Here is a 115,343-nt window from a genome sequence, read left to right on the forward strand (position 1 = left end):
GATGCTGATGCGGATGCGGATGCTGATGCTGATGCTGATGCTGATGCGGATGCCGATGCCGATGCCGATGCTGATGCTGATGCTGATGCTGATGCTGACTTGATTGATGAACTTACTATTGTGGCGGATGCCAATGTTGACGGTATTATTAATGCGTCTGAACTTGGTGCTGACCGTACAGTGGCAGTGCAGGTTGGGTTAGGTGCAGATGCTCAGGTAGGAAATATAATCACCGTTAATGGTGCTTATTACACTGTGAATGCAGATGATCTGGTCAATGGATTTATTACTGCTGAACTAACAGCGCCTACCGATGGTGAGCTGGAAATTAATGTAACTGCCTCTAATGGCAATGGCGCAACAGACAGCCTAACTGGTTCAGTGACTGTAGATACAGTGGCAAATGTTGTTGGTGCCATCACAGTCCTGGCCGATGACAACGCCGATGGAATCCTCAACGCTGCTGAAATTGGCCTGGATGGACTGGCTGAAGTACAAGTAGCGCTAGGTGCAGATGCGGAGGCGGGTGGCGTCATTACGGTGAATGGACAGGATTACACCATTAGTGCAGATGATATGACCAATGGTTTTATCAATGTAGAAGTGGCTGCTGCTACCGATGGCGATTTGGCTATTAACGTCAGTGCAACTGATGCAGACGGTAATACTAATACCGCGGATACCACAGTGACCGTAGACACTACACCAAGCGACATTATTGGTAATATCAGTATTACAGGTGATATAGATGACAATAATGTGATTAGTGCCAATGAAATTGATGCACAAGGCAATATCGAAGTAGAGATTGGCTTGGGTGCTGAAACTGAAGCGGGTGACATCATTAATGTGAATGGCACTGATTATGTGGTTGATGCTGATGATCTGACAGCAGGCAGTATTACTGCCGATGTCGCTGTTGATGCAGATGGCACGCTGGCCATTGATGTGACAGCCACAGATGGTGAAGGTAATACCAGCACTTCCACCAGCAGTATTGTTGTGGATACCACGCCACGTGACCTGTTGAATGGTATAAGTGTAGTGGCTGACATCAATACGGATGCCCTGTTAAATGCCACTGAAATTGGTGATGATGGCTTGATTGATGTTCAGGTTGGACTGGGCACAGAAGCAGCAAAAGGTACTGTGATTACTGTCAATGGTACTGATTATAACGTTGATGCCGATGACCTAACCAACGGCTATATTGTTGCTAGCGTTGATGCCGGTACGCAGGGTGACCTGACGATTGATGTTAGCGCAATTGATACGGAAGGCAATACCGCAATTGATACTGTTACCCTTACCGTGGATACCACACCCCGAAACATTGTAGGTGAGCTTAGCGTTATAGCGGATATCAATGCCGATAATCTGCTGAATGCCGGTGAAATTGGTGATGACGGTCTGGTGAATGTACGCGTTAACCTTGGGCCGGACGCTGCCATTGGTAATACCATTACGGTTAATGGTATCGATTACACGATTGATGCCGATGATCTGGATAATGGTTTCATTACTGCTGCAGTGGATGCAACCACTGAAGGTGATCTTGAAATTACTGCCAGTATTACTGATGCTGAAGGCAACATTGATACAGGCAGTACCACAGTGACAGTAGACACTGTGGTCGATGACCTGTTGGGCGATGTCAGTATCATCGCTGATATAAATGGTGATGGTGTCATTAATGCTGATGAAGCGGGCAGCGGTTCAATTGCCGTACAGGTTGGCCTAGGGGAGGATGCGATTGCTGGTACAGTCGTGAGCGTTAATGGCACAGACTACACCGTCAATGCAACTGACCTGACCAACGGTTATATTGTTGCCGAGGTTGATGCCAGCGAACAAGGTCCACTGGATATCAATATTGCAGCAACTGATACCGATGGCAATGTAGCCACTGATGCCACTGCCGTGGTTGTGGACACTGTCTTGCCACAAGTCCCTGCATTAACACTTGCAGGCCTGATCGACAGTGGAATCTTGGGTGATAATATCACCAATGATAATACATTTACGCTGGCACTCAGTGCTGACCCTGAAGATGGGGCAACCGTTACCTATCAAGTTTCAACTGATGGAGGAGTTAGCTGGACAGATACCGATACAGCACAAACTGGATTGGTGGATGGTAATTACCAGTTCCGTGCAGTGGTTACTGATGAAGCTGGTAATGTGGCCACCGGTGCAGCAGTAAGTGTTGGTATTGATACCATATTACCGGAAATTCCAGGCGCACTGGCCTTTAGCGCGGATAACAGTGTACTGCTGGGTGAAGGCGAAGCAGGAACAACGCTACAGGTTCGGGATGCCGATACCAACGAACTGATGGCAACCACTACAGTGAATGAAAATGGCCAGTATGCCGCAGTTTATACTGCCGGGTTTGCAGGGCGTAGCCTGAGACTGGTTGCTATTGATGCAGCAGGTAATAGTTCAGATACCGGAAATACCGATCCGGTTGAAGGCACTAATGGACTGGTGACTGTGGTGCAAAATGCAGTGGCTAACCTGAGTGATGATTCTGGTATTGTACCAACCTCAACACTGGTCAACAATCTGGCAGATCCAAGCACTGGCACATTAAGTGGCCTGACCGGCATTGTGGAGCAGCTCACTGACACAGACCAGCCAGTACTGGGTTCCATTACCGAGCTGGTAGATACGCTAACCGCAGCCAACACCGGTGGTGATGAAAATCTGGGTGCGCTGATTAACACCCTGAATGCCGTGGCTGGCTTCCTGGGAAGCAGTGATCCTGATGCGATTGCAGCCGCTACAGAAAACCTTGACATCCTGCTGGGTGCAGGCGATGGCACCACGGTGATATCAGATGTCCTTAATGATACAGTGGCTGGTGGTAACCAGATTGTCTCTGACTTGCTGGGTGGTTCCATTGGCATCAATATTGATGCAGGTGGTCTGGATGAACTGGTCAATACAGCGGGGCTAGGCGATGTGGTGAATGGCCTTACAGGCGTACTAAACCCGATATTAACTGGTTTGAGCATTCCACTACAGCTACTGGGCATTAACCTGAATCTGGCCGATATTACCAATGGTCTGGTGACTGCAGTAGACAACCTGCTTTCTGGTGAAGAGGTGATTCAAAACGGAGTGGCTCAGGCAACAGGCGTGCTGGATGACGTTGCTGCGGGCTTGCTGAGTGATGGTGCCCTGCTGGATGAGCTAATCGATGTACTGGGCCTTGATGGCCTGGGTGGTGTGGTCAATACGCTCGTTGGCAGTGTACTCAGCCCAATTGTTAATAGCGTGGTTGATCTGGCCAATGGTGATGGTATCCTGTTGCCACCAAACCCCGGTCCTGGCAATTCGACTACCTTGCTGGATGAGTTGTCCACCATTGTGAATGACCTGACTGGCGGTGATGACACCAATCTGATTCCTGTGAGCAATCTGCTGGATAATGTCATTCGCAATGATGATTTTGTGATTGGCGATATTGTCAACTCACTTAACGACCTGACCAATACTGATGATGGTGCGCTGGGTGTGCTGACCCAGCTAATTCAAGACCTGTATAACAGTGATGTTACAGGACTTGAAGACCTGACACAGGGTCTGGGCGGCCTGCTGAATGGCTTACTGGATCAGACTGTAGAGCCACTAATTGATGGTGTCTTTGGCAGCATGCAGCCGCTACCTGATACGGCTGGTGATGACATTCTGGTGAGTGGTTTAACCAACGAAACCTTTGTGGGTGGCGATGGTTCGGATAGCCTCATCTATATGCTACTGAGTGACAGCGATAATGCAGGTGGCAATGGTAGCGATACCTGGCGCGATTTCCATGTCGGAAATACGGCCACTGACAGTCAGGCAGACCAGATTGATATTGGCGAGCTATTGGTGGATTACAATGGTGATGGCTCGGCAGCTTCGCTGGATGCCTATATCACTGTGACACAAAATGGTGCCAATACCGTACTGAGCATTGATCGCGATGGTGATGGCGGTGTGCATGCCAGTACAGATTTGCTCACCTTAACCAATGTGAATGTTGATCTGGATACGCTGCTGGCCAACCAGCAAATTTTAATCTAGCACTGGCCTGGTAAAAGCCAATAAAAAAGAGGACTGTCATAGTCCTCTTTTTTGATTTATTTTTTAAAATAAAAGCATCTAAATAAAAGAAATTAAGCTAAAAAAGTCTTAGCCAGTAGGGAGCGCTAGGCTGGATTTCACCATGTCGCCCAAACCTTGTTTAATCAGGTAATGCTCCAGCCAGCTTTTAATCACTGGCGCGCTGTCCATCTTAAGCACTTCGTGCAATAAACTCTTGGCATCGGCGAGCGGCACATGGCTTAAGGTCTTGCGAATGCGCAAAATATTGCTTGAGCTCATCGATAGCACATTAAAGCCCATGGCCATCATCAAAATGGCTGTGGTGGGTTCACCGGCCATTTCACCACAAATACTAATTGGCTTGTTTAAGTGATGCGCCTCACGCACCAGAAAATTCAGTGCCCGCAGCACGGCTGGATGATAGCTGGAGTACAGCCCGGCCACGCGTGGATTATTGCGGTCAACGGCCAGTAAATACTGGGTAAGGTCGTTGGAACCCACTGAGAAAAAGTCGACCAGTTCTGCCAGATCACGCATTTGCAGCAGAATACTGGGCACTTCAATCATCACGCCCACCTTGGGCACGGCGATTTTAACCTGTTCTTCTTCCTGTACCTCAGCCAGCGAGCGATACAGCAGATACAGTGCTTCTTCAACTTCAGTGACGCTGGTCACCATGGGCAGCAAAATATGCAGATTATTCAGACCTATACTGGCTTTTAGCATCGCCCGAATCTGTGAAGAAAAAATCTCTGGATGATCCAGGGTAAAGCGAATGCCACGCCAGCCCAGCGCCGAGTTTTCTTCCTTAATACTAAAATAGGGAAGGTCTTTGTCAGCACCAATATCCAGCGTGCGCATCACCACCGGTTTATTGGCAAAATGGCTCAGTTGCTGACGATAAATAATGCGCTGTTCTTCTTCACCGGGAAAACGCTCACGCAGCATAAACGGAATTTCACTGCGGTACAGGCCAACGCCCTGCGCCCCACGTTGCACACCGCGCACCACATCAATCATCAGGCCGGTATTGACATACAGGGTTACCGGATGGCCATCGGGTGTAATGGTTTCGCGGTTTTCATAACTTTTTAAATCTTTGGCGGCCTGTTGTTCTTCTTTTTGAATTTCCTTGTAACGCTGGCGCAGGCGACGAATCGGATGCACAAAAATGCGGCCCTGATGCGCATCGACAATCATTTCAGCATCATCCAGCGCGGTGACCGGCAGTTCAGTCACGCCCACCACCGTCGGAATCCCCAGCGCACGGGCTACAATCACCATGTGCGAGTTGGCAGCGCCTTCGGTGGTCACAATAGCAGCAATATGATTCAGTGGCATTTCTACCAGCGCTGCCGTTGTAATTTCCTCGCCAATTAAAATGCTGTCTTCATTAAATTCGCGGTGCTGGTCATCGGCAGTTTGCAGGCGTGCCAGAATGCGGCGGCCCAGATCGCGAATGTCAGACACCCGTTCGCGCAGGTATTCATCTTCCATCTGGGCAAAGTGAGCAGTATGGCTTTCAATCACCTTGCGCACTGCACCCTGCGCCCAGTTACCGCCACGAATCAAGGCATTGATTTCTGCGGGCAGGGCATTGTCATCCAGCATGCGCAAATACACGCTAAACAAGGCCCGCTCTTCTGCCATCAGCGATTCCTGCATCTTGGCATCCAGCTCGCGGATATCCTGCCGTACAGCAATAATCGCCTGCTTAACCAGTTCGAGCTCTTCGGTAATGTCGTCAGCCTGACGATCCGGCACGGCATCAAGATCAGCCGGTGGATAAAATACCACGGCACGGCCAATGGCAACGCCGCCCGCACCGGGCACGCCCTGAAACGTTTTTGAGGACTTGGCCAAACTGGGCTTACGGAATACATCAACCTGACCCACTGCATGCGCATGCGCAATGGCACCGGACAACTGTGCGCACAGCGTGACCAGAAAGGATTCAGCCGCTTCGGTATAAGCACGGCGTTCACGGTTTTGCACCACCATCACACCCATCACCTTGCGGCGGTACATGATGGGCACGCCCAGAAACGACTTATAGAGTTCTTCACCGGTTTCGGGCAGGTAGCGAAAGCGCGGATGGCTGGCCGCATCCTCAAGGTTGACGATTTCCTCACGCTGGCCGACCAGACCCACTAGGCCTTCACCGGTTGCCAGTGACACCACGCCTACCGATTCAATATTCAGGCCCTTGGACGCCATCAGCACGTAACGCTGATTGCGCTCATCCAGCAGGTACACCGAGCAGACTTCCGAACCCATGGCCTCGGCCACCTGTTCCACCATTACTTCCAGTGCTTCATGCAGGCTGGCAGCCGCATCGACCTCCTGGACGATACGCCTTAATGTTTCCAGCTGCATTGCCGACATGCTTATTCTCCGTATTTGCGCACTGGCTTGTTAGTACTATATCTTAATGATAAACAATTTGAATGATTAAACAGATTTAAAGGTTACCTGTTTTAAAAAGCAGGAGCTATTTTAAAGCTCCTTGCTTCTCAATGGATTAAGGGCTTTTCCCGGCAGGCGACGGCACAGTTCAATCATGGCCTTGCGATACACATCACGCTTAAAGGCAACCACCTGCGTGAGCGGATACCAGTAACTCACCCACGTCCACTGGTCAAACTCTGCCGGGGCACAGGCATCCAGCCGGATCAGTTGCTGCGAGGCCTTAAGCTGCAACAAAAACCACTTTTGTTTTTGGCCAATACAGACAGGATTGCTGTCCTGCCGGACATAGCGATGTGGCAAACGATAGCGCAACCAACCCCGGGTTTGCGCCAGTATTTGGACATGATCGGGAAGTAGTCCGACTTCTTCCCAAAGCTCACGATAAACGGCCTGTTCGGGTGTTTCACCGAACTGAATGCCACCCTGAGGGAACTGCCATGCATTGTGGCCAATTCGCTTGGCCCACAACACCTGTCCATCTTCGTTTGCCAATATGATCCCGACATTGGGCCGGAAACCTTCGGAGTCGATCATTTGGCGTACCTTAATTTTGTTAAATGCATTTCCTTGATTTTTGGGATTTGGCCTTCACACAAATCATCACATGAGAAATCAAAGAATAAGCAATGAAATTTGCTATGATCTTACCGAATTTCTGGCCTATAGCGGTGAGAGATTTACATTTTTTTGTGAGCAAATTATCAAAAGTAGGGGTTGGGGGATGAAGCTGGCGTTATTTGATCTGGATCATACATTGCTGAACATTGATTCGGATCATGCATGGGGCGAATTTCTGATTCATAAGCAACTGGTGGATGAAGCCCGGCACCGTGCCCGTAATGATCAGTTTTATCAGGATTATCAGGCTGGTACGCTGGATGCGGTGGCCTACAATGAGTTTGTATTTGAATTTTTAAGCCGCCATGACATGGATTATTTAAAAACCATTCATGCTGAATTTATGCAGCAGGTTATTTTGCCAGCCATGCGACCCAAGGGAATGGCTGCCATTTTGCAGCATCAGCAGGCGGGACATCAGATTGTGATTATTACGGCCACCAATAGCTTTGTGACACGCCCGATTGCTGATGCGTTTGGCGTGGCTGATCTAATTGCCAGCCAGCCCGAAATTTGTGATGAGCGCTATACCGGACGCTTGCAGGGCGAACCCTGTTTTCAAGCCGGCAAGCTGCATCACTTGAAGCAGTGGCTGGCAGAACGTGGTGCAGAAATTGAAGAAAGCTGGGGCTATTCTGATTCGTTTAACGATCGCTTCCTGCTGGAATTTGTGGATCATCCCGTGGCGGTAAATCCCGATACCCGCTTGCATGCCCATGCCTTGGCGCATGTCTGGCCAGTGGAAGACTGGTCAATTTAGGGTGTGGCCTGACACAGCGTAATCAATGCCATGGCTGCCCGTGATTGCGTACGTGCCGGATGACTTACCATGCCCAGCTCACGGCTTAAGGCCAGCGGTAAATCCAGCGCCACCAGCTCGTGATTAATCAGGGTACTGGGCAATACCGACCAGCCGAGGCCAATTGACACCAGCATCCGAATAGACTCCAGCGGATTGGTGCTCATGTTGGCCTGTGGTTTTAGCCCCAATTGTTCGAACGCCTGCAAGGTAATCTGGCTGGTATAGGTGTGCGCTGCGGGCAGCAGGCAGGGATAATTTACCAAATCTTCCAGCGTCAGGTTTTGCTGCTGCGCCAAGCCGTGAAATGGGGCTACCACAAATTGCAGCGCATCCTGCCATAGCGGCTGGTAATTTAGCCGTGCATCAAACTGCGGTGGCAGGGTTAAAAACGCCAGCTCCAGTTCGCCACTGAGTACCGCCTGATGTGCCTGTTCGGAATCCACAAAATGCACATCCAGTTGCACTTCCGGATATTGCTGCACATATTGCTTTAAAATGGATGGCAAGTGATGCAGGCCAATATGGTGGCTGGTGCCAATACGCAAAATACCGCCAATCCGGTTTTGTGCATGGCTTAAGGCGTGTTTGATGTCTTCATATTCCAACAGCCAGTGCTTCACGCGTGGTAACAGCTCATACGCGGCCTGTGTCGGCTGGATACCGCGTCCAGCTGGCTCAAACAGGCGTACGCCCAGTTCTTCTTCCAGACTTTTCAAGCGCTTGGTAATGGCAGGTTGGGTGAGAAACAGCTTTTCGGCAGCTAAGGATACCGAGCCAGTTTGCATCACCGCCAGAAAAGCATCAAAGTTGGACAGGTTCATGTCGGTGATTTCCGGTATTCTTTAGTCAAAAAAGCATAAGTTATTTTTGGATAATCTCAAAATAGGGCAAATAACAGGAAAAGAGGCTATAGATGAGCTTGAGCAAGTAAAAAATACCTATCAATGTATTGCTGAGTGGCTTGAAATACCCATAGTGCAGGAAAATAAAAAGATGTTTATTGAAGATAGTGAAAAAACAGAGCTATGGTATATGTAGATGAGTTAAATTTTTATACGAGAATTATAGGATTAAACTACAAGCATTCGGAAAAATACCAAATTAGAGATTGAAAGTATTTCTAACCTTTTAACACGAATTTTTAAACACATTCCAAAAAGTTTTTTAAATCATAAAAATGATAAATTAGTTTTATTTAAAAATTTCCCTATAATAAGCTTATAGCAAATTCTTACCCAGCATTGGCGAGGCAAATAACATGGCCGGTAAAACACTTTACGACAAATTATGGGATGACCATTTGGTCAAGCAGCGCGACGATGGTTCGTGTCTGATTTATATTGATCGACAGTTACTGCATGAAGTAACCAGTCCACAGGCATTTGAAGGCCTGCAACTGGCTGGCCGCAAGCCATGGCGTCTGGATGCCAACATTGCCACGCCGGATCATAACGTGCCGACTGACAAGGCCGAACGTGCTGAAGGCATTAGCGGTATTAAGGACGATACCTCGCGTATTCAGGTCAAAACCTTGGATGAAAACTGTAAGGCGTTTGATATTGTTGAGTTTGATATCAATGACGTGCGTCAGGGCATTGTGCATGTGGTTGGCCCGGAGCAGGGTTTAACCTTACCTGGTATGACCGTGGTGTGTGGTGATTCGCATACGGCTACACACGGTGCCTTTGGTTGTCTGGCACATGGTATTGGCACATCCGAAGTGGAACATGTGTTGGCGACCCAGTGTTTGATTCAAAAGAAATCCAAAAACATGCTGATTCGTGTGGATGGCGTGCTGGGTGATGGGGTTACGCCAAAAGACGTGGTGCTGGCCATTATTGCCAAGATTGGTACAGCGGGCGGCACAGGCTATGCGATTGAGTTTGGTGGTCAGGTGTTCCGTGACATGTCGATGGAAGGCCGCATGACGGTATGCAATATGGCCATTGAAGCTGGCGCGCGCGTGGGCATGGTGGCAGTAGATGATAAAACCATTGCCTATGTCAAAGACAAGCCGCATGCCCCCAAAGCCGAGCAGTGGGATCAGGCCGTTGCCTACTGGAACACCCTGCATTCGGATGATTACGCGCTGTTTGATGCCGTGGTTGAGATTGATGGTGCCAGCATTGAGCCACAAGTATCGTGGGGCACTTCGCCTGAAATGGTGATTCCAGTCACACAGTCCGTGCCAACCCTTGCGCAAGCCAAGGATGAGGTACAACGCAACGACTGGACGCGGGCTTACCAATATATGGGTTTAAGCGCAGGTCAAGCGTTAAGTGATATTCCACTGGATCGGGTGTTTATTGGTTCATGCACTAATTCACGCATTGAGGATTTACGTGCGGCGGCTGAGGTGATTAAAGGTCGCAAGGTTGCTGCAAGTATTAAGCAGGCCATGGTGGTGCCGGGTTCTGGTTTGGTGAAACAACAAGCTGAAGCAGAAGGGCTGGACAAGGTATTTTTGGCTGCTGGTTTTCAGTGGCGCGAACCGGGTTGCTCGATGTGCTTGGCCATGAACGCCGACAAGCTGCAACCGGGTGAACATTGTGCCTCTACCTCAAATCGCAACTTTGAGGGTCGTCAGGGTAATGGCGGGCGCACCCATCTGGTCAGTCCAGCGATGGCGGCGGCGGCGGCACTGGCCGGTCATTTTGTTGACGTGCGTCATTTTTGAGATCGCTTTATTTCTAAAAACCCTAAATCCCCTGATAAAGGGGACTTAAAATTCTTGTGATTTTTTAGGAAAAAAACATGAAACCTTATACCGTTGAACAAGGTTTGGCAGCGCCATTGGATCGTGCCAATGTCGATACCGACCTGATTATCCCCAAGCAGTTTTTAAAGTCCATCAAACGTACTGGCTTTGGTGCCAACTTGTTTGATGAGTTGCGTTATCTAGATGAAGGTTATCTGGGGCTGGACAATGACAAACGCCCCAAAAATCCTGATTTTGTGCTGAATCAACCGCGTTATCAAGGGGCAACTGTATTGTTGGCGCGTACCAATTTTGGCTGTGGTTCCAGCCGTGAACATGCACCATGGGCACTGGAAGAATATGGTTTTAGAACCGTAATTGCGCCCAGTTTTGCCGACATTTTCTTTAATAACTGCTTTAAAAATGGCATGTTACCGGTAATTTTACCGGAAGAAACGGTTGACCAGCTATTTAATGAATGTCAGGCGCAAGACGGCTATCAGCTCACGGTAGACCTGCCTGCTCAGGTAGTCCGCACATCTAATGGCCAGGAGTTTGCCTTTAGCATCGATGAATTCCGCAAGCATTGCCTGATTAATGGTCTGGATGACATTGGTTTAACCTTGCAGGATAGTGCGGTGATTTCCGAGTTTGAGAGCAGGGCACAGCAATCGCGTCCCTGGGTTTTTAATAGCCTGCGACCTTAAGACCCGTAGATTGGAAGTGCGCAATAAGGCAATCTAAGGTATAGTTGATCGGTTTATACTTTCATTTTTAAGTATTCACCAGACACTATTTTGGTTCGGGTACATTGGGTTACACCCATTGATGGAGCACTTGGTTGCCATGTACAAAGCGGGTTTAACAGGTTTTGCAGTAGGGCTGTTGTGCGCAAGTCTGGTGGGATGCCAGCTGGCGCCAAAATCAACAAAAACATCAGGTATGTCTCCACCACCGCGCCTTTCTGCGGCCAAGGTTGAGGTGCTGGAAAGCCCGCCACCCAAAGGGTTAGTGGGCTTGCACTGTTCTGGTGGGGTTGGTTGTGAATTTGCCCAGCTCAACAATATTGTGGTGATCAATGAAGCCACCCGGCAGCCAACTGATGCGGCAATTCATGCCTCGATTGTGCGGTTTGAAGACAACAGCCTGACTACTGGACAGGCTAACCGCTATTTTATTGCCATGCGTCCGGGCCGTAATGAAATCAAGGTGCGTTTTTATCCGGTCACACCCGACCGTGCTGAAAACTTTGCCCTGATTCATGATTTTCGTGCAGACCGCAATTATCGCCTGAATATGTTCCGGCAGCGTAGTGCAGACGCCGCTTCCAGCTTGCTGAATGCCGCAACGCCAGATCCGCTATGCGTTGACTTACTGGAAAATGACAAGGTACTGCGCCGCTTTTGTCGTCCGTTTGATCCGACAACTGGAATGGGTGAATTTCTGGAGCAGCGGGTAGGCAATTAAGGACAGTTATGTGCGCGCACGGCTAAACCTGAAACTCTAAAAGGAATGCGGCAAAGGCTAGATTCCTGATTTTTACATAGGTTTTTATACAGGCGTTTTATATCAAGCCGTAGTCTTGATGCGTTCGTAGGCGGCTGGATATATCGCTAATAAATTGATGAGTGGAATAAGACAATGTCAAAGCAGATTTTAATTTTGGCGGGTGATGGAATTGGCCCGGAAATCATGTCAGCAGCGGAGCATGTGCTCGGTGTGGTGAATGAGAAATTCAGTCTGGGGTTAAGCTGGGAGCATGGCCTGCTGGGTGGTTGTGCCATTGATGCGCATGGCGTACCGCTACCCGATGTCACGCTGGAAGCGGCTAAAAAAGCTGATGCGGTACTATTGGGCGCAGTGGGCGGGCCAAAGTGGGACACCATTGAGCGCTCCATCCGTCCAGAGCGTGGCTTGCTCAAAATCCGTAGCGAACTGAACCTGTTTGCCAATTTGCGTCCAGCCATTTTGTATCCGCAACTGGCCGATGCCTCAAGCCTAAAACCTGAAATTGTGGCAGGTCTGGATATCCTGATTGTCCGTGAACTGACTGGCGGTATTTACTTTGGCCAGCCGCGTGGCATTCGCACACTGGAAAACGGTGAAAAGCAGGGCTACAACACCGATGTGTATAGTGAGTCTGAAATCAAGCGCATTGCCAAAGTTGCTTTTGACATGGCTGGCCTGCGTGGTGGCAAGGTCTGTTCGGTAGACAAAGCCAATGTGCTGGAAGTCACTGAGTTGTGGAAGCAAACCGTGACTGAACTAGCGGCCAGCGAGTATCCCAATATCCAGTTGTCACACATGTATGTGGATAACGCAGCCATGCAACTGGTGCGTGCACCCAAGCAGTTTGATGTCATTGTGACTGGCAACCTGTTTGGCGATATCCTATCAGATGAAGCCGCCATGCTCACTGGTTCAATTGGTATGCTGCCGTCTGCTTCACTGGATGAAAATGGCAAGGGCATGTATGAGCCATGTCATGGTTCAGCGCCAGATATTGCAGGCAAGAATATTGCCAATCCACTGGCCACCATTTTGTCTGTGGCCATGATGCTGCGCTATACCTTCCGTGAGGAAACCGCAGCCAAAGCCATTGAAGATGCAGTGGGCAAGGTGCTGGATCAGGGGCTGCGTACCGGTGACATCATGAGTGATGGCATGACACAGGTGGGTACACAAGCCATGGGTGAGGCCGTGGTAAACGCACTGGCCTAATCTTATTTGGTATATGAAAAAGCTGATAGAAATATCAGCTTTTTTTATGCCTGCGTTTTGGCAGGAGTTTTTGAATATAATGTGAAAGCTTTAAAGGAATTTGCTTTACCTAAAAATACATTTTAAAAATAAAGCCTCATGTCATTTTTTATACAGGCTTGCTAGGGTAATAACAAATTTAAAAACAGCAAACCTCACAACGGAGAACATCATGGCAAAAATTGCATTTCTGGTGCATAACTATTTTGAACAGGTTGAGCTGACTGGCCCGCGTGAAATTCTGGAGGATCACGGCCATAGCACAGTGCTGATTGCTGCGGAAGACCAGACCGTGCAGGGCATGGAAAGTGACGTGAATAAGAAGGATGAGTTTCAGGCCGATTTGTTGCTCAAAGATGCCAACTATAAGGATTATGATGCGCTGGTACTGCCAGGCGGCACAGTCAATGCAGACAAGCTGCGGGTAAATCCAATGGCACAAAAAATGGTCAAGGATTTTTTAAATGCAGACCGTCTGGTTGCAGCGATTTGTCATGCGCCGTGGTTACTGGTTTCCAGTGGCGTGGTGGCAGGCAAGGATATTACCGCTTATGAGTCGCTTAAAGACGACCTGACCAATGCAGGAGCCAACTATCAGGATGAGCCCGTGGTGCGTGATGGCGACATTATTACCAGCCGCAAGCCGGATGACATTCCTGCGTTTGCACAGGCCATTGATGAGTTTTTTATCAAGCATGACTCCAAGTAGCCAAAGCAGCTAAAATCTTCTAAGACCACCTGAAGTATTGCTAGTGATTTAAAACGGCTGAATTAAGCAACTGAATTTATTGCTTAAACCTGATCAGTTTCGCTACTGTCGCTGCCAAATAGCGAGCGGCGCTGTTCACGCGGAATAGCAGGGCACTGGCTGGAAATCTGGTAAAGCACGTTGCCAAGGCTGGGCAGGTGCGTACCTACCACCGATTTACCTGAAGTCAGCAGTGACACACTAATGTCACGCGCCGGATCAGCCCAGCAGAAAATATTGGAAAAACCAATATGGCCAAAAGCCTGTCCGGTCATGGGGCCAAAGAGGCCAACCGGATTACTGCCCAGCATCGGACCCAGCGCATAACGCATTGGTGCCAGCAACGTACGATCCAGACTGGTGCCGGAAGTGGGCAGGGTTGCCCGGAATACGGTGCGCGGCGATAAAATCTGCTTGCCATTATAGCTGCCGCCACTCAGCAGCATTTCAAAGAAGCGGCCTGCCTGTTCAGCGCTGGTGTAAATATTGCCAGCCGGACAAATGGTTTCCATAAAGCGCGGGTCATTGGTCACATCAACGGCCAGTTGCAGGCCACCACCCAGCACGTGATTCAGGTATTTATCGGTGCCAAGGCCCGGATGCAGGCCAGTGGCGTAGTTCATGGCCACCTGATCGCGCATTTCCGGTTTTAAGCCGTAGTTAAAATAATCCATGCCCATGGGTTGTTCAATTTGCTTATGCAGGAAAGTGCGTAAGTCCTGTCCAGTCACCCGTTCAATAATTTCGCCCAGAATATAGCCCGCGGTAACCGCATGATAGGCCAGCCGGGAACCCGCAGCCGATACGGGCGCCGCCTTGTACAGCCGCTGCATGATTTCATCATGGTTAAACAACAGCTCTGGGGTAACATCGCCTTCAATCTTGGGAATGCCACCACGGTGTGCCAGCAAATGAAAAATTGTGGCACGGCGTTTGCCATTCACGCCGTATTCGGGAATGTAATAACTGACCGGGTCAAGCAGGTTAATGGCACCTTGTTCATCCAGCAAATGAATCAGCATGGCCGTGACAATCTTGGAAGCCGAAAATAGGCAGACAGGCGTGCCCGGATTGGCAACTTTTGCATCTACGGCCAGTCCTTCGGCAGAGTTGCCGTGCACATGACCCAGTGAGCGGTTCAGGATGATTTGCCCCTGCCGGCGCAGGCAAAATGTCACCAGCGGATAGTTGCCGGTTTTATACAGTGACTCAATACTGCGCCAGATTTTATTGACCTGTTTTGTGGTCATGCCACCTGCTTCAGCGGGTTGTTCATCCTGCTGGCGGATAATAGCCGATAGATTTTTGGGAACATGGCAGGTATTGGTAGACAGTAGTTTCACGTTCAACTCATCGCGTGCTGGCAATATTGGCGTTGAGTGTGCCAATGACAGGGCAAAAAGTCAGTGTCCAAAATGACAGGGTTTTGAAAACAATTTTGCAATCATGCAGCATTTACTTTAAAATATGCGACTGCTGTAGTGATGCACGGCATTCATTAAAGGTGATTGCGCAAGTAAGGCGCCTTTTGTGAAATTTTCGCATCTTTTATTGAAGCATCTCGGAGAGTTCTCATGGCTTTAAACAACGCAGACCGCGCTGATATCATCGCAAAATTTGCCCGCGCAGAAAATGACACAGGTTCACCAGAAGTTCAGGTTGCCCTGCTGACTGCACAAATCAATGACCTGCAAGGTCACTTTAAAGCGCACAAGCATGACCATCACAGCCGTCGTGGTCTGATCCGCAAAGTAAACCAGCGCCGTAAACTGCTGGACTACTTAAAAGGCAAAGACAGCGACCGTTATCAATCGCTGATTGGTGCACTGGGTCTACGTCGTTAAGACGAGCCAGATGATCAACTGTTCAAACCGCTATTCTTTAATGGTTATGGGCAACTGGTCGCAACTAATGAATAGACTTCATTAGAATTGGGGAAGGGGCGATTATTCGCTCCTTCTTTGTATGTTCACTGTATGGCGTAAAGCGGCTTCTAACGCCTGTTATTCAAACGATAAATAAAAAATCATTATAGATAACAGTCGTTAGGGGCCTTGCGCCACCAAAAATGTATTAAGGAAAAATTATAGATGTCCATGTTTAATATTGTTCGTAAAGAATTTCAATATGGCCAGCATACCGTGGTGCTGGAAACCGGCCGCATTGCGCGTCAGGCCAACACTGTATTCGTGACTATGGGTGGTGTGAGTGTGCTGGTTGCCGTAGTTGCACAGCCAACTGCCAAAGCCGGTCAGGATTTCTTCCCGCTGACTGTTAACTATCAGGAAAAACAATATGCAGCTGGCCGCATTCCGGGTGGTTATGGCAAGCGTGAAGGCCGCGCCAGTGAAGCTGAAACCCTGATTTCCCGTCTGATTGACCGTCCGATTCGCCCACTATTCCCGGAAGGCTACTACAATGAAATTCAGGTAACTGCATCGGTAGTCTCTTCTGACAAAACCATGCATGCTGATATTGCTGCCATGCTGGGAACTTCTGCGGCACTGGCAATTGCCGGTACACCGTTTAAAGGCCCGATTGGTGCAGCCCGTGTTGGTTTTATCAATGGTGAATACATCCTGAACCCATCCATTGCGCAACTTGATGCCAGTGAACTGGATCTGGTGGTTGCCGGTACTGACAAGGCTGTACTAATGGTGGAATCAGAAGCCAAAGAGCTGTCTGAAGACCAGATGCTGGGCGCGGTGCTGTTTGGCCATGATGAAATGCAGGTTGCAGTAGCAGCTATTAACGATTTTGCAGCGCAAGTGGGTGCTCAGCCAAGTAACTGGACTGCGCCAGCGGTTAATACTGAACTCAAAGACCAGTTAAAAGCCCGTTTTGAAGCGCAGGTTTCTGAAGCTTATACCTTAACGGTAAAGCAGGAACGCTATGCTGCACTGGATGCCATTAAGGAAGCCGCACTGGCTGAGTTTGCACCAGAAGGTTCTGATGCTGGTTTAAGCGATGAAGTCGCCAACCTGTTTGAAGACCTAAAATACCGTACCGTGCGTGACAATATCCTGTCTGGCAAGCCACGTATTGATGGCCGTGATACCAAAACTGTTCGCGCACTGGATGTACAGGTTGGTGTGCTGCCGCGTACCCATGGTTCTGCGTTGTTTACCCGTGGTGAAACTCAGGCACTGGTGACTGCAACGCTGGGTAACACCCGTGATGCCCTGATGGTTGATACCCTGGCAGGTACTAAAACCGACAACTTCATGCTGCATTACAACTTCCCGGCGTATTCCGTGGGTGAAACTGGCCGTGAGTCTGGTCCGAAACGCCGCGAAATTGGCCATGGTCGTCTGGCGCGTCGTGGTGTGCAGGCCGTGTTGCCAGCGCCTGACCGTTTCCCGTATGTATTGCGTATTGTGTCTGACATTACCGAATCCAATGGTTCATCTTCCATGGCTTCTGTATGTGGTGCCAGCCTTGCGTTAATGGATGCCGGTGTACCTTTAAAAGCCCCGGTTGCTGGTATTGCCATGGGTCTGGTTAAGGAAGGCGAACGCTTTGCTGTATTGTCCGATATTCTGGGTGATGAAGATCACTTGGGCGATATGGACTTTAAAGTGGCCGGTTCTGCCAATGGCATTACCGCGCTGCAAATGGACATCAAGATTGAAGGCATCACTGAAGAAATCATGGAAGTGGCACTGAATCAGGCCTATTCCGGACGTATTCATATCCTGAATGCCATGAATCAGGTACTGAACCGTGCCCGTCCAGAAATCAACATGCATGCACCAACCTATGCAGTCATCCAGATTAATCCGGACAAGATTCGTGACGTGATTGGTAAAGGTGGTGCGACCATTCGTGCCCTGACCGAAGAAACCGGTGCTTCTGTTGATATCGAAGACAATGGCACCGTGCGTGTGTTTGGTGAAAGCAAAGCAGCCACTGCCGCTGCAATTGCCAAGATTCAGGCACTGACTGCTGAAGTGGAGCCGGGCACCATTTATACTGGTACTGTGGTACGCATTGTTGAATTTGGTGCATTTGTGAATATTCTGCCGGGCACTGATGGCCTGCTGCATATTTCACAAATTTCCAATGAACGTATTGCCAATGTGGCTGATGTACTGACCGAAGGCCAGAAAGTTCAGGTTCAGGTTCAGGACGTTGACCAGCGTGGCCGCATCAAGCTGTCCATGAAAGACATTCCACAGGCATAACAACAGGTCGTCTGATCTGTCATTGCTGGAATTGCTTTAAAAAGTCCGCTTCGGCGGGCTTTTTTATTGGTCGGTCACTCAACAATATAATTGTACCTTGATTAATCTTCGTGCTATCTTTTGCAGGTTATTAGGACAAAAACAAGATTGAGGACCGCATAAATGTCTACTGCCCGTAGAATTCGCCAAGGCATGGTGACAGCTGCAACCGCTGCTTTTTTACTTTCAGGTTGCTCTCAGATCATCAAAGGCGGGGCCAATATTGCCCTTGGCTTTGCCGAAAGACATATTGTTCCACCGATTATTGCCATGGATGACGCCGATATGGCCTGCGCCAGCGGCAATGCCACCACACCGCTGATCATGTCAACCAAGGCCATGGGTGCTGATCCTGCCAAGATTGGGGTTTTACTCTATACTTCAGCCGGGGTATGTGCCGAAAACAATGCACTGAATGCTGAACTGCGCTACATGCGTGCTGCCAAGGCCAACCAGATTGAAGAAGCCAAGGATGCACGGATTGAACAGAAGCGTTGGGCTGAAACCGCAGCGCGTCGTCAATATGCCTCTTACTTGTTATTTGCCGAACACTACGAAGCCAAATATAAAATCAAGCTGGGCGATCAATGCCCCAGCATGAAAACCGATCTGGACAAAACCGTCTATCTGATGGGCATGGTCAGTGGCCTGCAGGCAGTGACCAATGACATCAATGCTGGTGGTGCGGTTAACGTACCCAAAGATATTGCCGCCATTGTTGAGCGTGGCATGAGCTGCATTAACAATGAACAGTTCTGGGGCGCCCCCAATGCCATCCGTGCAGCCATCTGGACCCTGTTACCGGGTGCTGGCGATGGCAAGCCTGATCCATGGCAAGTGATGAAAGAATCGTCTGCCATTGGTGAGCGTGGTGGCGTTCGCCTGCCACATGCCCTGTATGTCATTGCAGCACAGGCAACCGGTGACAAGGACAAAATCCGTGACGCCCTGCGCACCTATGGTCGTTCTATTGAGGAAGGCAAACCCGTTAATGAAAACTATCGTCTGGTTGATGCGATTGCCCGTCAGATGATCCAGAATGCCTCTGACCGTTACTGGACTGAAAATACCGGCATGCGTACACCGGAAGATGGCTATAACCATTTCTGGGATGAAAGTGCAGCCGATGATTCTGGTCTGTCACTGGATAACCTGCTGGATGATTCCGCAGATACCAGCAGCGCACCGGCTACTGATGGCGGTAGTACAGCCCCTGAAGCAAAACCTGCTGTAGAGGCAACACCTGCCAGTGATGATGCGCCAGTGGATACGGCACCTGCCGATACAACAGCGCCATCAGCCGATACCTCATCAACTGGCAGCACGACAGAAAGTACTGTGCCAGCTACTGATGACGGCATGCCAGCCAGTGATACAGTGCCTGACACCAGTAATAATGCTGACCTGGCGCCCGATGCTACTCAAGCACCAGCCAATTAAAATGCGATAATAAAAACCGCCCGAGTTCAATCCGGGCGGTTTTTTTATGCCAGGAGCACTGATCTATATGTGGCCCAAACAAACGCTTTCGCTATTATCCATCATCTTGGGCGTTGGCTTGGCCTGTGGCTTGCTGCAACTGGACATGAACACGTTTATTTATCAGCGTGACTTGATGACGAGTGAACCGTGGCGCTGGTGGACTGCGCACTGGGTGCATGTGGGCTGGCGACACTATGCACTGAACATGCTGGCATTTTTAAGCCTGCCGTTTATCTTTCCCCAGCTTCAGCGCCAGACATTGTTACTTGGCCTTCTGGTATTGCCGCCTCTTCTGAGTGCCGGGCTATATGGACTGCTACCAGCAGTACAAGCTTATGCCGGTTTGTCTGGCATTTTGCATGGCATCTTTGTGGTGGCTGCAATTGAAAGCCTGTTCATACAGCGCGAACGCAAGTTTGCCATACTGGTATTGGTCTGCATTGCCTTGAAGATTAGTTTTGAAAAATGGATGGGCTATAGCGAAACTGCCCAGTTAATTCAGGCACCTGTGCTGATTGAGTCGCACCAGATTGGGGTATTAACAGGCATTATTTTTATTTTGCTTAAAACAGTGATTTGTTATTTAAAACATAAAAAGAGTTTAACCAAACTGTAGATGGGCTTAATTTTCTGGCAAAAAAAGTGATGAATTTGGCTTTTTGTATCGAATTCCGATCAAATTGATCAAATTTAATTAAAAAAATGTTCGTAATGTCATAGTCGAGTGCGAGTTAAATGGTGCATGATACTGACAAAATGCGTTTCAGAACGATTTTCTGTCATACAAAACGACAAAAAATGTATCGTGATTTCGCCGTGAGGGTGAGAGGACTAACTCTCGTAAGATTTATCGTACAATAAGGGCAGAATGCCTATGCAATCCAATCCTACGCCAGGAGCCAAATCTGGCTTTTTAAACCGTACATGGTCGGAATGGTTTTCAACCCTTCCGATTTTTCTCATATTGGTATTAACACTCATTATTGGCACTGGCGAGATGATTCATGGCCAGCTCCTGCGTGTGGGTGAGCATTTATATGGGGATCCTGCCACTGGAGTTCAGTACTCATTCTTACGTGCAGATCCTGTAGCACCAAAATGTGAACGTCATCCTGACATTGAAGCACAGGTTCAACAGCAGATGGCTGGTGGCGGTGCGGCCAGTGATGATGAGTTTGCCGACCTGTTTGGGCCACAAGACCCAGCGCAGGTACGCCAGTCATTACTGGCAGCGCAACAGGTCTGTGAAGAAAAATATCAGTTTTATGAAAATACCCAGAAGTACATTGATGCCCATCCTGGCGTAAAAGTATTCCGTGCCATTGAAACCGGTTTTTTTGCCATTTTCCATTTTGGTACTGAAAACCGCAATTTGTTCCTGGTCATTATGGTGGTGATTGCAGCGCTTACTGCGACCCTGAACAAGCATCATATTGGTTTGCGTCCTGCCGTAACCCGGATGGACTATCTGGTGCATGATGCAGCAATGCTGTTGGCCAACGGTTTTCTGTCATATTCTGTGATTAGCTACATCAAGTCTCTGGCTAATTCCGGGGTTGCGGTTGATCCCAATGCACTAATCATTAATTACCTGTGGGCCACATTATTTGTTGCAACCACCTTGATCAGTCTGTTCCGCCTGATTAAGCCACAAGTACCCAAGCAGGAAGGTGGCAGTTTTGGTCTGGCCCTGATGGCTGTACCGTTATATGCCTGGATGGCAATCATTACTGGCATTGCCTTTATTTTCTTTATGGATTATTCGGTTGGGCAGGCCATTTACTTAGGCTTCTTAACCGATTACGTGGCAATTTTCCTGGCACTGGGTTTATTCATCTGGGTGGGTATGCTGTTAACCCAGACCCGGGTAATGGACCTGTTCCTGAATATTTTACGTCCATGGAATTTCTCACCTGAAACCTTAACCTGGCTTATCCTGATTGGGGCTTCTATCCCTACCGCTTATACCGGTGCATCAGGTATTTTCGTGGTGGCGGCCGGTGCGCTGATCTATAAGGAAGTCTGGAACTCGGGCGCGCGTCGCCAGTATGCGCTGGCCGTTTCTGCCATGTCCGGTACGCTGGGTATGGTGATCCGTCCGTGTTTGCTGGTGGTATTAATTGCCATGCTGGACAGTAAGCATGTGACGTCGGATGAACTGTTTGATCATGGCATTTACGTGTTCTGGTTTATTTCACTGTTCTTCCTGACTGTTTCACTGTTTTTTGCCGAGTCAAAATTCCGCATCAATTCCCCAACAGTTGCGATTCCAGGCATGGTTCGCGCGCTTGGTCCTGTAATTCCTTATGTCATCATTACTGCGGCTGTGGTGCTGTTCTATCGGTATGTACTCAATACTGAGATGAATGAATTTACCGCGCCAATGATTCTGCCGCTGATTTTGCTGGCCATCGTTCTGTTTGATAAAATTCGCCGTGAGCCAAGCTCGGCTGCCATGGCTTATGGTCAAACCGCTGATGACCATGAAAAAATGGTACAGGAACATGCTGCAAGCTCACCTTATTTACGTACGCATGATGCTCATGGTAAGGAACGCCGTACTGGTTTTGAAGCTGCCATTCGTTTTGCAACTTCAGAAACGGTAGGTCATATTGGCGCCTTGATTATTCTGATGGCGCTGTCTGCCAGTGTGGGTGGTCTGGTTGAAAAAACCGAAATTGTTCATCTGCTGCCAACTCATCTGAATAACGTTTACATCTCCTTGCTGTTTATTGCTCTGTTGCTGGCGGGTATTGGTATGACGACCGATCCGTTTGGTGCAGTTATTCTGGTGGCAGCGTCCATTGCACCAGTGGCATATGCTAATGGTATTAACCCAATTCACTTCTGGATGATCTGTCTGGTGGCGTTTGAGCTGGGTTATGTCACACCACCCGTGGCGCTTAACCACTTGCTTACGCGGCTCTCGGTGGGGGATGAGGAGGTCATGGCGGCTGATGCAGAAGCCAAGGCCAAGTACACGAAGTTCTACTATCGTTATGAACGCTGGCTGCTGCCGATTATGGTGCTGTTCCCAGCCCTGATGGTCGTGACCTTCGCGCCTTATATCTTCAAGATGTTTGGCTGGTATTAATCCATCATCTGTGTGATCAGCTAAAAAAACGGCATCTTAAAGATGCCGTTTTTTATGGCCTGATTTTATAGTATGGTTTTATGGTGTAGCTTTGATGCCAGGACAGGTTAGCGGTCAAGTTTTTAGACTTAACATTTTTAGCTTTAGGGCAAGCGAATCAACCGGGAAAAACGTGGCATACATAAAATCAGCGCCAGTAAAATAATGCTCATGCCAATAATACTTAAGGAATCCGGGTATTCCTGCCATAACACAGCAGCCCAAATGCCTGCAAAAATAATCGCAAGATAATTGGCTGGTCCAATTTGGCCGGCAGGTGCACAACTGTAGGCTTTGGACAGGCAAATCTGGCTAAGCGTGGCTAGTACACCAGCGCCACATAGCAACAGCATTTCATGCACGCTATACGTGCGCCATAGCCAGAACATTGGAATCGCAGACAGCAGCGTCCCAAACAGGCAGAAATAAAACACAATCCGGGTGGCAGGTTCAGTGTCAGTCAGCGCGCGTACTGTCACAAAGGCCATGGCAGCCAGAAAACTGGACACCAGTCCAATGCCAGATAAGACATTAAACATGCCAGTATCAGGTTTGGCCACCAGCACAACGCCCACTAATCCCAAACTGGCTGCTATGGCCATCATGGTTGTAATTTTTTCCTTTAAGAACAACCAGGCTACCAGTGGAATAAACACAGGGGATGAATAAGTAAATACCATGGCATTACTCAGCTTTAAATGAGCAATGGCATAGAAAAAGCCATACATGGCAATTAAGCCAACAACGGCACGCCAGGCATGCATCCACAAGCGCTCTGTTTTTAAGGAGTATTGACTGCGGGTTAACAGGAAGGGCGTAAGAACTAAAAGCCCGGTTGCATTGCGAAAAAACACAATGGTTGGGTTGTCAACAGTGTGCGAGGCGAGACGAATGAGTACACCCATGCTGGCAAACAAAAAGGCAGAGACTGATAGCAGTAACAAGCCTGTCATCACTGAACGTGACAAGGCGGGAGAAATAGAAACGGGAGAGGAAGTCAAAACCAATGCCTGTAGCCTGTATGCGCAGCAGTATAAGAGCAAAGCATCTGTGGTTTAAGACTACAAGGCTATTAAAACAGAAAATCGGCAAAATAAAAATCCTGCCTGATATCAAGCCTTGGAATGCAAGGCTTGGTCAGGCAGGAATCAGAAATGCGTTAAAGGAAAATCATAAAACACGCAATTAAGCGTTGGATTTATCCAGTTGAGCCTGTAGGTCAGCCAGATATTTCTCTTTTAGTTCAACCAGCTTGTCAGAATCTTTAAGCTGTTGTTCCTGTAACGCCTTACGCTCAGTTAACTGGGCTTGCTGATCCTGTAAACGGCTAATTTCTTCACGTGCTACAGTAGCATCCTGTGGTACAGGCGCAGTTAGCAGATTGGTGTCAATGATAGAGTTGCCAGCAGGTTGCTGATTCTGGCTGGTTTCATTAGTAGAGGGCGCCAGCGGTGCTTCATTATTACGGTCAATATCAGTCGTACTTTTTTGGGTATCCTGATTAATGGAAGAACCAGGCTGTGGGTCTTTCTGGTCTCTGTCCAGACTTTTACCATTAATCGCGTAAGAGGCAATGTAATACAAAATAAACAGTAAAATGACAACGCCCAGCATAATCATCCAACGCTTACTTTTTGGTGTTTGTTCTGGATCTTGCATGTGTGTTCTCCAATGTTCTGTTCTCTAATCACTTGAATCTTTAATGATTTGAGTCTAGCGAAGCGGTTTGAACTGCACTACACCCACTTCATCAGCTTTTGATGGTGAATTTGTAACTGTGTTTTCCAGTTGGTCAATACTGGTGGGACGACGCTCGCTGGCACCACATTCTACACATTCAATCCATTCATCATCAGGCGTGGTCATCAGCACCACACGATCCAGAGCATTGCATTTTGTACATTTTGCACCAGCGATAAAACGTTTTTTGGGTGTCATGCAGGTTCTCAATAAAAAAAGCTTATCCAGCGGTAGAAACAGAATCGGATGCAGGGCTACCATCAGACCCATTGCTCCAGCCATTATGCCGCAATAAGGCATCCAGTTGGGGTTCACGGCCACGAAAGTTTTTAAACGCCGTCAGTGCATCCACGCTGCCTCCCACTGCCAGGATAGCATTACGGAAGGCTTTGCCTGTTTCCGCATTAAACAGTCCTTCCTTTTCAAAGCGGTCAAAGGCATCACTGGCCAGCACTTCAGCCCATTTATAAGAGTAATAGCCTGCGGCATAGCCACCTGCAAAAATATGGCTAAAGCTGTGCTGGAAGCGGTTATAAGGTACAGTTGGCAAAACGGCCACCTGCTGGCGCACTTCATCCAGAATATGCTGAATCTGCACGGTATCCGGTGCAGGCACTGTGCTGTGAATGTTCAAATCAAACAGGGCAAATTCCACTTGCCGCAAGGTTTGCATACCAGTTTGGAAATAGCGTGCAGCCAGCAAGGCATTCAGTAGCTCGCTGGGCAGGGTTTCATCACGTTCAAAATGACGGCTAATCAGGCTTAAGGCTTCTTCATCCCATGTCCAGAATTCCATAAACTGGCTGGGCAGCTCTACTGCATCCCATGCCACCCCATGCGTACCTGCCACATGAATCACATCAGCCTCAGTCAGCAAGTGGTGCATGCCATGACCAAACTCATGAAACAGGGTGACCAGTTCATCGTGGGTAAGCAGGGCAGGTTTGTTGCCCACTGGCGGGGTAAAATTTCCCACCATAAAGGCAATGGGAAGCTGAATGGCATTACGGATCTTCATGCGTGAACGGAAACCACTCATCCAGGCACCGCCGCGTTTGCCACTGCGAGCAAACAGGTCAAAGTAAAACCCGGCAATTACTTGACCATGTTCACTCACTTCATAGTAATGCACATTGGAGTGCCATACAGGCGCCCGCTTTTCCTCAATCTGAATACCGTACAGGCGCTCAACAATTTTAAACAGCCCGGCAATGACCACAGGTGCGGGAAAGTAAGGCTTAAGTTCTTCCTGTGACAGCTTATATTCACGCAGCTTGATTTTTTCAGCCAGATACGCCGTATCCCACGGTGCAACCTGATCAATACCATGTGCACTGGCTTCCTGCTGAAGTTGCGCAAGCTCGGTTTGTGCGGGTACACGGGCTTTATCAGCCAGATCCAGCAAGAACTGTTTCACTTCATCCACGGATGGTGCCATTTTGCTGGCCAGTGAATATTCAGCATAGTCCTTAAAACCCAGTAGTGCTGCCATTTCCTGCCGCAATTGCAAGATTTCCTGCATCAGTTCGCTATTATCAAACTGGGAATCACCCAGCTCTGAAGCACGGGTTACATAGGCGCGATAAACGGTTTCACGCAGATCGCGGTCTTCGGCGTAGGTCATAATGGCGAGATATACTGGAAAATCCAGCGTGGCCAGCGCGCCGGTTTGTTCACGCTGTTCTGCCAGTTGTTTGAGTAAACCAATGCTGCTTTCGGGCAGGCCTTGTAATTGTGCATCACTAAGCGGCATGCTCCAGGCCTGCGTGGCATCCAGCACATGATTGGAAAAGGTAGAAGACAGGTCAGACAACCGCGCTGAAATTTTGCCATAACGGGCTTTGGCTTCGCCTTCCAGTGCAACACCAGTGAGCTTGAAATCACGGAGGGCCAGGTTAATGGCGGATTGCTGTGCTGGATTTAAACTAGAAAAAGCAGGCGAGGCCTGTACCATTTGATAGGCCTGATATAAGCCCTGATGCTGGCCAAGCTGAGTGTAATAGTCACTGAGGACAGGCAAAATATCCTGATAAACCTGCCGAATCTCAGCATTATTTTTAACTGCATTTAAATGCGACAACACGCCCCAATGCTGCTGAAGCGCATTCTCAGCATGATCCAGCTCAAAAATCAGTTCAAGCGCGTATTGGGCGTCTTGGAGCTGTTCCGGAAATTGCTCAATTTGTTGTTGCGCTTGTTGTAGCGCACTTTCAACATTTTGTTTTAGTTCATCCACTCCGAGCTGGCTAAAGTCCGGTAAGTCAATGCTGGCCAAAGGCAGGCTGGAAACGGCAGTATTCATCATCAATCATCTTGTTATCCAAAAACATAGACTAGATGTAAGGGCAATTCCTGATTTATGCAAGCCACAATTGTTAATACCTGATTTTTGACGCTAGTTATTACAACTCGGGATTTGGCGTCAGCAGTGCTTTAATCAGTTTTTGGTGGCGTTTGGACTGCTGGCTAATGGTCAGGCGGCAGGAATGAATAATGCTTTCAATATCATGGAGCGCACGATCAAACACATCATTAATGACCAGATAATCAAAATTAATATATTGCTGCATATCGGTAATCGCACCGGCCAGACGTTGCTCAATCACCTCGAGGCTATCCTGCGCGCGGGCAGACAGGCGCTCACGCAAATCATACTGTGAGGGCGGCATAATAAAAATCTGCTTGCTGTCCGGAAACAGGCGGCGCACCTGTTCAGCCCCTTGCCAGTCAATTTCAAGCAGCACATCATGACCAGCTTCCAGTTGTTTTTTCACCTCGGCCTGACTAGTGCCATAGTAGTTGCCGAACACCTCGGCATACTCAATAAAACCACCTTCATTCACCAGCTCTAAAAAGCTGTCTACCGTGGTAAAATGGTAATGAATTCCGTTTAGCTCACCGGGACGCTGCTGGCGAGTGGTGTGTGACACCGACACATGAATATCACTCACCCGGTCCAGCAGCGCCTTAACCAGAGACGTTTTGCCTGTGCCGGATGCCGCAGCAACCACAAACAATAAACCAGACATAAGCGCTTTCCTGTATGATGAGCAATATGGGCTAGTTTAGCGAAAATCTGGCGGCCAATATAGTATGGCAACCCGTATGACGCTGGAAACCAGTGCAATCCAATATTTTTGGATAAAAACAGTCAGTCACCCATAATCTGGCTTAAACTTGTAGTCTGGCCAATCCGCCTTATCTAGAACCGGTATAGTGCATCAGTAAAGGTATAACATGGACATTTTATTAGCCAATCCCCGTGGTTTTTGCGCTGGCGTTGATCGTGCCATTGCCATTGTTAACCGTGCACTGGAACTGTTCGAGCCACCCATTTATGTACGCCATGAAGTCGTGCATAACAAGTTTGTGGTCGATGATCTGCGCAACCGAGGTGCAGTTTTTGTTGAGGAGCTGGATCAGGTACCGGATGATGCCATTGTAATTTTTAGTGCGCATGGCGTGTCCAAGGCAGTCCAGGCAGAAGCCAGCCGCCGTGGCCTGAAAGTGTTTGATGCGACCTGTCCGCTGGTAACCAAAGTGCATATTGAAGTCACCCGCTATGCCCGGGACGGTATCGACGCCATTTTGATTGGACATCAGGGCCACCCTGAAGTGGAAGGCACCATGGGGCAATATGATAAAAGTGCTGGTGGCACTATTTATCTGGTTGAAGATGAACAGGATGTTGCCCGCCTTGAAGTCCGTGATCCTGAGCGCATTGCTTTTGTGACCCAGACCACATTGTCGCTGGATGACACCGCGCGTGTAATTGATGCCTTGCGTACCCGCTTTCCTAATATTCAGGGGCCGCGCAAAGACGATATTTGCTATGCCACCCAGAACCGACAGGATGCAGTCCGTGATCTTGCCAGCCGTTGCGATGTCGTGCTGGTGGTAGGTTCTCCCAACTCATCAAATTCCAATCGCCTGCGTGAACTGGCAGAACGCATGGGCAAGAAGGCTTACCTGATTGATAATGCAGACCAGTTAAATCCAGAGTGGTTTTTCAATGACTGCAAAATTGGCGTTACAGCCGGCGCATCGGCACCTGAAGTACTGATTGGCCAAGTGATCCAGCGTTTGCAATCCTGGGGTGCTACCTTGCCACAGGAGCTGGCAGGCCGTGAGGAAAACATTATATTTACCTTACCTCGTGAATTAAGAATAACCACCCATCAAGTTGACTGAGTTCACATTTTTAGAAATATAAAAGCTAATAAATAGCTATAAATTGTAACTCATCATGCTTTTGTAGGCGTCAGTCGCCTACTGCTTGCTTTGCAGATATAGACTATTTAGTCTAGGCATTAGAGAAGTGTTCAGGATGAACCTGTGCAAGTTAGGGTGATGGGTATGCAAAGTAGTCGGGGCTTTACGCTGGTTGAGTTAATGGTCACGATTGCTGTTATTGCTATCTTGGCAATGATTGCTGCCCCATCGATGAGCAATTTAGTGGCAAAGCAAAGGTTAAATACTACTGCACAGGATTTGGCTTATATTTTTGGTCAGGCACGAAGTCAGTCTGCAGTTTTGCGTAAAGATGTTACTGTAAAATTTGAAAACAGCCCAAACACAATGACTAATTTCTATTGGATATCTAAATACGAAGATATTGAATTATCAAGTGATGCCAAAGAGGTAATTTTTAGTCCAATTGGTATCGGTTCTAGTCGGATTAATAATCCTAATTATAACAAAGCCAAAGAGGATGCTATTGGTAATCCTCTCGATCCTAACTATGATGCAAATTATGTTACACAGCCAGAAACTATTGTTGTCCCTCAACTTCAAACCTTCACGTTGTGTAGCACCAAATTAGAAGAATCTAGAGTGATTACAATTTCAAGAATTGGGGTTATAGAAAAAATTCATAATGAAACAGGGGCATGCACATGATGAGTATTAGTTATCAACGTGGTGTAGGCATGATTGAGGTATTAGTTGCCTTAGTTATTTTGGCCATTGGGGTATTGGGTTTTTCTGCATTGCAATTACGGGCTATGGAAGCGACTGCCGAAGCAACTGACCGGACAATGGCAATGAATCTGGCAAGAGATTTGGCTGAAAGAATTCGGATTAATCGTTTAGGGTTAAATAGTTATATTACTGCGATTAATGATAAAAAAACTGAAACAGGTTGTCTGGGTTCGACTGCTATTTATGAGCCTGATTGTGATAGGACCAAGATGGCAGACTATGATGCTAATGAAATAATTACTAAAGCAAATGAAAAAGGCCAAACAATTATTATGCATCCCTGTGATGGTAGTAATCGTAGCTGTATTTATGTAGCGTGGGGTAAAACAACCATTGCTAGTGATGACGTCTCCAGTTGTATGAGTTCAGGGACTTATGTACCTGATGCCCAATGTATTGTTATGGAGGCATTTTAAAATGAAACTGCCTTTACAGCATGGTTTTACATTAGTTGAACTAATGATTTCTATTGTTCTGGGACTGATGGTGACCGCAGCAGCAACTCAGTTATTTATTACAGGACAACGTAGTATGGCTTTACAGCAGGGTGCTGCCAGTTTGCAAAACAGTGGTAGTTTTGGTCTGGAATACATTTTAAGAGATGTACGGCTAGCAAATCTAGGCGCGGCTACACCAGTTATTGACCCTGCAGTGCTTCATGGCGGATTGGTTTTAAGTCATTCAAATTTAAGCAGTGTGCCAGTAGCAGATTTTACAATTAATGGATCAGAAAGTACTAATTCACTCATGACAGTAGGGGAAGTAGGTCTATCTAACTTAAAAGATCAAAAAAGTGATCAATTAGTAATTCAATATAAAAACACAGTAGGTAATCAGTATGATTGTGAAGGACACACTATTGCAGCGAATGCTTATGTAGTTCAGCGCTATTTTATAAGAAAAGATAGTAATACTAATAATGATCCTAATGAACCCTTAGCATTGGCTTGTAAAGCCACTTCTTATACAGGTGATGCTAATACAGCTTTAACTGATTTAGGTGGAAATGGGGAAATTATTATTCCGCGTGTTGACCATATGCATATTTTACTAGGTGTGGCACAAGATACATTAGATGAAAGTGTATTACCAAGTAAAGCCGGACAAGATGGTGTGTTGGATCGTTTTGGCTATATCAACATTAATGATTATCTTGATCTTGCTAGTAAGCCACAAATCGTTTCCATTAAGCTTGGTTTATTGGTGCGTTCATCTGATACAGTAGGTAACCATGGTTTAACCAAAGCGGATAAACAATATAAGATTTATGATATTGATCAGCCGCTAATAGACGATGCAAAAAATAATTTATATGTTAGAGAAGTGGTAACTCAAACAATTGCTTTGCGTAATGGATTTGGACTGAAGGAGGAAGGAAAATGAATCAATCTATTCCTTCCAATGCCCAAAAAGGTGCAACTCTCATTGTAGTACTTGTTCTTTTGGTGGTTATTACTATTGTAGGAACATGGGCTATACGTGGCAGTATGACATCATTAAATATTGCCACTAATGCCCAAGCACAAGCTTTATTACAGCAGGCTTCTGACGCGGTATTTTTTAGCCTTGAAAATCAAACATCCAACGATTTGACCTTAACCCAGATGCAAATTGGTGATGGTATGCTGGCTTATGTTTTGCGTCCGGAAAATAAAGGCAAAGAGCTGGTGTTTTGTATTCGCGGTAATGAAGCAAATAGTTTAGAAGGTAGTCGTAACGCCAGTGTAGTGTATTGGGATGGCACAGCAATTAAAAACACTGAGCAGGGCACCACTGGGTTTTGTAAATTAAGTCGCACAGCAGATTTTATTAGTAAACGTGCAGCAGTAGTGACTCGCGTGGCGATACGTCCTGCAAATGCAGGGAAAGATTGGGAGCATATGCTTGAGGGCGATGATCCATTAATGTCAAAAACAAATCAGATTCAAAAGGTAATTGTAAGCGTTACTTCACTGATACCCAATTTAAGCAGTTCATCAACTGCAGATATTAATACATGTCTGACGAATTACACTAGTTTTGTTGATCCTGTTGCAGGCAATAAAACAGTAACAGACTGTTTGGCAGAAGAGAATGTGCCATATAGTTCTCAGGAAATGGAATATACCTTGAAACCTGTAAGTGCATCATAAAGGAGAGTCAATGATGAAAAAATTAAGACTGAATTTTAAAGATGCACTGGATTATAAGGAGCACATGATGCGTGCCAAGCAAAAATTTAAAGCAGCGAGTATTGGTTTTGCTGTAACAGCTATAATTTGCGCAGGTATACCAACAACTTATGCCAGCGATATTGAAATTTATAAAGTACCCGAGGATGCTGTTGGCAATACGACGTTAATGATGATGCTAGACTTGTCAGGAAGTATGGGCTGGGGAGAGGGCTATACAATATGGAATAATAATCAAAATAAGTATGTGCCATATACTTCTATGAGTGTTCAAGAGGATTATGGTGTTTGTTCAGGAACAAATACAGGAATACTACCAGATACCGCGACTACAAGTTATTACACACGATATTATTGTCCTGTAACAGCAGTGGTAGCAGCAAGCAATTCAAAAGTTACAGATACTAAAACTGGTTGTGAGAAGCAAACTGACAATTCTTATCGTTGTTATGATCGTTTAACTCGCTTAAAGGACGGTTTACGACAGACATTATTAGGAACACAAACTGTCCCTAAAATTGATGATAAAATTATTGTAGGACTATCCACTTTTGCAGGAAATAATGGTTATGTTCGAGTGCCAGCCAGAGCCTTAGGTACAGTTTTAAACTCAACCACAATTCAAGAACCCTATACAGAAACTGAAACATATACAGAGCAAGAGCCCTACACAGAAACTGAAACATATACAGAGCAAGAACCATATGTAGTTCAAGAAGCATGTGTTGTAAATCAAGAGCAGACCTTTAATAAACCCCGTTGGAGAATGATACAAACAAGGAGTTTTTTTAGTTCATCTACAAAATATCAAACGTGTAATGGCGGATGGACTGCTGATTATGTATGTAAAGGATGGAGTGGCGAATCAACTTCTAAACCTACAGGTTTTCCTGGAACAACTCTCAGTAATGAATATGAGGGATGTGGATTCTTGTGGTCAACTTGTAAAACAGAATATTATGAAGTTATAAAAGAACCAAGACCTGTTAATACAACGTGTCCTGTTACAAAATATCGTGACGTAACGAGAACTCGGCAAGTAACCAAATATAGAGAGGTTACAAAAACTCGAATAGTAACAAAATATCGGGATAAAGTTATTAATACGACTCAAAGAGATTTATTATTAACCACTTTAAAAGACCTCAATGCAAATGGGGGTACACCAACACCTTATGCTTATGCAGAAGCAGCAGCATATTTAATGGGAACGAATACTAATGTTAGTGATTATAATATTAGGTATTATCAAAGTTTAGGAAATAGACAGACGAATGGAACAAGCAATTATCCTTGCAAGTCTCCCTTAAACCCAACTAATAGCTATAGAACATATAAAAAACCGGATGGTTCGCCAATAATAATACGCTGGTGTGAAGACAGCAATAAAAGTTGGACACCACCAGCGGGCTCTACAAGCTTGGTTTATGATTTTACAAATAATGCCAATAGAGAACTATTTTATGCTGCTAATGATCCTAGATCGTCTACAGCATCAGATGGCGCTACTTATTCAGGCTGGACAAGTTCACAACAAATTGATAATGGCACAAACTCAATTACTGGCTCAACAAATTATGTTGCACCAACTTCTATTGCTGGTCAAAAGGATAATGCTGCACAACGTGAGTGTAGTGGACAGGGCATTTATTTCTTAACAGATGGTCAACCTGAGCCTAATGGCTGGGCTGTAGGTGATGATGGTACGAGTGGAACAGCTTATGCTCTTATGAGACAATCATTAGGAGACAAGAGTAGTCTATTTACTTGTAATAGTAGCCCCTTAGGTAGCCGTACAGGATATTCAAATCTGAATAATAGCTGGGCATGTATTGGGAAGTATGCGCAGGCATTACTTGCTCCAGCTAAAAATCCAGCAGGTGTAAAAGTTAAGACAGCCGTTGTGGGGTTTGGTAGTAGTTTTGGTGGAGGAACTACAGCCAGTGATGACGTAGAAGATGCAAAAACATGGGGTACAATTGGAGAAGGAGGGTGGATTGCTGGCTCAAAACCCGAAGATGTATCAAATAGCATTAATAAATTTGTTGGTGATCTAATTAAAGATATACCTAGTATGAGTACTGGTTCATCAACCATTCCTGTAGATGCCTTAAATCCTGCAGCAGTACAGCCGTATTCTTATTTTCCACAGTTTGAACCAAAAGTTAATCCTGCAGATAAACAGCAAATCTGGTTTGGTAACTTGAAAAAATACTATGTTCTAAATAGCAGTGTTTATGCAGGTGAAACAGCTAGTGACAACAATCTTGTCGTTAAAAAAAGTAAATTGCAGGATCTGGCAGATATCTGGGCGAAAGGAGGCATTGATTATCCAGCAAGTACGCCTATTTTTAAGAAAGGCGGTGCATTAAGTCGGTTACCATTAGGCACAGGAACAAATGCAGAAGGCCAAACTACCACTGCTAGAAACCTGCTTACTGATTATAGTTATGACGGTACAAAGGCTGAAAGCGAGCGAGTAACTCGTGATTTTGATTTGGTAAAAATAAATTATACCTATACTTCAAATGATAAGACCAAAACAGATACCACCTATGCCAGCGCATTAATGAGCTTGCTGGGTTACAATATTTCCAGTGATACCAATACTAATGGTTTGGATTTAAGCACGCAAACTGCAGAAGTGCGGCAAATGGGCAGTATCATGCACTCTAATCCTGTGCTACTAACGCAGGAAGGTAAGGCAACTGCAACAAAAGATAGCACGACAGGTAAGATCAGTGTAGGTAGTACAGGTCGTGAAGATTATGTGCTGTTTGGAACAACCCAAGGTTTAGTACAAGTAGTTGATGCCACTACAGGGGTAGAGAAATTTGCCTTTGTGCCTAAAGAAATTATTGAGCGTCAATCAGAAACTTTTAAAAACGGTGGTGGTAACCTCGCTGGTGGTAAAGAAGCACTTTATTACGGCATTGATGGTGAATGGACTGCACATACTGTTTATGTGACCAAAGCTAATGGTACATTAACAGTTAAAGGTACTGCTAGGGATGCTGATAGCGAAGAAAAGGAAAACCTAAGTGGTAAACAATGGGTTTATGGAGGCATGCGCATGGGTGGACGTAGTTATTATGCGCTTGACCTAACCGATATTAATAACCCTAAAATCAAATTTCATATTGATCCTTCAACCAGTAAGGTTTACAACAAGGATAATCCTTCAGGAACTACCTTTACTGCACTTGCTAAAATGGGTCAAAGCTGGTCTAAACCTACTCTGGGGTATGTCAACTGGAAAGGTAAGCGTAAACTAGTGATGTTTGTTGGTGGTGGTTATGATGCTGGTGGAGTTCATGGTGATGGGCTTTATGCTGAGGGCATTCGCACTGGTTACGCTGGTTATGAAACCTATAATTATAATCAAGATAATAAAATTGGCGCTGGCGTATACATGTTTGATGCTGATAGCGGAGACTTACTCTGGAATGCCGACTCAGATAGCAATAGCGAGTTAAAATATAGTGTAGCCAGTCAAATTCGGGCTATAGACCGAAATAATGATGGTATGATTGATCATGTGTATTTTGGTGATCTTGCTGGACAGGCGTTTCGTGTTGATTTTAAAAATGATGGAAGCAAAACGGCCTTTACAACACAGACTACTAGAATTTTAAACTTACATCAAACAGATGGTACCAGTCCACGTTTTTATACTTTACCTGTGTTTACAGCACATTATAGCGCTGGTAGTGAAAAAATTTATGGCGGAAATATTGTCTTGGTAACATTTGTTTCTGGTAACAAAAGCTCACCTTTACTAGCAACTAGCGATTCACCTCAAAAGAAAGATCCAAGTGGCCTACAGTATGATGGAGCTTATGCGATATATGATTATGATGTATATCCAAGCACCAGTGAAGGACGTTATCCAAGTAGTAATATGGCAGCCAGAACACTAGCTGCAACAACTGCTACTGATCCTTCAGCAACTCAATTGAGATATATTAATGATGCAACGACAACCACTACTATTGATAAAACTAGTGGTTGGGGAGGTTGGTATTATCTCTTTAATAAAAAATTCGATGATAGTAATGGAAGCGCAAGTATTATTAAGGCGTTAACCAATCCTATTGCATTAGAAGGCAGTTTGTATGTTACTCAGTTTGATGCTTCAAACAATGGTACTACTTCGAGCTGCGGTGCTGGCGTAAAAGGACATAGCTTTGCCCAACGCTTATGTTTGCCAACAGGTGTTTGTAAAGAAGATGCCAACTATAGATATAATTTAGGTTCTGGCATTGTGACCCTTAATGTAGGGGGCGGTACAGACAACGATGTTTATAAGCGAAGTTTAGTGGTTCCAGATCCTAATGATATTTGTACAGGGCCAAATTGTAAGCCTTGTAAGGGTAATGATTGTGTTACTGGTAAAAACTTTCTGAATACGGGTGGTGCATTGAAGCTTATTCCTAATCGATGGTACGAAAAATATGCAAGACAGGAGCCTAGCTCATGAATCGAATGAATAAAGGTTTTACGCTCATTGAGTTAATGATAGTTGTGATGATTGTTGCCATTTTGGCAGCAATCGCCATACCAACCTATGCAGAATATGGAAGAAGAGCCGCCAAGTCAGCTGCTCAACAAGAAATGCTTAAACTGGCTGAACAGCTGGAAAGACATAAAGGAAAAAATTTTAGCTATAAAGGTTTTGATCCATCATATTTATACTCTTATATAGATGATAATGGCAGCCCGGCAAACTATTATGATGAATCCCATGGCACTTTAGAATTGCCGTTAGGGAGTACTACCAATAAGAAATACACCCTGACTTTAGTGGATTTGTTTAAAAAAAAGCCATTATCTTCATCAACTGACAATATTTTAGGGCAAAGCTGGGCAATTAAAGCTATACCTGAAGATTTAAAAAATGATGCCATGCTATTAACAAGCACCGGCATTAATTGTGAAATTAAAGCAACAGAGTCGTTAACCAAATTAAATGACTATGAAAGTTGCAAGGATGATAGTGATGATGAATAGCCAGAGTGAACGAGGCTTTACGCTTATAGAGCTTATGATTGTGGTTGCGATTATTGGTATTCTGGCTGCTATTGCTTACCCATCTTATACCCAATATAAAATAAGAACTCAACGGACTGATGCGCAAAGCGAAATGCTTTATATTGCTCAGCGTATGCAAAGTTATCGTGCTGCAAACGGTAACTTTGCAGGTGCAACTGTATCTACAGTATATGGTGGTGGAGATACCACCCCTAAACAAGGGACAGCGTTATATAATTTGGCGTTTAGTCCATCCCCAGCCACCGCCAATAGTTGGACATTGATTGCGACGCCTATAACAGGAACCCAGCAAGCAGGTGATGGAGTCATTTGTCTTAATAATCAGGGTCAAAAATTTTGGACTACAGCCGCCACAGCTTGTAGTTTATCTGCCACTTCAGACTGGTCAGGTCGCTAAATATTTTTCTCCCTTGATTAAAATTCTTTTAATTTGAAAATAGATCAAGTAAAATACCGCCCTCTTGAAAGGGGTCTAAAGCGTATCCGGTGGTCGGGTGCAGAGCAGATCCGTAAGAATCATAAAGGTGTATCATGGTTGTAATTCGTTTAGCCCGTGGCGGTGCAAAAAAGCGTCCATTCTATCAAATCGTTGTAACTGATAGCCGCAATGCCCGTGATGGTCGTTTCATTGAGCGTATTGGTTTTTATAACCCGACTGCTCAAGGTAATGCTGAAAAAATTCGTTTGAATACTGAGCGTTATAATCACTGGGTTGGTACTGGTGCACAACCTTCTGACCGCGTTGCTGCAATTGCTGCTCAAAGCGCTAAAGCACAGCCTGCTGTTTAATTTTTAATAGACTTTTAAGCCATGAATACTACCTTGCAGCCGCCTGCTGACCGCATTCAAATTGGTCAGTTGCGTGCCGCTTATGGTATTCAGGGCTGGCTATGGGTGTATTCTCATACGGATCCCATGGCCAATCTGTTTAATTACCTGCCGTGGTGGATTGAAACCTCCACTGGCTGGAAAACGTTAGATGTCAAGCGCTGGCGTACTCAGGGTAAGGGACTGGTTGTTTCATTAAAGGATGTTTCAGACCGCAATGCTGCTGAGCAGTTATCGGGTGTTAACATTTGGATATCCAAATCCCAACTACCCAAACCTGGCCTGGATGAGTTCTACTGGGCTGATCTGGTAGGCCTGACTGTACTAGGTACTGATGACGCCGGTGAACCCGTGAATCTGGGCCAAATTGCCGAGCTGTTTGAAACCGGTGCCAATGATGTAATGGTGGTACGCGCTACAGCTGAGAGTATTGATGGCGAAGAACGCATGATTCCGTGGCACGCAGATGTAGTGCAGAATGTGGATCTGGAAGCACGGCAGATGCGGGTAAACTGGGGCGCCGATTACTAACTCTCAGGCACGCACTGTTAATTCAATAGTGTTAAGCGAGATTCAGTTTAATCAGTAAGGGGTAATGTTGCGATGTGGCTTGCAGTCATTACTTTATTTCCTGATATGTTTCATGCCATTACTGAATCTGGTATTACCGGGCGTGCCATTAAGCGAAATCAGGTTGAGTTTCGTTGTATCAATCCCCGGGATTTTACGACAGACAATTATCACCGGGTGGATGATCGTCCATTTGGTGGTGGGCCGGGCATGGTGATGCTGGCTGAGCCTTTGGAAAAAGCCATATTGCATGCCAAAGCATTGGCTTTAAGCGCAGGTTATTCTAGAGTTCCCGTGGTGTATATGTCGCCACAGGGCACCACGCTGAATGAAGCAGGGGTTAAGCAGCTAGTTGAACATGATGGCCTGATTGTATTGTGCGGCCGTTATGAAGGCATTGATGAGCGCATTATTGAGCAGTATGTTGATCAGGAATGGTCAATTGGCGATTATGTACTCACTGGTGGCGAGCTGCCTGCCATGGTGATGCTGGATAGTATGATTCGCCGCTTGCCTGATGTGATGTCGGATAATCAGTCGGCAGAGCAGGATTCGTTTGTGGATGGCTTGCTGGATTGTCCGCATTATACCAAGCCTGATATATTTAATGGTGTTGCTGTTCCGGCAGTGTTAAAAACTGGCCATCATTTAAATATTGAAAAATGGCGTTTTTTGCAGCGCTACCAGCGTACCAAAACACGTCGACCTGAATTGCTTGCCAGTGTTCAACTCACACGGCAGCAGAAGAAATGGCTCAAAGATGATGTGGACACTGCTTTATCTGATAGTGTTAAAAAGTCGTAGATTTTGTTCTTGTAACGAGATGAAGTCCTTGCGCAGCAATACTGCTCATACTTTATCGCTTTAGAAAAACCTGGTTTTTCTCTTGTGGCGCGGCATCGATTATTAATCGCTGCTGATCGCGCCTCATCCCCAGCCGAGGATTAATCGGTTATTTGTAAAGCGCCTTTGATCCATAGTGATATGGTTTAAAGGTAAACCATAACGGGAGATATGCGCTTTAGCCTCTGTCCCCAGTGCGTCAGACCTGCTTTTTTAATTCAGGTTGACCACATTGTTAGGAGTATCCACCATGAGTGGCAAGCATCCTTTAGTTCAAGCTGTTGAAAATGCTCAGTTGAAACCCGATATCCCTGCTTTTGCGCCCGGCGACACTGTTGTTGTTCAGGTTAAGGTAAAAGAAGGTGACCGTGAGCGTTTACAGGCATTTGAAGGCGTAGTTATTGCGATTAAAAACCGCGGTTTAAACTCTGCATTCACTGTGCGTAAAATTTCTAGCGGTGTTGGTGTTGAGCGTGTGTTCCAGACTCACTCTCCGATTGTTGCCAACATTGAAGTGAAACGTCGTGGTGATGTACGCCGTGCCAAGCTGTACTACCTGCGTGACCGTTCAGGTAAATCTGCACGTATCCGTGAGAAGTTACCAGCGCGCAAAGCAACTGCTTAATCCGCATTTGTTTCGCATAAAAAACGCACCCATCTATTTGGTGCGTTTTTTTATGCCTTAAAAACTTTATTTATGGGTTTAACCCGTCTGCTGTTAATGGTTTGGTTTATTGCAATAGCTCGTTAATATTGGTGCCTTGATCCCTAAAATGCTCATAGGTCACGGCGCGCTGGCGCTCGGCGTCATCACTGAACTGGCGTTCACGCAGGGCAGTAATGGCTCGCTGTTTGTCTTCTGGGGCCTGGTTGCTGGCTAAAATAGTCTGGCGCTGATTTAAATAATCCTGTACCCGGCTTTGCCAGTTGGCACGTGATTGATCAAGCTGTTCCAGCCGTTCTGCTGCTTCATGCCCAACGAGTTGTTCACGCATTTGCTGCAATTCAGCCTTGCTGCCATTTTTTTGCCTGATTTGCTGGGTTAATGCCCGTAAGTCTTGCAGCTTGCTCATGTCTTCCAGATTCTTTTGCAGCGTTGGTGGCAATTGTGCAAAACGCTGTTTGAGCTGCTGGGCTTTTTGTGCTGCGTTCAGTGATTTATTATCCAGAATGCTTAGACGGTCAATAGTGTACTGGTTGTAAGTCATCTCATCGCCAAACAGGGCATTGAGTTCTGCTGGATTAAAATATTTTTGACGCAGTTGAGTGAGTTGATCCAGTACCCGCTGTAAATGATCAGGGTCTGTATTGGCACCGCTGTTTTGCAGTTTACCTTCGGCCTCACGGTATTTAAGGTAGCGCTGCCACAGGTCAGTGGCTTGTGCTGCGGCGTTGGTCGGCAGATTGTGCTGAATGTACTGTTTGACCTGCTGATCAATGCTGCCAAGCGATTTTTCACCAATCTGGGTGAGGAAATATTCAAAGCAGCGGCGAATTTTGACATTCAGTACCAACTGGCCTGCCGGGGTTGCTTCTAGCGCACAGTCAATTTCCGTATCCTGTAATGAAGCAGATAAGCCTTCTGCGGGTTCAGTCGGATTACTGCTGGTATCATTCGCTGTCGGATCAGACACGGTTTTGTCCTCAAGCATGCTATTGGACAAATTTGTGGCAGAGTTAGCTGAAGTCACAGTGGATGAATTGTCCGGTTTTAGCCACAGGATCAGGCAGATAACCGCAATTGCCAGCACAACCACCAGCAAAGAAGCAAGAAAGTATTTTTTTTTCATTTGCAGATTTTAATAAACAGGAAATTTAATCAGTAAACCTGATGCAGGTTTGCAAATCCAGTAAGGCCAGACGAACAGACCATGAGCCAACCGGATAGGTAATAAATGAAACACGCCATGACATGCTGAAACAACAAAATGAAAGCATGTCATGGGTGGAGGGCAGGTTATAGGCCTGCCAGTTTTAGACGGTTGGCGTGCTGGCGATACAGTTCAACCGGATCAGGACTGAACAGGCCACGTAAACCGAGAATCTGGTTTACTTCATCCAGATGATTGTGTGCATAGTCATCACGGATGACCTTGCCAAAGTGCGCACTACAGGTGCCAACCAGGCCATCGTTATCCGTAAAGCCAAAAGCCAGTCCTGCAAGGCCAACCACGATGGTATCCGGGTCCAGCACATTGGTCACGGTCTTGTTACCTGTCCACGAATAGTTATAAATGCCATTGGTGACTGCTGTGCCCTGACCACATTCGGTGGTGGGAATGCCATTTGGGAAGCGCTTGTTAAAGGCCAGTGAACCTTCAGTGCTCAGGCTTTTTAGGGACGCATTCATGTTGCTGGGCAGGTTTGGCTTTCCTTGTGCCCAGTTCATGACTGGCACCAGTGTGGCTTCAACAAAGGCCGAAACCACTTGTGCGCCAACGCCTGTTGATAGCAGTAAATCAGCAACCTTGGAGCCTTTATTCACCCCGGCAACGGTGGTCACTGAAGCAATCTTGGACGGCATAACCCCTGCTGCATAACGGGTGGTTGGGCCGCCGTGACTATGGCCAATCAGGTTGACTTTTTTGGCACCGGTAATCGCCAGTACTTCTTCAACCTGCTTGACCAGTTGTTCGCCACGGACTTCAGTGCTGTTGAGGGGAGAAACCTGCGTGGCATAGACTGTCGCACCGTTACTGGCCAGATCAGGCAGTACCTGATAAAAATAATCCAGTCCAAACTCAGGCACGCCCAGACGGGTAAAGCCAAACATACCGTGGTTAAATACAATGGGATATTTGGTTTTGGCGTAGGTGGCCTTGGAGTTGGTAGGCGTGGTCTGTAAGGCGGCAAAGGCAGAGCTGCTACCCAGCAGTGTTAGGCCGACCAGACCGGTGATTAGTTTACTTTTCAGCATCATTGCCGTTCCTCATTATTAAAATTGTCCTGAGAACCTTATTAGTTTTACTTAAGGTCGGTTAAATAATATGCTTTTTAAAAAAGAGGACGAACTGTGGAGGATGACTGGCACGACATAATGGGAACGTTGTCGCATTTTTAATCTATTTGTTTAATTATTGGGCAGTATAAAATTTAATCTTCTGTTTCACGCGGACGTTGCCATGGGAGCGGGCGATCAATGGCTTCGGGCACATCACCACTTTGCGAGCGTAAATTCAGGTGAATGGCTGCCTGTGCCATCAGGTTGGCAGAAACTGGTGCTGTCATAAAAGCCAACAGGCTAATGAGAATTTCAGCCATACCAAAACGGCCAAAGCTGATGGACAGCAGGATGGAAGCAACGAGTACACCACCCAGTCCCAATGTAGAGGATTTGGTCGGTGCATGCAGGCGCATAAACAGGTCGGGCAGGCGAAACAGGCCAATAGCACCAATCACCAGAAATAGTGAGGCGGTCAATACACAAATAATGGCAAGAATTTCCAGTAGGCTATTCATGTATCACTCCTGATCAGTGCAGTTTTAATCAATGGCAGGCTACGCACTAAAAAGCCAGGCCTTAAAAAGCTAATCAATAATATGGCCAGTGGTAAAATAACGCGCCAGTGCCGCAGTGGAAACAAAGCCCAGCATGGCGACCAGCAGGGCTGCCTCAAAATAAATAAAGCTGTGCCAGTACATGCCCAGAATCACAATCAGTGCCGTGGCATTTAAAAACAGGGTATCCAGTGCCAGCAGGCGATCTATCACCGAAGGACCAACCAGCAGGCGCCAGGTACACAGGGCAATGGCAAAGCTCACTGCACCAATACTGATTTGCAGGGCAAGATTGAGCCAGTCAATCATCATGCGCGGTGTCCTTGCTTTGGAGTTGATTGGGTTGTGGTCTTGGCTCACTGTTGAAAGGATCAGGCCATTCACTGGGCTGGGCATAAAACAGCTTGATCAGGGGCTGCTCGTAACGCTGCTTGATTTCTTCAATGACTGCATTGGGGTCATCGGTGCTCAAAGCATGCACCAGAATGTTATTTTCCCCGTCTTCCAGTCCCGCTGATACAGTTCCCGGCGTGGTGGTAATAATGAGTGCCAATAAGGTGTTGACCTTGGGGTGAGTGGTATCAAGCGGCACCCGAATCCATTTGGGGTGCAGCTTGTGCAAAGGCCCTAGCACCTGTCTGGCCACCCGGATATTGGCCACCAGAATATCCCACAGCACCACAAAAAATAGCCGGATAGCGGTAGGCCAGTGTACGGGCTGCGCGGGCTGGATAAAGTACTGGCTAAGCTTGGGGAAAATGATAGCCACCAGCACAGCCAGCAACACATGCGCTGCTTCCACACTATGCATGAGCATTAGCCAGCTTGCGCCCAGAATCAAGGATAAAAACGGATGCGGAAACAGGCGCTGGAAGCGGTCAATCCAGATGGACTTAGGGCGCATTTGAAGACCTCGCTGGTTTGAGTTCAGCGCTAACCTGCTTGGGAAGTTCAGGTACGGTAGACGGCGTTGCTGGCTCAGCCCCGGCAGTTGGTACAGCAGGCAATGGCGCAGCCGGATTGTCCGCAATAGTACGAGGCGGATTTTCAATCACTTTAGCCTGATCCACAAGCGCCGGGTCTTCAATGACGTCTTCCTGTTCCAGATTATCAGTCACTGCCGTGGACTGGGTATTTTTAATATAGGGCAGGTAGGATGAATCAAAGGGACGGCGGCTAATGGGCTGGTTACTGGCATCATATTGCAGCACTGCCTTTTGGTAGGCAGGCGCATTCTGGAGCTGTGCGGCGGTGGCGCTGGTGTACTGGCGCACAGGTGAAGCAAACACCATTAGCAATAACAACAGGGCCAGCAGGCTAAAAAAAGCCAGTGGCAGGCGATGCGGTATCACCCGTTCGGGTTGCAGGTATTGTGACTGGATCAGTTCATTGGGGGGTTCAACCCGCCAGAAAACAGTAATGCCCATGCGAACCAGCGTTATCAAACTGATAAAACTGACCAGCAGTACTGTTAAAAATATCCAGAACGTGCCGGGTAACTCGGTTGCACTGCGCAGTAGCATGACCTTGCCCAAAAAACCGCTAAAAGGCGGCAGGCCGGCAATCATCATCATGATCACCATGCTGGAAATGCCCAGCAAGACCGGTTGCTGTATGGCAATGGCCGGATGCAGGGTATCTTCTACCGCACTGCGCTGGTAGCTGATCCATTCCACCAATAGATAAAAAGCAGCTACCACCAGCGTGCTGTGAATTAAATAAAACAGGGCGGCTGACCATGCGGCAATACTGGGCAGGGCAATGCCAATCAGGATGGTGCCTACCGAGGATAGCAGCATATAGCTCACCAGCCGGCGCATGCTATGGGCAGCCAGTGCACCAATGATACCAATCAGGCTGGACAGCAGGGCAATCGGCAAAAGCCAGCTCATGAATTGCTGATTGGCATTGACTGTAGCTGCCGCAAAGATGGTGCCATTGACGCGCAGGATGCTATACACCCCAACCTTGGTCATAATGGCAAACAGTGCCATAACCGGTGGCGAAGCAGCGGCATAAGTATTAGGTAACCAGAATGATAGCGGCACAATGGCGGCCTTGATGGCAAACACCACCAGTAAAATCATGCCAGCAGCTTGCGCCATGGCAAACTGGTCACTTTCCAGTGTGGGAAGCAAACGTGCCACATCGGCCATGTTCAGGCTACCCACATTGCCATACACCATGGCAAGGCCAATCAGGAAAATGGCAGAAGCAGTCAGGTTAAGCACCACATAATGCACGCCCATGCGAAAACGGATGCGGCCCTGTCCATGCAGCAGCAACACATAGGATGCCAACAGCAGAATTTCAAAAAATACAAACAGGTTGAACAGATCACCCGTTAAAAAGGCACCACACAGACCCATGAGCTGAAACTGGAACATGGCATGAAAGTAGCGGCCTTTCTGATCCCAGCCTCCAGTGGCATACCACAACACTGGCAAGGCCAGGGCATAGGTCAGCATAATCATCAGGGCAGACAGGCGATCCAGCACCAGTGCAATGCCAAAAGGGGCAGCCCATTCGCCCAGATAATAGCTTCTAATGACACCCTGATCGGCCTGCACCAGCAGGTTAATAGCCAGTATAAAACCCAGCAGGGTTGCCGCTAGACCAATAATGCGGCTGGTGCGCAGGCGATGTTTGTGCTTGTTGGAATCAAGGCTGGGATAGCCCACCAGAATCAGGCTAAATGCTGCAAATGCCGGCAGTAAAATGGAAAAAATCGGCGTATGCAACTGCCAGAAATCCAGTAGGGCCGCAAACATCAGGACGCATCCTTCACTTGGCGTTGAATGGTATGCGGTGCCTGTTCCGGAATGGCAGCATCTACATGGTCACTGCCACTTTCATGGCGACTGCGCAAGGCCAGTTGCACCACAAAGGCGGTGGTGGCAAACCCAATCACAATGGCTGTGAGCACCAGTGCCTGAGGCAATGGATCGGTACTTTGCGTGGTATTCACCAGAATAGGTGCGGCGTTGGTCTTAAGGCGGCCCATGCTAAAAATAAACACGTTTACCGCATAGCCCAGCAGCGACAGGCCCAGAATCACTGGAAAAGTGCGGCCACGCAATAACAGGTAAATGCCTGAGGCAGTAACCACCCCAATGCCGGTTGCCAGCAGGAATTCCAGACTAATCATGATGGTTTTTCCTCTGCCATAAGCTTTGCAGAATTGTTTTTTTTCAGACGTATTTTTCCAGGCGGATTTTCTAGTGGCGGATTTCTCATGGCTGCTCCTTATCGCTGTTTTTCGGGTAAAACAGGCCCTGACATGCTGGAGTGACGTGAATCACCCAGCACCGAAATCAGCAGCAGGGTTGCACCAACCACGGTAAAAAATACGCCGATATCAAACAACATGGCCGAGGCTATCGGCAATTTGCCCAGAATGGGAACATCCATATAAAAATAGGCACTGGTTAAAAATGGTTTATTCCAAAACAAGGCACCCACACCGGTCAGGCCAGCCAGCGTCAGGCCGCCACCAATCCAGCATTCATACAAACGGCCATCGCGCGCATGAATCAGTTTTTCGGCTTGTTCCTGCCCAATGGCAATGTACTGGATCACCAGTGCAATGGCAGTAATCAGGCCAGCAATAAAGCCACCACCCGGCAGGTTATGGCCACGCAGTAAAATATACAGACTGTAGACCAGTGCAATTGGCAGCACCCATGAAGCCGTCATACGCAGCATCAGTGGCGAGGGATTAAAACGCAAGGTTAAGCCGGGAGTGGCAATCGCACCATGCGCGCGCATGCCATCCATCATGACTAGCGCACCGATTGCAGCAATGGCCAGTACACAAATTTCACCAAAGGTATCAAAGCCGCGAAAATCCACCAGAATCACATTCACCACATTGCTGCCGCCCCCTTTGGGCAAGGCTTCCTGCATAAAAAACCAGGAAATGGACTGATGATCACGGGTCATGATCAGCCACGCCAGCCATGCAATTCCAGCGCCACCCAGCAGGGATATCACCACATCACGCCAGTGCCGGGTACGGCTCGATTCATACGGCGAGAGCTGTGGCAGCAGGGATAGCCCCATCAGTAGCAGCACAGTTGTGACCACATCCACTGACAGCTGGGTGAGCGCCAGATCAGGTGCTGATAAGACAATAAAGCAAACACTCACTACCAAGCCAACTGCGCCCACCAGCAGCACGGCCTTGATGCGTTCATGATGAAAATACAGCAGCATCAGGCAGGCAATAATTAGCAACACCCACAGGATAATGGCAGGCCATGAGGCATGATTCAGCAGGCGGCCACCCGTAGCCAGGTTCTGGCCCCATAAGGGCACCAGTGCCATTGCCATTGTTGCAATAATGACCAGCATCAGGTAACGCTGCAACGAGCCATTTTCCAGATAACTGGTAAAGCGGCGCGCCATCAGCACACTATTTTCCAGCAATTGATCCAGCAGGTTTTCTCCGGTAAAACGGCCAAACCACTGATCGGTGCTGATTTTCAGAATTTGCTGTTTTCGTGCCAGCAGCAAATACAGCCCAGTACCCCCAATCAGGGCAATCAGGCTCATAATCAGCGGCAAATTAACACCATGCCATAATTTCAGATGTACGGTCTGGCTGGGCACATAACCCAGTATGGCATTGCTGCCCAGTTGCACAATATTTTGCACCAGCAGGGCCGGCAAAATCCCGACCAGCACGCAAATACAGCACAAGAGGATGATCGGCGCACGCATACCCAGCGGCGGTTCATGCGCCTGCTGGTTGGCAATTTTCTGGTTTAAGGCACCACCAAAAAAAGTATTGTGTACAAAGCGCACTGAATAGGCCACAGCAAACAGGCTGGCCAATGTTGCCAGCATGGGCACCAGTAACAGCCAGGTACTGCCAGTTAGAGCCACGGTTTCGGTCAGGAACATTTCCTTGGACAAAAAGCCATTGGTGAGTGGCACACCGGCCATCGCTGCCGCCGCAATCATTGACAAGGTGGCGGTAAAGGGCATCAAGGCCCACAGCCCGCCCAGCTTGCGCAAGTTGCGGGTGCCTGCTTCATGGTCAATCACCCCGGCAATCATAAACAGCGCCGCTTTAAACGAGGCATGATTGAGCACATGAAAAATAGCCGCCGCAATGGCCAGTGGTGAACCCAGACCCAGCAGGCAAATGATCAAACCCAAATGACTAATGGTGGAATAGGCCAGCAAGCCTTTTAAGTCATGCTGGAAAATAGCCAGAAATGCAGCAAAGCAAAATGTGACTAAGCCAACCGTGGTGACAATCCCGTGAAACCACAGCGATCCGGCAAAAATGGGAAACAGCCGCATGAGCAGGAAAATACCCGCCTTGACCATGGTGGCAGAATGCAAATAACCCGACACGGGCGTTGGTGCAGCCATGGCATTGGGGAGCCAGCTATGAAAGGGAAACTGCGCACTTTTGGTAAAGGCACCCAGTAAAATCAGCAGCAAAGCAGGCATAAAATAGGGACTGGTCTGCAATTGCTGGCGCATGCCAAGCAGCGCATCCAGCTCATACGTGCCGCCAATATAACCCAGCAGCATAAACCCACCCAGAATGGCTAATCCGCCAAGTCCGGTAATGGTCAGCGCCATTTGTGCGCCTTTTTGTGCCACTTCATAGTTTTGCCAGTAACCCACCAGCAGAAACGATGAAATACTGGTAAGTTCCCAGAAAATTAGCAAAATCAGCAAATTATTGGATAGCACAATGCCCAGCATGGCAGCCATAAACAGCATGAGCAGGCTATATAGCTTGCCTAAAGAGTTTTTACGGTTGAGGTAATACCAGGCATAAATAAAAATCAGTGTACCAATACCGGAAATCAGCAGGCCAAAAATTAGCGCCAGCCCATCCAGCCGAAAGCTCAGGTTCAGCCCAATTTCCGGTAGCCATTGCCAGCGCTGCAATAGCGGTTGTTGTACTCCATGTGTCAAGGCAGTTGTGAGCAGGCTGATAAAACACAGCAAACTTATGCCACATGCGGCAATGCAGCTATACAGTCTGTCAATGCGTGCCAGCCACCAGGTCAATGGGGTGCCCAAAACCAGTGGCAGCAGGACAATCAGTAGCAACACATCAAATTTCCATTTTTAGCAAAAGTGAATATTCCTTAACAATACGGGTCAAGCAATGTCATCAACAAGGTCATCAAAACCGTAGCTTGCTGTATAAACCCATCTATAATCCGCGCGGATAGCAGGATTTTTAAATAAAGCTTTTATAATAAAAAGCTATCACTGCCGCTAATACAGATATAAGCAAGCCTGCTGATTGATAATTAAACAAATTTAAAGATCAGTGATGAGACTGAACAATTTAAAGTATACGAAATAAAAGTTAATTCACACTTAAGCGTTACAGAGGCAGGACAAAAATAGTGAAAATTGCATTATTTTTCTGTGAGTTGTTGCTCAAGTGCAGCACGCAGACCATTCAGTTCCCTGATCTTTTTAATGTCATTCCATAACAGCGCAGCTTCAGCATAGCCTTGGGTCAGCATGCCCAGCCATTGTTTATAGCGTCCCACCAGTCCCTGTTCGGTTTTGCTGGCAGCATCCAGAAAATCCAGTTGTAACTGTACCAGTTGAGGCCAGCTAAGTTGTCGGCTGTCGTCCCTATGGCGCACGCGGTTGACCAGATCTGGCCGGGTTACAGCACCGCGCCCCAGCATTAAATCCGCACAACCGGAAATCTCCAGACAGCGCTCGGCATGTTCCAGCGTCCAGATTTCACCATTGGCAATAACGGGTATTTTAATGGCCTGTTGAATGTCAGGTAATTTTTCCCAATAAGCAGGTGGCTTGTAGCCATCGGACTTGGTGCGGGCATGCACGGTCAGCCAGCTTGCCCCAGCACTTTCAATCGCCAGCGCATTGTCTAGCGTGTGGTTTTCATCCAGATAACCCAGCCGCATTTTGGCCGACACTGGAATATGGGCAGGTACGGCATCGCGCACGGCTTTCACCAGTGAATGAATGACCTCTGGCTCATCCAGCAGCACGGCACCACCGCGATGACGATTGACGGTTTTGGCGGGGCAACCAAAATTCAGGTCAATGGCAGGCGCACCGAGTTCAGCCACCCGCGCGGCATTTTGCGCCAGACGGTTGGCATCATTGCCCAGAAACTGCACATGCACCGGCGTGCCACTTTTGGTTTTGCCGCCGTTTTGTAGCTCTGGGCAAAAGTTATAAAACACATGCTCGGGCAACAGGCTGTCGGTGACGCGGATAAATTCGGTCACGCACCAGTCGTAATGACCCACCGAGGTGAGTAAGTCCCGCATCAACGGATCAGTTAAGCCTTCCATTGGCGCCAGAACCAGTTTCATAAATATGCTCGGATTTAGAGAAGGGAATAGGATAAAAGTCAGGCGCTTTATAGCGGATTTTTGGGGTGTTGGCGAGGAAAATAGGTTTGGCGAATGTTAAAACACATCCGATATGAAATTAAATTTAATGTCTGGTTTACACATGAATATTCAGTTTTTCGGCCACATTAAATAAACGTTTATCACGTGTCCATAATTTTGTGTGCGCTGACAACAAAGTACTGGCTAGGAGATGAGCATCAATATAACCAATACCTAAGCCAAATAAATTATGTTGTTCAACCAATTGGGTTACTTCGCTGTTATGCGCAATGATGGCTTGGGGTAGCTGCTTTAATGCGGTTAGCACTTGAGTTCGCTGTTTAAGATTTCCAAGCGAAATTTCACCAATAACAAAAGGATGAGCTAGAACCTGTCCCCTTTGTAGCAGTTGAACCAGTGTGTTATCAGAAGCCCGTAAATGGTCAATCCAGACTGAAGTATCAACTAGAATCATAGAATTCTTAATACTTAACTGGATTGACGGCGTGGTATGACCATTAACTGCGGCTCAGTACCGCCTAGGCTGGCCAGTCGCTTTGCACTTTCACGCTCAATTAATGCTTTTAGGGCTTCCCTAATCAGGGCAGACTTTTCTTGCAAACCGGTGTAAGACTGAGCTTGCATTAATAGGTCATCGTCAAGCGCCAATGTGGTACGCATGATTATTACTCATCATATAAAGGAATGAGGCACACATTTTAACATTAAATGATGCTGATTTAAAAGCCAGTCAAAAAGCCACAATCTTCTGATCACTCGGTTTATTTTTATCTTCTCTAAGTTGTTCCTTACGTAGCGCATTTAGCAGCGGCATTAAATAATGCACATTCAACCCTTTTTGCGCGCGGGTACAGGCCACATACAGCAAGCGTAACTCTTCCACACTCACTTGCGGCTCATCCTTGTGAATTTTAAAATTATAGTCATCTTCAATTTGCACATGATGCCATTCCAGCCCCTTGGCCTTGTGCGCTGTAGAAATCACATAATCCGCTTCGTTAATCGGACTAATCTTGGCCAGCGCGCGCTTTAACGGTTCGGTGCCATGTTCATCCACCAGCCGTACCAGCGGCTTGATATCGCTGCCATCATTGGTTTCGCAGTATTCATGCACTTCATGCCACGAGCTAAACCATGACAGTTCCGGCACATCAAACACCTTACGGCCCTGCTTGAGTGCGCTGGCGGCATCAACAAAACGGGCAATGCGGTCATGGTCAGCCTGTAACGCCACCTTATTACCTTGTACCAGTCCCGACAATAATAATTCCATAGCACGGGCATTGGTACGGCATAAAATGGCATCCCGCTTTTTGGGAAATGGCTGTGTGTCTACCACAGATTTCAAATCATCACGGCCATGCAGCGGCACGTCTTCGCCCAGTTTGCGCAAAAATACATTCGCCACTTCGGCAATCGATTCACCAAAACGAAAGGATTGCGTCAGGCGGGAAGACGGCAGCGGCAATTGCTGCATGGCATTCACCGCACCACGCCACGCATAAATCTGCTGGTGCGCATCGCCCACATAAATCACCTGTGCGTTTTGCTTGAGCAAAATACCCAGCATCAGCGGGTCGGCATCCTGTGCTTCATCAAACAAAATATAATCGCTATGAATCACCGGGCTGGATAGTGCCCAGCGTTTTAAATAAATATCGTGGCCAATCCCGGCATTGTGACGCGGATCAATCGACTCCAGCCAGCGCCGTTCCACAAACGGATATAGATGCTGTTGCAGGGCAGTGGCATCGTCCTCATGCATCCATTCCGGCATCATCACATGACGCGGTGCCGGATACTGGGCATTGGTGGAGCAAAACTGGCTAACGGCATTACTAATCAGGTTGGCTTGCCGACTGGCCGTTAAGGTAAAGTTTTCATAGCTGCCACTCAGCAGGCGGCGAATAGTGACAGGTTCAAGCTGGTATTCACGCGCCAGAATGCTGGGGCTTAAACGTGGTAAGCGCAGTTTGTCGGTAATGCCACGATCCACATGGCGAAAGGCCAGCGAGTGAAAGGTACGACAATCCACACCGCGATGAAATTTTTGCCGCGCCTGATCGGCAATTCCTTTATTAAAGGCCAGATAAAGCCCGCGACGCTGCGGCATGGCATCGCTAATTAGTTTTAAAGTGGTGGTTTTACCTGTACCGGCATAGGCCATAATCTTGAAGGATTCCCCCAGACGGGCATGGTCAATAGCCGTACTTTGTTCACGCGTGGCAAGCACTTCCTGACCGGTGGGGTGTTGTGATTGGGTCACAGGATTCCTTAATTTAACAAGATTCAACAGCGAGACAGAAACATACTGACAGGTGAGGCAATAGCACACATATACCAGCGTAATATAACGCCAGATGCCTGTCCTAAAGAAAAATGAATGATCCTTATGCTACCTGAAAATAGCTGTCATGGCAAAAAAGTAGCCGTTCTGGCTTATGGGAAAAATACCTAAGGTGAGCGCATTGGCCGGGCTTTTCTTGACTTTCTCAATCAGGATTGTTTTACTTTTCTGGAGGTTGCATTGAGCAAACTGATTTAAGCATTTCAGATATTTGCACTAACTATTTTTTTATATTGTCTGGTGGTGCATTGCCTATGTTGTGCACCTCATTTTAATATGGCCGAAGTATCCTGTTAACATGATTGTAATGTTTGATAGCAGGCATTAAAGCAACCCTTAATGACGTATTACTAAAGTCAAATCCACCGAATAACAACATGAACTTGTCGAGAGATAGCTATGGAAAATTTTGCCCAAACGCCACAGCTTAATATGCTGGAGCTGGATGCCAAAGCCCGTTACAGATATTTTATCCAGAAAATTATTGCCAAGCGTGAGGTATGGGGGCTGTATCACGATGGATGGGCCATGTCGGGTACTGTGGGCGGTAAAATGGCCTTGCCCCTGTGGCCGGACGCCAAATATGCACGTCTATGCAATACCCGTAACTGGGCCAAGCACAAGGTACAGGCCATGAGCCTGAAAACCTTTGTAGAAGAATTAATTCCCTTGCTTATTGAAAAACAGTGTATGGCTTCGGTGTTTTTAACCCCGGACTGGAACAGTGTACTGGTAGAACCTGAGCGTTTGCTGGCAGATATTAAAAGTTATGTATATGCCTGCTTTCAGGAAGAAAAAAATCATTTGCCTGCGCCAGTTGGCGCAAGTCAGGCTAAACAGGATTTGCCTGCGATGGCCAGTACGTCCATTCAGTAATTGTTAATGTAAAACCCTGTAAAAAATAAAACCCTCCGCTTTGGGAGGGTTTTACCTAATCTTATGCTTGGTTCAGCATCTTAACCCACAATTACCCCACCATCCTTACGGGTAACCACTACAGTAGCAGAGCGTGGGCGGCTGGTAGTATTGGCTGCATTGGTTTGTGTGGCTGGCCAGTGGCTGCCAAAGCTGGCCGGGTTACTATAATCCGGTTTGCTTTCCTCACCCGGATGCTGCACGTTCAGGAAAATGGCCTTGCAGTCCGGGGTCATGACAATCCCGGTAATTTCACATTCCTTGGGGCCAACCAGAAAACGCTTTAAGCTGTTTTCACTGGCATTTTTGCCTTTAATGGTGGTTTGCTCGCCAGATGCATTGCTCAGGGCTTGCGCCGTGGCGACGCCACCATCGCCCACCTGACCCGGCAATGCAGCCAGCATCATGCAGTTGGTCACATCGGTATACTGGCCATCATCGGTTTGAATCCACAACACGCCACGGTTATCAAACCACATGCCATCAGGACTCGAGAAGTCATTGGCATCAGTCAGGCCAGACAGGTTAACGTTGCTGGCTGCATCCGCCTGCGCGCCAAACAGGTAAATATCCCAGCTAAAGGTAGTTCCATCATGGCGATTGTTGGCTTCTTTAAAGCGGATAATATGACCGTTATTGTTGCCAGTTGAAGTTTTACCATCTTTTGTATCGTTATACTGACGCGGGTTCATGGCATCAACTGGATACTTGCTACCACGGTCACTGTTATTGGTCAGCGTGACATACACTTCGCCATTTTTCGGGTTCACGGCACACCATTCCGGGCGATCCATTTTGGTAGCCCCTAGCACATCGCCGGCTAAACGGGCATGCGTTAGTACATCTGCCTGACTGGCAAATGCATATACTGTATTACTGCTGGTCAGGCCATTTTTGCCATAACTTAGCTCAATCCATTGACCTTTACCATCGTCGCTAAACTTGGCAACATACAGCGTGCCTTCGTTCAGGTATTTGTCACCAGCGCTATAGCCGGCATTAATATCTACATTGCTCCACACGGCTTTGGATACAAACTTGTAAATGTATTCGCCGCGTGAGTCATCACCCATATAAAAGGTTAAGGGCTGGCCTTCAATGGCCGGGCCAACCTGACAGTCTTCATGGGCAAAACGACCCAGTGCGGTACGTTTGCGCGGTGCAGCGGTAGAAAACGGATCAATTTCCACAATCCAGCCAAACGTATTTGGGCCATTGCGGTAATCCTGCTCAGCACTGTCAGCCGTTACAGACGCATTCCAGCGGTCAAATAAATCCTGCTGGCTGCTGCCAGTGACCGTTTCCCACTGATACCGTGAACCGGAACCTTGTTTTAAGCCGTAGCGATTGAGTGCCACAATTTCTTTAGCCGTGCGCTTGAGATCATCTGCTGCATTACGGGCAAAATAGCCAATGTAATTTTCTTCACAGGTTAAATAAGTGCCCCAAGGGGTATAACCATTACCACAGTTGTTATGGGTGCCGCGGGTTTTGCTGCCATTGCTGGAAAACCGGGTTTTAACCAGATCTGTGCCTTTTACCGGGCCGCCAAATTCCATTTCAGTGGTGGCAGTAATACGGCGGTTAAATACCGAATCCTTAACAATACTCACCTGGCTGGTTTTTTCGTCTTTCTTGACTTCAACCACAGACACACCATGCGCGTTGAATTCCTTGATGACTTCATCTTCAACCGTGCGTTTGCCGGCAACCACAGTAGCACCCGTGGCATGCAGATAGTTTGGGTTGATGTATTCATGGTTAAGCACCAGCAGGCCGCGTGCAGACTGGTCGGCTTGCCATTTGTTATTGCTGCCAACGCCAAAGAAATGCATGCCATCATGGCAGTCACCGGAGCGCATGGTGTAAGACGCGCCACTTTCGCGGCTGCTGTCCTGCCAGGCGGCAATGCTGGAATGTAACGGATCACCCAGTGCATACAAAACGGTGGCTTCATAGCCTTCTGGCACGGTAATCAGGTCATTCTTGTTTTTATCAACTGCTTTAAAGCTTAATGTTTCCGGGCGTTGTGGTGTTTCTGGTTTCGGCGTCGTGCTTGGTGGCGTCGTAGCGCTATTATTATCGTTGTCATCGCTGCCACAGCCCACCAGTGAAGCCGCCATAAACACCGCAGCAGCGCCACTGGTAGTTTTTAAAACCTGACGGCGGCTCAGCTGATTATTCATTAAACGGCTGTTTAAAATACTTTCAAAATGAGGATTGTCCGATGTATTGCAATCAATTTCGCGTTCTTCGGTATAGGGGCTTAGCTGAGTCATTGTCAGTCCTGGCAAATCACAAGTCAAAAAAAAGGAACGCCTGCATATTGCAGGCTGTTGATGACAGAAACTTGACAGGCAGTTGACCAGTTGATGACAGTTTAACTAAGTACCGCGAATGTCTAAAAACAATCACTTAAGCAAGGTTCATAAAGCACAAGGCCTGAACTGGCAAACTCTAGACAGGAGTGCGCTGCTTTTCCAGAAAACGGCCAAAGAACAGACCAGTTTCAAACAAAATCCACATGGGAATTGCCAGCATTGCCATACTTAAGGCATCGGGCGGTGTAATAAACATCGACACAAAAAAACAGCCCACAATAATATAGCGGCGCTTGGCCACCAGGGTTTCTACCGACACAATTCCCGCCAGAATCAACAGCAATGTGGCTACCGGCACTTCAAAGGTGAGGCCAAATACCAAAAACAGCTTGAGGCAAAAGCCTAGATAACTATTGATGTCAGTCATGGGTGCTACGGTTTCAGGTGCCGCATGAATAAAAAAGGTCAGCACCGCAGGCAGGGTAATAAAGTACGCAAAAGCAATTCCTACATAAAACAGCACAATACTGGACAATAGCAGCGGAATGGCAATGCGTTTTTCCCGGCTATATAGCCCCGGTGCCACAAATTGCCAGATTTGGTGCAGGATATACGGCATGGCAATCATGAGCGCAATAAAGAAATTCAGCTTGAATGGCGCCATGAAAGTTGCCGTCACATCGGTGGCGATCATGGTGGCATTGGCAGGAAGCTGGGCACGCAAAGGCCGCGACAGGCCTTCATACAACTGATTGGCAAACGGCAGCATGACAAAAAATAGTACCAGAACAATACCCAGAATTCGCATGAGCCGGGTACGCAGTTCCATTAAATGCGAGGTTAATGGCATTTGCGCCAACTGTTCCTGTTCGGCTTGTTGTGATCCCACTGGCTCTGGGGGCGTGCTGAGTAAATTCATAAGGCCGCCTCGGTATTATTTAATGCAGAACTGGGTAAATGATGAGACTCAGGCGCACCCGACTGGGTGTCAGCATGTTGAGGCACTTCTTGTGAATGAGTATTGGATTGGGAGTTGGCCGATAACTGATGCAGTTGCAGCAAAGTCAGCCTGAGTAAATGCCCAGTGGTATAAGGCACGCCCATTACTGTGGTGAGGGACAGCGTAATGGGCAAATAAACACTGGCTACTGCTGGCACAGAAGACGAGTGAGAAGTCTGGTTAAGCTCAGCCAGTTCATCTGACATCTGATCAAGCTGGGCCTGCATTTGTGCTTCAATACTTTTAATGCGGGCCAGTTCCTGCTGCATGTGTTCACGCAGCTCTGCCAGTTGCAGCTCTTTTTCAATATCCTGTTGCAGGTTGCTCACCAGATGGCGCAAGCGCGCATACCAGCGGCCGGCAGTACGTACAGCTGTGGGCAGTTTTTCCGGCCCTAAAATAACCAGCGCAATAATGCCAAACAGCAATAATTCGCTAAAACCAATATTTAGCATACATTAGATTCAGTATAAGTCAGGTTGGTTGTATCCCGAGCATAAATGGCAGGGACTAAACTAGCTTTTGTCCTGGGAAACAACGTGCTCAGAAGCTTTGCCATTTACAACGCGTTCATCATGTAGGCGGGCCGCTTCTGCTTTTCTGGCATCTTCATCCTTCACAGAATCCTTAAAGTCTTTTACTGCACCGCCTAAATCCTTACCCAGATTTTTAAGTTTGGACGTGCCAAACAGCAAAATTACGACGATGGCAAACAGCACAATATGCCAGATTGATAAACCAGCCATGGCCAGCTCCTTGATATGTTATCGTTCATTGACTTATGACAAAATTAGCACGATTTAATGACAAGAATGTGAATATTTATTAAGGATACACCCGCTTAAAACGCCCCTGTAGCGTTCTTTTATCTAAATTTTTCTGAGTGATCCATGTTACAGGGATAATGCATGTTTATAATCAATAGTCAGAAAATACGGCTAAAAAAGTAAGGCTAAAACAGGGTAAATTGAGTAGCCCTACAGTCTGCTAGAACAGCACTGCTTTAAAAAACAGGTCATGGCATATATTGACTACGAAGAACTACGCGCTGCTTTTTCATCAAGGCCAGACAGTCCCATACGACGTGCCAGCTCATCCAGAACACGTTTTGGTGCCAGATCAAAATAGCCCAGCATCACAATGCTGTGAAACCACAAGTCAGCGGTTTCATAAATCAGCTCATCCTGATATTCCTGTGCATTCAGGTGAATGGCACAGTCCTTGGCGGCCAGAATGGTTTCTATACTTTCTTCGCCGACTTTTTCCAGAATCTTGTTTAACCCTTTCCCATACAGGCTTGCCACATACGATTTATCCTCGCTAGCTTGCTTGCGTTGCTGCATCACCCCTGCCAGATGCGCCAGCACATCCACACTTTCGCGCTGGATAAGTTGCTGTTCGGTGGCCATAGCATGGCTGTGTGATGAATCATGCTGCGATTTACTGCCACCATAAATGGCTTGTGGGTCTTTTTGCACGGCATCCACCACCTGCCAGCCTTGCGGGGTGAGTACCCGGTAAAAACAGGATTCACGGCCGGTATGGCAGGCAATGCCACCATGCTGGGTGATCTGCAATATGATCACATCGCCATCACAATCCAGACGGATCTCATGCACTTCCTGATAATGTCCGGATTCTTCGCCCTTATGCCACAGCTTGTTGCGCGAACGGGAAAAATAAACACCACGATTGGTATCATGGGTGAGTTGTAGTGCTTTCCGGTTCATCCAGGCGACCATGAGAACACGACCCGTCTGATGGTCTTGAGCAATTGCCGGAATTAAACCGTTTTGGTCAAATTTTACATCATCTAGCCAGTTATTCATGGAACACTCTTTATAAAATCAAACAGGTGGAGTAAGGATTATAGTGGAAATTGCACCGCTTGTACCTGCCCATGCAATAGGTTCTAAGCACACGTAAAATCGGTATAATTTATTCTAATGAATATACGAAAATATTATCCTAAAACGAAAAAACTGGCTGCTGAAAACAAATTCAGCAGCCAGCCTTAATATCAAATTATTGCAATAGTAAGCAATTAAAAATTGGCAAAACGTACCCCAAAAGAAGCATAGCCATATTTACGGTCTAAGCGTGATGCAGTGACTGAGTTATACAGGAAGGGAATAGTGCCAACAAAGTTATTTTTAAATAGCTGACTGGCCACAAACAGACTGGTGTAATTGTTGAGCTTATAGGACAAGTCCAGCCCTAGTGTATGGTTGCTCTTAATGGCCGAATTACCATAAGTGCTTACCCGGTCATCAATATCCTGGCGCATCAGGTACTGAAACTGATAGCCCAGCAAGCTATTGAACTTTTTATAGCTCCAGTTCCATGAGCCACCGATACTGAAAAAACCAGCGTCGTAGCTGAGGTCTTTGTCCATATCCAGCCCATAGTTGGAAGCTTGATCGGTAAAGCTGGCTTCTTCAAGGGTTGTACCATTATTGGTACAAGGTGCTATTAGTTGGCCATTGAGCTGGTTATTTGAGTTCACCTGAATATTAAAATTGCAGTTACCGCCAATATTAAGATTAGCATTCAAGCTATCAACGTCAACTTTGCTGTACCCAAGGCTGACAAACCCATTGAGCTTATTCTGGCGATCCAGACGACGGGCAAACAGTAAATCCACTTGTGCCTGAATGTCATTTAGGTCATTGACTTTAAGTTTACTAAAACGCTGGTTATTAACAATTGTAGTAGATGTCTTGCTGAGTTCATCAGCTTGGTTGCCCCATAAAGCCAAACGAATGGCAACTTCATCACCAGGTTTAAGTGTGAGTAAAGGCGTATATTGAACTGCAGCCAGCCAGCTATCAATCTCATTACTGTCCTGCCCATACTCAATATTACGGTTCCAGTAAGCCACTTCTCCCACCCACTGTGGATTAAAGGCGTAGCTCAGCATGAGATGACCGCCATCATAATCACCTGCATTATCACCCACAGCGCCTTCACTTTCCCGGATATTAAAAATATCCACGGTGTCGTTTACAATATCAAAACTGGCTTCTACAGTTAGTGGCGATGCGACATTGGCAGGTAAGGGTTGTAAAAACACATCATTGGGCGCTGCATAGCTAAACCCTGAAATGCTGTAAGCGCAGCCTAACGCTAAACTGGATAAGTAATGACGTTTGAGAAACATAAAAAATCCTTCATCAGTAAGAAGGTAAAGACAAAATTTTTGAGAAAATATGAACCCGTAAACCAATAGAGTTACCCGAAGGTAACTCTATAAGTTGTTAATACAAAGGAATTACCCTTAAGTATTACTGCTGGATTTTCAGTACTGCACTAACGCCCTGACCTGCCAGTGTGTTGCTGGTGCTGGTGTTAATACCAATGCTGGTAGCGGCTTTGGCTGCATCACCAGTACCAGTACCTACGCGAACAGTAGTGCTGCTGGTTGCACCCAGAGCTACCTTGATGCTGACATTATTACCCGCTTTTGGACGGTAGCTTTCAACCTGACTGGTTGGAATGCCACTTGTACCTGCCAGTTTATTCAAGAAGGTATCAATTGGTAGAGTAACTGCACCATTGGTTACAGTCAGGTTATCGGCCTGCAGATTATTTTTAGAATTACCGACCAGCGCTGGCGAACCAGTACCACGGAACGCATAAGTGGCACCTACAGGAACAGACGCAGCAGTCAGCGTACCATTACTGTCAAAGCTCATGTTTACGCGATCAATGATCAGGTCAAGTGTATTGCCACCGCTAATCGCATAGCTTAAGCCAACGCGAGCTTCTGAGAAGTTACCTTCAAATGGTGAGCCTACTTTGTTGAGTTTAACCTGTACGCTGTCCAATGGACCAGTAGTACTAAGTTCATTTCCTGATACTACAGAACCTTCAATGGCAGCAATATTGTACGGTGTACCACCATTTAGGCCCAGACTAACTAGTTGCAGATAGTTCTTGTACAGGTCAACCTGCTGTAGGTCATCAGCAATACTGTCAGGAATTTTGCTACCTGCTGGCAGTGATTCATTAACATCAGCTAAAGCATCTTTAATCTGGTTCAGATTACCAGCCGCAACAGCTGCGCCCAAAGCCTGCAGGTCAGCAGCACTTACAGTAGTGGACATAAGTGCAGCAGATAAAGCATTAATCAGATTGGCAGTAGCAGGAGATGTAGCGGTGGCTTTTACAGTTTCCAGCTTTTCACCCAGCGCATTTAAGGTCGCTTGAGGATTTGCACCAATCGTAATGTTGCTTAATGCAGTATTAACAGCAGCTACTTTTTCCTGAATTACGGCAGCGGTAAGCGCGGCGGTATTGGCAGCAATTTTCTCAATATTTGCCTGCATGCTTGCTGGTAAATCATTTTTAGCTTCTAGTACAGCACCTTGAACTGCAGCCTGAATGAAATCAATATTGGTCAGGTCCACTGTACCAGTTTGTGCTTCAAGACGGGCAGCCAGCGCAGCAGAAGCTGCACGTGCTGCTTGCTCTGGGGTTAGGCTACCACCACCGCTAGTACTGAGCTGGATTAGGGCTTTTTGAATCTGATCAACAAACTGTTGTACCACAACTGTTTGTTTTAATGCAGCAGCATCAGTCATTGGATCAAGTGTTAACAGGTTTTTCCCACTTAGGCCTAGTTTGGCTGCAACCGCTGCACTATCACCTGCACCACCAGCATAGGTGATTAAAGTTGTGAGAGGAGAAGCAATATTCAAATTGCCTGCGGTTGTTTTTGGCGCTTTTAGCGTACCGGAAAATGGCAAATCAGTACCAATATCTATACCACCAGTAACCGTCAGGGCTGTATCGCGGCAGTCATTTGGATAGTTAAAGCCACCGGTAGCATCAGTAGTAGTGGTTTGATCATTACAATCTTCAAAAGTAACTGTAGCGCCAGCCAGATAAAAGTCAATGGCTTTACCTTTGGCTTGAGCTGCGGGAGGATTAGGATTTGATGGCGGTAAATCATCATGGTCACTACCACAGCCAGCAACGAGTGAAGCGGCAATTGCGATAGTTAATGAGGTAAAGGTAGTCTTGAGCTTCATATTCATTGGTACTTCTTCCCTTGGCTGGATAAATGTCTGGTCAATAGTAGTGCTTAATATGTTATTGAAACCTAAATGGTAAGCACCTGTTCTTGTCAGAATAAATGTTTTTCTTATATCAAAAAACAGCTACACGGGCAATGAAAAAAGGATAGACCTCCTTTATTGGTTCAATATTTCTTGTAAATATTATTAAATAAACTTAAAACTGCTTCACATTAGTTGATCAAAATACAACCATTTTCTCGCTAATGTTGCCTTTTTGAATTAATTCCAGAAATTCATCTCCCAAGCGTTGGCTTTCTGCTACAGCCTGCTGCCAGTATTTCTTACGTTCGCTATCGTTACTGGCAAAACGGGCAAAATCACTACGGTCCGGTAGCCGGCCCAGCGGCAAGGAAGCAAGATATTCAGGAGATGGAGAAATCAGCACAGTACGCTGATGATTCTGGGCGTTGGCTTTACGCCAGCTTAAACTTTTATCAAACCAGCCGGGAATAATCCGGTCAGTGAAGTGGGGATATAACACCAGGCCTTTGGGTTTATAAGGTAAATCCAGATGATAGTCCAGCAAGCCGCCATCTCGGTAACTGCCTTTGGGCGCCAGCGGTATATCTCTTACAGCGCTCATCACGGCAGGAATGGCTGCAGAAGCCATCAGCAAATGCATGGCATTATCTGCATTAAGGGGCAGGTGATGGGTAAAAAATTCCTGATTGTCATTGATCGGCAGCGGATTATGCTGTGGATGGGCATACGCAAAGCCGCGCTGCATGAACAAACGGTTAGCACGTCTGGACAGCATGTTGCCGCCAAACACTCCAGCTAATGCAAGTCCAAGTGGAATAACATGGTCACTGGCAAAAATATGCCGGCTTTTAACCACCACAATGACCAGTTGCATCCACGGATGATTGATCAGGCTTTCCATGTTGCCATCAATCAGTTGTTGCAACATCTCGTGGCAGCGCTGAGTTACCTCTGGGACTTTATCTTTCTTGGAAAACTGCATGTTGGTGTACAGCTCGGCCAACCGTTTTGGCCCTTCCTGGCCACCGTGTGCAGCAATGGCAGCAAAGCGCCAACTGCCAATCGACGCGCCAAAGCAAGTGCGCTTGCTATTCCCATGAACTGGTGCACGCAGCAGGAAATCTCCAAAAATGGCTTGATCCAGTCCACATAGCCCAATACCTTTAGGGCCACCTGCAGCACCTGGAATAATGTCAATATCCTGGGGCTGTATGCCATTCTGGCGAATATGCGTTAGGGCTTCCTGCCCGGCACGGATGGTGAGTGCAGACATTTTATGATGGATATACGCCAAAACAGCCTCGGCTAGCAGATGAGCGAGCGGATATTGTGCAAAAAGCATTGATTAGGCACAACCCTAATATAAGAATGGTCAGTTTATAAAATCTTGAGCCGGCTATATTGGGTTAACTGGTCAGGCATCAAATTTAATTAGCTGATAAATAATAGCTTTATGAGATAAATAATTAGCAGATGTACTGGATAAAACCAGTAGCCCCAGGCAGTTACCGGGAAAACAGAAAAACTGATTTTTTGCTGCAATACTATGATCCCAAGGAGAGGCGCTAACGCTGCACTCATAAGGAGCAGGCCATCCTGCGGATTAAAATGCGAGGCCGATAACCTAAGCAGCATATTCAGTGTGGGCAGGGACATATTGCATAGCGCACTAAGCAGCATGGCCAATAGCACAAAACTCCGACCATATATCAAACCTGCCAAACATACAGCAGGCAACAAGGCCCCCAAGGCGCCATACATGAGCCACGGGTTAAGCAGGATTGCTATACAGGAGAAGCTGATTGCTGATAACAGGCCAGCCCTAGACGGATACTGTAGGCTTAAGCAAATCAGTAAGCCCAGTAGCAGGGTGGGCAATATATTGAGTGTGTCCGCCTCAGGCCGCAGCAACCGATAGGGCAGTTCCGAGATAACCGCAAAAACGCTGAGACGTACCAGATAGGGAAAATGGTAGATGACAGGTGTGCTGACAGGCAGACGCTGTACATTGGCAGCCATTGCCAGACAAAATAATGGAAAAGCAAACCGGCCAATAATGATCAAGGCGTCCATGCTGGGAAAAATAAAGCGCAAATGATCAATCACCATGCTGAGCATGGCAATCCATTTCAACAAATCCTGAGCTTTAGCGCGTTGTTGCATGGAATTCAATAAAAGGCCTATTGGAAATTTTAAGGCTTTCATACCAAAAAGCATGACCATTAAAATACTAACCGTAATCCCGTTTATCAAAACTGATTGGCAACTCATCAATGAGCAGCTTATTTTAAAATAGGATAAATGCTGGCAACCAGTAAAATCCCCATGCTGATATTAAACCATTTTAAATAGGCTGGCTGGTTCAGGACTTGCTTTAGTAGTACCCCAAACAAAGCCCAGCAGGCAATGCAAGGCAGGTTAATGATGGCAAACACAATGGAAATCCACCACATGCTGGCAACTGGATGCAGTGTACTGCTATAGATAATCATGGCTGATAGCGCCATCATCCAGGCTTTGGGGTTAACCCACTGAAACAGGGCAGCTTGCAAAAATGTCAGGGGATGGCTGGTTGCCACTTCGTGACTATTTATAGGACGGCTACGGGCAATTTGAATGGCTAGATACACCAGATACAGTGCAGAAATGATTTTAAGCACAATATGCAATGTTGGGTACTGTTGTAAAACGGCAGCAATGCCAAGTCCAGTGGCCAGGCACAGGACAAAAAAACCGGCACAAATGCCCAGCATATGGGGAATCGTTCGCTTAAAACCAAAATTAACGCCGGAACTTAGCAGCATAATATTATTCGGGCCGGGAGTAATAGAACTAACCAATGCAAATAAGACTAGGCCAGTTAAGGTTTCAAGCGTAAATAGGCTCAACATGATCCTCAATCAATAGTGGTAAAAATGAGCCTGTTGAGATTCAGCGAAAAATAGAAATGCTATCAATCAGGCAATTAAACGCCATAGCACCACAATGCCTGCCAGAATCAGGAATATCACGGCCACTGGCCAGGGTAATTGGGTAGCCGTTATCAGCAGGGTTAAAAAGCCACTGGCGGCAATCCAGTCACGGCGGCGGGTTTGCTGGATGTCCAGACGCATTTGCTGTAACTCACGCCATTGGCGATCCTGCCATGCCCCTTGCTGGCGCAGGTTATGCAGACTATCAATCAGCAAGGCGGGCAAATCGGTTGCGCCCATCAGCATGTCAGGAATTTGCTGGCCCAGTTCCTTAAGGCTGTTCATGGGGTTAACATTTTGCTTGACCCACTCGGTTAAAATCGGTTTGGCCAGTTTCCAGATATCCAGTTGTGGATACAGGTCGCGTCCCAGCCCTTCCACATGCACCAACGTCTTGAGCAGTAACATGAGCTGGGGCGGAATTTCCAGATGATGGCGACGGGCAATATCCATCACCTGCACCAGAATACCAGCAAAATCCAGTTGATCCATGGGCTTGGAGATCATGGGACCGACAGTGCGGCGCATTTCACGTGCCAGGGTATTTTGATCCGTACCTGCCGGAATCCAGCCTGCCTGATGCACAATTTGAATAAGTTGCTCAAAGTTATTATTCATTACTGCTAGTAGCAGGCGAGCCACCGTCATCTGGTCACTTTTGGATAACTCGCCCACAATGGCGCAGTCGAGGGCAATAAAGCGTGGATTTTGCGGGTTGAGGGTTTCAACAAACACATTGCCCGGATGCATGTCGGCATGGAAAAAATTGTCGCGAAACACCTGGGTAAAAAAGATGGTCAAGCCCTTTTCGCCCAGCATGGCACGATCCATGCCCAACCGCTCAAAGGTTTCAATATCGGATACCGGCACACCACTAATGCGCTCAGCCACCATCACATCCTTGGTGGCCGTATAGACTTCCGGTACATACATCATGCTGGACCCCATAAAATTATGGCGCATCTGCATGGTGTTGGCTGCTTCCAGACTTAAATCCAGCTCGTTTAAAATCACCTGTCGATAGTCACTAATGACTTGAACCAGATGCAGGGCACGTGCAGCTTCAAGGCGTGCTTCCAGCCAGTGACCCAGCCAATTGAGGATTTCAAAATCCTTGATGATTTGCGGACGAATTGCCGGGCGGACAATTTTAACAATCACTTCACGGCCATCATGCAAGGCTGCTGTATGCACTTGTGCAATTGAGGCAGCAGCCAGCGGCGCATCATCAAAGCGGGCAAACAGGGTTTCAATCTTAGCATTGAGCGATGTTTCGACCTGTTGCCGGGCAATATCGGTGGCAAATGGTGTAACCCGATCCTGAAGCTGTACCAGTTGCACCAACAGCTCAGGTGGAATTAAGTCGCGGCGGGTAGACAACAGTTGCCCAAGCTTAACAAACAACGGCCCCATTTCTTCCAGTGCATGCTTGAGACGCAACGGGTCCTTGCTGGCCCGGCTGGTCCATGCCGCTGGATGCAACTTGATGAGCTGAACAAGCGGACGTGCCTTGGCCGGAAGTTCTTCCTCCGGGATCAGGGTATCCAGCCGATGATGTGCGGCCAGTTGCCAGAGTTCAAGCAAGCGGGAAAAATGCGGAATCATTGGCTGTCGTCCTAAAGTTTTTACTGTTGCTGCTGTTCTTGCTGTTGCCGGGTTTGCTGCGCTAAGGATAGCGATGCGGTAGATGGTGTAGTGGCCTGTTCAGGCTTTGCTGGCATATCCAGCTTAGGTTGAGTGTGTTGCTCAACTTTTCGTTGCAGTTGCTGAAGTTTGGCCTGGGCACGTTCAATATCCTGACGCAGGTTACGGACATTGTTTTTAAACTGGTCCATTTGCCAGCGGGCTACAAATAGCTGGCTATCCTCACTAATCGCTTCGCTGCCATGGCTGGCCACACTGGAGGCCATGCGGCTAAACACCTGCCGGGTCTGGCTAATGGCATTGCCCAGCTGTCCGGCGGGAATCGCACCAATCCATGGACTTAAGCGGCTGGCTAGATCAGGCTGCGCCTGCGCCAGAATGCGTTGCAACTGCTGGAGCAGGCTCATGTCGCCCTGCAATGGAATATTACCGGTTGCACCTGCTTGAGCAGTCATTAATTTGCCCAGTTCAACCAGATTGGCCACGTGCAAGGTGGTGGTGGCCTGTTCTGGTGCCTGTAATGGATCATGCACCGGATCATAGGGCCGCTGTTCAAAAATACTGGTTTTACGCTCGGGCATGCCCAGTGCTGTAGGGTTTAAGCGTACTTTGTCCTGGTCAAACCAGACATCCACCGACAGTTGCGGCGAATCAATCACCACGCGCAGCAGTTTACCGGCCAGTCCGTTAAGTTGCTGGCGGGTGGCAGCATCAAGGTCAATCCACTGGTTAAACAGGGTTTCTACGGTACCAAGCGCAAGTACAGCAAGCATGATGATTTCCTTAAAACAAGGTCAGCCTGGTATGCATCGAGGGCATGTTAAGGCTTTAAAGAAATAATTAAGGTTTGTCGTTTAAATGGGACAAATGGCGCTGCCATGCAAGAAAAACCATCTTGCAAAGCTGGGCTTCTCATCGCAAAACTCGATTTATAACAGCTATAAGTTAATAGGGGAATCATGAGCAGTTCTCTTATTAAATTATTGAAGTCCTATCCCGAAACTACAACGCTGCCTTTGGCTTGCACAGCAGCGTGGCTTGCGCTCGGGTAAATGAAGAACACTGTTCTGCAAGACGAAGTGGTTTCACTTATCCTCTTACTTCTGGCATAGCCTTCGGTGTTGCGCTCGGGTTGAGTAATACTCAACTTATCCTCGCTCATTACTTAAAGCCGCGATGCAGCGCCACAATACCACCAGTCATGTTGTGATAATCACAGCTCTGGAAGCCTGCATTTTCCATCATTTGCTTTAAGGTGCGCTGGTCAGGGTGCATGCGGATAGATTCGGCCAGATAGCGATAGCTTTCAGAGTCATTGGCTACCAGCTTGCCCATCACGGGCAAGGCAGTAAAGGAATACAGGTCATACAGGCGTGATAACGGCTCAAATACCGGCTTGGAAAATTCAAGCACCAGCAGGCGACCACCCGGCTTGAGCACCCGGTACATGGCACGCAGGGCAGCGTCCTTGTCGGTGACATTGCGCAGGCCAAAACTGATGGTCACCAGATCAAAGCTTTCATCGGCAAAGGGTTCGAGGGTTTCAGCATTGGCCAGTACAAAATCCACATTGGTACAGCCTTTGTCAATCAGGCGGTCACGGCCTACATTGAGCATGGATTCATTGATATCAGACAACACCACGTGACCCTGTGGTCCTACTTCGCGGCTAAAGGCCAGCGCCAGATCGCCCGTACCACCTGCAATATCCAGCACCTGCTGGCCACGCCGTACGCCGGACAGATTAATGGCAAAGCGCTTCCACAAGCGGTGAATCCCGAATGACATCAAATCATTCATCAGGTCATATTTGGCTGCCACTGAATGAAAGACTTCTGCCACTTTTTGCTGTTTCTCTTCCACATCCACGGTCTTGTAGCCAAAATGGGTGGTTGATCCCAGATTGCGGTGGTCAGCACCCTTAGGCAGACTTTGTTGCTGGCCCTGTGGAGTGCCTTGCGGTAAGGGCTGGCTTAAAAAGGGAGAGTTGGCATTGGCGGCATTATTGCTGTCTTGCGCAGGTGTATTTTGTGGGGAAGGATTGTTATTGGGATTATTAAGGTTATTATGGGTGCTATTGTTGCTGTCAGACATGGGTAAAACTCCCTAATAAGCTGGTAAATGCAGTAAAATAAACATAAACAATGCTGCCGATCATGCCAGATTTTAGATTGTGTTGCTGGCCTAAACTGCAAAAAAATACATTAATTTAATGACTAAAGTGAACAGGTTTCATAACTTTAAGCAGTGCTCGACATTACACCATTGCCCACTTTAGTCATCTGGCGTTGATCATCCAGAGCGCCTGCTGCATTGTAAAGTCCTGATGATGGCTACCAGTAATTGACATGCGATCAGGCAAATGGATAGGGGTCGCCCGCATGAACCTTGTCAATAATTTCACGTTCCTTGGCAGTAAAGGTATTTACAAATTCCTGTGCTGATGACAGTGGTTTCATGGCCTCAAAGCCTTCTTCCACAAAGTCATACATGGGGCCAACCTTGTATTTATAGGCCAGTCCTTTTGCCATCTTAAAAGCAGCCTTGACCATGCGCGAGCGTACATATTTATCCAGACTAATGCCCAGCTCATCCAGCAGTGCCATCTGGCGCAAGCGGGGTTCACGCTGATCCAGCTTAAGGTAGGCGCGGCGCATGATGTCATCATTGAGTGGCATGGTGGGCGCGTAAGTGTTGAGCAGTTCAACCGCAAGCTCCTGATCCAGCCGGATTGCCAGTACAGCAAGTTCTACTCCGGAAAAACCTGTACGGATGGCGGAGTCGGGAATAATTTTTTCAACCATGCCAGCATTATTGATCAACCGGGCAATCTGTCCAGCCAGTACATCAAAATCAGGGCCACCATACAGGCGGTTTAAAAAATACTGGGTCATTAAGTGATGTTCTGGCACTGCAAAAAAATCATGGTGAGTTTTTTTCATGCGTTCTTTTTGCCAGCTTTGTACATCGTTCAAACGCTTGGCCAGTATTGGGTCCTGATGAAAATCCATTGCATGAAAAACTTCGAGTTGCTGTTGCAGTGCATCAAACTTTGACATAAAAAATCATGACATTAAAATAACATGGTGACGAAGCATAACCGATTTTTCTAAGCACGGAATCATCCGGACGTGCCAAAATTGTGCATCAAGCCTGTGCAAGCTGACAATTTTGGCCAAAAGGCATGGGGTGTCCCTGATAAATACGCTGCAATACCTGCTTTTCATCAGCGATAAACTGCTCAAAAAAAATGTTACTGCGATCAGTACTGCGAATAGCTGCAAATGCCTCGGCCAGATAATCATATAAAAAGTTAAATTCACGCCGATAAGCCGTGCGCCGCGCCAGCCGGAAAGCGCTTTGAGTCAAAAAACTTCGACCATACTGATGAAAAGCCTGACTTATTTTTCTAAGTAGTATCAGCTGCTTAATGCGATCATTATATTGTTGCAGTGTTAGCATGGCCTGATGGATGCTGTCATCATCAATGATGGTAATGCCTTGATCGAGCAAATGCTGAGCAACCTGTTCATCCAGCTTTAATGTCAGGTAGGCCAGCCTGAAGGCAGAAATAGCAGCGCTAAGTACACCTTCAGGCAAAAAGCGATCCAGCTTGATTTTTTCTTTTAGCGCCTTGTCCAGTTGCTTTGCTAACTCATTCAAGTCATGCATATTATAGAGGCGATCTAATAAAAAACTGGCAAGACGCTGATATTGAAGCTGACTAAATAAAGGCTGATGCATGCGTTGCATACGCTGCTTTTGCCAATGCTGAACTGCTGTTAAATAATGGGAAACATCGCGGTTACGATGAAGCTGGAGGCGTTTATAATATCTGAGCTGCTTGGATAAAGTGACAATAGCTGACATAAAACCAGTGAAGAAAACGACATAATGCCAGCATACTCAACTTTTAGAATTTTAATGTAAAAAAAGGATAAAGCCATGTCAGAAAAAATGCCCATGTCGCCCGCTGGTCAAAAACAGGCTCTTCAGAGGCGGACTGTACGCAAGCCAGCAATTCATAAGCCAACAGTGGATCATTCCAAAGCGCAAGAAAAATTAGACCAGCCACAATCAGCCAGCAGTATAAAACCGGCTGTACCTGCACTTACCCACATTGAGCCGGATGCATTAAATCTGGCCTTGTTAAAAGCCCAGTTGCAGTTGCGCGCCAGTAGTCAAAATGTTAAGCAGCCTCAGCCTGGCAAAAGCCTGCTGATTCTGGTGGGCGGTATTGAACTGGCTGGCAAGGGGGAAGCCGTCATCCAGTTACGGGAATGGATGGACCCGCGTTATCTAAAGGTCAAGGCCAGCTTGTCCAAACCCTTGGCCAGCAACCAGCCGTTCTGGCAGGATTATGTGGATGCCATTCCAGCATGCGGGCAAATTGCCGTGCTGTTTGGCAATTGGTATGGTGACCTGCTGTACAGTGGCCTGCATGAAAGCCAGTTTAATACGCGTCAGTTTCAGCAGGCAGTGCTGCAAATGCGCGAGTTTGAGCAGGATCTGGCCGCTAATGGCGTGACTGTAATCAAGTGCTGGTTTGATATTTCATGGAATTGCCTGCAACAGCGCCTGAACAAGCTGGATGCCAGTGCCCGGCAATGGCAGCAACTGCATGGGCTGGACTGGCGCGACCAGCAGCAGTACCGCAGAATTCAGCGCTTGCGCAAACAGTTTACCGACGACTGGTTTATCATCAATGGTGAAAACAGCCAGCAGCGTGATTTGGAATTCGGCCATCTGGTGCTAGATGCATCAAACACCGCGTTACCGGTACCGCAGATTGCAAATTGCTGGCAACAGGCCAGTATTCCAGCCATGTTGTTAAAACCTGCGCAACAAAAGCTGGAAAAGCAGCAATATAACGTGGAGCTGGCACAGCTTCAGCAACAGGTGGCGCAATTGCTACGCCAGTATATGCTGTATTCATCCGTAGTCATTGTGTTTGAAGGGATGGATGCTGCTGGCAAGGGCGGCGCAATCAAGCGCGTGGTCGCGCCACTGGACCCGCGCGAGTATGAGATTCATAGTATTGCTGCGCCGGATTCTTTCGAAAAACGCCATCCGTACTTATGGCGCTTCTGGACACGCCTGCCCAGACCGGGCGGCATGACTATTTTTGATCGCTCATGGTATGGTCGCGTGCTGGTTGAACGGGTAGAAAGTTTTGCCAGTAACGCTGAGTGGCAGCGCGCTTATGATGAGATCAACCACTTTGAACAACAACTTAGTGACAGCGGAATACTGGTGATCAAATTCTGGCTGGGCATTAGTGAAAAGGAACAGCTCAAGCGCTTTCAGGCCCGCGAGGTTAATCCGCACAAGCAATATAAAATTACTGATGAGGATTGGCGCAATCGCAAAAAATGGCAGCAATATCTGGAGGCCGCAGCGGATATGCTCCAGCGTACCGATAGTTCTCAGGCGCCATGGGCCGTTATTGCCACCAATGATAAAAAAACCGCACGCATTGCTGTGCTAAGCCACATGGTCAATCAGCTTGAAGAAAGGTTAAAAACAATGACCAAATCACTCCGGAAGCCAAAACCAGCCACCCAGCAGCCTGATCCGGCAAACGCTAACCAGACTCCGGTAGCTCATCAGTTGGAAGAATGAAGTATTTCCCAGCTTAAGCCAAAACGAGCCAGATACTTTTTAACCCGGTCGCTGTCGTTGGTGGTGCTGCGTTGTTCGCGTGATACGGCAAACAGCTGGCGTCCGGCTTCGGCCATGGTTTTGCTATTTTGACAAACCTGAATCACGCCAAGTAGTTGAATCTTATCAAACTCATCAATTTGCATGAGTTGTTCGTTGCTTAAAAGTTGTGCTAAAAGGGCAGCATCTGTGGATAACTTCTGGTTTTTCCACAGTGCATTTTCCCCAAGTGCAGGGTCTGTTGCATCAGTTTTCCACAATTGCTTAAGGCGCTCAATTTCCTGCGTAACATCAGGCAGGTTAATGCGGGAGCCATTGGCCAGCGTTGCCATACGGGTCACACTGGCGGTTAAATCCCGGAAATTGCCTTGCCAGGTGGCTTGTTCCGATTTTGCAAATTTGAGATACACATCCAATGCGTCGCGGTTAAACCGTAACTGGCGCTGGTGCAGGTTGGCAAAGCGTTGCAGTTCAAACTGCACATTGGGTGCAATATCCTCGCTGCGGTCTTTTAGCGCAGGCAAAAAGAATGTCCAGGTATTCAGGCGTGCCCATAAATCCTCACGAAAACGTCCCGCTTTAACTTCCTGACGCAAATCACAATTGGTGCCTGCAATTAACTGGAAATCGGCCTGAATTTCCTTGTCACTACCAACTGGAAAAAAGATTTTATCTTCCAGTGCCTTGAGCAGCATGGCTTGTTCATCGGCACCCAGTTCGCCAATTTCATCCAGAAATAAAATGCCGCCATCGGCACTTTTGAGTAATCCCTGCCGTGCGCTGGCTGCCCCGGTAAACGCGCCTTTAACATGACCAAACAACGCCGACATGGCACTATCACCGCGCAGGGTGGCACAATTGACATCAACAAAGCGGCCATTTAAATGAAATTTCTCTTTTTTTAGTTGGTAAATCTGCTTGGCCAGATGCGATTTGCCAGCGCCCGTGGCGCCCATAATTAAAATCGGCGCACTGGAGCGGGTGGCAACCAGTTCTACCTGTTCAATCAGCTGGTTAAAGGCGGCATTGTGTGTGGCAATATTGGCTTTAAGCTGCTGCCAGTTGGCATTTTGCTCATTTTCAAAGCGCTGGTTTAAGGCATCATATTTGGATAAATCCAGATCAATAATCCGGTACTGGCCCTGTGCGGTTTTATTTTCATTGGGCGAGCTTTGGATGAGCTTGGCAGGTAAATAACCGGCTTCAATCAGCAAATACCAGCAAATTTGCGCCACATGCGTGCCTGTGGTGATATGCAGCAAATACTCATATTTTTCAGTGTCAAACTGATAGTTTTTGACAAAGTCATACAGGGCGCCGTAAACATCGGCAAAATCCCATGGATCACGCACACTCACCTTGGCGCCAGTCACCTGTGTTTGCGGTGAAAGCTGTGCCATATCCTCGCTTAAAAAATTCACCAGATTGCGGTGCTGGCGATCATGCAACAGTACCAGCTCATCAATGACCAGATCATCATGCATGAGCAAACTCATGGTTGGCCGCCAGCGCTGCCAGCGATCATCCTTTTTGCCCTGATCCAGCGTTGCGCCGACAAAGCCAATCACCACGGTTTTTTTGTGCGTCATTCCAGTTGGCTAATATTGAGGTGTTGGCTGAATTCTAGCGATAAAACCAGCCAATAAACATGCGCAGCCCGCTTTTTATTCAAGCTTAATAAGTACACGTACAAGCATTGCCCCACACCAGTGATAAACCCGCTAAAATGTCCCCAGTTTTTGCACTATTCTGCGATGTCTATTTTGGGATGTATGGCCATGACCGATATGCTCACGTTTACCTTTTTGGGAACCTCTTCCGGAGTGCCCACCAAAACCCGTAATGTGTCTGGCCTGGCGCTGCAAACCAGTTTGAGCAAAAAATGGCTACTGATTGATGCCGGGGAAGCCACCCAGCACCGCTTGCAGCATACTGGCCTGTCACCGCATGACATGGCTGTAGTCTGTATTACCCATGCGCATGGCGACCATTGCTATGGCTTGCCGGGCTTATTGGCCAGCGCCAGCATGGGCAAGCGCACCGAACCCTTAATTCTGATTGCACCGCAAAACGTACTGGACTGGTTTAACGCCACCGTTAAGCTCACCGACCTGCATTTGTCTTATGAAGTGATTTTGCGTGACAGCAGTAGTGTGCTGGCACAACCAGTTGAATTGATGCATGGGATTTGGGTACAGGCTTATGCGCTGGTACATCGGGTGGAATGCTATGCCTATGCCTTTACCGTGCAGCACAGTCGGCGCAAGTTAAATACCACAGCACTGCAACAACTAGGCCTACCTGCTGGACGTGACTGGAAAGCTTTGCAGCATGGGCAGGATGTAGAATTTAACGGGCAAATTCTGCATAGCCACGATTTTGTGCAAAACCAAACTATGCAGGTTAAAGCAGTGATTGCCGGGGATAATGCGCAACCCGATGTGCTAACGCAGGCCTGCCAGAATGCTGATGTGCTGGTGCATGAAGCCACCTATTTGCAGGCGGTGCTAGATAAGGTGGGGCCGGGGCCAATGCACAGCTCGGCCAAGCTGGTGGCGGAATTTGCCGGATTGGTAAGCTTGCCCAATCTGGTGCTCACGCATTTTAGTCCGCGGCATCATGGTGATGCAGGACAGGCCGCGATTGAACAGGAGGTGAAAACTTATTATCAGGGCACAGTATTTTTAGCTGATGATTTGAAGCGCTATCGCCTGAGTGAGACAGGGATGTTGCAGGAAGTTGCCGAATCAGCAGAACAGAAAAAAGCGTAACCCAATACCAAGCGTTAAAGATCCGGCGAAAAATCAATATCCAGATGCTTTAACAGTTTGCCCAGCAGTCGAAAAGGCCAGCTAATGATCTGAAATAAAAATTCAATGGGTAGGTCAATGAGGTCTAGCCAGTCGTGATTGCTCTTCGTATTACTGTTGCGTCGCCCCGCGCGCTGTCGTTGTGAAGTAGCAGGCTTAATCCAGTAAGCCAATATAATGCAAACTGCAAAGGCCAGTAGAAAAATCCAGTTCCAGTCATCACTAAAAAACCGGATGACACAAAATATGCCTGTAATGAATAAAATTATTGCCACTAGATAGCGGATAAAAACCATAGAAATAATCTCAAATTTATAGGAATCATTGAATTTTTCTTGTGCTTTAACTTAGCAGCTTTTAGTAGCAAAACCAGTAAAATAAATTATAGATTAAAAAATATAATAATAGATTTTATTCTATAAATTTAAAAAATTTGAATTTACCTATTTTTAAATAGAAAATAATTTATGGCTTAATTCAATGATTTTAAATATTTTTATTTTTAATTTAAAAGAAAACTTAAAGCTGGCACAGGCTGTGCAATATATACATGAGCAAATGATAGCAGTATAGAAAATCCCTGCTAAGCCATGAATAACCAGTATTTATTTTAAAATAGGGTAAGACCATGAACACAGCCATTGAGCAATCCATTAATAATTCAGCCCAGTCTTCCGTAGAGTTGTCAGCGCAACCGCACGCTGCTTCCCGTGCCTATAACGTAATTCAAACTGAAAAAACCGTTCCGGTAAAAATGTGGACGCAGGGTGTGAACGTGGATGAAAAGTCCAAGGATCAATTGCTGAAAACTGCACAAATGCCGTTTATTTATAAATGGATGGCGGTGATGCCGGATGTGCATGTGGGGATTGGTGCCACCATTGGTAGTGTGATTCCAACCAAGGGCGCCATTATTCCAGCAGCGGTGGGCGTGGATATTGGTTGCGGAATGATGGCAGTGAAAACCAGCCTGACTGCGTCCGATTTGCCAGATAACCTGCATGCGCTACGGACAGAACTGGAGCGTTTGATCCCGCACGGGATGAGTCCAAAAAATCGCGGCCGTGACCGGGGATCATGGGAAAATGCACCAGACCGGATGGATCAGGTTTGGGCTGAGCTGGCGGCGGATTTTGAGCTGATTTGTGCCAAGCATCCGCGCCTGAAAAATACTAACAACCGCAAGCATCTGGGAACGCTGGGAACCGGCAACCACTTTGTGGAAGTGTGCCTGGATGAATATCAGGGCGTGTGGATTATGCTGCACTCCGGTTCGCGCGGTGTGGGAAATGCCATTGGGACGCATTTTATTGAGCTGGCGCGTAAAGACATGCAAAAGCATTTTATTAACCTGCCCGATAAAGACCTTGCGTATCTGGTTGAAGGCACCGAGCATTTTGATGATTACTGGTTTGCGGTGGGCTGGACGCAGCGTTTTGCCCTGAAAAACCGTGAACTAATGATGGAATCTGCCATTAAAGCACTGGCCACCATTATTCCAAAACCGTTTAATGCCAAGGTGGAAGCAGTGAATTGTCACCATAATTATGTGGACCGCGAAACTCACTATGGTGAAGAAGTGCTGGTGACCCGTAAGGGCGCGGTGCGTGCGCGATTGGGTGAATACGGGATTATTCCGGGTTCGATGGGTGCCAAGTCATTTATTGTGCGTGGTCTTGGTAATCAGGAATCGTTTTGTTCCTGCTCGCATGGCGCTGGCCGACTGATGAGCCGTACCGAAGCCAAAAAACGCTTTACCGTGCAGGATCAAGTTGCGCAAACTGAAGGCGTGGAGTGCCGGAAGGACACAGCGGTGATTGATGAAATTCCATCGGCCTATAAACCAATTGAAGATGTGATGAAGGCACAAAGGGATCTGGTAGAGGTGGTCTATACCTTGCGGCAGGTGGTGTGTGTGAAGGGATGATGGTTCGACAAGCTCACCAACCGTGGTTCGACACTTCCTCTAAGGCTGTCGAAAGTTGGTTTCTGAGTTTGCCAAAGGACACTAACTATCCAAGGATGCTAGCCGGTTCCCTGAGCTTGCCGAAGGGCAGTGCCCGGTTTGTGTTGATCCGGTGCCTGAGCTTGTCGAAGGCCGAATAACACACTATTGTTTAACTTACTAATAAAAATGCCGAATGCAATCCATGAACGCTTATATGTACATACTGAGATGTGCTGATGATAGTTATTATGTAGGCAGTACCACAAATCTGGAAGCTCGCCTTTATCAGCATCAAATGGGTGAAGGGTCAAATCATACCAAGAAGCATTTACCAGTAACCTTGGTGTACTGTGAGGAATTTGAGCGGATTGATGGAGCGTTTGCACGAGAGAAGCAGGTGCAAAAGTGGCGACGGCAAAAGAAGGAAGCACTTATCAATCATGAGTTTGAGAAGTTGCCAGAGCTTTCAATGTCAAGGTCGTCTAGGGCTTCGACAAGCTCAGCCACCGAGTACGGGGTGTAGTCCGATTGGTTTAGACGAGTTCAGCCATCGGTTCCGCATGCTCAACTCCTGAATCAACACAAGTTTAAGCACTGCCTTTCAATGGTTGGTGCCTTTCGACAGGCTTACGGGACGTGTCGAACTACAAGCTCAGCCAGCGTCTAACAAGCTTAGCAATCCATTGCAGAATATTTGAGGACAACTAAAATGAAACTCGCAGAAGCCTTATTACTGCGTAGCGACCAGCAAAAAAAGCTGGCATCAATGAAACAGCGTATCAACGCCAACGTGCTGGTACAGGAAGGCGATACGCCATCGGAAGACCCGAATGAACTGATGCAACAGGTCTTTGCCTTAACCCATGAAACCCAGGGGCTGATTTTGCAGATTCACCGCACCAATGCGCAGGCAAAACTGGGCGATGGACGCCTGCTGCTAGAGCTTTTAATGCAGCGTGATGAACTGGCAGAGCGGCATAAAATTATCACCGGGGCCATTGCCAGTACGCACCGTGAGCCGGATCGCTATAGCGCGCGAAATCAAATGGCAAAAAGTGATACCCGTCGCTAGCCTGCAAAAACAGGCTGATGATATTAGCGCCAAATTGCGAGATTTGAATATTACAATTCAGGCTGCTAACTGGCAGATTGATGTGGTTTAACTAACCACGTAAAGAATTTTGCGCATTGCAATTGTGGTGGGCAATACCGTTTAGAACATACTGAGCGAGTGCAAGACCCCCGTAATTCCCGTCTGAGGGGTTGAACAAATATCAGAGGGCTATGGCGCGCGGTGAGCTCGTGCACAACTTTGCATATGGCAAGCTCAGCACCTTGCACGATTCAAGCCTTTGCCTAACCCGCAAAGTCACTTGTAACCCAGCACTACCATGCACTGACAGTATGTTCTTTTATTTAAACTTAATGATAAAACAAATTAATTAGAGAAAAGCAATGACAACAATCATCGATATTGATGGTTCACAAGGGGAAGGGGGCGGCCAGATTTTGCGTACTGCACTATCGCTGTCCATGATTACGGGCAAGCCGTTCCGGCTGGTCAATATCCGCGCTGGCCGTAAAAAGCCCGGCTTAATGCGCCAGCATCTGGTTTGTGTGCAGGCGGCCCAGCGCATCAGTAATGCCAGCGTGCAGGGCGATGAGCTGCACAGCCAGCAGCTTGAATTTTTCCCGCAAGGCATTCAGGCCGGGCAGTATGACTTTAATATTGGAACGGCAGGCAGCACCATGCTGGTATTGCAAACCCTGCTGCCTGCCCTGTTGCTTCAGGAGAAGTCCAGCCGGATTAGTATTCAGGGCGGCACGCATAATCCTATGGCACCGACTGCTGATTTTATCCAGCAATGCTTTTTACCGACAATTTCCAGGATGGGCATTGACGTTGAATTTGAGGTAGAACAAGCCGGATTTTTCCCGATTGGTGGCGGTAAGGTCACTGCCACTATCCAGCCCTGGCAAAACCGGCAAAGCCTGGATTTAACCAAGCGTGGTGAAGTGCAGGCAGTTAATTCTTATGCCGGTGTGTTGAATTTAACCGATGATATTGCCAAACGCGAAATGGCCGTGCTGCAAGATCAATTATCGCCTAGTCACAGCCAGCAGGTTTATTTAAAAGGCATTAGTCAGGGCAATACGGCTTATGTTGCTGTACACAGTGAGCAGCATTGTCAGCTGTTTACCGCACTAGGCGAAATGCGCAAAAGTGCCGAACGGGTTGCGCATGATCTAGCGCGCGAGGTGAAAAATTACCTGAAAAGTAATGCGGTCGTAGATGAGCATTTGGCGGATCAGTTGTTACTGCCGCTGGCCTTGGGCAATGGTGGCACATTTACCGCACAGTGCATAAGCGAACATACCCGCACCCAAGCCGCCATGATTCAAAAATTTCTGGATTGTGAGATTAAATTCGCTACCACAATAGATGGCACAGACCTGATTACTGTCATTGCTAGTCATTAAATCTAAAGCGCTAAAAAGACAATTCATGTTATATCTTTAGCGCAATCACAATAAATTGAATTAAGAAATTTTGTGATAAGAATCTTGCAATAAAAACTGTAGATCAAAAAAACTACAGCAAGAAAGTTTTGGGGAATTCATGAACGTAAATCATTTGCTGGTGGCACTGGTGGCTGCACTGGTGTTTATTGTGGGCGGTACATGGCTTTATACCAGCATATCCAACGAGCAGCACCGTGCCAAGCTGGCCGCAGCGCACGCTGCCATGCAGGATCATTCGCCGGTTTATACCACTGTTCAGATTAAGATGCAGGGACAGGGCAGGGAAATTACCTTAAAAGGTGTGTTTGAGTCGGTCGATGCTGAACACTGCTTTAATGAGCAGCAGAAAAGTTCTTCTTTAATGGGCAACTATCAGCAACGCTGCAATAGTGAGCTTAGCTGTCAGTCAGTTAAGCTGTCATCTTGCAGCACCTTTGTAGAAGCAAACTATAAGGATATGCTGAATAAAAAACCAGCGCCCACACGCTATGTGCATTTGCAAAATGCTCAGAACCCTAAAGAGCGTGGCGTTTTAGTATTTTGGGGCTTAAACAGCAGCGAAGCTGATGATTTTTGTACGCATATGACCAAACAACGTGTGCCCGAATACATTGAAATGGCCTGTATTTAACCAACGATTGAATAGGCAAAAAACAGCTTATGTACTGATAGGCTTAATCTAAATACAGACTAAGCCTATCGAAATACTTTTAATTTGTATCATCTTCTACTAAGAAACCGCCACTCTGGTGCGTCCAGAGCCGCGCATAAATCCCATTTTTGGCCAGCAATTCCTGATGAGTGCCCTGTTCCACAATTTGTCCCTGATCCATCACAATCAGCCGATCCATGGCTGCAATGGTAGACAATCGATGGGCAATGGCAATTACGGTTTTGCCCTGCATCAGCTTGTACAGACTATGCTGAATAGCTGCTTCCACTTCCGAATCCAGCGCGCTAGTGGCTTCATCCAGCAGTAGAATGGGTGCATCTTTTAGCATCACGCGGGCAATCGCAATGCGTTGACGCTGGCCACCTGATAGTTTAACCCCACGCTCGCCCACATGGGCATCAAAGCCGGTACGGCCATTGGGGTCAGTCAGGTGAGCAATAAATTCATCGGCTTCGGCTTGCTGGGCAGCGGCAATCAGTTCAGCCTCGCTGGCATCCGGCTTGCCATAAAGGATATTTTCACGTACCGAACGATGCAGTAGTGAGGTGTCTTGCGTCACCATGCCAATTTGAGCGCGCAAACTGTCTTGGGTAACCTGCGCAATATCCTGCCCATCAATCAGAATACGCCCCTGTTGCGGCTCATAAAAATGCAGCAGCAGGTTAATCAGGGTCGATTTACCCGCGCCGGAACGTCCCACCAGTCCAATTTTTTCACCAGCCTGAATATCCAGATTCAGGTGAGATAAAATCGGTTTGTCCGGGCTATAGGCAAAGCTGACGTTGTCAAATTGCACCCGGCTTTGCGTCACTTTTAAGGTGGTGGCATTGGGTTTGTCTTCAATTAGTTGCGGCTTGGTCAGGGTGTTAATGCCATCCTGTACGGTGCCAATATTTTCAAACAGGGATGAAATTTCCCACATGATCCACTGGGCAAAACCATTTAAGCGCAAGGCCATGGCTGTGGTTGCTGCAACAGCGCCAATGCCCAGCGCTGAATTTGACCACAACCACAGTGCCACACCGGAAGTTGATAAAATCAAAAATGCATTGAGGCACTGGTTGGTGAGTTGCAGCCACGTGACCAGCCGCATTTGCTGGTGTACCGTCACCAGAAAATCATCCATGGATTCACGGGCATAATCTGCTTCACGCCCAGCATGCGAAAACAGCTTCACGGTTTGAATGTTGGTGTAGGCATCAGTCACCCGGCCAACCATATTGGAGCGGGCATTGGCCTGTGACTTGGCAATGGCACCCAGCCGCGGCAGGAAATAATACATACTTAGACTGTAGGCAGTGAGCCAGATAAAAAATGGCACCAGCATCCACAGGCTAAATGAGCCCATCACCAGACTCAAGGTGACAAAATACACCAGCATAAAGGCCAGAATATCAGCAGCCAGCATCCATACGTCCCGCACCGCCAGTGAGGTTTGCATCACTTTGGTGGCAATGCGTCCGGCAAAGTCATCGCTAAAAAAGCCAAGACTTTGACTTAACACTTGGCGGTGAAAGTTCCAGCGCAGCCGCATGGGGAAAGTACCCAGCAAGCCCTGATGCTTGATCAGCGATTGCAAGCCCACCAGCAAAATACTGCCCACAATTACAGCAGCCAATATGCCCAGACGCATGCCTTCCTTTTGCCATAATAGGGCAGGCTCAACATGACTGAGCCAGTCCACCATTTTGCCCATCATGGCAAACAGCATGGCTTCAAAAATGCCAATAATGGCAGTGAGGACGGTGAGGCCAATAATCAGCCCGCGTGTGCCTTTGGTGGCCTGCCAGATAAAGGCAAAAAACTGTTGCGGTAACAGCGGTGGTGGTGCATCAGGATAGGGATGAATCCGCTTTTCAAACCAGCTAAACATGAAATGTCCTTGAAAGTGTGTAACCCGAGAAGCCTAAGATAAAGAATAACGCCAGTCGGCTCACAGCGTGTTAACTGATCAATACAGCATTAATGAATGAAAGACTGCCTAACATTGTTGTTATTACGAGAGGGCAGCTAGGGTTCAATAATAAACCCAGTTTTAAATGATTATAGTCTTTAATAACCCGTCAGGTTTAACAGAAAACCTAAAATTACAATGTATGAAAACAGGTTAATCACAACTAGTCATTGTGACTGTAATTATGATTAGCCCGTTTGCGGTTAATACGCTGGCTTACTGTTTTTTTTGCTGCTGTTGCATTTGCTTGGCCAGTTTATAGCTGTCTTCCACATGCGTCAGGGCAATTTTTTTCAAAATCTGGTAACCCAGTGTGGCTGCCACAATCTGCCCACCTAATGGTACAAACTTGGTCACTTGCTTGGTCAGGATTTTCCCGGCAAAACCGCTAAGGCTCTTGCGTGCCACGGCACGGGTGGTCACCAGTCCGGCAAACTGAATACCACGCTTACGCAAGGCATTCCAGTGCACCTGACGGGTTTTGGGGTCATACACGGCAATTTGTTCTGGTTCCAGCCCAAACTTGGCGTTGATTTGCGGCAGCAATACGCTGAGCACGCTGGTATCAATCACTACATCCAGAAAAGGCACTGGGACTACGGCTGCTCCGGCAGAAATCCAGGCGCGTTTCTTGACCAGATCAATGCATTCACGGCGAATCAGTTCCAGATCCAGTGTTGGGCTAATCAGGTGTTCATCGGCATTTTTGGCAGTTGTCATTTTTTCTCCACGGTCATTAGAAAAGCAGTTATTAAATATAAAAAGGCTGATCATCTGGTGTGCAAAGCTATGATTTAATCAAAGCTCAACTCACATAACATCCGGCATAAACCAGCCAAATAAATGGATGCATTAAACGCTTGGTCATAAAGTGCCATAAAACCAGTGGTTTGAGTTAGGGATTCGTTTAGTGTTCCTGATAATCTTTGTAAATGTTCAAAAGCACTGCTAAATGCGCCTGAAAAAATGGTGGTTATGAAACAGCAGCGCCAGTGTTTTTAGTGTGATGCAGATCAGCACAACCGGCGCAAATGGGTTAAGATAAGGCGCAATAAACAAGGGATGTTGCAAGAACGCCAAGGCAGTATTGCTGATTGTTATTTGATCCATTTTTATTCAAGGCGGTGTCCTAATTAGCCATGCTTAACATTACCCAAAGTCAGCGTATTGATCTGCTGTTTGCAGCCATGCAGGACTTTTTTGCCGCGCATCCGGTGGGAGTGCTGGAGGCACAGCAGGTGATTGTGCCGTCGCACGGGGTAGGGGTGTGGCTGCGTTATCAACTGGCTAGCCAGCAGGGTATTAGCGCGCGCCTAAATACCGACTTTTTTGGGACATACCAGTGGACCCTGTATCGGCGTGTGCTGGGCAATCATATTCCGCGCAGTGCACCCTTTGCACGGCAGGTCATTCAATGGAAGCTGTTTGCCTATTTTCTGGCAGTGCTCAAGCAGCCTGAGCAATATGAACAGGCACAGCAGGTACTGAAGCCGCTATTTGAACGGCTGCAACATCATTCAGCCAATCCTGCCAAAAACCAGCAGCGCCTACTATGGAAAATGGCCGAACACATTGCACAGGTATTTGCCAATTATGTGCTGTATCGGCCCGAATGGCTGGTGCGCTGGGGCAAAGGCCAGTTACTGGATATGATTCCGGTGATTCAGCACATGGATGCCAAGACCCCGGAATGGCTGCTGCAACGCTACAGCGACATGGAGCTGTGGCAGCAGTTTTTATGGCAAACCCTGTTTAGTGAAGACTTTGAAAAGCACCAGAATATCCGGCGCAATTTCTGGCAGATACTGGAGACAAACCCGGCCAAGCGCAAGGTGCTGCCCAAAAGCCTGACCGTGTTTACCGTGCTGCAATTGCCGCCGTCCGAATTTACTTTTCTTAAGGAACTGGCACGCTATATTGATATCCAGTTTTTGCATTACAACCCCTCGCAGGAATACTGGGCGGATAGCGTTGATCCGCTGTGGCTCAAGCAGTTTGAACTCAAAAACCCCAAGGCTGCCGCCCTGTTTGACAGCCGTCATCCGTTACTGACCCGCATGGGCAAGCAGGCGCGCGATATTTTTGCCCTGCTGGCTGAACTATCGGGCAATGATGTGAGCCATCAGGGTGAATGGCTGGATCTGTTTCCGGCTTATTTTCCCAATACCCTGCTGGGACAAATCCAGCATGACGTGCTGCATCTGGTGCAACCACAAAAGCATGGTTTTAAATTGCAGGCGCAGGATGATTCCATTCAGGTGCATGCCTGCCATTCGCCATTGCGCCAGCTGGAAGTGCTGCGTGAACAACTGATGGGCTGGCTAAGTGCCGATAAGACCCGCAAGCCTGCTGATATTGTGGTGTTTGTGCCCAACCTGAATGAGATTGCGCCGCTGGTGCGCACGGTGTTTTCAGCGCAAAGCGGCATGTTTTTACCCGTGCATATTACTGGCGTGGCGCAGGCTGATGCCGAACAGTTATGGCAAGCCATGACCGGACGTTATTATTTGCTGGATGGCCGTTTTAGTGTTGAGGATTTGCTGGACTGGCTGGGTCTGGAAGCGGTACAGGAGTTGTATGCCTTAAACCGTGAAGACGTACAACGCCTGGGTGAGCTATTGGCAGATGCGGGTTTCCGTCGTGGTTTTGATGGCGCGCACTTGCGTGAAACGCTGGCTGATGGCGACCATGACACCCGCTTTACCCTGGAGTTTGCCTTAAACCGCCTGATGCTGGGCATTGCCATGCCAGTGCAGGCTGTTCATGCCGGTGTGCTGGCCTACGAGGGTGTTGGGCGGCAGGATTTTGAACTGCTGGCCAAGTTATCCCGGATTTATCAGGATTTGGACGTCCGGCGTCACTGGCTGAAAACCCACAATAAATCACAGCATCAAAGTCTACAGGACTGGCTTAGCTTGCTGCGTGAAGAACTCAGCAGTGACTTTGACCATACCACAGGCACAATTGGCGGCAAGGGCGTAGCCTGTGCGCTGGATGAATTGCAGCACAGTCTGGATTTAACCCAAAGCTCGCAGTTGAACCTGCCATTCCGTTTTGTACTGGATGAGGTGGGGCAAATTCTGGAACAGGCGCCACCCGGTTCGGTGCCAACCGGAAAAATTACCTTTAGCCGTCTGGGCACATTGCGTCCGCTACCGTATAAGCTAGTGGTCATGCTTAATCTGGACAGTGGCCTGTTTCCCGCACGCGACACTAAAAACACCTTTGATTTGATGAGCGTGATGCCTGCACAGCGCGGTGACCGTTCGCGCCTGATTGATGAACAGGGCGCTTTTCTGGATGGCCTGTTGCTGGCACAGGAGGCCTGCTGGATGTTTTACAATGGCTTTGATGTCAGCGATACCCAGCCACGCCAGCCGTCCGGCACCTTGCAGGAACTGATTGAGTTTATCCGCGACATGCTGGAAACACCGGACATGCTGTATGCACACATCGTGCATTACCATACGCTGGAACCATTTGAGCTAATGAATTTTCAGGCGCAAACAAGCAACACGCAATCCAGCAATCCAGATTCTACGATAGTCCTTGGCAAAAACCAGTTAAGTCATGGCAAGCCGCGCAGCTATCACGGCACATGGTCGACGGTAGCTGCCAACCTGCAACAGCAGTTCCCGGTGGTTAAGTGGCTGGACCAGGACTTGATTCATGAGGCGCAGGGACTACTGTCGCTAGAGCGTATTATTCGCCAGTTGTGCCGTCCAGCCAGCCATTTTTTAAGCCAGAGCCGCGTACAGCAAATTGCCCGGCAAGACTTGCCCGCCATTTTTGAACCCTTAAGCCTGAACAAGCTGGATGAATATCATATTCGCGCGTTACATCAGCAGCAGCCGGATCAACTGGCGCAGGGTCATTTGCAGGCCATTTTGCCGGTAGGAAGTGCGGCCATGGCCTACTGGAAAAAAAGTCAGGCCGAGGCTGCGCGCAACCGCCAGCGCTTGCGCCGTTATGGCGAGCAGGAAACAGCACTCACCGAACGGGTATTAATGCTTGAACCATGGCAATTGCGGGTACAGGTGCCAGCGGATGAACAGTGTCAGCTCTGGTTAAGCCAATATCCCTATAAACAAAAAGGCCAGCGCCAGTTGCGTTACTGGCTGGAGCATCTGGCCTGGCATATCCAGCGCAACACACAAGCAACTGATGTACAGCAGGACATTGGCCAGCGGGTGATTGTGCTCAGTGATAGCACGCTGATTTATCAACCTGTCACCGCTATTGTCGCTAGTGCGCAGTTGCTCAAATGGCTGGACGTGTGGCAACAGGCCAGTTGTGCGCCGTGGGTGTTGCCACCCAATCTGGTGCTGCATGCATCCGGTGTGCATTATGATGCAGAACAGCAACAGGCCAGTATTAAAAATCTGGATAGCCTGTGCAAGACATGGCTGGACGGTAATAGTTTCTGGCCCGTGCAGGAGCAGGAAGATTGCGCCCAGCACCGTGACTGGCAACTGATTTTACGCGGGCAGGATGCAGGGCAGCTATTTGCTGACTTTATGCAGCAGCATGCGATTGTGCTGTATCAGCCGATTAAACAGTTCAGTCAGGTGCTTAATCAATGATCGTGACCATTATGGGATTTAATTCTAGGGGATTTAATCCAGGCTGCGCATGCCATGAATAGTCAGGTTCAGCCACAGGCGATCATTCCGCCAACCCCGGCCATTGACCTTGGTCTCAACGGGATTCACCTGATTGAAGCCTCGGCAGGCACTGGCAAAACCTGGACACTCTCCACCCTGATGGTGCGCTTTATTGTGGAAGGCGAATACCTGACCCGCCAGATTATTGCCACCACGTTTACCCGTGCTGCTGCTGCCGAGCTAAAACTGCGCATCCGCAAGCGTTTTGAGGATTTTCGCAGCCTGTTTCACCGCGCCATTGAACACCATGCTGAAGTATTACAACACATGCAGGCTGAGCAGGACTGGCTGGCCGTGTATTTGCTGCAAAAGCTGGATATCGAGCAGCTCAACCATGCCAGCAACCGCCTGCAACTGGCACTGGACAGTTTTGATGAACTGTTTGTGGGCACGCTGGACAGTTTTTGCCAGAAGCTGCTGAATGAATTTGCCTTTGATAGCGGCCAGCATGAAATCCTGCAAATTAGTGAACAGGAAGCCGAGGCCTGCTATCAGGTGATGCACGATGCCTTGCGTCAATGGCGTAGCCGTCAGCCTGCGTGCATCATTGAATTATTGGTACTCACCGACCAGCTCAAAGACGTCGAAGACTATCGCGGTAGCATGACCACGGTGCTGAATTTTTTATCCGCACAATTGCAGCCGATTGACATGCCAGTGATTGACTGGCAATTATTTGAGCAGACCCAGCAGCAATTAAAGCAATGTGACTGGTCAACATTGGCTGCATTTTTACAGCCGGATGGGGAACACCACAGCAAGCTGGTGAAGAACCGCGCCTTTAGCAATAATGCGCAGGTATTTCCGGCAATCGTAGCGGCATTGCAGGACAACCTGCTGGATTATTTGTGTCAGCTTAATGCAGACAGTGCTGAGTATCGCTGGCTGGAAGGATTTGCCAAGATTGAAGGCCAGTTTAAAAAGGCTGATGAAGCCCTTAAGCAGCATTTTATTAATCTGCCTGCCTGTCAGGTGCTGATGCAGGTTCAGCATTGTATGCTGCATTTGCACGACAGTCTGGAGCAAATTTCCCAGCACACGCATTATTTTGTCAGTCAAATGGTGCGCCAGCAACTGCCGCAAATTTTAAGCGAGCGTGGTGAAACCACCTTTTCCCAGCAAATGCGTGTACTGGCCGATGTGCTGCAACAGGATGCCAGCCAAAGTCTGGCGCAGCATATCCAGCACCGTTATCCGGTGGCACTGGTGGATGAGTTTCAGGACACCAATTTTGATCAGGATCGCGTGATTGCATATATCTGGCGGCAGCCGGTGCAATCTATCAATCAGCCTTCTAAATCTCCTGTAGTGCTTGAACAAGATTCTGGCCTTCTTGCAGCGCAGAACGCCTCAGAACATGGCAGTGCTTTGCTTAATCCTCGCCTGCTCGAGCAAAGCTCTCGCCTTGCGCGCGGACAGATGAGAAGCAAAGCTTCGCAAGACGAAGTGGCCCTGTTTAATCCGCGCTCATGCCTCGTGCTAGTCGGTGATCCCAAACAAGCCATTTATGGTTTTCGCGGCGGGGACATGCTCACCTATCAGCGCGCCAAAATGCAGGTCATGCAGCATGGCGGGCAGCAGCATTTTTTACGCTTTAACCATCGTTCCATTGCGCCATTGGTGTCAGCGGTAGATCGCCTGTTTCAGTTTAATCCCGAGTTTGGCGAGCAGGTACAATATCAGCCCGTCGAAGCCGGTGGCCGCAATAGCACTGAGCTGCGTGATGGCAATGACATCAATCATGTGCCCTTGCGCCTATTGTGTATTGAAGACCAAAAAACCGAGTTTGAACAGGTGGCGTGGCAAATCATTCATTTGCTGCAAGCAAGCCATAGCGGACAAGTACAAATTAAGCACCATGACCAGTTTGAGCCCATCAGCCCCAGCCATATTGCCGTGTTATGCCGTTCCAACAGTCAACTGGATAAGGTTCAGGCCGTGTTACAACAGGCCAAAGTGCCGGTATGGCGTGGTTCACGCTTAAGTATTTTCCAGACCACGCTGGCCGAAGACATTGTCGCGCTCATGCAAGTGATGCTGGCACCGTACCATGAAGGCCGTTTGCGGCGTGCGCTGGCGGGCAGCCTGATTGGCAAAACCTTAAAGGCACTGGTGCAACTCGACCAGCAACCCGATGAACTGGCACGCTTGCAGGGTCTGTTTTTTAGTCTGGGTGAACGCTGGTACAGGGCCGGATTTTTGGCAGCATGGCAGCAGCTGAGTGAAGCCTTTGACATCTGGCCGCAATTGTCACGGCAGCCCAATGCCGAACGGCTGGTGGTGAATTTGCGCCATTTGATTGAAGTGATTCACCAGCAAAGCGAAAAAATTCAGGGCCAGCATCACTTGCTGGCGTGGCTGATGCGCCAAATGAGCCAGCCGGGTCAGCGCGAGTGGGAGCTGGAGCGCAGGCTGTCCGGCGAGCAGGGCGTGCAGCTGATGACCATTCACAAATCCAAGGGCCTTGAGTTTCCCATTGTGTTTGTGGCGGGGCTTGATCCCGCGAAAGGTGGACAAAAATCCAATATTATTTTTTATGAAGAAAACCAGCAACGCATGCTGTCGTTTTCCAACCGTAATGCTGCCCAGCTGGAAGCTCATCAGCAACGTGAACAGGCCGAATTACGCCGCCTGATTTATGTGGCTCTCACGCGTGCCAGCATGCGCCTATATGTGATTGCGCCACCTGCACCGGGCAAGGATGGTAAAATAAAGGATGGTAAAATAAAGGATGGTAAAATAAAGGATGGTAAAATAAAGGATGGTAAAATCAGGGGCGCACTGTATCACTGGCTACCTGCCGCACGTGAGGGCTGGAGCGGCCCCAATACCTTGGTACAGGACGGACTGACTGAATGTCCGCAGTTTATTTATAAACAGCTGAGCAGCCATGTGGATATTGATGCACGGCCAGTGCCCAGCCATCGGGTATATGCGTGGGGTCTCACCAGTTTTAGCCAGTTGTCACGCCATCAAAAAATGCTGCCCATCGTGGTGGAGCAACCGGAGCATCAAGCCTTAAATGACATTGCTGCTACTCCTGCGGATGACATTTTGCTGCATACCGATGAGCCATTAACTGACCTACAAAAGGTACAAAAAACCAGTCAGCGCGCTAGCATGTCCACAGGAAAAATAGCTCTGCAAGCTGATGAAGGCCTAGTGCTTTCTTCAAATCTTTTAGAATCAAAGGAGCTTGAAGCAGGACGTCTTGAACCAAAAGAACCTAAGACAGAAGCGACACTAGTAGCAGATCCAGAAACTAGTGAACCCACACTGCCATTGTGTTTTAGCTTTCCACGCGGTGCCAATGCAGGGGATTGCCTGCATCATATTCTGGAGCAGCTCAATCCCGGACATCAGGAATATTGGCCGCAGGTGTTTGAAAAACAGTTGCAGAACTTTGCCATTAATGCCCAACTGGAACGCTATGGGCAGCCTGTGGTTGACCTTGAGCACATGGCAGGCTGGTTTAACGATATCTTGCAGGCTCAATTGCCAGAAGGTGCCACGCTGGCCAGTCTGGACAGCCAGATTCATGAGTTTGAGTTTCACCTGTCGGTTGCTGACAAAATGGTGGATACCCAAGCCATTGGGCAGTTACTGGCCCAGCATCAAGTACCGGTAGCGCCGCTCAATAGCGTGATGAATGCACGTTACCTGCATGGTTTTATTGATCTGGTATATGTGCATCAGGACAAATATTATATTGCCGATTACAAGAGCAATTATCTGGGCGACCAGTATAGTGATTACCAGCCTGCGGCACTGCGCGACAACATGAGTAATTCCAGCTACTGGCTACAGGCGGCGCTATACCAGCTGGCCTTGCATCGGTTCCTTAAGCTGCGTTTGCCAGACTATCAGCCTGCACGGCATCTGGGAGGGTCTGTGTATTTGTATTTGCGTGGCATGCAGCAGGGTTCTGACCAGAACGGTATCCTGCACTGGCAGGCAAACGAGGACTTGCTTGATCAACTGGATCACTTGCTAGGACAGCATGATCCGTGGCAATAACTAAACAACCTGATGGCAAATGGGCAAACATTAAAAGACTTTTGTCATTTTCTAAGGGCACTAAAACAGGCAGGCAAGGCTGTGGATAACTCTGTTGATAACCCTGTGGGTAAGTTTGTGGATAAACCTGTTGATAACCTTGCGGATAAGTCTGTTGATAATATTCAGACAACTGATGAGTCTGTAGAAGACACCTGGTTTGCTGCTTTGGCAACCCAGTTAACCCGTCTGGATGCTGGGCTTACTGACCTTAAAAAAGATCAATTAAAACAACTTATTCTTAATGTTGGGCAGGCACTGGACAATGGCCATACCTGTTTGCTGCTAACGCCAGAGCATCTAAAATCTGTACAGTTACAGCATCCTTTGATTGTGGATGAAAAACAGGCCACAACTCAACCGGCACCGCTGGTCAGGGCGGAGGATTATCTATACTTTTATCGGCAGTGGCAACAGGAATATCGACTGGCTGAACAATTAACACGCATTTTAACGGCTGTTCGGCCAGTAACTGTACAATTTGAAGCCGGTGAAACGGCCAATGCACGCCAGCAACAAGCCATTACCCTGGCCGCCAGGCATTCCTTTAGCCTGATTACCGGTGGGCCGGGCACTGGCAAGACCTATACCTTGGTGAGGATTGTTAAGGCCCTGCAACAGGCCCAGCCGGATTTGCGTATTGCACTGGCAGCTCCCACGGGCAAGGCCGCACAGCGTATGCAAAGTGTACTGGATATCGCCTTTGCCGAATCCGGCATTCAAAGCAGCCAGATTCAAACCGCCCAGACTGTGCATCGGCTACTGGGACTGGGCAGCAGCGGCAAGCCCCGTTATCACCAGCGCGTCCCGTTGCCGTATGACCTGATTGTACTGGACGAAGGCTCCATGCTGGATCTGGCGCTGGGCAGTTTGCTGTTTGATGCCATTGCACCGGGTACCCGCCTGATTATTCTGGGCGATGCCGACCAGCTGGCTGCGGTGGATGCCGGGGCAGTACTGGCTGACCTGCAACAAACCCCGGCCTTGCAGGATCACCAGATTCATTTGCTGGAAAGTAAGCGCTTTAATGCCACGCAAGGTATTGGCCAACTGGCATCGGCAATTTTGGCGCAGGATATTACGACGTTCTGGCACACCTTTCACAAGCCTGAAAACCAGTCCATTTTAAAACACATTAATCCTGAGCCTTTAAGCGACCAGCAACTGTTTGACCAGTTATGGCAGGGTTTTTTACCGTATGTTGACGCGCTAAAAAACGGACAGTCGGTGCAGCAACTGTTTTCGGTATTTGATCAGTACCGCATTTTAACAGCCATGCGCTCAGGCCGCCTTGGCGTTAAACGGATCAATCAGGAAATGTCACGTCGGCTGCAACTGGCACTCACCCAGACGGTTGGCTTTGGTGACTGGTTTGCTGGCCGCCCGGTGATGATGAGCCGCAACGATTATGGCCTGCAACTGTCCAATGGTGATATTGGCCTGTGTCTGGCAGATCATACTGGCAAGTGGCAGGTGCATTTTGCGCATTTAAGCCAGCCTATTGCAGTTACCCGCTTGCCATTGCATGACATCAGCACCGCGTTTGCCATGACGGTGCATAAATCTCAGGGTTCAGAATTTAATAGGGTGGCCGTCGTACTGGAAACTGCTGCACAAAACCTGTTAAGTCGTGAACTGCTTTACACCGCTGTGACACGTGCCAAGCAACAGGTTGATTTGTGGAGCGAACCGGCTGCTGCCGAACAGGCGTTACATAACAGGCTGGTTCGTCACACAGGATTACAGCGGCAAGTGCAAAAACACATAATTGCACTCAACTGTGAACAAAAGTAGACATTATTGTGAGCAAATGCTCACACTAGATATATCTTTTAACCTCTATAGACCGATCAGTCTATTTGCGATGATGGCAGCACGATAAGTTGCTGGCAAGGAGCGCTGGTAAAGCACCATAACGATCAGAATATGGTTGGGAAACCTGCAAGCTTAAAGGAACTAAGTCAATAATAAAGAAACCGTTTTATACAGCCGCATAAGCCCGGAAGGTGAAATTAATCCTGTGGGCTTTTCTTTTTTCTATACCTCAATATAAAATCATCAGGCTTGCGCCATAACCATTAATTTAGCCGATAAAATTTACAAACCATCAAACACTGCATGCATTTTTGCAACACGCCCAGCAAGATCAATAAGTTATTTTAAGTCTGAAAATTAACTCATGCATAAAAAAGGTGTTAGCCATGAATATTTTTGAAGCCCTGCGCCAGAGTCACGAAGTGCAACGTCAATTGGGCGCACAATTATTACAAACTCGTGGGGCCAGTGAAGAGCGCGATGAAATTTTCAAGCAATTTAAAATTGAGCTGGAAGCGCATGAAACTGCGGAAGAGCGCTATTTTTACGTACCTTTGCTGATGGATGATAACGGGGTGGATTTAACCCGGCATGCCTTATCCGAGCACCATAAAATCGATGAATACATTGAAGAGCTGGAACAGGCTGACCAGACCACCTCATCGTGGATGGCTACTGCCAAAAAACTGGTTGAGCAGGTGCATCATCATTTATCAGAAGAAGAACACCGTTTTTTCCAGATGTCGGGCAAGATCCTAACTGAACAGCAAAAACAGGAACTGGCTGAACAATATTTTGCAGAATTTGAGCGCCAGAAAGAAAAATACGCAGCAGCCTAAGCGTCCGTTAAAATCATCACACCAGAACAGTTTCCTTAAAACCGCTAAAGTTTTGGGAAACTTGTCGTTTTAGCTTATCTATCCCAGCCAGTATTTATATCAGACCATACCAGCGAGCCTGTCATGTCCTACTATCCCTATACGCCTGATGTTGAAGTCAAAGCCAGTGACGAAGATGACCTGATTAATAAAATCGTAGAGTCCATGGCGCGGGTCAATACTCGTGCATTTGACCATCACCGCCATGCCACCCGTGATGCCCATGCCAAAAGTCATGGCATTGTGATTGGCCATCTGGAAGTCTATGACAATCTGCCGGAACATCTGGCGCAGGGCTTGTTTGCCAAGGCTGGCCGCTATCCGGTAGTGATTCGCCTGTCCAGTGCCTTTGGCCATATTAAGGATGACCGCATTCCCACGGCGTATGGTATGGCAGTCAAGGTCATTGGTGTAGACGGTGAAAAAATTCTGCCGGAGCATCAAAACGATGTAACACAGGATTTTTTAATGGTGAATCACCCGGTGATTCCGTTTGGTCATGTAAAAGCCTACTGGAAAATGCAGCATCTGGCAGAAAAATATGATGAGTCACCAGACTTGGTGAAGCAAATTGGTGATTCACTGGCCAAACCGGTCAGTACGGTGGCCGGTCTACTGGCACACACCAATTCACCATTAAAGAAACTGGGCACGCCGCCCGTGCATATTCTGGGACAAACGTTTTATAGCATGGCCGCCATTCGTTATGGCCGCTATATTGCCAAGATCAGTGCTGCACCGTTGTCGCCGGAGGTTGCTGCACTGGCCGGGCAAAGCGTGGATATTACCGACCGACCTTCCGGCATGCGTGATCTGGTGGTGGATTTCTTTAGCCGTTCAGGCGCGGAATACGAGCTGCGGGCGCAATTGTGTACCAATCCGGCGGATATGCCGATTGAAGATGCCTCAATTGAATGGGATGAAAACAAGTCACCGTATCAACCAATTGGCAAAATTGTGATTCCGCCGCAGGATGCCTATAGTCCGGCGCGCCGCGTGTATGGTGATGATGTGCTGTCATTTAATCCGTGGCATTGCCTAAAGGAACACCAGCCGCTGGGGTCTATCAACCGGGTGCGTATTCCAGCCTATGCACGTTCCAGCACGTTCCGTCATGAAATGAATGTGCAGCCACGTAAGGAACCACGCGATATTAGCGAAGTGCCGGACTGATTATTTTTCGCCATAAAAAAAGCCCCATCAAACTGACAGGGCTTTTTTTATAATTAAACTAAAATAATTTAGTACAGCACGCGCACGCGAATGGTGCCTTCCACAGTTTGTAGGGCTTCCAGTGCGGCTTCAGATGCACCGGCATCCACGTCCATCACCAGATAGCCGACGTCACCTTTGGTCATCAGGCTTTGTGCCGCAATGTTAATGTGTTGCGCAGCAAACAACTGGTTCACTGCCGACAAAACACCGGGAACGTTTTTGTGGATGTGCAGCAGGCGATGGGTGCCTTCCTGTTGTGGAATGGCCACTTCCGGGAAATTCACGGCAGTGATGGTTGCACCGGCATCGGAATAACGCACAAACTTCTCAGCCACTTCCAGACCAATGTTAGCCTGTGCTTCCTGCGTAGAACCACCAATGTGCGGGGTCAAAATCACATTATCAAACGCACGCAGCGGCGACAGGAATTCTTCATCGTTGGCTTTTGGTTCTTTCGGGAACACGTCAATGGCAGCACCATTCAACTGGCCAGACTGGATTGCTGCGGCCAGATCATCAATCTCAACACAGGTGCCACGGGCGGCATTAATGAAAATGGCGCCTTTTTTCATTTGGGCAAACTGTTCGGCACGCATCATGTTTTTGGTCGATGGCAGCTCAGGTACATGCAGGGACACCACATCAGATTGCGCCAGCAATTCCTGCATGCTGCCCACCTGACGTGCATTGCCCAGAGGTAGTTTGGTCACCACGTCAAAGTAAATCACTTTCATGCCCAGACTTTCAGCCAGTACTGACAATTGAGTACCAATCGAACCGTAACCTACAATCCCCAAGGTTTTGCCACGCGCTTCATAGGAACCTTCAGCAGATTTTGACCAGCCACCGCGATGCACCAGTGCATTTTTTTCCGGAATGCCGCGCAGCAATAAAATGAGCTGGCCCAATACCAGTTCGGCTACCGAGCGGGTATTGGAATACGGCGCATTAAATACCGGAATACCGCGTACCAGTGCTGCATCCAGATTTACCTGATTGGTGCCAATACAAAAACAGCCAATGGCAATGAGTTTATTGGCCGCTTCCAGCACTTTTTCGGTAATCTGGGTGCGCGAGCGAATACCAATAAAGTGTGCATCCTTGATGGCCTCAATTAAGGCATCTTCATCAAGTGCTGTTTTACGGTAATCAATGTTGGTATAACCAGCCGCATGGAGAACATCGAGGGCGTTCTGGTGTACGCCTTCAAGCAGCAGAAAACGAATTTTATCTTTTTGCAAGGAAAGTTGTTGGCTCATGCCGGCTCCACAAAACCAAAAAAGTGTAAAGGCCAAAAATCAAGCCGTATATGATAGCATATTGCAATAGAGTCTGCTTTTTTTCTTAAGAGTCGTTTGCCATGAATGCGCCGCTTGCCTTATCTGCCGAAAAACTGGAATCGTTACTGGAACAATTATCTGCCATCGTGGGCGAACAACGGGTCAAAACTGATCGTGACAGCCTGCAAACCTGGGGTAAGGACTGGACCAAGCATTTTGAACCCAATCCGTCGGTCATTGTATTTCCGGCCACGACGGAGGAAGTGCAGGCAGTAGTTAGGCTGGCCAATCAACACCAGATTGCTATTACCCCAAGCGGCGGACGTACCGGTTTGTCAGCCGGTGCGGTGGCCACCAATGGCGAAATTGTGATTAGCCTTGACCGGATGAACAAGGTACTGGAGTTCTTGCCCGCAGATCGCATGGTGCGCGTGCAAGCTGGTATGGTGACTGAAAGCCTGCAACAGTATGCCGAAGAACAGGGGCTATATTATCCGGTGGACTTTGCCTCGGCAGGTTCTAGCCAGTTGGGTGGCAACATTGGCACCAATGCTGGTGGCATCAAGGTGATTCAATACGGCATGACACGGGAGTGGGTGCTGGGCTTAACGGTAGTGACTGGTAAGGGCGATATTTTGCGCCTAAATAAAGGCATGATTAAAAATGCCACTGGCTATGCCTTGCAGCATTTATTTATTGGTGCAGAAGGCACACTCGGCATTGTCACTGAAGCAGAAATCAAGCTGACACGCCAGCCACAGGACTTGAAAGTACTGGTACTAGGTACACCGGATTTTGAGTCCGTGATGCCGATTCTGCATGCATTCCAGCAACGCATTGACCTAACAGCGTTTGAATTTTTTGGTGAAGTAGCGCTGCAAAAAGTGCTGGATGCGGGTCATGTGGGCAAGCCATTTGATACCCCATGTCCGTTTTATGTATTGCTGGAATTTGAAGGCCGCTTTGAAGCTGTGGTTGATGATGCCATGAGCATTTTTGAGCACTGCATGGAGCAGGGCTGGGTGCTGGATGGTGTGATGAGTCAGACGCAGGCACAGGCACAAAACCTATGGCGCTTGCGTGAAGATATTTCGGAAACCATTGCACCATTTACCCCGTATAAAAATGATATTTCCGTACTCATTACCCATGTGCCAGCGTTTATCAAGGAAATTGATGCCATTGTGGCTGCCAACTATCCGGATTTTGAAATCTGCTGGTTTGGCCATATTGGTGATGGCAACCTGCACTTAAATATCTTAAAACCCGCTAACCTGACCAAGGATGAATTCTTCGATCAGTGCAAAGTGGTAAATACCCAGGTCTTTGAAACCGTTAAAAAATATAACGGTTCCATTTCTGCTGAGCATGGCGTAGGTATGACCAAAAAGGATTATCTGGAATATACCCGCGATGTAGTGGAAATTGGTTATTTGCGTGAGTTGAAAAAAGTGTTTGACCCGAATGGCATTATGAATCCGGGCAAGATTTTTGATTTGTAAGCCACAGTGTGATGATTAACAAAAAGCGTGGCTTCGGCTGCGCTTTTTTATTGTGTAATATTTAAGCTTTAAAATATTAATAAAAATCGAGTGAAAGAAAAATGTCTAAAGCCTTAGATTGTATTCGTCCTTTAAAAGTAAGACCAAGACATTAAGAAGATGGAGAGATATTTTTTTATGTTGATGCTAAGTTAGTTAATAAGGATGATGAGATTGCGTTAGGTTTAATGTATATCTGTGATCGTAAGCTATTTGGTGCAGGTTATAGAGAATTAATTGGAAATTATTTTGAAAGTATGGGCAAAGCTAGTGTGGTCATGATTTATCCATTTGTAAAATCTTCTAGTATTGTCTCAAACTTAAATTTTCCAGGTGATATTGATTTATTAATTATTCCTTATGAAGATAATCAGCTTATTGTCTCTAAGACATTAGCAATTGAGCTAAAAATTATTAGAGCAAAATTTACTAAGCAAGCAAAGTCACCTAATGATTTTGGTTTTTCTCAGGCTATAGGATTGCTTAAAGCAGGTTTTCCTTATGTTGCTGTTGCTCATTTAATTATCTCTGATCATAGCCCTAAAGATTATTGGCGAGAGGTAGGTATGGCTCAAGTTTTAAATACTGATACAGGCGCAGCAAAGTGGCTAGGACTGAGTAAAAAAGATATGATGCCAATTGATCTAATGACTAGAGCATATGGTCGATTAAAAGCTAATTGTCCAAATGAAAATATAGGATTATTAGCTTCTTATATAGATAAGAATAATTCAGGTCTGTGGTTTCCGGAAGGAAGAGCGGCTCAATTTAACCCAGAAAGTAATATAAATACGCTTGAACAGATCACGGAGTTTTACTATCGCAATTATGAAAATTTTATTGATACGAGAAAATGGCCAAAAGATTAATTAAAATGGTTTGTCATAATTAAATTCAAAAGCCATATCCAAAACTTCTACCACAATTTCAAATTCTGAATCCGTTGCATTGCAGCGGCCAGCAATAAGGGCTGAATCAAAGTCATCACCAGTGGCAGATATAAATATGCATCACTGTGCATATATTGCCCCTGAATCGACGACTGAAAAAAGCCCATGGCAATCAGCGTGCTAATAATTACTGAATAGACCAGCACAGCCAGTGCCGTTCCCGAAAATCGCCCAATAAATGCCACTAGAATCAGGGTTGCTGAAATATAAATATACGGATCGGGCAAGTACACAAAGCCAAACAGCGCAATCAGTAGGGCCAGCAAAATACACATCAAAAAGGTAAAAGACTGATTAATCTGTATAAAATCCTGCCAGCCATAATTAACCAGCAACAACCCAGTAGGAATAATGGAAATTGCACCTACCACGCTGCCCGTGAACAAAAATAACCAGCCCTGTTCATAGGGGACTAGCCCATAAATAATTAACACCAGTGCACCAAGCGATGCACTAATTGCAATGGGCAGCAATAGCAGAGAAAGCATTTTCAGCAGAACCAGCGGATTTTCCGTGCATTGCCGCAACGGAATAAAGCGGCGCAGACAATATGCGCTTAAACCAATTTCCAGTAAATTACTGGGAATAAATGCCAGGCTCATGCCAATCGGATCATGAAATACCAGATTGGCACAAATGTTACCCAGCGCGGCCAGAATCAGAAAAATGTACCAGTCGCGATAGGCAAAGACTTGTAAAAACATCACCATAATGGCATTGGCATACCAGATAGCTGCCACGCTACCCGGTTGTCTGGAAATATAAATACAGTAGAGAGCTGCAATAAAATACAGCACAAAAGCCAGTAAAAAAATACCAACGCGACGACCTTGCAGCGAAAGCATTTGGTTCTCATGATGGGTTAATAGCATGATATTGATGAGCCAGCGCCGAAGACGGATGAATTACAAATTGTATAGACACTAGAACTAAATAAGCCTTGAGCTAAAACAGGCATATTTTCAAAAACATGCTGTAGTGTAGCATAAAGCCTTCTGCCGGGTATTTTAGCCTTTAGCCCCTAGACAGGATTTTTATGTAGTCTTTTGTAGAGCTTTAAAGAAAAGGCTAGCCCAAACTCAATAATAAAATATGGCTTAGCCTCTTAGCTTAAATAATCCGTTTAAAAAATTCATAATTTCAATTAGGGATTGATTAATACTCATCAAATTCCTGCACAAGCCCAGCTTCAATTTCCTGTAGCGCATCCAGTGAGATTTTACGAATTTCAAACAACGGATTTTTTAATAGGGCATTGATGCTATACAGGGCATCAGTATCCCAGTTCTTGATGCGGATTTGCTGGTTTTTTACGTTATAACTAATATTGGGATGACTGGTAATCAGGGCATGGAACAGGACTGGTGTGCTGGACAGGTCTTCCAGAGCGCCAGTGAACTCTAATGAGGAACCCTGTTCATCAAAAATAAATTCCAGTTGGTCTTTTAGCTGTTCAGGACTGGCTGCATAAATGAGCCCGGTAAAAAACTCATCGTAAGTCTTATACCATTCCTGCTGCTTAACCGACCAGAGTGCATAAAATACGGGAACTTGCTCAAAACTAATTAACTGATAGCTTTGCATGCCTGCACGTTGAACAAATTCAAAGGTATCATCATCACTTAATTCTACGGGTAAGGTATCTTCCCTGACCTCATAGCCTGTCGCAATGTGCTTGCCGCAGCGTTCAAATACAAAGGCATCCAGCGCTTTTAATTTTTCTTGGCTGGCATTAAACAGGGCTTCAACTTCATATAAGGCAAAGTTTCGTGCAGCCTCAATTTCAAGTTGTTTATACATTTGCTCGGCCTGTGTCTTGTCGTGAAAGACATTGGCAATCCGGTTACCGGCCACATAAAATACTTCATCGTTATAGCCAAAGCACTTGGCGCGAATCACATAAGTACTCATCCCATACTCCTTGATTGTCTTTTCTAAGTTGGCATTTATAAATCGGTTAGTTGGTAAATTAAGGGATTTTTTTATAAAAAGTAATTCGAAAACAGGACACTAGCGTCATACTGGGTCGTAAAAGGCAGATGTGCAACTCAGGCAGTAAAAGCATGGCACTTAAAAACCGCCACTTGAGAACCAATCACTTAAAAACAGGTGAGCAGGAACACAAAAAGCCGCAATGATGCGGCTTTGGGCGTTTTTAAAAACTTAGCGGGCGCGGTACGTAATGCGTCCCTTGGTTAGGTCATACGGGGTCATTTCAACCTTGACCTGATCACCAGTCAGAATGCGGATATAGTGTTTGCGCATTTTACCGGAAATGTGAGCAATCACTTCGTGACCATTTTCCAGACGAACACGGAACATGGTGTTTGGCAATGTCTCGGTGACAACGCCTTCAAACTCAATGAGTTCTTCTTTGTTGGCCATAGCCTACCTGATACGAAAAGATAAGGCGCAAATTATAGACAGTTTTGGCCAAGAAAACAATCCATTCTGGTGGCTGCGCGTCCACTCATTTGGCGAATAATTGCAGGCCAGTGCCTCGACAATACGTTTCATTTCTGGTTGTATGACATTAAACTAGGCTGTCAATTCAGCCAATAACCTGACAGAATGGTTTGGTTAAGTATTGGCAACTTAAGGCAAATGAGAGCGTAGATATGGCGGGACAACTGACAGATGCTTCAATTATTTTGCGCTTGGGTTATCAGGCCATGCGCCGGGCCAATATGCCGGTGGAACAAATTCTGGGACGTGCCGGGGTTGCCTTAAATCAGGTTGATGCCCGCAAGCGCACGCCATTAAGTGCACAGGTGGCCTTCTGGCAGGCTGCCGAAGAAGTTACAGGTGACCCTGATGTTGGCCTGCATCTAGGCGAACATTTGCCATTGTACCGCGGGCAGGTAATTGAATACCTGTTTATGAGTAGTGGCACCTTTGGTGAAGGGCTCAAGCGGGCACTGGCCTATCAGCGCCTGATTAGTGATGCGCTCAATGCCCAACTGGTGGTCGACAGCAAAAGCTGCTATCTGACCAATGGCCGCATAGAATACTCGGATACCAAGGTACAACGTCACTTTAGTGAGTGTGTTGTCTCAGGCGCTTTACGTTTTTTTAATTTTGTTACCGAAGGCCGCTTTCAGGTGACTTGTCTGGATTTTAACTATAACCACGGTGCCAGTGAAGCAGAATACCGCCGGGTATTTAACTGTCCAGTACGCTTGGGGCAAACCGAAACCCGCCTGTATTTTGAGCCAGCCATTCTGGATTATCCACTATGGCAGTCTGAACCTGAGCTGTTGCGTTTACATGAGCAACTGGCACTGGAAAAGCTTCAGGAACTGGCACGTTATGATCTGGTTGGTGAAGTGCGCCGTGCCATTGGTTCTACGCTGGAAAGTGGCGAAACCACACTGGAAACCGTTGCTGCCCAATTGAATATCACACCGCGCCGCCTGCGTACCCAGCTCAGTGAAGCCAATACCTGTTTTCAGCAAATCCTGTCGGACTATCGCTGTCGGCTGGCCAAACGTCTACTGTCGCAAACCAATGAAAGTGTAGAGCGGATTGTGTATTTAACCGGGTTTTCCGAGCCAAGCACTTTTTACCGGGCTTTTAAACGCTGGACCAATGAAACGCCGGTAGAGTATCGCAAGCGTAAACAGCAATAAAGCCCAAGCATTAAGAAGGCTTTATCGTGATTAATACAATAATATAAGCCGGGTTTATGCTGGCAGGTTTAACCAGACTGGCCCCAGATCTACTGAGGGCAGGTTAAATTCTGACGGATAATAAGCCTGAATAAAATACAGGCCATCAGGCGGTGCAGTAATGCCTGCCTGATTGCGATCCTGCACTTCAAGCAAATAATCCATCCATTCCGGTTCATGCTCGCCTGTGCCAATTTCCAGCAATGTGCCGACAATATTTCGCACCATGTGATGCAAAAAACCGTCGGCCTGAATATCCAGGATTAAAAATGCGCCATGCCGGAACAAACGGGCATGGGTGACCTGACGCACGGGCTGGTTGGACTGACAAGCCGCTGCCCGAAAACTGGTGAAATTATGGGTGCCCACCAGCTTGTCCACAGCCTTGAGCATGTTATCCACATTTAAATCCTGATAAACATGAGTCACTTGCCCATAAAGCGAAGCAGGCCGAAAGCGGTGCTGATAAATAACATAACGATAACGGCGCGCACAGGCCTTAAAGCGGGCATGAAAATCGCTACCCATGGGCTGAATCCAGCGCAGGGCAATATCCTTGGGCAGCAGGGTGTTGGCGCCCATAATCCAGCCGCGCTCCGGGCGAATTGCACTGGTATCAAAATGGGCAATCATGTTACTGGCATGCACCCCGGCATCGGTACGCCCGGCAGCATGTACCTCCACCTTGTGATTGGCAATTTTGCTTAAGGCATTTTCAATAGTAAGTTGTACACTGGCAACGCCAACCTGCTGAGTTTGCCAGCCCCGGTAATGCTGGCCATTAAACTCAATTCCAATTGCATAGCGTTGCATAAGATCCCCGCACAAAAAGTGTTATCAACTGAGGCGCTGTTGCCACTGCTGCTGGCGTTGCCCAAAACTAAGCGGCTGACACAAGAGCCAGGCCAGACGGGCATAGCTTGCTGCCAGTGACAAATTGCCTGCGGATAATACACCAAATTGTGCCAGCCAATGCCCGGCAGCATAGCTAAAATTCACGCCGCCAAAAGCCACTTGAGTACTGAGTACAACAAAAACTTTGGCAAGCTGTGCCTGTTGTAATACTGCTTCAATGGCTGCATGTTGTGGCAGATTACCTGCACCAAACGCCAGAATAATCAAAGCCTGTGGTTTGCTACTTAGCAGATGTTGGAGCTGCTGCGCCAGTATTGCAGGGCTTAAAGGAAGCGCGTAATACACGGCAATATTCAGGCTGGACAGGGCTTCAAGCGCTAGTAGAGGCTGCTCAGGCGCTGGACGTGATGCCACTGATATACCAGCAAAGGCAGGGGTCCTGCTGGTATGAATTTTTTGCACGGTGTGGGCAGGCCAGATGTGTCCATCAAAAGCCACCCAACAGTTGCTATGCGCTAACGAAGAACTATGACAAAGCTGCTGATAGGCTGTGGCTAAATTGCTTAAGGCATCACTGTGTGGATTGATCGCATTACCACTGGATTCCAATAGAGGATACTGGCTACCCGTAAGGACTAGCTGGACAGGCTCTGCCACCATAGCATGAATAAATTCCGCTAAAAAGGCAGCGGTATATGCCAGCGTATCGGTGCCATGCACAATCAGGATCTGGTGAATGCCCTGCTGTACCATTTGCTGAATTTTTTGCAGCAAATCCTGCCAGTCTTGTGGCTGAAGCTGGCTGCTATCGCGGATCTGCTGGCTAGCCACAAAATATTGCAGTGCGGGGTAATCATCCTGCAAGAGCTGTTGCAGCCTGGGTAAAAAAATCTCAGCAGGTAGCGGCACTAAGGGCTGGCCTGTACAGCCAAAGGTGCCACCCATGTAGAGCAGTGCGATTGTGGAAAGCGCTGTGTTCATGAATTTCCTTAGCCTGCAAATCATTGTTTCCAGCCACAGGATTTAACGGCTAATGCTGGATCAGCAAAAAACAGGCATCACTGTAATCAAAAAAGATTCATCCAGCTTTATAACAAAAAAGGCAACTTTAGTTAACTTAACCAAAGTTGCCCTTGAAGTGTAGGAGAGCTATTAAATTATGACGCCAGCTTTTGCATTAAATGCTGTGCTTGAGCCTGTTGCTGGGGGTTACCCTGATTGATTACTTCACCCAGCAGTTCACGGGCGCTGGCACGTTCACCCAGATTAATATAGCTTTCAGCCAGCTCAAGGTTGGTTTGCTGGACGTCCAGGTTAACCAGAAATGGAAATTCCTTGGCCAGAAAATCTTCCGGACTGGCAGAAGTATCGGCAGGCGTGACTGATACAGTAGCAGTGGACGTTGGCGTGGTTGAGGTGCCAATGTTGAAGTCCTGATCGTCAAAACCATCAGCCCAATTGGTATCCGTAACTTCCAGGTTTTCCAGATTCACCTGCGGCACTATTGGTGCTTTTGCCGCTTCTTTTGGCTGATCCAGTTCAAGGTTAAAGCGGGTTGGCGCTGGTTCGGGAACCTTTACTTCTTCCAGAACAAAAGAATCATTCAGGTCGAATTCCAGATCAATCGGCGCGTCTTCTGGTACTGCTTTCGCCGTAACAGGCTCAAAATCAACAGGCTTGGCCTGTGGTTGTACCTGAGGTTTACTGTCAAACTCATCCAGATTCAGGTCAAAAGTGGCTGTTTCGGTCTTGTCAGCAGGTTCCTGTGTAAAACCAAACTCAGCTTCCAGTTCAGCCAGTGACTGGTCGGCAGCAGAAGAAGGGACTTCCACTTCCTGTGGCATGGCAGGAGCAGATTTTGCATCAAATTCAATAACATTATTTTCAGCAGTGGCAGGTTTGCTACTTTCGAAATTAAAGCTTAAATCATCAACTGGCGTAAACTCTTCAGCAGGTTTTGGCTGCAACAGCATGCGCATTTTTTCAGCGTGCTGAGTAGTTTCTGGCTGATTAAACGCTGTAACAATACTAAACTGCTGTTCAAAACCATCAATTTCATTTTGCAGGGCATACACTTCAAGCAGTTTTACCTGAAGATCAACGCGCTCTGGATTCTTGCCAATGGCATCCTTAAGCAGGCCAACCGCCTGAGTATAGCGATCACGCTCAATATAGCTTTGTACTTCCTGCAGCACATCGGTTTTTACCGCCTGAGCTACAGGCCGGGCAACGGGTACAGGTGCTTCAGTAGCAACCGGCGCCGCTGGGCGGGCAACAGGCTGTTCTTTTGCAGCAACTGGGGCTGGGCGCTTGGCGACTGGGCGCTTGGCTTTGCCACGGGCAGCAGGCTTTTTGGCAGATTTGCCCATCAAGACCTTGGCTGCAATCGCACCAATGACCACCACTGCTACAGCAATGATGATCCAGATCGGGAAACCTCCGCCACTGTCACCTTCTGCGGCGCGTGCCATATTGGGCGCAAACCCAAACAGGCCCATACTGGCAAAAGCAACGATAGGGAGAATGGCATTGGCTGCCTTTTTGGGAGGCAGGGCTTGCAGGGGCTGCTTTTGCGCAGGCAGTTTTTTAGCCTGATTGCGCGTTTTCAGCTGATGTTCCAGTTCGGCGAGTTTAGCGTTTAGCATGGCGATCTTCTTATCGTTTAGCGCGAGTTGAGCGTCCAGCTCACTCACTTCATGTTGCATTAAAACTGTTTTACGACGTTCTTGACCAATTTTCAAGACTATTTCGCGCGGCAGCGGTTGAAAACCTACATTTTGACCAGTCGTGCTGTTTCCTTGAGCACTTCCTTGCACATTTGGTGCCACAAGGGTTAGCTCGGCTTTGGGCAGGCGGCCACTACGATTAACTGGCGCACTGCTGGAAGCTGCTGGCGTTTTAGGCACAGGCTTGAATGGCGGTGTTGTTTGTGGCGTAGCAACCAGTGCCGTGTTTTGTTCACGCTCTGGCAGGATCAGGGTTGCACCACGCTTAAGCTGGTTCGGGTTGCCGGCAATAAAGGCATCCTGATTCAGGTTGCGGATCTGCTGCATGATCTGGCCCACAGGCTGCTTGAGCTGTGGTTCCAGTTGCTTGGCAATTTTCCACAATGATTCATTTTTTTTGACCACATGGCGCGGTTGATTTTTTCTGGGCGCAGTAGACACTTCAACTTCTTTAGGCACAGCCACGGACTTACTGGTAGCTGGCTGACTGGCTGACGGCTGGGCTTTCATGTCTGGTGGCTGGGCATTTGCCACATTTAACCTGCGCTCGGTACTGGGCAGCGGGCGTTCATTACGACTGGCTGGCACGTCAATGGTGGGCATGCTGGAAGTAGCTAGGGATACCGGGGGCGTGCTGCTGGCCTGAGCTTGTATCTGTACTTGATTCTGGGCTTGTGTGTTCAGGTTAATAACTTTCTTGTTTTTATCAGCCGGGTCAATCATGGCACTCACCCGTTGCAGACGCGTATTCTGGCCATTTTTAACCCGCAGTACAAAGTCAACAAATGGTTCATTTACCGGCTGGCGGCCACGAATTACAATGACACCACGGTCACTGGAAATGGCTTGAACATTAAAGCTTAATGTCCCGTTATAGGAACCTGATTTCACTCCAAGGTCAGCCAGTTCCTGAGAAGTGGCCATGCCTACGGAAAGATCCTGTAGTCTCACTGCGCCAAGATCTGATAATGCAACTTCGGCATAGAACGGCTCACCCAGCGCAGACTTGACCTGAACCGGCTGGATAATCAGGGCATGCGCGAGGGACGGCGAAAGCACGGAAGCAGGCACCAGTGAGAAAGAAAACAGGGGTAATAATCCGGTGCTTAAGCTGGCAAAAAGACGCTTACGCAAGACCATACTAAAATTCCATTATGCTAGTGAATGATCTTTTTCCGTAGGAAAATGAAGACAATAAATAGGTTGGATAACAAGATGATTTGTAACATAAATGGGCAAGCGACTCAATCAGAGATTGCTTGCCCATATATTATGCAGGCCGTATTAGATCAGGCAGACTGATGCTCAATCAGCAGGCGTAACATCCGGCGCAGTGGCTCGGCAGCGCCCCATAACAACTGGTCACCCACGGTAAATGCACCCAGATACTGGTTACCCATGTTCAGCTTACGCATACGGCCAACCGGAACACTAAGTGTGCCAGTAACGGCAACCGGAGTCAGATCAGTCATGCTGGCTTCACGAGTATTGGGCACGACTTTAACCCAGTCGTTGGATTCACGGATCATGGCTTCAATTTCATCCATGGGCACATCCTGTTTCAGCTTGATGGTAAGGGCTTGGGAGTGACAACGCATGGCGCCAATCCGTACACACAGGCCATCAATTGGGATAATATCTTGGCCTTGCAGACCCAGAATCTTGTTGGATTCGGCCTGGCCTTTCCATTCTTCCTTGGACTGGCCATTGTCCAGCTGCTTGTCAATATAAGGAATCAGGGAGCCTGCCAGCGGTACACCAAAGTTGGCTTTGGGGAAACCATCGCCACGTTGCAGTTCGGCCACCTGACGGTCAATATCCAGAATGGCACTGGCCGGATTGTCCAGCAAATCCTTAACGCCATCACGCAGGTAGCCCATGCCGCCAATCAGCTCACGCATGTTTTGAGCACCGGCACCGGACGCAGCCTGATAGGTCATGGCAGTCATCCACTCCACCAGATTGTTCTGGTACAGCGCACCCACAGCCATCAGCATGAGGGATACAGTACAGTTGCCGCCTACATAATTCTTGATGCCTTTGCTTAAGCCATCTTTAATGACATTGAGGTTTACCGGATCCAGCACAATAATGGCGTCATCCTGCATGCGCAGGGTACTGGCAGCGTCGATCCAGTAGCCTTTCCAGCCGTCATTGCGCAGCTTGGGAAAAACGTCACTGGTGTAATCGCCGCCCTGACAGGTCACAATTACATCCATTTGCTTCAGGGCGTTAATATCAGTGGCGTTCAGCAGGGCAGGCGCGGTTTTATTGCCATATGTTGGCGCATCGCCGCCTGCATTACTGGTTGAAAAATAGTATGGCTCAAAATGCGCAAAGTCATTTTCCTCAACCATACGTTGCATCAGCACAGAACCTACCATGCCGCGCCAACCAACCAAACCCACTTTCATATCATTACGCCTCAAGTCGCATGTCGTGTACAAAGTAGCCGAGTTTAACAAAACTACGACCTGCCTGCACGTTTAGCATGCAATAAACCATAAAAAGTTCAAATTTTTAGGGCTACTAAATACCCTGCAAAAAATCCTAGAATTAAGGCATGATTAAGAATGAAAGATATTGACTGTTAAAACATGCCGGAATTCATTTTAAATAGCCTGGAAGTGCTGGCTTTAATCGTGGTGTTTGCAACAGTATGGTCGCTGATTCCCCGTGACGAATGGTGGATTCGCGATCTTGATTTTCCACGCTTGCAAATCCTGTCACTGGGCCTGACCGATTTTTTAGTATTGCTGGTACTGCCTTCGCCATGGGATGCATGGCGCGCCGGAATCCTGTTATTACTGGCCGCTGCACTGGCCTACCAGATCAAGATGGTGATTCCTTATACCAGGGTTTGGCCCAAGCAGGTTAAACAGGTCACTATCCCGCACCCGGATCAGCAGATTTGCATGCTGGTATCCAATGTGTTAACACCCAACCGCAAGCATTATTTGCTGATTGAACAAATCCGTAAGCATCAGCCGGATCTGGTGCTAACGCTGGAAACTGATAAGGTCTGGGAACAGGCGCTAACCAGCATTGAGCCAGATTATCCGCATGTGGTGCGTATTCCGCTGGATAACCTGTATGGCATGCATCTGTATAGCCGTTTGCCGCTTGAAAAAACAGAGGTCAAGTTTTTACTGAGCAAGGAAATTCCGTCTATTCATACCACAGTGACCTTGCGCTCTGGCAAAAAGGTTAAGCTGTATTGCCTGCATCCCAAGCCGCCTAGCCCAACCGAAGCCTATGAATCGACCCTGCGTGATGCCGAGTTGCTGACGGTAGGCCGCCACATTGCGTCAGTAGACCAGACCTGTATTGTGATGGGTGATTTGAATGATGTGGCCTGGTCACGCACCACACGGTTATTCCAGCGCATTAGTGGATTGCTTGATCCCCGGGTTGGCCGCCAGTTTGTCAATACATTTCATGCCAGTTATCCCTTGCTTCGCTGGTCACTGGATCACGTGTTTCACAGTACCGATTTTGCTCTGATTACCATGCAACGGCTGCCCAACATCGGCTCGGATCACTTTCCGGTCTTAACACGTTTACAATACATGCCATCGGCTCAGGCTGAACAGCAACCCTTGGAAGTTGAGGCCAGTGACCACGAGGAAGCCAGTGAAAAAATCAAGGAAGGGATAGATAAAGCCGAAAAGGTAGTGACAGATAAAATCGTTATTGGGCAATAATGTGTCAATAAGTGACATTCTGTAAGCAATTACTTACATTAAGTGCCGAGTTTAGCGTCTATGTTGCCAAGTGGAAAATTTATAAGATAGCTTCATCAGCGCAGGACATGGCACGGAACAGGCCAGCTAAGGATAGACACTCTGAAAAGGGTAATGCTGAACGGAAAAGACAGTATCACGGATCGGATACGGGACAGGGAAAGCAGGTTACAATAACACACGAGAGCACAGCCGCAAGCATCAACCCGAGCAGGCAGGACGCCACGCTCGGGTTTGTGTTATTTGAAAATAATAAAATTTTTTATAATCAAAATCATGCAATACAATCTAAAAAATCCAATTTTTAGAATGCGCTAATGTGTCGTAAAGAAAACTGCTCACAGGGTTTTAATTACATCCTCATATAAAGCAAGGGTTTGATCGGTCATTTGGGATAACTGAAAATCCTGTACTGGCGCAGGCGGCATTGGCGTAGCCAGCAACTGGTGAATTTTTTTAAACAATGCTTCGGCATTTTCGGGTTCTACCAGTCCAGTGGGATAACAGCGATTGAGGATTTCTGCCACCCCGCCACGGTTCCACCCCACTACCGCCGTGCCCAGTGCCAGTGCTTCCAGCGTAGTACGACCAAACGTTTCCGGCTGGATGGAAAGCGACAGTACCAGATCACTGGCCGCCAGCCATTCGCGAATATCACTGCGGTGGCCGACAAAGGTCACATGCTCCTGCAAGTCCATATCCACAACACGCTGATGTAGCTCATCCAGATAGCCCTGTTTTTTTTCATCGGCGCCGCCAACCACCACCCCATGCACATTAAATTCCTGTTTTAATTCGCTAATCAGGTTGAGCAGGTATTCATGGCCCTTGAGGCGGGTAATGCGGCCGGGCAGGGTAATCAGGGTTTTGTTTTCCAGATGTGGAAAAAGCTGGTACACCATTTGCCACCAGGCTGCTGAAGGCTGGTAGCCATGTGGAAATTCCTGCAGATTAATGCCGCGATAAATCCGCACAATGCTGGATTTGGGGCAGTGCGGATAATGCCGATGAATGTAATCCACCACGCTATCAGATACCGCAATCACCCGTTCTGCTTTGGTCATAATGGCGCTATAACCATTGACTGAATACATGCCATGTACAGTGCTAATCAAGTGCGGACGGTGCTTTGCAGGAATACCGCGCAGGGCAAAGTGGGTAATCCATGCGGGCACACGCGAGCGAACATGCACAATGTCCGGCTTTTCCTGCAGGATCAATCGGCGTAGTGGTCTGATCTTAAATAAACTGCCTAATGATTTTTTATGAATGGCCAGTTGCAGGTGACGCGTCCCTTCCTGTTCCAGTTGCGGCACTAGTCGACCACCATTGGACACCACCACCGAGGTATGGCCTTTAGCCACTAGGGCACGGCCAATTTCCAGCGTACCACGCTCTACACCACCACTGTTCAGTTCGGGAAGAAGTTGCATGACTTTCATAGGGCGGCTCATGGGCTATGTTTAGGGCTGGATTTAAAATTGAGTGTTTTGAAATAGTAGTTAGTTTTAGTCACGAGTCAAAATCAGTTTGGTAAATACAGTTTATGCAAGGTTGACCTGTGTAGCTGTATTTACACCAATGACTAAGTGCATCCGTTTAATAAATACGTGAGTAACCTTCGGGTCGGGTTTTAAAGCGACGGTGAAACCACATGTACTGGGTGGGAGCCAGGTTTAATTGCTGTTCCATAAGCTGGTTGCTGGTGGTGGCATCAGCCACTTCATCGCTGGTGGGATAGCTTTGCAGGGCTGGCGTAATGTTCAGGTGATAATGCGGTTTACGATCATCGTTGCGATAAAAATGTAACGACATCACTGCGGCATTGGTCATTTTGATCAGGCGACGCTGTGCAGTCACGGTTGCCGCAGGAACACCATAAAAAGGCGCCATTACGCCCTGCTTGAGGCCAAAATCCTGATCCGGTGAATACCATACAATCTTTTTGTCTTTAAGCCGACGCACCAGCAAACGAATATTGTCGTGATCAATTTGCTGCTCATAAATGGTATGGCGCGAGCGATAAATCAGCCAGTCCAGCATGGGGTTATTTTGCGGACGGTACATCACATCCGGTGTGAAATAATAGCTGCACAGCAAGCCACCGGCATCCAGCAGGGTAGAGTGCAGGCCTAGTAGTAAAATGCCACGTTGTTCAGCCTGCGCCTGTTGCAAGTGTTCAAGCCCGCTAATACTCACCTTGCCATTAAAGCGCTTGGGGTTATACCATGCGGTCAGGCTTTCAAAAATGCCGATCCCCATGTTTTCAAATACATCTTGGCCCATGCGCTGGTATTCAGGCTCAGACAGGCCCGGATAACAAACCCGCAGGTTGGTAAGTGTGGTTTTGCGTCTGGATTTTAGGGCTTTCCAGAGCAACTGGCCAATGGCACGGCCAAGACTGCGTTGCACCAGCCACGGTGCATAGGCCCAGGGCAACAGCAGGAAAATGCCCAGCCAGATGCCCCAGTATTTTGGGGCAAGAAACGCAGGTAAGAATTGAGGTTGTGCAGAATGGGGATGTGATGAACTCATGAACAATGGGCAGTTTTCTTCCAGTCTGCCAATTGTGCCGGGGTCGCTGTGGCTAAATCAATGGATAATGCCAGCTCGGAACCAGACTTTTTAAGCTGGCGACCCGGAATTTGCATATTTTTGGCCAGTTGAGCCAGGGTTTGCTGCATGCTGGCTTCATCATATTTGGCCTGACTGTGCTGAAGCACATAAGCATAGTCACCGCGCTTATGGATGAGCAGGCCAATAAAACGCTCATTATTCTGGCTTAATACCAGATAACCCGAGGCGCCAAGCTGGGAGCGTACGGGTTTAACAGCACCCTGTGCTTGTGTCTGGATTTGTGCATTATAGAGCTGGGTATATAGCTGGCCAATCTGGCTGCTCAAGCCGGAAATATCCTGTGTGCTGGCACCGGGCAGCTTGGGGTTGTTGTTCAGGTTAATCGCATCAATCCGGTAAAAGCGGCCAATCTGGTCAGTAATGCTTAAGCTATTGCCTTCGGGCGTGCAGCTATCCTGTAGGGCCAGCTTGCCTGCCAGTACGGCTGAATTGAGGTCCAGATTGTAGGTTTGTGCCGGGGCGTAATACACCTGATTGGTTTGGACTAGTGGCTTGTTGGGCTGAATTTTTGCCGCATGACCATGCCCAAAATGACTACAGCCACTCATGGCCATAGACAGGCCAGCCATAACCCATAAGGTTTTGATTGGTGTTTTTTTCATACCCAGCATTGTCTTACTCTCCTTGACTGGCGGCCTCAAGCTCGGTCCAGCGCTCCAGTTTGTCCATCAGTTCTTGTTCTATCCCGGCCAGCCGTGTAGCGGCCTGGGTTGCTGCCTGTGCATCGGTGGTAAACCAGCTACCATCGGCCAGCTTTGCAGACAGCTGTTGCTGTTCAGCCTCCAGCGCGGCAATTGCACCCGGCAAGGCTTCCAGTTCCCGTTGATCTTTATAACTCAATTTTACTTTTTTGGATACGACAGGCTGATGATCTGCCTTGGCTTTTTGCCCTGAGTTTTGACTCGGCTTTTGCTCGCTTTTTTGTGCTGCTTTCTGATCCTTAAACGAATCGCGGCTGCTGGCCTGTACATTTTGATATTTGGATTGCTGGGCTTTTTGCGTCAGATAATCCTGATAACCGCCAATATATTCTTCAATGCCACCCTTGCCATCAAATACCCAGGTTGAAGTCACCACCTGATCCACAAATGCGCGGTCATGGCTGATTAGCAGCAGGGTGCCCGGATAACTGCCCAGCATTTCTTCTAGCAACTCCAGCGTTACCATATCAAGGTCATTGGTTGGCTCATCCAGCACCAGCAGATTGGAAGGCTTTAACAGCAGGCGGGCTAACAGCAAACGATTGCGCTCACCGCCGGATAAGGCCTTAACAGGCGTTCTGGCGCGTTGCGGGGAAAATAAAAAGTCCTGCAAGTAGCTGAGGATATGTCGTCTTGCCCCGTTGAGTTCGATAAAGTCGCTGCCGGCACTCACGTTTTCCTGCACGGTTTTTTCCAGATCCAGCTGATTACGTAACTGGTCAAAATACGCTACATCCAGCTGTGTACCGACCTGAACTGTACCACCATGTTCCTGTTCACCCAGCAAGGCGCGGATTAACGTGGTTTTACCCACGCCGTTATCGCCAATCAGGCCAATACGGTCGCCACGCATCACCAGTGCAGAGAAGTCATTGACCAGTATATTGTCGCCAAACTGCAGAGATAAATGCTCGATATCAAACACCAGTTTGCCGGATTTTTTGGCATCCTGAATGTTGAGCGTCACATTACCCTGCTGGCTGCGACGCGCCTTGAATTCTTCACGCAGGGCTTTCAATTCACGCACACGGCCTTCATTGCGGGTACGACGTGCCTTGATGCCCTGACGAATCCACACTTCTTCTTCAGCCAGTTTTTTATCAAAATTGGCATTTTGTTTTTCTTCGGCTTCGAGTTGCTGGGCTTTAAGCTCAAGGTATCTGGCGTAGTTGCCTTCATAACTACGCAGGATACCGCGATCCAGCTCAACAATACGGGTGGCTACATGATCCACAAACGCGCGGTCATGCGAAATGAATAGCAGAGTTAGATTGGGCCAGTCGAGCAGAAATTGCTCCAGCCACTCAATACTTTCAACATCCAGATGGTTGGTCGGTTCATCCAGCAGCAGTACATCCGGCTCAGTGAGCAGTGCCCGTGCCAGCAGCACCCGGCGTTTACGGCCACCAGACAGGTCAGATAGGTCTGCATGCCCATCCAGATTCATTTTGGCCAGAATGGTGTCCACCTGACGTTCCAGCGCCCAGCCATCCAGCGCATCCAGCTTGTGCTGCAATTCACCCATGTGATCACAGGCCTGCATGTCACCGGCTACACAGGCATCGCTGGCCGCATGATAATCAATCAGTACCTGTGCCGCTTCACCTGCACCGCCCGCGACAATATCGGCCACACGGCCAGTACTCATGGGCACATCCTGTTCCAGCATGGCAATGCGCAAATTATTTTGTTTGCTGACTTCGCCGCTGTCTGCCATTAAGCTACCATTGATCAGCTTGAGCAGGGTGGATTTACCCTCACCATTGCGGCCAATCAGACACACGCGCTCACCGCGCTCAAGGGCAAAGCTTGCGCCATCCAGCAGGGCAGGGCCGCCAAAGGCCAGATGAATGTCGCGTAAGCTAATAAGTGCCATAAACAAGGGTTTCCATAGATGAGGAGAGCAAGACCGTGGACAAACAGTTACGCCAGCTGGAAAGCACATTTTCCGCACGGATTGAGAATTTGTAAGTTTAAATTGCTAAGATTAAGTATGCTTTTGATTGCAAACGAAATTTTTTAATAATTTAAACCTTACTCACAAAGTATTTTGGCGTATTTCATTAAAATGCTTTAGCCATGCAGGATATAGAATATTAGCATTTTTCCTTTGAGGAGACATCATCTCTGATAACAAAGCTAAAGCAAAAATTTAGGCGATTAAATAAATTAAAATAAAGTCTACTACGCTAATTAATAGCGTGGCTTGCCATCTTTATCTATACCAAGTCCTAAGGGGGACTAATAATCTGGTCTTTCCAAATAGCCGGGGACAGGTGGAATGGTATACCGATCTATTACGGCGTCTATGTGAAAAGGAAGGTATTCCTAGTCAGTTCTGGGCGCATCATGGCAATTTATCCAAGGAATATCGAGAAGATGCTGAAAAAGCTTTAAAAGATAAGTCCCAGAATGCTACAGCAATTTGTACTACTACCCTTGAGCTTGGCATTGATATTGGACATGTCAAAAGTATCTGTCAAATTGGTTCTCCACCATCGGTTGCCAGTCTCAGACAGCGCCTTGGCCGTTCGGGAAGGCGTAAGGACGAGCCTGCTATATTAAGAGGATATTGTATAGAATGTGAGCTAACACCTGATTCAGGTCTCTCAGATCGTATTCGGGAAGGACTGCTACAGATGATAGCTATGATTCAACTATTGCTTGAAGGCTGGTTTGAACCACCGCGGATTAAGG

General features: G+C 47.6%; 96 protein-coding genes and 2 pseudogenes (1 of these 98 cut by a window edge). 45 read left to right on the forward strand and 53 right to left on the reverse strand.

From position 1 onward, the window contains the following. The coding region (locus tag Q337_RS0115570) for a beta strand repeat-containing protein (protein WP_026472373.1) at positions 1 to 4,071 on the forward strand (4,071 nt) is incomplete at its 5' end. 108 nt (positions 4,072 to 4,179) lie between these two features. On the opposite strand, the gene ptsP is transcribed toward Q337_RS0115570, so the two are convergent. Both ptsP and Q337_RS0115580 read right to left on the reverse strand, forming a co-directional pair. Next, positions 4,180 to 6,477, reverse strand: coding sequence for a phosphoenolpyruvate--protein phosphotransferase (gene ptsP, locus Q337_RS0115575; protein WP_026472374.1), 2,298 nt, complete (start codon positions 6,475 to 6,477; stop codon positions 4,180 to 4,182). A 111-nt stretch (positions 6,478 to 6,588) separates the two neighbouring features. Then, positions 6,589 to 7,095, reverse strand: a complete 507-nt coding sequence (locus Q337_RS0115580; protein WP_026472375.1) for an RNA pyrophosphohydrolase — start codon at positions 7,093 to 7,095, stop codon at positions 6,589 to 6,591. A 187-nt stretch (positions 7,096 to 7,282) separates the two neighbouring features. Between Q337_RS0115580 and Q337_RS0115585 the strand changes: the two genes are divergently transcribed. Next, positions 7,283 to 7,939, forward strand: a complete 657-nt coding sequence (locus Q337_RS0115585; protein ID WP_026472376.1) for a histidinol-phosphatase — start codon at positions 7,283 to 7,285, stop codon at positions 7,937 to 7,939. Here Q337_RS0115585 and Q337_RS0115590 read toward each other — a convergent pair. Next, entirely contained in the window at positions 7,936 to 8,802 is an 867-nt protein-coding gene (locus tag Q337_RS0115590; RefSeq protein WP_026472377.1) for a LysR family transcriptional regulator, read from the reverse strand. The two genes, Q337_RS0115585 and Q337_RS0115590, sit on opposite strands and share 4 nt — an antisense overlap. 46 nt (positions 8,803 to 8,848) lie before the next feature. On the opposite strand from Q337_RS0115590, the gene Q337_RS18895 reads away from it, so the two are divergent. From Q337_RS18895 to Q337_RS0115625, 6 genes are all read left to right on the forward strand, one after another. Next, positions 8,849 to 9,019 (forward strand): hypothetical protein, encoded by a 171-nt coding sequence (locus Q337_RS18895; protein WP_156935834.1) that lies wholly within the window; start codon positions 8,849 to 8,851, stop codon positions 9,017 to 9,019. Positions 9,020 to 9,239: 220 nt separating this feature from the next. Continuing rightward, complete coding sequence (gene leuC, locus Q337_RS0115600) at positions 9,240 to 10,658, forward strand: 3-isopropylmalate dehydratase large subunit (protein WP_026472378.1); 1,419 nt, start codon at positions 9,240 to 9,242, stop codon at positions 10,656 to 10,658. Between the two features lie 77 nt (positions 10,659 to 10,735). Beyond that, complete coding sequence (gene leuD / locus Q337_RS0115605) at positions 10,736 to 11,386, forward strand: 3-isopropylmalate dehydratase small subunit (RefSeq protein WP_026472379.1); 651 nt, start codon at positions 10,736 to 10,738, stop codon at positions 11,384 to 11,386. A gap of 121 nt (positions 11,387 to 11,507) precedes the next feature. Beyond that, the gene (locus Q337_RS0115610) at positions 11,508 to 12,146 is read left to right on the forward strand and encodes a hypothetical protein (RefSeq protein WP_084494896.1); all 639 of its coding nucleotides are present in this window, start codon (positions 11,508 to 11,510) and stop codon (positions 12,144 to 12,146) included. Positions 12,147 to 12,320: 174 nt separating this feature from the next. Beyond that, positions 12,321 to 13,400 carry a 3-isopropylmalate dehydrogenase gene (gene leuB / locus Q337_RS0115615; RefSeq protein WP_026472381.1) on the forward strand — a complete coding sequence of 360 codons (1,080 nt, stop codon included), beginning with the start codon at positions 12,321 to 12,323 and terminating at the stop codon, positions 13,398 to 13,400. Between the two features lie 211 nt (positions 13,401 to 13,611). Then, positions 13,612 to 14,148: a type 1 glutamine amidotransferase domain-containing protein gene (locus Q337_RS0115625; protein ID WP_026472382.1), complete on the forward strand. Its 537-nt coding sequence runs from the start codon at positions 13,612 to 13,614 to the stop codon at positions 14,146 to 14,148. An 83-nt stretch (positions 14,149 to 14,231) separates the two neighbouring features. Here the strand turns inward: Q337_RS0115625 and Q337_RS0115630 are convergent, their stop codons facing one another. Next, positions 14,232 to 15,530 carry an EstA family serine hydrolase gene (locus tag Q337_RS0115630; protein ID WP_026472383.1) on the reverse strand — a complete coding sequence of 433 codons (1,299 nt, stop codon included), beginning with the start codon at positions 15,528 to 15,530 and terminating at the stop codon, positions 14,232 to 14,234. Positions 15,531 to 15,761: 231 nt separating this feature from the next. Between Q337_RS0115630 and rpsO the strand changes: the two genes are divergently transcribed. From rpsO to Q337_RS0115655, 5 genes and pseudogenes are all read left to right on the forward strand, one after another. Beyond that, entirely contained in the window at positions 15,762 to 16,031 is a 270-nt protein-coding gene (rpsO, locus tag Q337_RS0115635; protein WP_026472384.1) for a 30S ribosomal protein S15, read from the forward strand. 252 nt (positions 16,032 to 16,283) lie between these two features. Then, positions 16,284 to 18,371 carry a polyribonucleotide nucleotidyltransferase gene (pnp, locus tag Q337_RS0115640; RefSeq protein WP_211253625.1) on the forward strand — a complete coding sequence of 696 codons (2,088 nt, stop codon included), beginning with the start codon at positions 16,284 to 16,286 and terminating at the stop codon, positions 18,369 to 18,371. A 162-nt stretch (positions 18,372 to 18,533) separates the two neighbouring features. Then, positions 18,534 to 19,658 (forward strand): annotated as a pseudogene (locus Q337_RS18095) (hypothetical protein); the annotation flags it as partial. 259 nt (positions 19,659 to 19,917) lie between these two features. Further along, positions 19,918 to 20,508, forward strand: a complete 591-nt coding sequence (gene rrtA / locus Q337_RS0115650; protein WP_034280646.1) for a rhombosortase — start codon at positions 19,918 to 19,920, stop codon at positions 20,506 to 20,508. A 258-nt stretch (positions 20,509 to 20,766) separates the two neighbouring features. Beyond that, positions 20,767 to 22,986, forward strand: coding sequence for a TRAP transporter large permease subunit (locus Q337_RS0115655; protein ID WP_026472387.1), 2,220 nt, complete (start codon positions 20,767 to 20,769; stop codon positions 22,984 to 22,986). Positions 22,987 to 23,129: 143 nt separating this feature from the next. On the opposite strand, the gene Q337_RS0115660 is transcribed toward Q337_RS0115655, so the two are convergent. After that, complete coding sequence (locus Q337_RS0115660; protein WP_034280754.1) at positions 23,130 to 23,978, reverse strand: DMT family transporter; 849 nt, start codon at positions 23,976 to 23,978, stop codon at positions 23,130 to 23,132. Here Q337_RS0115660 and Q337_RS19050 point away from each other — a divergent pair. Beyond that, positions 23,929 to 24,084: a hypothetical protein gene (locus tag Q337_RS19050; RefSeq protein WP_169733772.1), complete on the forward strand. Its 156-nt coding sequence runs from the start codon at positions 23,929 to 23,931 to the stop codon at positions 24,082 to 24,084. The genes Q337_RS0115660 and Q337_RS19050 overlap by 50 nt on opposite strands. Next, entirely contained in the window at positions 24,032 to 24,214 is a 183-nt protein-coding gene (locus Q337_RS19410) for a hypothetical protein (RefSeq protein ID WP_026472389.1), read from the forward strand. Before Q337_RS19050 ends, Q337_RS19410 begins: the two co-directional genes overlap by 53 nt. On the opposite strand, the gene Q337_RS18495 is transcribed toward Q337_RS19410, so the two are convergent. The 4 genes from Q337_RS18495 to gmk form a co-directional block, all read right to left on the reverse strand. Beyond that, complete coding sequence (locus Q337_RS18495) at positions 24,211 to 24,684, reverse strand: hypothetical protein (RefSeq protein WP_051526947.1); 474 nt, start codon at positions 24,682 to 24,684, stop codon at positions 24,211 to 24,213. The two genes, Q337_RS19410 and Q337_RS18495, sit on opposite strands and share 4 nt — an antisense overlap. Positions 24,685 to 24,738: 54 nt before the next feature. Next, positions 24,739 to 24,963 (reverse strand): YheV family putative zinc ribbon protein, encoded by a 225-nt coding sequence (locus Q337_RS0115675; protein ID WP_026472390.1) that lies wholly within the window; start codon positions 24,961 to 24,963, stop codon positions 24,739 to 24,741. A gap of 22 nt (positions 24,964 to 24,985) precedes the next feature. Further along, positions 24,986 to 27,067: a M3 family metallopeptidase gene (locus tag Q337_RS18105; RefSeq protein WP_051526948.1), complete on the reverse strand. Its 2,082-nt coding sequence runs from the start codon at positions 27,065 to 27,067 to the stop codon at positions 24,986 to 24,988. Positions 27,068 to 27,167: 100 nt separating this feature from the next. Beyond that, complete coding sequence (gmk, locus tag Q337_RS0115685; RefSeq protein ID WP_026472391.1) at positions 27,168 to 27,794, reverse strand: guanylate kinase; 627 nt, start codon at positions 27,792 to 27,794, stop codon at positions 27,168 to 27,170. Positions 27,795 to 28,002: 208 nt separating this feature from the next. On the opposite strand from gmk, the gene ispH reads away from it, so the two are divergent. From ispH to rplS, 12 genes are all read left to right on the forward strand, one after another. Next, positions 28,003 to 28,956, forward strand: coding sequence for a 4-hydroxy-3-methylbut-2-enyl diphosphate reductase (gene ispH, locus Q337_RS0115690; protein ID WP_026472392.1), 954 nt, complete (start codon positions 28,003 to 28,005; stop codon positions 28,954 to 28,956). A gap of 165 nt (positions 28,957 to 29,121) precedes the next feature. Beyond that, positions 29,122 to 29,664 carry a prepilin-type N-terminal cleavage/methylation domain-containing protein gene (locus tag Q337_RS0115695; RefSeq protein WP_026472393.1) on the forward strand — a complete coding sequence of 181 codons (543 nt, stop codon included), beginning with the start codon at positions 29,122 to 29,124 and terminating at the stop codon, positions 29,662 to 29,664. Beyond that, the gene (gene pilV, locus Q337_RS0115700; RefSeq protein WP_026472394.1) at positions 29,661 to 30,161 is read left to right on the forward strand and encodes a type IV pilus modification protein PilV; all 501 of its coding nucleotides are present in this window, start codon (positions 29,661 to 29,663) and stop codon (positions 30,159 to 30,161) included. Before Q337_RS0115695 ends, pilV begins: the two co-directional genes overlap by 4 nt. A 1-nt stretch (position 30,162) precedes the next feature. Next, positions 30,163 to 31,128, forward strand: coding sequence for a PilW family protein (locus Q337_RS0115705; RefSeq protein WP_034280649.1), 966 nt, complete (start codon positions 30,163 to 30,165; stop codon positions 31,126 to 31,128). Then, positions 31,125 to 31,877, forward strand: coding sequence for a PilX N-terminal domain-containing pilus assembly protein (locus Q337_RS0115710; protein WP_026472396.1), 753 nt, complete (start codon positions 31,125 to 31,127; stop codon positions 31,875 to 31,877). The genes Q337_RS0115705 and Q337_RS0115710 overlap by 4 nt, the downstream gene beginning before the upstream one ends. 64 nt (positions 31,878 to 31,941) lie before the next feature. Next, complete coding sequence (locus Q337_RS0115715) at positions 31,942 to 36,396, forward strand: pilus assembly protein (RefSeq protein ID WP_407636794.1); 4,455 nt, start codon at positions 31,942 to 31,944, stop codon at positions 36,394 to 36,396. Further along, on the forward strand, positions 36,393 to 36,926 hold the full coding sequence (locus tag Q337_RS0115720; protein ID WP_026472398.1) for a type IV pilin protein: 534 nt from the start codon (positions 36,393 to 36,395) through the stop codon (positions 36,924 to 36,926). The genes Q337_RS0115715 and Q337_RS0115720 overlap by 4 nt, the downstream gene beginning before the upstream one ends. Next, positions 36,916 to 37,365 (forward strand): type IV pilin protein, encoded by a 450-nt coding sequence (locus tag Q337_RS0115725; protein ID WP_322835834.1) that lies wholly within the window; start codon positions 36,916 to 36,918, stop codon positions 37,363 to 37,365. Before Q337_RS0115720 ends, Q337_RS0115725 begins: the two co-directional genes overlap by 11 nt. 134 nt (positions 37,366 to 37,499) lie before the next feature. Further along, positions 37,500 to 37,757: a 30S ribosomal protein S16 gene (gene rpsP / locus Q337_RS0115730; protein ID WP_026472400.1), complete on the forward strand. Its 258-nt coding sequence runs from the start codon at positions 37,500 to 37,502 to the stop codon at positions 37,755 to 37,757. Positions 37,758 to 37,778: 21 nt separating this feature from the next. Further along, positions 37,779 to 38,327 carry a ribosome maturation factor RimM gene (gene rimM, locus Q337_RS0115735; RefSeq protein WP_026472401.1) on the forward strand — a complete coding sequence of 183 codons (549 nt, stop codon included), beginning with the start codon at positions 37,779 to 37,781 and terminating at the stop codon, positions 38,325 to 38,327. Between the two features lie 72 nt (positions 38,328 to 38,399). After that, on the forward strand, positions 38,400 to 39,170 hold the full coding sequence (gene trmD, locus Q337_RS0115740) for a tRNA (guanosine(37)-N1)-methyltransferase TrmD (RefSeq protein WP_026472402.1): 771 nt from the start codon (positions 38,400 to 38,402) through the stop codon (positions 39,168 to 39,170). Between the two features lie 289 nt (positions 39,171 to 39,459). Beyond that, entirely contained in the window at positions 39,460 to 39,834 is a 375-nt protein-coding gene (gene rplS, locus Q337_RS0115745) for a 50S ribosomal protein L19 (protein ID WP_026472403.1), read from the forward strand. Positions 39,835 to 39,940: 106 nt separating this feature from the next. Here the strand turns inward: rplS and Q337_RS0115750 are convergent, their stop codons facing one another. The 12 genes from Q337_RS0115750 to Q337_RS0115810 form a co-directional block, all read right to left on the reverse strand. After that, positions 39,941 to 40,999 (reverse strand): lipase secretion chaperone, encoded by a 1,059-nt coding sequence (locus tag Q337_RS0115750; RefSeq protein WP_034280652.1) that lies wholly within the window; start codon positions 40,997 to 40,999, stop codon positions 39,941 to 39,943. Positions 41,000 to 41,166: 167 nt separating this feature from the next. Beyond that, positions 41,167 to 42,126 carry a lipase family alpha/beta hydrolase gene (locus Q337_RS0115755; protein WP_211253628.1) on the reverse strand — a complete coding sequence of 320 codons (960 nt, stop codon included), beginning with the start codon at positions 42,124 to 42,126 and terminating at the stop codon, positions 41,167 to 41,169. A gap of 176 nt (positions 42,127 to 42,302) precedes the next feature. Further along, a complete protein-coding gene (locus Q337_RS0115760; RefSeq protein ID WP_026472406.1) occupies positions 42,303 to 42,668 on the reverse strand; it encodes a Na+/H+ antiporter subunit G in 366 nt (121 codons plus the stop codon). Between the two features lie 69 nt (positions 42,669 to 42,737). Further along, the gene (locus Q337_RS0115765; RefSeq protein ID WP_407636795.1) at positions 42,738 to 43,013 is read right to left on the reverse strand and encodes a K+/H+ antiporter subunit F; all 276 of its coding nucleotides are present in this window, start codon (positions 43,011 to 43,013) and stop codon (positions 42,738 to 42,740) included. Further along, entirely contained in the window at positions 43,009 to 43,611 is a 603-nt protein-coding gene (locus Q337_RS18110; RefSeq protein WP_084494897.1) for a Na+/H+ antiporter subunit E, read from the reverse strand. The genes Q337_RS0115765 and Q337_RS18110 overlap by 5 nt, the downstream gene beginning before the upstream one ends. Beyond that, positions 43,601 to 45,478 (reverse strand): monovalent cation/H+ antiporter subunit D, encoded by a 1,878-nt coding sequence (locus Q337_RS18115; protein WP_084494898.1) that lies wholly within the window; start codon positions 45,476 to 45,478, stop codon positions 43,601 to 43,603. The genes Q337_RS18110 and Q337_RS18115 overlap by 11 nt, the downstream gene beginning before the upstream one ends. Continuing rightward, the gene (locus Q337_RS0115780; RefSeq protein ID WP_026472408.1) at positions 45,478 to 45,855 is read right to left on the reverse strand and encodes a Na+/H+ antiporter subunit C; all 378 of its coding nucleotides are present in this window, start codon (positions 45,853 to 45,855) and stop codon (positions 45,478 to 45,480) included. The genes Q337_RS18115 and Q337_RS0115780 overlap by 1 nt, the downstream gene beginning before the upstream one ends. 98 nt (positions 45,856 to 45,953) lie before the next feature. After that, positions 45,954 to 48,788, reverse strand: a complete 2,835-nt coding sequence (locus Q337_RS0115790) for a monovalent cation/H+ antiporter subunit A (RefSeq protein WP_026472409.1) — start codon at positions 48,786 to 48,788, stop codon at positions 45,954 to 45,956. 314 nt (positions 48,789 to 49,102) lie between these two features. Then, positions 49,103 to 50,044 carry a tRNA dihydrouridine synthase gene (locus tag Q337_RS0115795; RefSeq protein WP_026472410.1) on the reverse strand — a complete coding sequence of 314 codons (942 nt, stop codon included), beginning with the start codon at positions 50,042 to 50,044 and terminating at the stop codon, positions 49,103 to 49,105. A 136-nt stretch (positions 50,045 to 50,180) separates the two neighbouring features. Beyond that, the gene (locus Q337_RS0115800; RefSeq protein WP_026472411.1) at positions 50,181 to 50,540 is read right to left on the reverse strand and encodes a type II toxin-antitoxin system VapC family toxin; all 360 of its coding nucleotides are present in this window, start codon (positions 50,538 to 50,540) and stop codon (positions 50,181 to 50,183) included. A gap of 14 nt (positions 50,541 to 50,554) precedes the next feature. Then, positions 50,555 to 50,746, reverse strand: coding sequence for a type II toxin-antitoxin system VapB family antitoxin (locus Q337_RS0115805; RefSeq protein WP_026472412.1), 192 nt, complete (start codon positions 50,744 to 50,746; stop codon positions 50,555 to 50,557). A gap of 70 nt (positions 50,747 to 50,816) precedes the next feature. Beyond that, positions 50,817 to 52,352: a UvrD-helicase domain-containing protein gene (locus Q337_RS0115810; protein ID WP_026472413.1), complete on the reverse strand. Its 1,536-nt coding sequence runs from the start codon at positions 52,350 to 52,352 to the stop codon at positions 50,817 to 50,819. A 480-nt stretch (positions 52,353 to 52,832) separates the two neighbouring features. On the opposite strand from Q337_RS0115810, the gene Q337_RS18120 reads away from it, so the two are divergent. Then, entirely contained in the window at positions 52,833 to 53,309 is a 477-nt protein-coding gene (locus Q337_RS18120) for a DUF2750 domain-containing protein (RefSeq protein WP_051526950.1), read from the forward strand. 80 nt (positions 53,310 to 53,389) lie between these two features. Here Q337_RS18120 and Q337_RS0115820 read toward each other — a convergent pair whose 3' ends face one another. The 15 genes from Q337_RS0115820 to Q337_RS0115895 all read right to left on the reverse strand — a co-directional run bounded on the left by Q337_RS0115820 (position 53,390) and on the right by Q337_RS0115895 (position 70,218). Beyond that, positions 53,390 to 55,627 (reverse strand): PhoX family protein, encoded by a 2,238-nt coding sequence (locus Q337_RS0115820; RefSeq protein ID WP_026472414.1) that lies wholly within the window; start codon positions 55,625 to 55,627, stop codon positions 53,390 to 53,392. 178 nt (positions 55,628 to 55,805) lie between these two features. Then, positions 55,806 to 56,588 (reverse strand): twin-arginine translocase subunit TatC, encoded by a 783-nt coding sequence (gene tatC, locus Q337_RS0115825; RefSeq protein ID WP_026472415.1) that lies wholly within the window; start codon positions 56,586 to 56,588, stop codon positions 55,806 to 55,808. Beyond that, positions 56,585 to 57,124: a Sec-independent protein translocase protein TatB gene (tatB, locus tag Q337_RS18500; RefSeq protein WP_051526951.1), complete on the reverse strand. Its 540-nt coding sequence runs from the start codon at positions 57,122 to 57,124 to the stop codon at positions 56,585 to 56,587. Before tatB ends, tatC begins: the two co-directional genes overlap by 4 nt. A 60-nt stretch (positions 57,125 to 57,184) precedes the next feature. Then, on the reverse strand, positions 57,185 to 57,415 hold the full coding sequence (tatA, locus tag Q337_RS0115835; protein WP_026472416.1) for a Sec-independent protein translocase subunit TatA: 231 nt from the start codon (positions 57,413 to 57,415) through the stop codon (positions 57,185 to 57,187). A 285-nt stretch (positions 57,416 to 57,700) separates the two neighbouring features. Next, entirely contained in the window at positions 57,701 to 58,498 is a 798-nt protein-coding gene (gene hisIE, locus Q337_RS0115840; protein WP_026472417.1) for a bifunctional phosphoribosyl-AMP cyclohydrolase/phosphoribosyl-ATP diphosphatase HisIE, read from the reverse strand. 215 nt (positions 58,499 to 58,713) lie between these two features. Beyond that, entirely contained in the window at positions 58,714 to 59,829 is a 1,116-nt protein-coding gene (locus Q337_RS0115845; protein WP_026472418.1) for a hypothetical protein, read from the reverse strand. A 124-nt stretch (positions 59,830 to 59,953) separates the two neighbouring features. Next, positions 59,954 to 61,708 (reverse strand): hypothetical protein, encoded by a 1,755-nt coding sequence (locus Q337_RS18130; protein WP_051526952.1) that lies wholly within the window; start codon positions 61,706 to 61,708, stop codon positions 59,954 to 59,956. Between the two features lie 220 nt (positions 61,709 to 61,928). Next, complete coding sequence (locus tag Q337_RS0115855; RefSeq protein WP_034280771.1) at positions 61,929 to 63,005, reverse strand: hypothetical protein; 1,077 nt, start codon at positions 63,003 to 63,005, stop codon at positions 61,929 to 61,931. Between the two features lie 158 nt (positions 63,006 to 63,163). Next, entirely contained in the window at positions 63,164 to 63,895 is a 732-nt protein-coding gene (locus tag Q337_RS0115860; RefSeq protein WP_034280655.1) for a TraX family protein, read from the reverse strand. Positions 63,896 to 64,014: 119 nt separating this feature from the next. After that, on the reverse strand, positions 64,015 to 64,623 hold the full coding sequence (locus Q337_RS0115870; protein ID WP_034280659.1) for a LysE family translocator: 609 nt from the start codon (positions 64,621 to 64,623) through the stop codon (positions 64,015 to 64,017). Positions 64,624 to 64,689: 66 nt separating this feature from the next. Next, the gene (locus tag Q337_RS0115875; protein WP_026472422.1) at positions 64,690 to 66,309 is read right to left on the reverse strand and encodes an ABC1 kinase family protein; all 1,620 of its coding nucleotides are present in this window, start codon (positions 66,307 to 66,309) and stop codon (positions 64,690 to 64,692) included. 20 nt (positions 66,310 to 66,329) lie between these two features. Further along, the gene (locus Q337_RS18135; RefSeq protein WP_051526954.1) at positions 66,330 to 67,121 is read right to left on the reverse strand and encodes a ubiquinone biosynthesis accessory factor UbiJ; all 792 of its coding nucleotides are present in this window, start codon (positions 67,119 to 67,121) and stop codon (positions 66,330 to 66,332) included. Between the two features lie 388 nt (positions 67,122 to 67,509). Next, positions 67,510 to 68,442 (reverse strand): bifunctional demethylmenaquinone methyltransferase/2-methoxy-6-polyprenyl-1,4-benzoquinol methylase UbiE, encoded by a 933-nt coding sequence (ubiE, locus tag Q337_RS0115885; protein ID WP_026472423.1) that lies wholly within the window; start codon positions 68,440 to 68,442, stop codon positions 67,510 to 67,512. A gap of 260 nt (positions 68,443 to 68,702) precedes the next feature. Then, a complete protein-coding gene (locus Q337_RS0115890) occupies positions 68,703 to 69,407 on the reverse strand; it encodes an FFLEELY motif protein (RefSeq protein ID WP_026472424.1) in 705 nt (234 codons plus the stop codon). Positions 69,408 to 69,495: 88 nt separating this feature from the next. Beyond that, a complete protein-coding gene (locus Q337_RS0115895) occupies positions 69,496 to 70,218 on the reverse strand; it encodes an FFLEELY motif protein (RefSeq protein WP_026472425.1) in 723 nt (240 codons plus the stop codon). A gap of 75 nt (positions 70,219 to 70,293) precedes the next feature. Between Q337_RS0115895 and Q337_RS18140 the strand changes: the two genes are divergently transcribed. Next, a complete protein-coding gene (locus Q337_RS18140) occupies positions 70,294 to 71,970 on the forward strand; it encodes a phosphate--AMP phosphotransferase (protein WP_228133150.1) in 1,677 nt (558 codons plus the stop codon). On the opposite strand, the gene rtcR is transcribed toward Q337_RS18140, so the two are convergent. Further along, the gene (gene rtcR / locus Q337_RS0115905; RefSeq protein ID WP_026472426.1) at positions 71,955 to 73,598 is read right to left on the reverse strand and encodes an RNA repair transcriptional activator RtcR; all 1,644 of its coding nucleotides are present in this window, start codon (positions 73,596 to 73,598) and stop codon (positions 71,955 to 71,957) included. The genes Q337_RS18140 and rtcR overlap by 16 nt on opposite strands. A 198-nt stretch (positions 73,599 to 73,796) precedes the next feature. Here rtcR and Q337_RS0115910 point away from each other — a divergent pair, with 198 nt between their 5' ends. Continuing rightward, entirely contained in the window at positions 73,797 to 74,780 is a 984-nt protein-coding gene (locus Q337_RS0115910; RefSeq protein ID WP_026472427.1) for a ribonuclease Z, read from the forward strand. A gap of 14 nt (positions 74,781 to 74,794) precedes the next feature. On the opposite strand, the gene Q337_RS0115915 is transcribed toward Q337_RS0115910, so the two are convergent. Then, entirely contained in the window at positions 74,795 to 75,115 is a 321-nt protein-coding gene (locus Q337_RS0115915) for a hypothetical protein (RefSeq protein ID WP_026472428.1), read from the reverse strand. 458 nt (positions 75,116 to 75,573) lie between these two features. On the opposite strand from Q337_RS0115915, the gene Q337_RS0115925 reads away from it, so the two are divergent. The 5 genes and pseudogenes from Q337_RS0115925 to Q337_RS0115945 all read left to right on the forward strand — a co-directional run bounded on the left by Q337_RS0115925 (position 75,574) and on the right by Q337_RS0115945 (position 79,921). Then, positions 75,574 to 76,746, forward strand: coding sequence for an RtcB family protein (locus tag Q337_RS0115925; RefSeq protein WP_228133157.1), 1,173 nt, complete (start codon positions 75,574 to 75,576; stop codon positions 76,744 to 76,746). A gap of 235 nt (positions 76,747 to 76,981) precedes the next feature. Beyond that, positions 76,982 to 77,290 carry a GIY-YIG nuclease family protein gene (locus Q337_RS19415; RefSeq protein WP_407636796.1) on the forward strand — a complete coding sequence of 103 codons (309 nt, stop codon included), beginning with the start codon at positions 76,982 to 76,984 and terminating at the stop codon, positions 77,288 to 77,290. Positions 77,291 to 77,476: 186 nt separating this feature from the next. Beyond that, positions 77,477 to 77,930: pseudogene (locus tag Q337_RS18145) on the forward strand (DIP1984 family protein). 292 nt (positions 77,931 to 78,222) lie between these two features. Beyond that, positions 78,223 to 79,248 carry an RNA 3'-terminal phosphate cyclase gene (gene rtcA, locus Q337_RS18150; RefSeq protein ID WP_051526955.1) on the forward strand — a complete coding sequence of 342 codons (1,026 nt, stop codon included), beginning with the start codon at positions 78,223 to 78,225 and terminating at the stop codon, positions 79,246 to 79,248. Positions 79,249 to 79,387: 139 nt separating this feature from the next. Further along, positions 79,388 to 79,921: a hypothetical protein gene (locus tag Q337_RS0115945; protein WP_026472431.1), complete on the forward strand. Its 534-nt coding sequence runs from the start codon at positions 79,388 to 79,390 to the stop codon at positions 79,919 to 79,921. A gap of 79 nt (positions 79,922 to 80,000) precedes the next feature. Here Q337_RS0115945 and Q337_RS0115950 read toward each other — a convergent pair whose 3' ends face one another. From Q337_RS0115950 to Q337_RS18900, 3 genes are all read right to left on the reverse strand, one after another. Continuing rightward, entirely contained in the window at positions 80,001 to 81,836 is a 1,836-nt protein-coding gene (locus tag Q337_RS0115950; protein ID WP_026472432.1) for an ABC transporter ATP-binding protein, read from the reverse strand. 297 nt (positions 81,837 to 82,133) lie between these two features. After that, a complete protein-coding gene (locus tag Q337_RS0115955; RefSeq protein ID WP_026472433.1) occupies positions 82,134 to 82,637 on the reverse strand; it encodes a hypothetical protein in 504 nt (167 codons plus the stop codon). Between the two features lie 228 nt (positions 82,638 to 82,865). After that, complete coding sequence (locus tag Q337_RS18900) at positions 82,866 to 83,027, reverse strand: hypothetical protein (RefSeq protein ID WP_156935836.1); 162 nt, start codon at positions 83,025 to 83,027, stop codon at positions 82,866 to 82,868. 29 nt (positions 83,028 to 83,056) lie between these two features. Between Q337_RS18900 and Q337_RS0115965 the strand changes: the two genes are divergently transcribed. The 5 genes from Q337_RS0115965 (at position 83,057) to Q337_RS0115985 (ending at position 94,503) form a co-directional block, all read left to right on the forward strand. Continuing rightward, positions 83,057 to 86,500 (forward strand): exodeoxyribonuclease V subunit gamma, encoded by a 3,444-nt coding sequence (locus Q337_RS0115965; protein WP_026472434.1) that lies wholly within the window; start codon positions 83,057 to 83,059, stop codon positions 86,498 to 86,500. 54 nt (positions 86,501 to 86,554) lie between these two features. Further along, positions 86,555 to 90,598 carry a UvrD-helicase domain-containing protein gene (locus tag Q337_RS0115970; RefSeq protein ID WP_026472435.1) on the forward strand — a complete coding sequence of 1,348 codons (4,044 nt, stop codon included), beginning with the start codon at positions 86,555 to 86,557 and terminating at the stop codon, positions 90,596 to 90,598. An 81-nt stretch (positions 90,599 to 90,679) separates the two neighbouring features. Further along, entirely contained in the window at positions 90,680 to 92,431 is a 1,752-nt protein-coding gene (recD, locus tag Q337_RS0115975) for an exodeoxyribonuclease V subunit alpha (RefSeq protein WP_156935837.1), read from the forward strand. A 407-nt stretch (positions 92,432 to 92,838) separates the two neighbouring features. After that, on the forward strand, positions 92,839 to 93,291 hold the full coding sequence (locus tag Q337_RS0115980) for a hemerythrin domain-containing protein (protein WP_026472437.1): 453 nt from the start codon (positions 92,839 to 92,841) through the stop codon (positions 93,289 to 93,291). A gap of 123 nt (positions 93,292 to 93,414) precedes the next feature. Next, entirely contained in the window at positions 93,415 to 94,503 is a 1,089-nt protein-coding gene (locus Q337_RS0115985; protein WP_026472438.1) for a catalase family protein, read from the forward strand. Positions 94,504 to 94,571: 68 nt separating this feature from the next. On the opposite strand, the gene serA is transcribed toward Q337_RS0115985, so the two are convergent. After that, positions 94,572 to 95,804 (reverse strand): phosphoglycerate dehydrogenase, encoded by a 1,233-nt coding sequence (serA, locus tag Q337_RS0115990; RefSeq protein WP_026472439.1) that lies wholly within the window; start codon positions 95,802 to 95,804, stop codon positions 94,572 to 94,574. A 101-nt stretch (positions 95,805 to 95,905) separates the two neighbouring features. Here serA and Q337_RS0115995 point away from each other — a divergent pair, with 101 nt between their 5' ends. Beyond that, complete coding sequence (locus Q337_RS0115995; RefSeq protein WP_026472440.1) at positions 95,906 to 97,327, forward strand: FAD-binding oxidoreductase; 1,422 nt, start codon at positions 95,906 to 95,908, stop codon at positions 97,325 to 97,327. A gap of 227 nt (positions 97,328 to 97,554) precedes the next feature. Next, positions 97,555 to 98,235, forward strand: coding sequence for a hypothetical protein (locus Q337_RS19130; protein ID WP_211253623.1), 681 nt, complete (start codon positions 97,555 to 97,557; stop codon positions 98,233 to 98,235). Positions 98,236 to 98,282: 47 nt separating this feature from the next. Here the strand turns inward: Q337_RS19130 and Q337_RS0116010 are convergent, their stop codons facing one another. The 3 genes from Q337_RS0116010 to infA form a co-directional block, all read right to left on the reverse strand. Beyond that, entirely contained in the window at positions 98,283 to 99,161 is an 879-nt protein-coding gene (locus Q337_RS0116010) for an MASE1 domain-containing protein (protein ID WP_169733776.1), read from the reverse strand. A 310-nt stretch (positions 99,162 to 99,471) separates the two neighbouring features. After that, the gene (locus Q337_RS0116015; RefSeq protein ID WP_026472442.1) at positions 99,472 to 100,227 is read right to left on the reverse strand and encodes a hypothetical protein; all 756 of its coding nucleotides are present in this window, start codon (positions 100,225 to 100,227) and stop codon (positions 99,472 to 99,474) included. A 252-nt stretch (positions 100,228 to 100,479) separates the two neighbouring features. Beyond that, positions 100,480 to 100,701 carry a translation initiation factor IF-1 gene (gene infA / locus Q337_RS0116025; RefSeq protein ID WP_026472443.1) on the reverse strand — a complete coding sequence of 74 codons (222 nt, stop codon included), beginning with the start codon at positions 100,699 to 100,701 and terminating at the stop codon, positions 100,480 to 100,482. Between the two features lie 233 nt (positions 100,702 to 100,934). Between infA and Q337_RS0116030 the strand changes: the two genes are divergently transcribed. After that, complete coding sequence (locus tag Q337_RS0116030; RefSeq protein WP_026472444.1) at positions 100,935 to 101,945, forward strand: AraC family transcriptional regulator; 1,011 nt, start codon at positions 100,935 to 100,937, stop codon at positions 101,943 to 101,945. 54 nt (positions 101,946 to 101,999) lie between these two features. Here the strand turns inward: Q337_RS0116030 and truA are convergent, their stop codons facing one another. The 4 genes from truA to asd all read right to left on the reverse strand — a co-directional run bounded on the left by truA (position 102,000) and on the right by asd (position 107,979). Further along, on the reverse strand, positions 102,000 to 102,797 hold the full coding sequence (gene truA / locus Q337_RS0116035; RefSeq protein ID WP_026472445.1) for a tRNA pseudouridine(38-40) synthase TruA: 798 nt from the start codon (positions 102,795 to 102,797) through the stop codon (positions 102,000 to 102,002). 24 nt (positions 102,798 to 102,821) lie between these two features. Further along, on the reverse strand, positions 102,822 to 103,820 hold the full coding sequence (locus tag Q337_RS0116040) for an asparaginase domain-containing protein (protein WP_026472446.1): 999 nt from the start codon (positions 103,818 to 103,820) through the stop codon (positions 102,822 to 102,824). Positions 103,821 to 103,996: 176 nt separating this feature from the next. Then, entirely contained in the window at positions 103,997 to 106,705 is a 2,709-nt protein-coding gene (locus Q337_RS0116050; protein WP_026472447.1) for a FimV/HubP family polar landmark protein, read from the reverse strand. Between the two features lie 149 nt (positions 106,706 to 106,854). Continuing rightward, positions 106,855 to 107,979, reverse strand: a complete 1,125-nt coding sequence (asd, locus tag Q337_RS0116055) for an aspartate-semialdehyde dehydrogenase (protein WP_026472448.1) — start codon at positions 107,977 to 107,979, stop codon at positions 106,855 to 106,857. 183 nt (positions 107,980 to 108,162) lie between these two features. On the opposite strand from asd, the gene Q337_RS0116060 reads away from it, so the two are divergent. After that, on the forward strand, positions 108,163 to 109,269 hold the full coding sequence (locus Q337_RS0116060; protein WP_034280663.1) for an endonuclease/exonuclease/phosphatase family protein: 1,107 nt from the start codon (positions 108,163 to 108,165) through the stop codon (positions 109,267 to 109,269). A 377-nt stretch (positions 109,270 to 109,646) separates the two neighbouring features. Here Q337_RS0116060 and Q337_RS0116070 read toward each other — a convergent pair whose 3' ends face one another. The 4 genes from Q337_RS0116070 to Q337_RS0116085 all read right to left on the reverse strand — a co-directional run bounded on the left by Q337_RS0116070 (position 109,647) and on the right by Q337_RS0116085 (position 114,522). Further along, entirely contained in the window at positions 109,647 to 110,750 is a 1,104-nt protein-coding gene (locus Q337_RS0116070) for a glycosyltransferase family 4 protein (RefSeq protein ID WP_026472451.1), read from the reverse strand. A 157-nt stretch (positions 110,751 to 110,907) separates the two neighbouring features. Then, complete coding sequence (lpxL, locus tag Q337_RS0116075; RefSeq protein WP_026472452.1) at positions 110,908 to 111,843, reverse strand: LpxL/LpxP family Kdo(2)-lipid IV(A) lauroyl/palmitoleoyl acyltransferase; 936 nt, start codon at positions 111,841 to 111,843, stop codon at positions 110,908 to 110,910. Continuing rightward, positions 111,840 to 112,556, reverse strand: coding sequence for a hypothetical protein (locus tag Q337_RS0116080; protein WP_026472453.1), 717 nt, complete (start codon positions 112,554 to 112,556; stop codon positions 111,840 to 111,842). Before Q337_RS0116080 ends, lpxL begins: the two co-directional genes overlap by 4 nt. A 4-nt stretch (positions 112,557 to 112,560) precedes the next feature. Beyond that, positions 112,561 to 114,522, reverse strand: coding sequence for an ATP-binding cassette domain-containing protein (locus Q337_RS0116085; RefSeq protein ID WP_026472454.1), 1,962 nt, complete (start codon positions 114,520 to 114,522; stop codon positions 112,561 to 112,563). Positions 114,523 to 114,847: 325 nt separating this feature from the next. On the opposite strand from Q337_RS0116085, the gene Q337_RS18160 reads away from it, so the two are divergent. Further along, positions 114,848 to 115,343: the 5' portion of a helicase-related protein gene (locus tag Q337_RS18160; RefSeq protein ID WP_228133151.1), read on the forward strand. The gene runs 479 nt beyond the window's last position; 496 of the gene's 975 nt are visible here — the first part of the coding sequence; it begins with the start codon at positions 114,848 to 114,850; the stop codon falls past the right edge of the window.

Source organism: Alkanindiges illinoisensis DSM 15370 (assembly GCF_000619845.1).
GTDB lineage: Bacteria > Pseudomonadota > Gammaproteobacteria > Pseudomonadales > Moraxellaceae > Alkanindiges > Alkanindiges illinoisensis.

What these genes read in the sequence shown, in the direction of transcription:
- Q337_RS19050 (WP_169733772.1), top strand. Translation starts at nt 23,929, where the DNA reads ATGCTGGCAAACAAAAAGGCAGAGACTGATAGCAGTAACAAGCCTGTC.
- rtcR (WP_026472426.1), bottom strand. Translation starts at nt 73,598, where the DNA reads ATGACGCACAAAAAAACCGTGGTGATTGGCTTTGTCGGCGCAACGCTG.
- Q337_RS0115610 (WP_084494896.1), top strand. Translation starts at nt 11,508, where the DNA reads ATGGAGCACTTGGTTGCCATGTACAAAGCGGGTTTAACAGGTTTTGCA.
- Q337_RS0115705 (WP_034280649.1), top strand. Translation starts at nt 30,163, where the DNA reads ATGAAACTGCCTTTACAGCATGGTTTTACATTAGTTGAACTAATGATT.
- gmk (WP_026472391.1), bottom strand. Translation starts at nt 27,794, where the DNA reads ATGTCTGGTTTATTGTTTGTGGTTGCTGCGGCATCCGGCACAGGCAAA.
- rplS (WP_026472403.1), top strand. Translation starts at nt 39,460, where the DNA reads ATGAGTGGCAAGCATCCTTTAGTTCAAGCTGTTGAAAATGCTCAGTTG.
- Q337_RS0115970 (WP_026472435.1), top strand. Translation starts at nt 86,555, where the DNA reads ATGAATAGTCAGGTTCAGCCACAGGCGATCATTCCGCCAACCCCGGCC.
- trmD (WP_026472402.1), top strand. Translation starts at nt 38,400, where the DNA reads ATGTGGCTTGCAGTCATTACTTTATTTCCTGATATGTTTCATGCCATT.
- leuB (WP_026472381.1), top strand. Translation starts at nt 12,321, where the DNA reads ATGTCAAAGCAGATTTTAATTTTGGCGGGTGATGGAATTGGCCCGGAA.
- Q337_RS19415 (WP_407636796.1), top strand. Translation starts at nt 76,982, where the DNA reads ATGTACATACTGAGATGTGCTGATGATAGTTATTATGTAGGCAGTACC.
- tatB (WP_051526951.1), bottom strand. Translation starts at nt 57,124, where the DNA reads ATGCTAAATATTGGTTTTAGCGAATTATTGCTGTTTGGCATTATTGCG.
- Q337_RS0116010 (WP_169733776.1), bottom strand. Translation starts at nt 99,161, where the DNA reads ATGCTTTCGCTGCAAGGTCGTCGCGTTGGTATTTTTTTACTGGCTTTT.
- Q337_RS0115585 (WP_026472376.1), top strand. Translation starts at nt 7,283, where the DNA reads ATGAAGCTGGCGTTATTTGATCTGGATCATACATTGCTGAACATTGAT.
- Q337_RS18110 (WP_084494897.1), bottom strand. Translation starts at nt 43,611, where the DNA reads ATGCGCCCTAAGTCCATCTGGATTGACCGCTTCCAGCGCCTGTTTCCG.
- rrtA (WP_034280646.1), top strand. Translation starts at nt 19,918, where the DNA reads ATGTGGCCCAAACAAACGCTTTCGCTATTATCCATCATCTTGGGCGTT.
- pnp (WP_211253625.1), top strand. Translation starts at nt 16,284, where the DNA reads ATGTTTAATATTGTTCGTAAAGAATTTCAATATGGCCAGCATACCGTG.
- Q337_RS0115695 (WP_026472393.1), top strand. Translation starts at nt 29,122, where the DNA reads ATGCAAAGTAGTCGGGGCTTTACGCTGGTTGAGTTAATGGTCACGATT.
- Q337_RS0115715 (WP_407636794.1), top strand. Translation starts at nt 31,942, where the DNA reads ATGATGCGTGCCAAGCAAAAATTTAAAGCAGCGAGTATTGGTTTTGCT.
- Q337_RS0115725 (WP_322835834.1), top strand. Translation starts at nt 36,916, where the DNA reads ATGATGAATAGCCAGAGTGAACGAGGCTTTACGCTTATAGAGCTTATG.
- Q337_RS0115800 (WP_026472411.1), bottom strand. Translation starts at nt 50,540, where the DNA reads ATGATTCTAGTTGATACTTCAGTCTGGATTGACCATTTACGGGCTTCT.
- Q337_RS0116050 (WP_026472447.1), bottom strand. Translation starts at nt 106,705, where the DNA reads ATGGTCTTGCGTAAGCGTCTTTTTGCCAGCTTAAGCACCGGATTATTA.
- infA (WP_026472443.1), bottom strand. Translation starts at nt 100,701, where the DNA reads ATGGCCAACAAAGAAGAACTCATTGAGTTTGAAGGCGTTGTCACCGAG.
- Q337_RS0115950 (WP_026472432.1), bottom strand. Translation starts at nt 81,836, where the DNA reads ATGTTTAGCTGGTTTGAAAAGCGGATTCATCCCTATCCTGATGCACCA.
- Q337_RS0115795 (WP_026472410.1), bottom strand. Translation starts at nt 50,044, where the DNA reads ATGAAACTGGTTCTGGCGCCAATGGAAGGCTTAACTGATCCGTTGATG.
- Q337_RS0115955 (WP_026472433.1), bottom strand. Translation starts at nt 82,637, where the DNA reads ATGACAACTGCCAAAAATGCCGATGAACACCTGATTAGCCCAACACTG.
- Q337_RS0115945 (WP_026472431.1), top strand. Translation starts at nt 79,388, where the DNA reads ATGAACGTAAATCATTTGCTGGTGGCACTGGTGGCTGCACTGGTGTTT.
- Q337_RS18495 (WP_051526947.1), bottom strand. Translation starts at nt 24,684, where the DNA reads ATGCAAGATCCAGAACAAACACCAAAAAGTAAGCGTTGGATGATTATG.
- Q337_RS0115890 (WP_026472424.1), bottom strand. Translation starts at nt 69,407, where the DNA reads ATGTCAAAGTTTGATGCACTGCAACAGCAACTCGAAGTTTTTCATGCA.
- Q337_RS0115910 (WP_026472427.1), top strand. Translation starts at nt 73,797, where the DNA reads ATGCTCACGTTTACCTTTTTGGGAACCTCTTCCGGAGTGCCCACCAAA.
- Q337_RS18900 (WP_156935836.1), bottom strand. Translation starts at nt 83,027, where the DNA reads ATGGATCAAATAACAATCAGCAATACTGCCTTGGCGTTCTTGCAACAT.
- leuD (WP_026472379.1), top strand. Translation starts at nt 10,736, where the DNA reads ATGAAACCTTATACCGTTGAACAAGGTTTGGCAGCGCCATTGGATCGT.
- Q337_RS0116030 (WP_026472444.1), top strand. Translation starts at nt 100,935, where the DNA reads ATGGCGGGACAACTGACAGATGCTTCAATTATTTTGCGCTTGGGTTAT.
- Q337_RS19130 (WP_211253623.1), top strand. Translation starts at nt 97,555, where the DNA reads ATGTATATCTGTGATCGTAAGCTATTTGGTGCAGGTTATAGAGAATTA.
- Q337_RS0115710 (WP_026472396.1), top strand. Translation starts at nt 31,125, where the DNA reads ATGAATCAATCTATTCCTTCCAATGCCCAAAAAGGTGCAACTCTCATT.
- Q337_RS0115760 (WP_026472406.1), bottom strand. Translation starts at nt 42,668, where the DNA reads ATGAATAGCCTACTGGAAATTCTTGCCATTATTTGTGTATTGACCGCC.
- Q337_RS0115860 (WP_034280655.1), bottom strand. Translation starts at nt 63,895, where the DNA reads ATGCAACAACGCGCTAAAGCTCAGGATTTGTTGAAATGGATTGCCATG.
- Q337_RS0115995 (WP_026472440.1), top strand. Translation starts at nt 95,906, where the DNA reads ATGAATGCGCCGCTTGCCTTATCTGCCGAAAAACTGGAATCGTTACTG.
- Q337_RS18115 (WP_084494898.1), bottom strand. Translation starts at nt 45,478, where the DNA reads ATGTTTGCGGCCCTACTGGATTTCTGGCAGTTGCATACGCCGATTTTT.
- Q337_RS0115625 (WP_026472382.1), top strand. Translation starts at nt 13,612, where the DNA reads ATGGCAAAAATTGCATTTCTGGTGCATAACTATTTTGAACAGGTTGAG.
- tatC (WP_026472415.1), bottom strand. Translation starts at nt 56,588, where the DNA reads ATGAATTTACTCAGCACGCCCCCAGAGCCAGTGGGATCACAACAAGCC.
- Q337_RS0115675 (WP_026472390.1), bottom strand. Translation starts at nt 24,963, where the DNA reads ATGACACCCAAAAAACGTTTTATCGCTGGTGCAAAATGTACAAAATGC.
- Q337_RS0115590 (WP_026472377.1), bottom strand. Translation starts at nt 8,802, where the DNA reads ATGAACCTGTCCAACTTTGATGCTTTTCTGGCGGTGATGCAAACTGGC.
- Q337_RS0115750 (WP_034280652.1), bottom strand. Translation starts at nt 40,999, where the DNA reads ATGAAAAAAAAATACTTTCTTGCTTCTTTGCTGGTGGTTGTGCTGGCA.
- rimM (WP_026472401.1), top strand. Translation starts at nt 37,779, where the DNA reads ATGAATACTACCTTGCAGCCGCCTGCTGACCGCATTCAAATTGGTCAG.
- Q337_RS19410 (WP_026472389.1), top strand. Translation starts at nt 24,032, where the DNA reads ATGCCTGTAGCCTGTATGCGCAGCAGTATAAGAGCAAAGCATCTGTGG.
- Q337_RS0116080 (WP_026472453.1), bottom strand. Translation starts at nt 112,556, where the DNA reads ATGCTGGGTATGAAAAAAACACCAATCAAAACCTTATGGGTTATGGCT.
- leuC (WP_026472378.1), top strand. Translation starts at nt 9,240, where the DNA reads ATGGCCGGTAAAACACTTTACGACAAATTATGGGATGACCATTTGGTC.
- Q337_RS0116040 (WP_026472446.1), bottom strand. Translation starts at nt 103,820, where the DNA reads ATGAACACAGCGCTTTCCACAATCGCACTGCTCTACATGGGTGGCACC.
- ubiE (WP_026472423.1), bottom strand. Translation starts at nt 68,442, where the DNA reads ATGTCTGACAGCAACAATAGCACCCATAATAACCTTAATAATCCCAAT.
- truA (WP_026472445.1), bottom strand. Translation starts at nt 102,797, where the DNA reads ATGCAACGCTATGCAATTGGAATTGAGTTTAATGGCCAGCATTACCGG.
- Q337_RS0115895 (WP_026472425.1), bottom strand. Translation starts at nt 70,218, where the DNA reads ATGTCAGCTATTGTCACTTTATCCAAGCAGCTCAGATATTATAAACGC.
- Q337_RS0115980 (WP_026472437.1), top strand. Translation starts at nt 92,839, where the DNA reads ATGAATATTTTTGAAGCCCTGCGCCAGAGTCACGAAGTGCAACGTCAA.
- Q337_RS0115720 (WP_026472398.1), top strand. Translation starts at nt 36,393, where the DNA reads ATGAATCGAATGAATAAAGGTTTTACGCTCATTGAGTTAATGATAGTT.
- Q337_RS18120 (WP_051526950.1), top strand. Translation starts at nt 52,833, where the DNA reads ATGGAAAATTTTGCCCAAACGCCACAGCTTAATATGCTGGAGCTGGAT.
- Q337_RS0115875 (WP_026472422.1), bottom strand. Translation starts at nt 66,309, where the DNA reads ATGATTCCGCATTTTTCCCGCTTGCTTGAACTCTGGCAACTGGCCGCA.
- Q337_RS0115660 (WP_034280754.1), bottom strand. Translation starts at nt 23,978, where the DNA reads ATGACAGGCTTGTTACTGCTATCAGTCTCTGCCTTTTTGTTTGCCAGC.
- hisIE (WP_026472417.1), bottom strand. Translation starts at nt 58,498, where the DNA reads ATGAATAACTGGCTAGATGATGTAAAATTTGACCAAAACGGTTTAATT.
- Q337_RS0115915 (WP_026472428.1), bottom strand. Translation starts at nt 75,115, where the DNA reads ATGGTTTTTATCCGCTATCTAGTGGCAATAATTTTATTCATTACAGGC.
- pilV (WP_026472394.1), top strand. Translation starts at nt 29,661, where the DNA reads ATGATGAGTATTAGTTATCAACGTGGTGTAGGCATGATTGAGGTATTA.
- Q337_RS18130 (WP_051526952.1), bottom strand. Translation starts at nt 61,708, where the DNA reads ATGAATATGAAGCTCAAGACTACCTTTACCTCATTAACTATCGCAATT.
- Q337_RS0115985 (WP_026472438.1), top strand. Translation starts at nt 93,415, where the DNA reads ATGTCCTACTATCCCTATACGCCTGATGTTGAAGTCAAAGCCAGTGAC.
- Q337_RS0115845 (WP_026472418.1), bottom strand. Translation starts at nt 59,829, where the DNA reads ATGTTTCTCAAACGTCATTACTTATCCAGTTTAGCGTTAGGCTGCGCT.
- rtcA (WP_051526955.1), top strand. Translation starts at nt 78,223, where the DNA reads ATGACAACAATCATCGATATTGATGGTTCACAAGGGGAAGGGGGCGGC.
- Q337_RS18140 (WP_228133150.1), top strand. Translation starts at nt 70,294, where the DNA reads ATGTCAGAAAAAATGCCCATGTCGCCCGCTGGTCAAAAACAGGCTCTT.
- Q337_RS0115755 (WP_211253628.1), bottom strand. Translation starts at nt 42,126, where the DNA reads ATGCTGAAAAGTAAACTAATCACCGGTCTGGTCGGCCTAACACTGCTG.
- Q337_RS0116060 (WP_034280663.1), top strand. Translation starts at nt 108,163, where the DNA reads ATGCCGGAATTCATTTTAAATAGCCTGGAAGTGCTGGCTTTAATCGTG.
- Q337_RS0115965 (WP_026472434.1), top strand. Translation starts at nt 83,057, where the DNA reads ATGCTTAACATTACCCAAAGTCAGCGTATTGATCTGCTGTTTGCAGCC.
- rpsP (WP_026472400.1), top strand. Translation starts at nt 37,500, where the DNA reads ATGGTTGTAATTCGTTTAGCCCGTGGCGGTGCAAAAAAGCGTCCATTC.
- ptsP (WP_026472374.1), bottom strand. Translation starts at nt 6,477, where the DNA reads ATGTCGGCAATGCAGCTGGAAACATTAAGGCGTATCGTCCAGGAGGTC.
- lpxL (WP_026472452.1), bottom strand. Translation starts at nt 111,843, where the DNA reads ATGAGTTCATCACATCCCCATTCTGCACAACCTCAATTCTTACCTGCG.
- Q337_RS0115855 (WP_034280771.1), bottom strand. Translation starts at nt 63,005, where the DNA reads ATGTCTGCACTCACCATCCGTGCCGGGCAGGAAGCCCTAACGCATATT.
- Q337_RS18135 (WP_051526954.1), bottom strand. Translation starts at nt 67,121, where the DNA reads ATGCTTGCTGTACTTGCGCTTGGTACCGTAGAAACCCTGTTTAACCAG.
- ispH (WP_026472392.1), top strand. Translation starts at nt 28,003, where the DNA reads ATGGACATTTTATTAGCCAATCCCCGTGGTTTTTGCGCTGGCGTTGAT.
- Q337_RS0116070 (WP_026472451.1), bottom strand. Translation starts at nt 110,750, where the DNA reads ATGAAAGTCATGCAACTTCTTCCCGAACTGAACAGTGGTGGTGTAGAG.
- Q337_RS0115820 (WP_026472414.1), bottom strand. Translation starts at nt 55,627, where the DNA reads ATGACTCAGCTAAGCCCCTATACCGAAGAACGCGAAATTGATTGCAAT.
- asd (WP_026472448.1), bottom strand. Translation starts at nt 107,979, where the DNA reads ATGAAAGTGGGTTTGGTTGGTTGGCGCGGCATGGTAGGTTCTGTGCTG.
- Q337_RS0115780 (WP_026472408.1), bottom strand. Translation starts at nt 45,855, where the DNA reads ATGATTAGTCTGGAATTCCTGCTGGCAACCGGCATTGGGGTGGTTACT.
- serA (WP_026472439.1), bottom strand. Translation starts at nt 95,804, where the DNA reads ATGAGCCAACAACTTTCCTTGCAAAAAGATAAAATTCGTTTTCTGCTG.
- Q337_RS0115925 (WP_228133157.1), top strand. Translation starts at nt 75,574, where the DNA reads ATGTGGACGCAGGGTGTGAACGTGGATGAAAAGTCCAAGGATCAATTG.
- Q337_RS0115655 (WP_026472387.1), top strand. Translation starts at nt 20,767, where the DNA reads ATGCAATCCAATCCTACGCCAGGAGCCAAATCTGGCTTTTTAAACCGT.
- Q337_RS0116085 (WP_026472454.1), bottom strand. Translation starts at nt 114,522, where the DNA reads ATGGCACTTATTAGCTTACGCGACATTCATCTGGCCTTTGGCGGCCCT.
- Q337_RS0116015 (WP_026472442.1), bottom strand. Translation starts at nt 100,227, where the DNA reads ATGAGTACTTATGTGATTCGCGCCAAGTGCTTTGGCTATAACGATGAA.
- tatA (WP_026472416.1), bottom strand. Translation starts at nt 57,415, where the DNA reads ATGGCTGGTTTATCAATCTGGCATATTGTGCTGTTTGCCATCGTCGTA.
- Q337_RS0115870 (WP_034280659.1), bottom strand. Translation starts at nt 64,623, where the DNA reads ATGTTGAGCCTATTTACGCTTGAAACCTTAACTGGCCTAGTCTTATTT.
- rpsO (WP_026472384.1), top strand. Translation starts at nt 15,762, where the DNA reads ATGGCTTTAAACAACGCAGACCGCGCTGATATCATCGCAAAATTTGCC.
- Q337_RS18105 (WP_051526948.1), bottom strand. Translation starts at nt 27,067, where the DNA reads ATGAATACTGCCGTTTCCAGCCTGCCTTTGGCCAGCATTGACTTACCG.
- Q337_RS0115805 (WP_026472412.1), bottom strand. Translation starts at nt 50,746, where the DNA reads ATGCGTACCACATTGGCGCTTGACGATGACCTATTAATGCAAGCTCAG.
- Q337_RS0115580 (WP_026472375.1), bottom strand. Translation starts at nt 7,095, where the DNA reads ATGATCGACTCCGAAGGTTTCCGGCCCAATGTCGGGATCATATTGGCA.